Here is a 115,343-nt window from a genome sequence, read left to right on the forward strand (position 1 = left end):
ATGATGGTGACCAGGCGCTGGTTGTCATCGCGCAGCTCGGCCAGCATGTCCTGCGGCTCGACATATTCGGCATCATTGTCGGAGATCCGCTGCTCGCGCGAAATCTGGCCGATCGAATGGATGGTGCTGCCGCCGATCTTGCGGGCTCGTTCTGCGATCGGATCGGTCATGGCGAAGATCTGGTCGGCCTGCTCATCCATGAGCAGGTGATAGTCGCGGAAGTGGTGGCCGCTCATGTGCCAGTGGAAATTCTTGGTCTTGATGTAGAGCGCGAAGACGTCGGCGAGCAGGCCGCGCAATGCAGCGGAGATGTCGCGCGTGGCATCGGCCTTCAGGTCCGTCGGCGTTGCCAGGCGGGCGCGGCGGGCCTTGTCGGCTGCGTTGGTACGGTCGCTCATCTTGGATAGTCCTCCTGATGTGGTGCACAGCACTGCGACCCCGCCCCAGCGTGGTCGCCGTCAATCCGGATAACGCGCGGATCGTCAGGAGGTTGCGGCCGGGGAGGGCGCCGTGAGCGGATGCGGTTCGCCAACGACTTTCAACCCTATGGCGGCGCCGACCTCGGGCGCGGTGGCGCTGGGGTAGTCGAGCTTGAACTGCAGGAAGGGCGGCGTGCCGGTGGTCTCGATGAGCAACCGGCACGTGGGGCCGCGGAAGGTGCGCGTCAGCACGCGGCCCGAGACCGGCGAGTCTGCGCCGCCGGTGGAGAGCACAAACTGCTCGGGCCGCAACATCGCCGGCGCATCCGGCGCGATATGCAATCCCAGGGCGCCGGCCTCGGCGCCAGCCACCACGATCGCTTCCCCGAAAAAGCGCGCCGCCTCGGCGTCGCGGGGCCGGAAATAGAGGTCCTCGGGCGATCCCGCCTGCACGATCACGCCATCGCGCATCAGGGCCACCTGGTCGGCAAAGGACAGCGCTTCGGACTGGTCGTGGGTGACGAAGACCGTGGTGACGCCCGCACTGGAGAGGACTTCGGCCACCAGGTCGCGAAGATCTTCGCGCAAGCCGGTGTCGAGCGCCGAGAACGGTTCGTCCAGCAGCATGAGCCGGGGACGGCGCGCCAGGGCCCGTGCCAGCGCAACGCGTTGCTGTTGTCCGCCCGACAGCTCGTGCGGGCGACGGTCCGCCATGGTCCGGGCCAGTCCCACCAGGTCGAGCAGGGCATCGACCCGCGCATGGCGCTCGGCGTGACCGCTGAGCCCGAAGGCGATGTTCTCGGCGACCGTGAGATGGGGAAAGAGCGCCCCTTCCTGGGCGACATAGCCTATGCCGCGGCGATAGGCCGGCACGGAATTGCTTTCGTCCGCCAGAAGCTCGCCGTCCAGCGAGATGCTGCCGCCGTCGAGGGTCTCGAACCCCGCGATGAGGCGCAGTAGTGTCGTCTTGCCCGAACCTGAGGGGCCGACGATCGCCGTGCGGCTGCCGGCAGCTACGTCCAGGTCGACATGAGAGGCGGCAACGACATTGCCGTAGCGCTTGGTGACCTTGCGCAGGGACAGAAGGCTCATGGTGCCGAGATCCTTTCGGCGCGAAGACGCAGGAGGATGACGAGCGGCGCGGAGAGAACGATCATCAGCACCGCATAGGGGGCGGCGGAGGCGAAGTCGAGCTCGGCCGTATAGGCCCAGAACCGCGTGGCCAGCGTGCGCGTGCCGTTCGGCGAGAGCATCAGCGTGCCGGTAAGTTCGTTGGCGATGCCCAGCGCGACCAGCGCGGCGCTGGCGGCGGCGCCGGGCGCCGCCAGCCTGAGGGTGGTGGCGGCGATGGCTTTGAGTGGCCGGCGTCCGAGGCTGACCGCGGCGCGTTCGAGCTCGACCGGCGCCTGCGCGATGCTGGCCCGCAGACCCACCACCGCGCGGGGCAGGAACATCAGCACATAGGCGAAGATCAGCGTGGCTGCCGTCTGGTAGATCGGCAGGCGCACGGTCAGGGTGACGAGGGCCAGGGCAATGATGACGCCCGGCAGCGCTCCCGCATAGTAGTGGCACGATTCGAGGAAGCGCTGCAGACGGCCCGGCGAGCGGACCGACAGCCAGGCCATGGGTATGGCGGCCAGCGTCGTCAACGCAGCGCCTGCAAGGGCCAGCAGCACGGTCTGGGTAAGGGCCGGTCCGATGAATTCGAGGCGCCAGATGGCGCCGCCACCGCCCACGAGCCAGCGCCCGAGCGTTATCGCCGGTACGCCCAGTGCGAGAACGGCCAGCGCTGCCGGCAACAGCAGGGCGGCAAACCGCAACCTGCCGAGCGTGAAGACCCCCGCGCGTCTCGCCGCGCCCGATCCGACCCGGGCGTAGCGCGCGTGCCCGCGACCGAGCGACTCCAGGCTGAGCATGAGGAGACAAAGCAGGACCAGCACTCCGCCCAGGAGGTTGGCCGCCGGACCGTTATAGGAAGACTGGAACTGGTCGACGATCGCGGTGGCGAACGTGTCGTAGCGCATGAGCACGAAAAGGCCGTACTCGGCCAGGATGTGCAGGGAAAAGAGCAACGCGCCGCCGCAGACCGCCAGCCGCAATTGCGGCACCACGGCCCGCCACAGCACGGCGGCGGGCGAAAGTCCCAGGGAGGCAGCGGTATCCTCGAGCGCTGGATCAAGACGGCGCAGCTGGGCGGCGACGGGGAGGTAGATGAACGGGAAATATGCCAGCACGGAAATGAGGACGGCGCCGAAGAGCCCGTGCACGTGCGGGAAGAGGCTGTTCCAGGCATACGAATGCACGAACGCCGGCACCGCGAGCGGGGCGACCATCAGCCAGGACCACATCCTGGCTCCGGGGAGGTCTGTGCGTTCGGTCAGGATCGCCGCTCCCACTGAAGTCACGATGGCCACGGGCACTGCGATGACCTGGAGGACGATGGTGTTGACCAGAAGTTCCCCGACCTTGGGACGCACGACCAGGGACCAGACAGTGTCCCAGCCACTGGAGACCGCCACATAGGCGATGAAGCCGATGGGGATCAGCGACAGGGCGGCGACGACCGATGCCGCGACCATGGCGGGCGTGGCGCGAAATCCCAGCCGTTTGCGCGGTTGGGGCAGGGGGATCGAGAGGGCGGTGGTCAAAGCGAACTCATTGCATGTGGTCCCGCCGGATTTCCTCCGGCGGGGTCTCCAGACCGGATCAAAGCAGCCCGGCGGCCGTCATCAACTCGGTCACCTTGGCATTGTCGAGCGTGCTGGCATCGATCTTGGGCGCGTCGAGCTCGGCGAGGGGCACCAGCGCCGGGTTGGACTGAGCGCCGACCCCGACCGCGTATTCGAACGAGGTCCCGTCGCGCAGGATCGCCTGGCCTTTCGGGCCCGTGACCCACTTGATGAACTGCTCGGCCTCGTCCTTATGCTTGGAGGAAGCCAGCACGGCGCCGCCCGAGGTCGAGACGAAGGCGCCGGGATCCTGGTTCTTGAAATAGTGGAGCGCCACGTTGCCGCTGCTTTCCTTGGTGTTGGCCTGATCGCCGAACCAGTAATAATGGTAGATCACCGCGCCCTCGACCTCGCCATTGTTGACGCCCGCCATGGCCGCGCGGTTGCCGCGATAGGCATGGGCGTTTTCCTTCATGGCCTTGAGCCAGGCCGAGGTCGCCTCCTCGCCCTCGAGGGCGAGCATGGCGGCGACGATGGCCTGGAAGTCCGCTCCTGCCGGTGAGGCGGCCCAGCGGCCTTTCCAGGCGGGATCGGCCAGGTCCATGATCGACTTGGGCAGGTCGGTCTCGTCGAGCCGCGTCTGGTCATAGGCGAAGACCGTCGAGCGTGCCGCTATGCCGGTCCAATGTCCGTTGGCCGGCCGGAATTGTTCGGGCACCTGATCGAGAATGTCCTGCGGGAGCGGTTCAAGGAGCCCTGCATTGTCGACCAGGACCATGGCGGGCGAGTTCTCGGTGAGGAAGACGTCGGCCGGAGAGTTGGCCCCTTCCTGAACGATCTGGTTGCCGATTTCGAGATCGCCGCCCTGGCGCATCGTCACGGGGATGCCGGTATCCTTGGTGAACGCATCCGCCCACGCCTGAGTCAGCGCTTCATGCTGAGCGTTGTAGACGGTGATGCCTTCCTGCGCGCGTGCCGGAACAGCGGCAGCGGAGAGGGTGAGGATGGCGAGAGCGGCAGCGCCGGCGAACGAGAACTTCATGGACAATCCCTCAGGTTTGGCCCCCGAGGGTGGAATGTCATTTGTGGACCACGCAGGTCAATTTAAATCGCCGCAGTCTGGAATCGTTAAAAAGCACGGTGTCGTGAGGCGGCTACCAGTGGTGGCGGCGGCGGCTGCGCAGGTGCCGCACGACCGGCGCCGAGGCCAAGATGATAGCAACCACGATAAGTAGCGCTAATCCGATAACGCCAAAACCGAACTGCATGTCCCGGCTCCTTACTGTGTAAAGAGCTTGGGTAGGCCAATATGGTAAATGGACGACTAACGACGCCGGGCCAATCAGGCCGCGGCGTCGCCAGCGTCCCCCAAATAGAGGTGATGGAGGCGCGCCGAATCCTTGGCGAGTTCTGCGCATTCCCCTTCATAGACCATCTGTCCGCGCCGCAGGACATACGCTCGATTACCGATGGCGAGCGCCAGCGCGGCGAACTGTTCGACGAGTACCACCGCCACCCCGGTATCGGCGAGCTTGCGCACCGCCGCCATGAGCCGGCTGACGACGACGGGGGCCAGCCCCGCCGACATCTCGTCGATCATGATCACCTTGGGCCGGCCGACCAGGGCCCGGGCGATGACAAGCATCTGCTGCTCGCCGCCCGAGAGCATCCCCGACTTGATCGTCCGGCGCTGCAGCAGTTCGGGGAAGAGTCCATAGGCCTCGTCGAGCCGTGCTTCGGGATGGAGGGCAACCTGGAGGTTTTCCTCAGTGGTCATCTCGGCGAAGACCGTGCGGCCCTGCTCGACATGGGCGAGCCCCGCCCGTGCCTTGAACCCGGCATTGGCCCTGGTGACGTTGGCTCCATCCAGGGTAACCGAGCCGCCCGACGTCGGAATGACACCCGATATGCCTTCGAGCAGTGTCGTCTTGCCGGCTCCGTTCGACCCGAGGAGGACGCTGATCTCGCCCGCCCGGGCAACAAGATCGATGCCGCGCACTACCGGAATGCCGGCGCGATTGACCACCAGTCCCTTGACGTCAAGCGCGCTCATGCCGCCGCCTCTTCGATTTCGATACCCATATAGGCCTTCTGCACGATCGGCAGGCCGAGCACGGTTTGCGGGGCGCCCGTGGCGATGACCTGGCCGAAGTCGAGCACGGTGATGCTCGAGCAGGCCCGGCGTACCAGGTCCATGTCGTGCTCGATCAGCAGCACGGCGCAGCCGAATTTTTCGGGAATTTCGGCGATGCGCTCACCGAGCTTGAGTGCCTCGGCATAGGATTGCCCGGCGGCAGGCTCGTCGAGCAGGATCACTGGCGGCCGCGCTGCCACAACCCCGGCGACATCGAGAAGGCGCCGGGTGCCCGCATCGACCGTCGAGATAAGGGTCTGCGGGGGCGGGCACTCGAGCCAGTCGAGAACCGCCGCGAGTTCGGCATCGCTGATATTGCCCGCCGCGAGGCGCACATATTCGCCCACCCGCAATTCGGGCGCGATACGCGTCGTCTGCCAGGTGCGGCGGATGCCCGCTTGCGCCCGGCGCGTGGCGGAGAGCGCATCGACCGAGCGTCCGTTGAGCGTCACTTCGCCCGAGTAGCGCGGCAGGAACCCGGCGATGGCGTCCACCATGGTCGACTTGCCGGCCCCGTTCGGGCCGATGAGCCCCACGACCGTGCGCGAGGGCACCACGAGGCTCACGTCGTTGAGCGCCACCACGTTGCCGTAGCGGACGGTCAGCCCCTTGACCTCGAGCGTGGTGCCGGCCGGGTGCAGCTCTGCCGCGGGCAGGGCGCCTCCGGTTGCCGTGGTGCTTGCCTTGCGCCCTGGCAAGAGCTTGCGGCCGAGGCGCGCCCAGGTCTCGCTGATGGTCTCGCCGGTCGAGAGCGCCTGTACAGCGCCCAGCGCGAAGAACACATTGCCCACGTCCTGCGGCAGGTTGAGGCGGCGCAGCAGTTCGGGAAAGAGCGTGATGAGCACGCCGCCCAGGATTGCCCCGAGCGTGAAGTGCGCCCCGGCCATGGTCGCCACCGCAAAGAGCGAGAGCGACTGCATCATGTTGAAGTTCTCCGATACCAGCGTCCCCAGGTACCCGGCGAGCAGGCCGCCGGAAATGCCGGCGATGAAGGCGCTGATGGCGAAGGCCGAGAGCTTGGCCATGGGCACGCTGATGCCGTTGGCGGCGGCGGCCCGCTCGGAATGGCGAACGGCGAGCCAGGAGGCGCCCAGGCGCGAACGGTTGAGGAATTCGAGCCCCACCGCGATGATCCCGTAGACCAGCACGATGAAGATGAAGAAGCCCCGGTCGCTCTCGAAGAACATGGGACGCGCCACCTGGGTGAAGGTGGTCTGGCCCGGGAAGGTGATGGTGGCGAGCACCGTATCGAAGGCAGCCGCGAAGCCGAGCGTGACGATGGCGAGGTTGATGCCCCGCAGTCGCAGCGCCGGCAGGCCGATCGCGATGCCGACGGGCACGGCGGCAAGCCCGCCGATGACGATCCACACCGGCAGCCCGCCCGGAAAGCCCGAGACGTTGAGATAGCCCGTCACCCACGCTCCGACTCCGGCAAAGGACATCTGGCAGAGCGAGATCATGCCGGTACGCCCCGCGACGAGCCCCAGGCTCTGCAGCGCGATGCCCACGATGAAGACGGCGGTGATGAGAAATACCCAGTAGTTCGGCAGCAGCGCATAGACGAGCGCACCGATGACGGCGACCGAGACGGCGGTGTTGAGGGCGGCGCGGAAACTAGCGTGCTTCATCCCAGCGGGCTCCACGTTGGGACCACAGGAGCACGGCGAGGATCACGAGGAACGGCACGGTGCTGCGGTATTGACTGAAGGCGTCGAGGCCGGAAACGAGACCTTCGACGATGCCGATCATGAGGCCGCCCAGCAGCGCCGCGCGAAAGCTCTTGAAGGCGCCGATGAGGGCGGCCGCGAGCGCGGGCACGACGAGAAGGCTGAGCGACATGAAATCGGGCGAACGGAGGGGCGCGATGATCATCAGCGCAAAGGAGGTGACGCCTCCCATCACCGCCCACACGCCCAGCGCCAGCAGGCGAACGCGGATGCCGATGAGTTCGGCGGCCATCGGGCGTTCGGAGAGCGCGCGGAGCTGAAGGCCCGTCCGCGTCCTGGCGAGGAAGAGCTCGGCGAGAATGGTGAACACCACGGCAAGAAGCACTGTGAGCACGGCCGCATTGGTGACTTCGACGCCCGCAAGGCGGAAGGCCGAACCCGGCACGAGGTCCGGAAACGCGTGGGGGTGCTGGCCGCCGGTCAGGCGCAGGCCCACGGCCACGATGCCGACGAGCAGCGCGGCGGTGACGGCGGCCTTGGTGGAGGCATTGGCACCTGCGAACCAGGTGGTCATCACCAGGCCGATGACCAGCGCCGTAAGCGCACCGGCCAGGATGCCGGCAATGGCGCCGGGCAGGACCGGAACGCCGTGCTCGTAGAGCGCGACCATCACGAAGGTGCCGGTGGCGCCGATGGCGGCGCCGGTGAAATTGACGACTGCGACCAACCGGTAGGTGAAGATCGCGCAAACCCCGAGGATCGCATAGGCGCCCCCGGCGGAGAGCCCGGCCACGGCCGGGGTGAAGAACGAATTCATGGGCTTGATCCGGGGCGTTCCGGGCGGCCTCGTGGCCGCCCGGTAGTCTGGGCCTTAGTTGGCGGCCGGGAGCACGAACCAGTCGGGCGTCTTGACCGTCCAGTTGCCGTCCTGAAGCTGCATGACCTTGGTCGCCTGCATCGAGGCGTGCTTGGGCGCGTCGCCGAAGACGTAAGCCGAGCCGGCGATGTCGTACTTCATGGGCTTGCCCGCCTTGAGCGCGGCCGTCACGGCTTCACGCGTCACTGGGCCATCGATGCCGGCGATGACGTCCGAGACGACCTTGGCCGCGAGATAGCCGCCCTGCGAGAAGGCGGTCTTGGCCAGGCCCGCCTTGTCCATGGTGGCGATCCAGTCGGCATTGGCCGGGCTCGACGCCTCGGTATAGGGCTCCCATTCAGTGCCGACATAGATCGGCTGCTTGGAGGCGGCGAGCGCCTTTGCGACGCCTTCGGTGTAGCCCGGGGCCAGGAACAGCCAGTCGATGCCCTCGACCTTCTGGGCATCGGCGGTATTGACCCACTGCACCACGCCCGGCTCGACCTGGTTGGTCAGGACCGCGTCGCACCCGGCGTCACGCGCCTTGATGACGTAGGGAGTGAGGTCGCCCTGTGCCGGCAGCGTCAGGTCCATCAGGTGGATCTGCTGGCCGTTCTGCTGCTCCCAGGCGCGGATGGCGCCGGTGTAGGCTTCCTGCGTGCCGCCCAGGATGAGGAAGAACGCACAGAGCTTTTCGTCCTTGAGCTCCTTGGTGGCGTAGTCGAGCATCGCCGTGGTCAGCGTGAACGGGCCGACATTGACCGGCGAGACGCTCGGCGCATTGAAGCACAGGGCGTCCACGCCCACGCCCTGCACGGCCAGCACGCCCGAGCGGTCGTAGGTGGCGGCGTTGACGGCGCAATCGAGAAGGCTCGCGGCGCCAGCCATGACGACGACGCCCTTGTTGTCGATAAGGTCACGCGCCGACTGGGCCGCAACCTGCGGGTCGCCCTTGTCGTCGGCAATGGTGTACTCGACCTTGCAGCCATTGATGCCGCCCGCCGCATTGAGCTGGTCGAAGACCGCCGCTGCAGCCTTGGGGGCGTCGGAGAAGTCGACGACACCGGTGACCGTGGACACCGCGCCGATCTGGATCGGCCCGCCATCGCAGGTGGGGCCTGCCGCGGCAGCCGAGCCGGTCATGGCGGCAAGGCCGAGGCAGGTCGAGCCGGCCAGGACCGATAGTGTCAGAAGATGCTTCATGGTTTTCCCTTTCCCTTTTTCAGTGAGCGCCGCTTCTCAGGCGGCGGCGCTTCTGATCCCTTCCGGCGCCAGGTGCGCGAACTTGGAGAGCGTTCGCGCGATCATCTCGCGCTCGATGTTCTTGACGATGAAGACCAGCCGTGTGCGCCGGTCGTCCGACGGCCAGGCGTCGAGCCGGCGCGGCGGATGGAAAATGTGCTGGACGCCGTGGATGACTAACGGCCTTTCCGGCTCTTCGGCGATGTTGACGAGCCCCTTGACCCTGAGCAGGTCGGCGCCCTTGAGGGCGGCGAAATACTCGAGCCATTGGCGGAAATCCGCCCAGCGGACCGGCTCCTCCACCACGAAGGCGTAGGAGACGATATCGCTCGAATGGTGCGAGTGGTGGTGGTGCCCGCAATGCGGATCCGAGCAGGCATGATCATGGGTAACCGCTTCGTCCGCGCGCTCGGCCCATTGGGTGCCGGCGGCAAGGCCGAGGACGTCCGAAAGCCGCACCGCGCCATCGACCACGAGCTGCCTGCGGGCCGTCGGGCTGAGGGAAGCCAGCGCTGCTTCGACCGGCGCGGCGGGCGCCAGGTCGGACTTGGTGATGAGCACGAGATCGGCCACCGCGGCCTGCTTGCGGGCCTCGGGATGGTTCGCCAGCGTCTCGACGCCGTTGACGGCATCGACGGTGGTCACGACCCCGTCGATCCTGTAACGCGCCATGAGGTCCGGCTCGACCATCAGGGCGTGGAGGATCGGCGCCGGGTCGGCGAGGCCCGTGGTCTCGATGATCACCCGGGTCACCTGGGGCAAACCGGCGGCCTTGTGCCGTTGCTCGAGTTCCTTGAGGGTTTCGACCAGATCGTCACGCACGGTGCAGCAGACGCAGCCGTTATCGAGAAGCGCCAGCCGCTCCTGGGTGACTTCGACCAGCAGGTGATCGAGGCCGATCTCGCCGAATTCGTTGATGATGGCTACAGTCCCGGCCAGATCCGGCTCGCCCAGCAGGCGATTGAGCAGCGTTGTCTTGCCGCTGCCCAGGAAACCGGTGAGGACCGTGACCGGGATCATCGCGAAAACACCTCGCGGCCCTCGAAATAGGTCTTGAGGACCTTGGTGTCGGCGATGGCATCTGCCGGAGTGTCGAAGATGTTCTGGCTGAGGACGATGATGTCCGCCGATTTCCCGACGGCCAGGGACCCGATTTCCTTGTCGAGGCCGATGGCCTTGGCCGAGTTGATGGTGAAGACCTCGACCGCCGTGGGGAGATCGAGCGCCTGCTCGGCCCAGAGCGAGACGCCGGGGAAAGCCCCCGAAGGATTTTGGCGCGTCACCAGGCCTTCAATGCCCGTCCACGGGTCGGGGTTGGCGATGACCGGCCAGTCCGAACCACCGGCGATGAGCGCGCCTGCCTTGAGCAGGTCGGCATTGGGCCAGAAGCGTTCGGCGCGCTCGGTGCCCATGGCTTCCTTGTGCCCTTCGAGGAACGTAGTGGGAAACCAGATCATGGGCGAAAGGTCAGCCGCCACGCCCAGTTCGGCGAAGCGCGGAATGTCGCTCGGGGCGATATAGCTGGCGTGAGCGATGTGGTGAATGAGCGCCGTCGGACCGTTGAAGCTGCGCACGACATCGACCGCGTCGAGCGCCTGCGTCACGGCCGCGTCGCCCGCGCAGTGAATCTTGACCGAGAGGTTCTGCGCCTCGCACTTACCCAGCCAGCGGATCAGCTCGGGGTAGGTCACCATCGTGGCGCCACGGAAGCAGCAGCCATGAATGGGGTCCTCGACATAGGCCTCGTGAAAGGCCGCCGTCTTGGCGCCCGGAACGCCATCGAGGAAGATCTTCACATAGTCAGGACGCACGTGCTCGGAGCGATAGTCCTCGCGCAGCGCGAAAAGTTCGTCGCCCGAAATCCCGAACATGAAGTTGGGCTCCATGGCCGGCATTGCCGCCACCGCCCAGGCGGAAAGCTCGCCGCGCTGGTCCAGTCCGTGCAGCGCCGAAAGCGTCGATTGCATGGCGGCCGCTTCGAGGAAGGCGGTGACGCCGAAGGAATTGAGCGTCCGGATCGCCTGCGCGGCGGCGGCCCGGCCCATCCCTTCGGTGAATTGCTCGGCGGCGACGCGCTCGACGATGCCGGCGGCGGATTCGATCATCATGCCGGTGAGCTTGCCCGTCGCCGGGTCGCGTCCGAACGAACCCATCTCGGGATCGGGTGTCGCTTCGGTGATGCCGGCCAGCCGCATCGCCTCGCTGTTCACCCAGCGATTATGGGCGGTCTCGTCGCGCAGGCAGACGGGGTGGCCGAGCGCGGCCTCATCGAGCTGCGCCAGGGCTTGGAGGGTGTTGAGGGCCGCGATGGCATCGGCGCCCCACTGCGCGCCCATGATCCACTGGCCGGCCGGTGCCTTCTGAGCGGCTGCCCGCACCAGGGCACAGATTTCCTCGACCGAGGCGTCCCCCGCGAAGCGAAGCTCGAAAAGATCGGAGGTCCCGCCCATCAGCACGTGGTTGTGGACGTCCACGATCCCCGGCATGGCCATGCGGCCTTCCAGATCGATGACGCTGGCTCCGGGAGCCGCGGCGCGCACGTCCGCGTCGCTGCCGAGCGCGGTGATGCGCCCGTTCGCGATGGCGACAGCCTCCACCCAGGGCAGGGCGCGATCCACCGTGTAGATGCGTCCGTTGGTGAGGATCAGATCGGCAGTCGTCATTGGTAGTCGCCCCTCCTGCACGGTTCATTATTTGAACCATAAATCCAAATATAGATTGGGGCAGGTGGGAAGGGTTGTCAACATAGTTCACGTGTTAAGTAACTGCTCGTGAACGCGGCGGCCGGAAAGGCAAGGGAGCGGGGCCGGTGCCGCCGCTCCCCTTGCGCTCACGAGCGCTTATGGACGTAGAGAATGGCGCCGTTGCCGGGCACGATCACGATGCCCACCACGTCATTCTCGTCGTACCGCTCGTCCACGAGCGTGGCCTTGAGCGCGACGTTGCGGCCGATCGTGCTGGTGAGGCCTTCCACGTTGCCGTCCGAGAGGAAATTGTTGGTGCGCTGGTCACCCACGAGCGAGGTGTACTGGCATACCGGGATGACCTTTACCTTGGACGGATCGTTCACCGATTTGACCTGGGCAACGCGGACATCGCGCAGCTTGCCCAGCTGCCAGCCGCACTTTTCGTACGTCTTGACCTTGGGGCCGCCGACGGGCGTGCCGTCCGGACCCTTGCCGCCTGGCGTGCCGGGGGGTGGGCCGCCCGGAATGACGGCCGCCACGGCGACCGGCGGAGGAGGTTTGGCGACCTGGGCCAGAGCCGGGCCGGAGAGAATGGCAAAGCCGAGAGCCATGCCGGTGAGTGCGAGAATGGTCGTCTTCAATTCAGTCTCCTGTTGATGAGGGCGAACCAGAACAAGGAGGTGCCCTGTGCGGAGCGTGTGATAGGCGGGCGCACCTGAACCCCGGCCGGGGAGGTCGTTCAGGTTTCGTTTAGAAATGCGCGCTCGCGGACATCCGCCCCGAGCAGGCGAACCGAACGGCGCGTCGTTGGTTAAGGGATTGCTACCGAAGCGCAGGGCGAATACCGTCGCTCAAACGAAGCGCGGCTGCGCGCGTCGCCCGGCTGTTCGCGGCCAGTGCAAGTCCTTGACTTACTTGGAGTCTACGCTTCGTGACGTCCGCTCAACTGTTGTCGTTCGTAGTCATCGCCGTGATGATGATTGCGTTCGTTTGGGGCAGGATTCGCTACGATCTCGTGGCGGCCGGTGCCCTCATCGTGTCCGTTGCGCTGGGCATCGTCCCCGTCGACAAGGCTTTTTCGGGTTTTTCCGACGACATCGTCATCATCGTCGCGAGCGCCCTCGTGGTCAGCGCCGCCGTGGCCCGCTCGGGCGTCATGGAGGTGGCGATCAGCCGCTTCGCGCCCAACCTTTCCCGGCCGCGATCCCAGCTGATCCTGCTGGTTGGCGTGGTGACGATTCTCTCCGCCTTCATCAAGAACATCGGCGCTCTGGCGATCATGATGCCGATCGCCTTCCAGATGGCGAGCCGTTCCGGCGTTTCCCCCTCGATGTTCCTCATGCCCATGTCGTTCGGGGCGCTGCTCGGCGGGCTGATGACGCAGATCGGCACGTCTCCCAACATCATCGTATCGCGCTTGCGGGTCGAGCTGACCGGCCAGAGTTTTTCGATGTTCGACTTCACGCCCGTCGGAGCGCTGCTCGCCGTCGTGGGCGTTCTCTTCCTCATCGTCTGCTACAAGCTTCTGCCCGAGCGCCGCCGCGAGAACGCCTCGATCCAGGAAGCGGTGGCGATCAACAACTACACTACCGAAGCGCGCGTTCCCGACAATTCCCCCTCCATCGACAAGACGCTGGCGGACCTTCAGAAGCTCGGCGGCGGGCGCCTGATGGTGACGAGCCTTCTCGACGTCAACGGCCGCAAGCGCACCCCATTTCCCGATGCCGTGCTGCGTGCCGGTGACATCCTGATCATCGAGGGCGAGCCCGAGGCGCTCGACAAGGCGGTGGCCCGCGGCGGCCTGACGCTTTCCCACAGCCGTCAGGAAAGCATCCAGGACGAAGCACGGACGGAGACCGTCGAAGCGGTCGTGGGGGTCAACTCGCCATTGATCGGCAACACGGCGCGCGAGCTGCTGCTTTTCGACATGAGCGGGGTGAACCTCCTCGCCATCAGCCGCCGCCAGACCCGGTTCACCCAGCGTCTCGGAACCATCCGCTTCGAGGACGGCGACGTCATCCTGCTGCGTGGCCCCAAGGGCAAGCTGCCCGAACTACTCCAGGAATGGGGCTGCCTGCCTTTGGTCGAACGCGGCCTGCGTCTCGGCAGTTTCCGGGACGGGCTGACCCCGATCGTGATCCTGCTGACCGCCATGGCCGCGACCGCGCTGGGCATCGTGACGGTGCCGGTGGCCTTCTTTACCGCCGCCCTCCTGATGGTCGTTAGCGGCGCGCTGCCCCTGCGAGAGGTCTATGCACGCCTCGACGCTTCCATACTGGTGATGCTGGCAGCCCTTATTCCGGTCAGCGAGTCCTTGCAGACGACGGGAGCGACCGAGCTGATCGGCACCTGGCTTTCGGGCGTTGCCGCGGTCCTGCCACCCTATGGCGCGCTGGCCCTGATCCTCGTCGCCGCCATGGCTGTGACGCCCTTCCTCAACAACGCGGCGACCGTACTCGTCATGGCGCCCATCGCCGCAACCTTCGCGGCGGGGCTGGGCCTGCGCCCCGAGCCCTTCCTGATGGCGGTCGCCATCGGGGCAGGCTGCGATTTCCTCACCCCGATCGGGCACCAGTGCAATACGCTGGTCATGGGACCGGGCGGCTACCGCTTCGGCGACTATTGGCGCCTTGGGTTGCCGCTATCGGTCCTGGTGGTTCTGACGGCCGTCCCCGCGCTCATGCTGGTCTGGCCGCCGTGAGTGCCGGCCCTCAGTAGCCGCTGCTTTTGGCCGGCGCCGCCGCGGGCATGCCCTTGAACTTGGCTGCCAGCGCGCTGGTCGCCTGCGAGAACAGCGTCACGTCCGTGCCGACGGCGACGAAGGTCGCGCCCAATTCGAGATAGCGCTGCGCGAGCGTCGTGTCGGCGGTCAGGATCCCGGCCGGCTTGCCGGCCTTCAGGATCCGCGCGATGCCGTCCTCGACCGCCGCCTGCACTACCGGTACGCCCGGCCGCCCGAGATAGCCCATGTCCGCGGCGAGGTCCGACGGCCCGATGAAGACACCGTCGACCCCCTCCACAGCGGCAATGGCCTCGATGTTATCCATGGCCGCGCGGCTCTCCACCTGGACGAGCAGGCATACTTCTTCGTTCGCGGTGGTGAGGTAGTCCGGGATGCGGTTGAATGCAGAGGCACGGGCCATGGCCGCGCCGACGCCGCGCACGCCCTTTGGCGGGTAGTTCATGGCGCGAACCAGTTGCTGCGCCTGGTCCGCCGTTTCCACCATCGGCACCAGGATCGTCTGGGCGCCGATATCGAGCAATTGCTTGATGATCCAGGTTTCCCCAATGGGCGCACGCACCACCGGATGGCTCTTGCCGCCGATGGCCTGGAGTTGCGCCGCCATGGTGGGCAGGGTGTTGGGGGCGTGTTCGCCGTCCACCACCACCCAGTCGAACCCGGCGCCCGCGCAGATCTCGGCCGCATAGGCATTGGCCATGCCGAGCCAGAGCCCGATCTGGCTCTCTCCATTCTGGATGGCGGCCTTGAAGGTGTTGTGCGGAGCGGGCATTGGAAAATCCTTAGGCGAAATAGGCGCTGACGGTGCCGTAGGGTCCGAAATCGGCGACGATGGTATCGCCATGCCGGGCCTCGACGGGACGGATGAAGGAGCCCGAGAGCACCACGTCGCCCGCCGAAATGGAAGACCCGTACTGCGCCAGGCGATTGGCCAGCCAGGCGATGCCCGCTGCCGGGTGGTTGAGCACGCCGGCGCCAAGCCCGGTCTCCTCGATCTCGCCATTGCGCAGCAGGATCGCGCCGATCCAGCGCATGTCGGCATCGAGCGGACGCACCGGCCGGCCGCCGGTGATGATGCCGGCATTGGCGGCATTGTCGGCGATCGTGTCGAAGAAGGTGCGAACCTTCTTGGTCTCCGGGTCCGCGCGCTGGATACGCGTATCGAGGATCTCGATGGCCGGCGTGATGAAGTCGGTGGCGTTCAGCACGTCATAGATCGTGACGTCCGGCCCCTTGAGGTCCGCCTTCATGACGAAGGCGATCTCGGCCTCGACGCGCGGCTGGATGAAGCGGTCCGCCGGTATGGTGGCGCTGTCGGGGAAGAACATGTCATCGAGCAGGATGCCCGAATCCGGCACGTTGATGTTGAGCGCATACTGCATGGCCTTGGACGTCAGGCCGATCTTCCAGCCCTTGGCCTTGCGGCCGGCCGCGATCTTGCGGCGGATGAGCGCCGACTGCACCGCGTAGGCGTCGTCCATCGTCGCCTGCGGAAAGTCGAGGCTCAGGATGCGGATCTGGGTCCGGTTACGTTCGGCCTCGAACAGACGCGCGGCGGCGTCCTCGACCTCTTGGGCGGTCATCATTGCGATACTCCTTCGTCGGCCACGCCGTTGCGCAGCGTGCCGATCCCTTCGGCTTCGACTTCGATCACATCGCCCGGCTTGAGCCAGATCGGCGGATCGAACCGCGCCCCGGCCCCGGTCGGGGTGCCGGTGACGATGACATCGCCCGGCACGAGCGTGGTGAAAGTCGAGATGTAGTTGATGAGCTTGCGGAAGCTGAAGATCATGCGGCTGGTGCGATCGTCCTGGCGGATTTCGCCGTTGACGCGCGTCGTAAGCCGGATATCGGCGATCTGGTCTTCCAAAACATAGGGCACGAGCCAGGGGCCGATCGAGCCGGTGCCGTCGAAATTCTTGCCCTGCGTCACGTTGAACTTGGCGTGGCGCACCCAGTCGCGCACCGTGCCTTCATCGCACAGCGTCAGTGCAGCAACGTGGTCGAGCGCGTTGGCTTCCGAAATGTGCCGTCCGCCCTTGCCGATGACCAGGACGACTTCGCCCTCGTAGTCGAGCTGGGGCGAGACCATCGGACGGGTGAGGGGGACGCCGTGTCCCACGAACGAGCGTGGGAAGCGCGGAAACAGCGAAGGATTCGAAGGCGCGGCCTGGCCGTCCTTGTACTCCTCGTTGCGGTCCGGGTAGTTGACGCCCACGCAGATGATCTTTTCCGGCGACGGCACCGGAATGGCGTAGGTGAACTCGCCTTCGGCAAAGTCCGCCGGCCGGTTCGCCGCCTCGTCGACAAGCCGCCGCAGCGCTCCTGCTTCGACGACTTCGCGCAGGCTCGGCCATTCGGGGCGAGTGAGGTCGACGAAGCCCTTGTCCGTGATCGCGCCATACCGGACCTTGCCGGCGGCCTCGACGGTGGCGAGGCGTCCATACTTGCTCATTGTGCTTTCCTTAGGCCCCGATACCGCCGAGGCAGACATATTTGATCTCGGTGAACTCCTCGATGCCGTACTTGGAGCCTTCCCGGCCCAGGCCCGAGGATTTGACGCCGCCGAACGGCGCTTCGGCGGTGGAGATGAGGCCGGTATTGACCCCGACCATGCCGTATTCGAGCGCCTCGGCCACCCGCCAGACGCGCGCGAGGTCGCGCGCATAGAAATAGGAGGCGAGGCCGAACTCGGTATCGTTGGCCTGTGCAATGACGTCGGCCTCGTCCTTGAAGGCGAAGAGCGGAGCCAGGGGACCGAAGGTTTCCTCGCGCGCCACCGCCATCTGCGGCGTCACGCCGGTGAGAATCGTGGTTTCAAAGAAGGTGCCGCCCAGCGCATGCGGCTTGCCGCCCAGCGCCACCTGCGCGCCCTTGTCCACGGCATCGGCGATATGTTCTTCGACCTTGGCTACCGCCTTGTCGTCGATCAGCGGCCCGAGCACCACGCCTTCATCGAGGCCATTGCCGACCTTGAGCTTGCTGACCGCTGCCGAGAGCTTCTGGGCGAAGGCGTCGTAGACCCCTTCCTGCACGTAGATGCGGTTGGCGCACACGCAGGTCTGCCCGTTGTTGCGGAACTTGGCGATCAGGGCGCCTTCGACGGCGGCATCGAGGTCCGCGTCGTCAAAGACGATGAAGGGCGCATTGCCGCCCAGCTCCAGCCCGAGCTTCTTGATAGTCGGCGCGCTCTGCGCAAAGAGCTGCGCGCCGATCTCGGTCGAGCCGGTGAACGTGATCTTGCGCACGATCGGATTGGCAGTCATCTCGGCGCCGATCTCGGAGGCCGAACCGGTAAGGACGCTGAACACCCCCGCAGGAATGCCCGCGCGCTCGGCGAGAACGGCCAGCGCGATGGCCGAAAACGGCGTCTGCGAGGCGGGCTTGAGCACCATGGCGCAGCCGGCGGCCAGCGCGGGCCCGGCCTTGCGCGTGATCATGGCGTTGGGGAAGTTCCAGGGCGTGATCGCGCCGACCACCCCGATTGGCTGCTTGAGCACCATGATGCGTTTGTCGCGCTGGTGCCCGGGGATGATGTCGCCATAGACCCGGCGGGCCTCTTCTGCGAACCATTCGATGAAGCTGGCGCCATAGGCGATCTCGCCCTTGGCCTCGGCCAGGGGTTTGCCCTGCTCGAGCGTCAGGATGAGGCCCAGGTCGTCCTGGTTGGCCATCATCAGCTCGAACCAGCGGCGCAGGATGACGGAGCGCTCCTTGGCGGTCCGCGCCGCCCATTCGACCTGCGCTTCGCGCGCGGCCTCGATGGCCTCGCGGGTCGCGGCCGTCCCCAGCCTGGGGACATTGCCAACCCGTTCACCGGTGGCGGGGTTGGTTACGGCGATGGACTGGCCGGCCGTGGCTTCGATCCACTTGCCGGCGACATAGGCAGCCTGGCGGAGAAGCGTGGGATCCTTGAGCTTCATGCGGTCTTTTTCTCGTTTTCAAGGGAGCGGGCGATTTCGACAATGGTGTCGAACGCGACATCGGCATCGGCCTCGGTCATGTCCGAGTGGCCGGCCTGGAAGCGGATGACGAGCTTGCCGTCGAAATGGCTCTGCGTGAGGTAGATGCGCCCGTCATCGTTGATGGCGTTGACGAGTCGCAGGTTGAGGGCATCAAGGTCGCCGGCGCCCTTCGGTGCGTAGCGGAACGAGAACAGCGACAGCATCGGCTGCGTGACGATCTCGAAATCCGGCTCGGCATTGAGCCGGTGCGCCAGCTTTTCGGCCCACTGCACGTGGTTCCGGATCATCCTGCGCAGGCCTTCGAGCCCCTCCGCCCGCAACACGAACCAGAGCTTGAGCGCCCTGAACCGCCGACCGAGCTGGACGGACCACTCCGAGAAATTGACGACACCGTCATGGCCGTGGGTCTTGAGGTATTCCGGCTTGATGGCCAGCGTGCGCACCAGATCGTCGGGATTGCGCACGAAATGGGCCGAGCAGTCGAACTGCACCGACAGCCACTTGTGCGGGTTGAAGACGATGGAATCGGCCATTTCCACGCCTTCCCAGAAGTGCCGGAACTCCGGGCAGATCATGGCCGAACCGGCCCAGGCCGCGTCCACGTGCACGTAAAGCCCGTGGCGCTGGGCGATCTCGCACACCGCGCGGATGTTGTCGGTCGAGCCGACGCTCGTCGAGCCGACGCAGGCGACGATGCCCGCCGGCAGGTAGCCGGCGGCCTTGTCCGCGACGATGGCGGCCTCGAGCGCGGCCGGGTCCATCGATTGCAGGGGACCGTGCGTGGGAATGCGGACCAGGTTCTCCTGGCCGATGCCCGAGATCCAGATGGCGCGATCGATCGAGGTGTGAACCAGGTTCGAGCTATAGACGCGCAACTGCTTGTTGGCTGCCAGCCCCTGGGAATTGCCATGCCATTCGAGCGCGCGCTCGCGCATGGTGAGCACGGCGGCAAGCGTCGAGGAGGAGGCGGAGTCCTGGATGACGCCACCAAAACCCTCCGGCAGGCCGATGGCCTGTCGCAGCCAGTCGATCATGCGGATTTCGAGTTCCGTCGCAGCCGGCGAGGTCTGCCACAGCATGCATTGCGCACCCATGGCGGCGACCAGGTATTCGGCAATGACCGAGGGCGGCGCGGCGCTGGCCGGGAAATAGGCGAAGAACCGGGGATGCTGCCAATGCGTCATTCCCGGCACGATGAGGGTCTCGAAATCGGCGAAGATCTTTTCCATCGGCTCGGCCTTTTCGGGCGGAACCGAGGGCAGGGCATTGAGCGTCTTGCCGGGAACGAGGGGAGCGCGGACGTGGCGCTCGCGGAGGCCTTCGCGATAGTCGACACCCCACTGGGCGGCCCTGGTGGACCAGGCGCGGAAATCGTCGTTATTCATGAAGGCCTCCGGTTTGGCTATCAGGGCGCGATGATCGGCTGGGCTGCCAGCTCCGGCTCGCGCACCTTGGCGTTGGCGAACGTACTGCCTTCTTCGAACCATGAGCGCGGGGCAGGGGCGCCCCAGAGCGTCTGCCGCTGCGGGTCCTTGAGGTCCCAGCGGATGGGTTCGAGGTCCGGATCGACCGTCTGGTAATCCGAGCAGTAAATCTCGATGCGGTGATTATCCGGATCGCGCACGTAGAGGAAGAAGGCGTTGGAAATTCCGTGCCGGCCGGGGCCGCGCTCGATATTGCCAACCCAGCCGGTCGTGGCCATCAGGTCGAGCAGGTCGATGATGTTGAGCGGGGTGGGCACCCAGAACGCGACATGGTGCAGCCGCGGGCCCTTGCCGTTCGTGAAGGCGATGTCGTGCACGCCGCCCTTGCGATGCGTCCAGGCAGCCCAGAGCTTTCCGGTCTCGTTGTCCTCGGTGTACTCGGTCACCCGGAAGCCGATCTCGTTGTAGAAGGCGACCGATTCATCCACGTTCGGGGAGAAGCAGTTGAAGTGGTCGATGCGCAGCGGCTTGACGCCCTTGTAGAGCGCATACTTCTGGTGGATCGGCGGCAGGCGTTCCATTTTCGAGTAGAACTCGAGCGGGATGCCATGGGGATCGTGGGTACGGAACGTGCGGCTCTGGTAGGGGCGCTCGACCCACTCCACCGGCAGGCCCTTGCCCTTGAAGAAGTGCTCGGCCTTGTCGAGGTCTTCCTCGCTATAGACCTTGAACCCCAGGTCGCGGGCCTCGGCCTGACCGCTCTTGCGCAGCACGATGCAGTGATGCCCGCGTTCCTCGAGGGCGCGCAGATAGATCGTATCCTTGTCCTCGTCGGTCACCTGCAGGCCGAGCGTATCGACATAAAAGGCCCGCGACTTGGCGAGATCGGTGACCGCCAGCTCGACGTGGCTCAGGCGCACGATGTTGAAGGGCGGGTAGAGAACGGGTTTCGGTAAGGTCATTTTTCCTCCTGTCGGCGCTCCTCGCGCCGAGGCGACGTTGCCCATCCCAGGGGCCGTCGCCTTGATCGAAATCAAGGTCGAGCGACGTGATCAGCCGCCGAGCTTCTGAATGTTCGCCGGTGCCGTTGCGAAGGCTATGTTCTTGGTTTCCATATAGAAATCGAACGACCAATCACCGCCGTCGCGGCCGATGCCAGAGTTCTTGACGCCACCGAACGGGGTCGGCAGGTGACGGACGTTTTCCGAGTTGACCCAGATCATGCCGGCCTGCAGGGCGTCAGTGAACCGGAAGGCGCGCGTGACGTCCGCAGTCCAGAGATATCCGGTCAGGCCGTACTGCACGTCATTGGCGATCGAAAGGGCTTCCGCCTCGTCCTTGAACGGGATGGCGCTCAGCACCGGCCCGAAGATTTCTTCCTGGGCGATGCGCATGTCGTTGCGCACCCCGGTGAAAAGCGTGGGCGCCACGTAGCATCCGCCGCCCGGGCCATCGACCTTGCGGCCGCCGGCCGCGAGCGTGGCGCCTTCTCCCACCCCGATATCGACATAGGAGAGCACCTTCTTCTCGTGCACCGGATGCACCAGCGGGCCGACCACCGTCTGCGGGTCGAGGGGGTGCCCCACCTTGATGCGATTGGCACGCTCGGCCACCTTGGCGGTGAAGGCGTCGTAAATGGACTCCTCCACCAGCAGGCGCGAAGAGGAGGTGCAGCGCTCGCCGTTGAGCGAGTAGATCATGAAGACTGCAGCATCGGCCGCACGCTCGAGGTCGGCATCGGCAAAGACGATGACCGGGTTCTTGCCGCCGAGTTCGAAATGCACGCGCTTGAGCGTGTCGGCACCCTGCTTCATGATCATCGAGCCCGTCCGGCTCTCCCCCACGAAGCCGATGGCCTTGATGTCCGGATGCTCGGTCAGCGCCTTACCCGCATCCTCGCCCATGCCGTTGACGAGGTTCCACACGCCCTTGGGGAGCCCCGCCTCTTCGGCAATCTCGATGAGGAGACGTGCCGTCAGCGGCGAGAACTCGGCCGGCTTGTGGACGACCGTGCAGCCGGCGGCGAGCGCCGGGGCGATCTTCCAGGTCGAAAGCATGAACGGGGTATTCCACGGCGTGATCACGCCAACCGGGCCGATCGGCACGCGGGTCGTCATGTTGAGCTGGCCGGCCGCGCGCAGCGCCTTGCCGTCGCGCGCCTCGGGCGCCCGGTCGGCAAAGAAGCGGAAATTCTCCGCCCCGCGCAGCGCTGCCTTGGACATAAACTTGAGCGACTGGCCCGTGTCCATGCACTCGACGAACGCGATTTCCTCTGCGCGCGCCACGATGGCGTCGGCAATCTTGTGCAGGAGCTTCTTGCGGGAGGCGCCATCCATCGCGGCCCAGGCGGGGAAGGCGGCCTTCGCGGCCTTTGCCGCGCGGTCGATATCGGCTGCCTTACCCTGCGCAACCTTGGCCAGCGGCTTGAGGTCGACCGGCGACATGCTCTCGAAAGTCGAGCCGTCCAGAGCCGGCACGTCCTCGCCATTTATGCGGTTGAGCACGCCTTCGCGCTGGAAGCGGGCAAGGTAACCCTCGGCCTTCTTGAGGTTCTCTTCGAAATCGGACATGGCAATTGGTACCGTTACTTGCCGCGCAGCCGCGGGTGGATGGCATTCTTCTTCCAGCTCAAATCCGGGTCGATCTCGCGGATTTCGAGCGAAAGGGCGAAGTGGGGGGTAGTGAAGAGCGGAGCCAGATACGCGCCGACGGCGGAGAAGATCGCCTCGCCCGTTCTCTGTTTCTCCTCGGCCGACCGACCGGCGCCGATGCGGAAGGACATATCGATGAAGCCGTTTTCGGGCAGGCGATCGGCAACGGAATACGCTTCCGCCCGGAAGGCGCGGACCCGAACCGCGCCAACCTCGAATAACCCCGTCTCCAGGATCGTGTCCGAAATCAGCGCGCAGAGCGCGTTCATGTCCACGCGGCTATCGAGGTTCGCCGAGTATTCTATGGAAAAGTGCGGCATGGTCTCCCTCCGACTCTGCGGCCGGCTTGAATGTAGTTAACGTGTTAAATAAATTGACGGCCATGTCAAGCTGTTTGACCGGGGTGTTTGCCATCGGCGGTCAAATCGGAATATAGGCGCTACTGGCAGAGCTTGGCCTGCCATACCAGCCGAAGTGCCCGGAGGCCGCCTTGCTGCCCAGGAATACGCGTCGATCGCTCCCGATGTCGCTGCTGCGCGCCCGCGAAGCGGTCATGTCCAATTTCCGACCCATGCTCGCCCGTCACGACGTGACCGAACAGCAATGGCGCGTCATCCGCGTCCTGGGGGAGAACAGTCCGCTCGATGCGACCGAGGTCGCCGAGCGTGCGTCCATCCTCGCTCCCAGCCTGACGCGCATCATCAAGACGCTCGAGGATCGCGGGTACATCACGCGCGGAAAGTTCGAGGGCGACGGACGTCGCGTCCAGTTGGCGATTGCGCCGGCCGGCCAGGCCATGATCGATGAGCTGGCCCCCGAGCGACGCGCGATCTATCGGGAAATCGAGCGCAAGTACGGTCCAGAGGAACTCGAAAAGCTGCTCGATATGCTTGAGTCCCTCATTAAAACCCAAGAATAGCGCAAGTCATACCTCTTTGGAGGTAGGTCCCTTCGTTCGGAGGGGGTAGCGGAGCCGTGCGGCGCTGTGAGGCCCGGATTTGCTGGCATTTTAACGAATCCCGGCACTGGCATAGCCGCATATGTCTTCGAGTTAGGGTTAATAAAAGAACTACAGGCCAAGAATAGCCGGCTATATAAAACAACAAAACGGGTGCTTTCGCTTCCTCTCAAGGGGTGCTGATAGCTGTGATTAATCGAGTGTTAATCCGGGTAATCAGCCCTTCGAGGGGGAATTCATGGCTATCAATAACGAGTTCGATCGTTCGGCCAACCGTGAAGTCGTTTCCGACCGCGCAACTTCCGACGATGTGAGTTCTGTTTCGGCCGGCGCAGGGGCGCAAGTGCTGCCCGGCGTCACCCAAGACGTCGCTCCCAGCCCCGAAGTGGTTCTCGTCGCCCAGGCAAGTGTTCCAGCCATGGACGCCGCTCCAGAGCAGGTCGTGGTCGAAATGGCCGAGGGCAACATCGCACGCCTGCCCGAGGGCGCTGACATCAGCCAGCCCCGCCAGAACGGCGCCAACCTCGAATTCGTCCAGCCCGACGGCACCGTCATCGTCATCCCGAACGGGGCGGTGCAGGGGCTTACCCTCTTCATCGGCGCGGTGGAAATCCCGCCGCAGACCGTGGCGCAGCTCTTTGCCGCCAACGGCATCGAGGCGGCAGCCGGTCCCGAAGGCGGGGCCGAAGGATCGCACGGCAATTTCGGCTGGCAGGATCCGGGTGGCATCGGCGATGGCCTGGGCTATGGCGACCTCTTGCCCCCGACCGAACTCTTCCGCGGGCTCCCCGACTTCGAGCAGCTTCTTGGCGTCAACTCCCGTCCGATGTTCGGCGGGTTGCAACTGGTCCTGGGCGGTGTCTCGGACGAAGGCCTGGCCTTCGGCAACCTCGATGAAGCCGGCTCGGACGACACCACCAACTCGGCGACCCTGGAAGGCCAGCTTGCCGTCAACGATCCCGATGGCGATCCGCTCCAGTTCGTGCTGGGCATTCCCGCAATCGCCCTCAAGTCGGGCGGCGTCGACATCGTCTGGGATGCCTCGGGCGAGAATGTCCTGATCGGCCGCGCCGGTGGCGTCGAGATCATTTGCATCACCATCACCGAAGGCCGCACGGCCGATGGCGGTGGCCACTACCTGGTCGAACTCAAGGGCCCGATCGACCACCCGATCGCCAATGTCGAAGACCAGGTGACCCTCAATATCCCGATCACGGTCAGCGACGGGCAGGGTGGTTCGGATACCTCCACCCTCGTCCTTACTATCGAAGACGACAGCCCCATCCTCACCGACGCGCCGGTGGCGACGATCGTCAATGGCGACTTCACCGCGCCGGGCGACTTCACCCAGCAGCACGATTGGGGCGGCGCCGACAATGACGGCGTCACCGGCTGGATCGTCGAGGGGCCGCAGGTCGAGCGCGTCAATGACGGCTACCTGGGCATGCACACCTCCAACGGCGCGCCCATGATCGACATGGCCGCTTCGCCGGGCAACATCACCCTGTCCCAGGAAGTCTCGGGCCTAGTGAATGGCCAGACCTACGCCATCCAGTTCGAGGCGGGCGCTCCGGTTCCGGACAGCGCGGTTCTCGAAGTCTACTGGGGCGGGGAGCTGATCGGCACAATCAATCCGTCCAATGCCATGACGTCCTACAACTACGTCGTCACGGCCACCGGCAATGCCGCGCTCGACAAGCTCACCTTCAAGGAAGTCGGCAATTCGAGCTCGGATCCGGTCGGCAACGGCATTCCCGGAACCCACGGTCTTCACGGCACCTACCTCGCCAATGTCGGGATCGTCGCGGCCGCTATCGTGGATGAAGACGGCCTTGCTGGCGGCAATGCCGGTGGCGTCGGCGACGTCGAGGGCGCCGCGACCCAGGCGACCGGCATTCTCGGTATCAAGTGGGGCGCCGACAATGGCGACCTGCCCGATGTCGAGGGCGTGCAGGATTCGTTCGGCCGCGCCGTCTACTTCACCGATGCCTCGGTCGCCTATAGCGGCGCCTCCGCGCTCACTTCGCTCGGCGAGAACATCGAGTTCCGTCTCGAAAACAACGGCACCCGTCTTGTCGGCTACGTCGCCGGCCATGGCGAGGGCGAAGAGGCCGGCGCCGAGCGCGTCGTCTTCACCGTCTCGCTGTCCGACGATGGCAGCGGCTCGTTCGTCTTCACCCTGCTTGGCCAGCTCGATCACGCCGCAGGCGGCGACGAGAACGACATCACCCTGACGTTCGACTTCACCGCACGCGATTTCGACGGAGACACCGTCGGCGGCAAGTTTGCTGTCGCGGTCGACGACGATAGCCCCGTGCAGCTGACCGGCGAAGAAGCGCCCCATGTCAGCGCCACGGTCCTCGAAGACGGCATTTCCGCCTCCATGGGTGACGCGGGCGACAAGCTCGAAGGCAACCGCGAGAACGGGGAAACCACCTCGAGCGACGAGGCCTCCGGCCTTGCAGGCTCGTTGACGTCCCTGATCAAGGTCGGTGCCGATGGCCCGGCCACCTTCAGCGTCAACTTCGACCTCTCCGGTCTGCCCCACCTCTATTCGCATGGCCAGCCCGTCACCTATTCGGTGCTCGGCAATGTGCTGACCGCCACCGGCGTCACCGGCACGGTCTTCACCCTGAGCGTCAATAGCGACGGCTCCTGGAGCTTCGATCTCGACGGCCAGCTCGACCATGTTGCCGGCAGCGGCGAGAACTTCGCGCTGCGCAGCGGCGAGGGCTCGGTCTCGGCCATCGACTTCTCCTCGATCATCACCGTCACCGATTTCGATGGCGACAAGCTCGTGGGCCTGAGCCCCAACTCGTTCACCATCGCGGTTCAGGACGACGTCCCGGTCGCCACCGGGGCCTCTCTGGTCGCCAACAACCTGATCGTCAACGGCAGCTTCGAGCTGGGTGCACCTCCGGTCAACGGCGAAGGCTGGGCGATCACCGGCGCCGTGCCCGGCTGGACCAATGCCCAGGGCGGCGCTCTGTTCGAAATCCAGCAGGGCAATATCGGCGGGCAGAACCCGCAGGACGGCAACTACAAGGTCGAACTCGACGGTGACCGCGACGGTGGCCTTGAAAACACCAATGCGACCGTCCAGCAGACTATTTCGGGCACCGAAGCCGGCCAGACCTATGTCCTGACCTTCTGGTATTCGCCCCGCCCGGGCTCGGAAGGCTCCAGCGGCATGGAGGTGCGCTTCGGCGGCAACCTCGTTCACGAGATCACGTCCGAGAACGCCGGTTCGGGTTGGCAGAAGATCACCATCGTGGTCACCGCCGATGGTCCGAACGCAGTGCTTTCCTTCACCGGCACCGGTGCTGCCGACGAGTTCGGCGCCTATCTCGACAATGTCAGCCTCTCCCCCATCCAGACTGTGGACGAGAACGACATCTTCAACGTCCTCTCGACCGGCTCGAGCCCGTTCGATGACGCAGACGGCTCCGTCTCCGCGTTTAACCTGCTGGGCCTGGGCTTTGCCGCCAAGGTGACTGGATCGCTAGCAGCTTCGGTGAGCTTTGGCGCGGATGGCCCGGCGGCCAGCAATGCCTTTGCCCTCACCGGCGATGCGGCCTCGACCCTGACCGCCCTCGGTCTCACCTCCAAGGGCGGAGCCATCGTCTTCACCCAGGTCGGCAACGTCGTTTACGGCTATGTCGATAACGGCAACGGCCATGCCGACATCTTCGACCGTCCGGTCATGGCGCTTGCGCTCAACACCGCGACGGGCGATTACGAGTTCCGCCTGTTCGACCAGGTCGACCACGTCGCCGACGCGGTCAATGCCGAGAACACCGGTCTCCAGCACGATGGCGAAGGCGTGCTCAACGCCATCGATTTCGGCTCGATCATCAAGGCGACCGACAGCGACGGCGACAGCATCGTGCTCGACGGCCAGTTGCTGATCTCGATCAAGGACGACGTGCCTTCGCTGGCCGTCACCCTGGACAACACCGTGCGGATCGACGAGACGTCCGGCAAGCAGAATAGCGACGTCACCGACGTTGCCGCCGCTGCCGCAATCAAGCAGTTCTTCGTGGATCATGGCGTGGTGGGGGCCACCGACGTGTCGCTGGGCGCGCCGATCTTCGCGCGCAACGACGTGGTGGACTTCAGCACCGCACCGGGCGCCGACGAGCCGGTCACCGTGACCATGGCGCTCGCGGTCACCGATCCCAACTCCGGGCTCTATACCACCGACGGCAAGGCGATCACGCTCTCGCTCAACGCCCAGGGCGTCGTGGTGGGCACGTTCGACGGCGGCAAGGTCGCCTTCGCGCTCTCGATCGACAACCAGGGCCAGGTGACCATCGCCCAGTACGTCTCGCTCAGGCATGGCGACATCGGCTCGGCTGATGACTCCATCGACCTGACGGGCAAGGTCTCGGCTGTCGTCTCGGCCACCGACTATGACGGCGACACCGTCACCAAGACTGTCGCCATCGGCGACCACATCGCCTTCGACGACGACGGCCCGACCCTCGTCGCCGGTTCGGTCGAAGTGCGCTCGATCTACGAGAACGACATCAATACCCACTGGTCGCACGGCACGAGCCCGAGCGACGGCAATGGCGAAGGCGGGCCCGGCAACGGCTCGTACACCGATAGCTGGAGCGGCGCCGCCTACATCACCGGCTCCCTGGCGAACCTGGTGAACTTCGGCGCCGATGGCGCGGCCAACACCGCCTTCAGCTTCACGACCAACTGGCAGTCCTACCTGACCAGCCTCCACCTGTTCTCCAAGGAGACGGCGCTGCCCGAAAACGGGCAGGAGCTGGTCTATACCCGCTCGGGCAATGTCATCACCGCCTGGGAGCCGGATACCGACGGTTGGCAGGACACCTCCAACCCGGTGTTCCGCCTGACCATCAATGCCGATGGAACCTACAAGTTCGAGCTCTTCGATGAGCTGATCCACAAGGCCGGCAACGGCGAAAACACCGAGCTGCGCTCGGGCAACAACGGCGCCACCATCGACGGCATCGACTTCGGCAAGATCATCCAGGCGACCGATGGGGATGGGGACACCGTCACGCTCGACGGCAAGTTCGTCATCAAGGTCGTGGACGACGTTCCGGTCGCGGACATCGACCTGGGCCGCGCCTCGGTCGTTCACGACGAGTCCTATGGCTCCCAGTACGATGCCGACGACACCACCTCCAATGCCGTCAAGGCCCTGTTCGCCGGCGTCGCCAATGCCGGCCAGGCGCTCGGCTATGCCCGCAGTGACGGCGCCGTCGTCTACAACGACTCCGCCATCGGCGCCGACAGCCCCGCCCTGAGCCAGCAGTTCTCCCTGGCGATCGTCGACGCCGTCTCCGGCCTCAAGCTCACCGATGGCAGCTCGATCACCCTCGTGCAGGAAGGCAACCTCATCGTCGGCCGCGTCGATACCGGCGCGGACGCGGGCAAGGCCGCCTTCGCCATCTCTATCGACCAGTCGGGCTATGTCAGCATCGCCCAGTATCTCTCGCTCGAGCACGACAACACGCACTCGAGCAACGAAACCATCAACCTCGCTGGCAAGATCAACGCAGTCCTGACGGTCACCGATAGCGATGGCGACACAGTCTCGGACTCGATCGGCATCGGCAGCAAGATCGGCTTCCGCGACGATGGTCCGAGCGTGGAGGCACGTGCCTACGGGGAATCCCAGGTTACGCTGACCACGCACGATGCCGCCACGCCCGGCACCGGCAGCGAAACGGTCACCGCCAACTTCGCCAGCCTCTTCAGTGCCCAGATCAACTACGGCGCCGACGGCGCCGGCGGTTCACCAACCTGGACCTATGCCCTCCAGCTCGCCAGCTACAACGGCGTCGACTCGGGGCTGGGGAGCAATGGCAGCGACATCCGCCTGTTCCTCGTCAACGGCGTCATCTACGGCTCGACCACCAGCAACATCAATCATGCGCAATCCCAGGCCGTCTTCAAGATCGAGGTCGATGCCACCGGTACCGTGACGCTCACGCAGTATCGCGAGATCGATCACTCCTACAATCACGACACCGCTTCGCCCTATGACGATCAACTGGCCAGCCTCGCCAACGGGTTCGTCAAGCTCGTGGGGACCGTCACGGTTACCGACGGCGATGGCGACACCGATACCAGCAGCGCCACGATCGACCTTGGCGGCAACATCCGCTTTGCGGACGATGGCCCGTCCGTAGTCGCCGCGGTTGCCGGCGATGGCAACGCCATCCTGACCACCTACGATCACGACACTGTCGGCTATTCGAGCGATGTTGCCTCGTTCAATTTCGGCAACCTGTTCTCGGTGTCGTCCTCTTCGTTCGGCCCCGATGGCCCGGGCAATACGTCCTGGTCCTACGGCCTTTCGATCACCGGTACGCCGGTCAACGGCCGCGTCGACTCCGGTCTCAACAGCGATGGCAACAATATCTACCTCTACAATATCCAGGGGGTGATCTACGGCTCGACCTCGACGTCCGGACAGTCGAGCAGCGTCATCAGCAACGCCGTGTTCAAGATCGTCGTCTCGAGCAATGGCACGGTAACGCTGACCCAGTATGAGGCGATCGACCACGCCAACAACAGCGACACATCTGCGCCCTACGACGATCAGTTCGCCAATCTCGCCAATGGCCTGATCAAGCTGACCGGCACTGTGACCATCACCGATGGCGATGGCGACTCTGCCTCCTCGAGCGCTTCGATCGATCTGGGCGGCAATGTCCGGTTCGCCGACGATGGCCCGTCCGTTTCCCTCAAGGTATCCAGCGACAGCAATGTCGTGCTCAAGACCTACGACGCCGACACGATCGGCGCCGCAAGCGACACGGACACTGCCAACTTCGGAAACCTGTTCTCGATCCAGTCCCCGTCCTACGGTGCGGACGGGCAGGGCGCCACCACGTGGAGCTACGGCTTCAACCTTCTGGGTGGCGACGGCACCGACTCCGGCCAGAAGAGCAATGGCGACACCATCAGGCTCTACCTGATCGACGGGCAGGTCGTCGGCTCGACTGCCGGCTCGCTCGGCGCGGTTTCCACGGCCAATACCATCTTCGCGCTCCAGGTCAGCGGCTCGGGCGTCGTCAAGCTGATCCAGTATGCCGAGATCGACCACTCCGGCGGCAGCTCCTCGAACTACGCCAGCCAGTACGCGAGCCTCGCCAACAACCTGGTCCAGCTCGTCGGCACCGTCACCATCACCGATAGCGACGGCGACAAGGCCAGCGCCAGCAAGTCCATCGACCTGGGCGGCAATGTCCGCTTCTACGACGATGGCCCGGCCGTTTCCGTCTCGGCCACCGACAACAACAGCGTGGTCCTGACCACTCAGGACGCCGATACCATCGGCGCAGCCAGCGACACCGCGGTTTCCACCGCCAACTTCGGCAACGTCTTCCAGGCCAACACCAATTACGGCGCCGACGGCGCCGGTCACGTGGCGTGGAATTTCGGTCTGGGTATCTCCAGCCAGGGCCTGCAGTCCAATCTCGTCGCCAATGGCCTGACCATCCGCCTCTACTCCGACAACGGCGTTGTCTACGGCTCGACCGCCACCAGCGCCGGTGCACGCAATGACGCCAACACCATCTTCAAGGTCGAAGTCGATGCCACCGGCAAGGTGACGCTGACCCAGCTCTCCCAGATCCAACACCCGGTGGGCAGCGACCTGGTCACGCTGGCCGGCAATCTCATCACGCTGACCGGCTCCGCCACGGTGACCGACGGCGACGGCGATACTGCGACACACTCGAAGTCCATCGACCTGGGCGGCAACATTGCCTTCGCCGATGACGGTCCGACCGCCAGCAGCTACGCCGGCGAAACCTTCGCCGAGAACAGCGGCGCCCACGACCTGGGCTCTGCTAACTCCCTGCTTGCGATCGATGCAGGCGCTGATGGCCTCAAGTCGGTGACCTTCGGCGTCGGCAGCCAGGGCGGCTCGCTCTCCATCGATGGGAATGGCCACCTGGTCTATACCCCGCCCGCGAGCGTCTCGAGCACCACGACGGTCACCGAGACCTTCAGCTACACCGTCGAGGACGGTGACGGCGACAAGGTCGTCAAGCAGATCACCTTCGGCGTCAGCGACAGCGGCGTCACCATGGGTGCTGCGCCCACGGCCCTCGTGGTCGATGAGGACGACATCGCCGGCGCCAACGGCAATTCGGGCGGCCCCGGCGACCTCGCACAGACGACGACCGGTCATCTCGCCTATACGCTGGGCGGCGACGCCCTGCAGTCGGTGGCCCTCTCCGTCGCTTCGACGGGCCTGACGACCATTGCCGGGCACAATGTGTCGACGTCCTGGGACGCCGCGACCAAGACCCTCACCGGTTACGGCGCCGACGCCTCCGACGTGGTCTTCACCATCAAGCTGAGCAACGTCACCAACACCGGCGCTGACTACACGATCGAGCTGCTGCAGCCCGTGGTCCATCCGGACCATACCAATTCGGACCCGAACGCCCCGGTCAACTTCGAGGACAATCTCTCGTTTGACGTGCTGGCGACCGTGACCGATGCCGATGGCAGCACCGGCACCGCCACCATTGCGGTGACGATCAACGACGACGCCGTCTACATGAGCGACTATGGCGTCCACCCGACCTTCGACGAAGGCAGCGGCGCTCACGACCTTGGCGTCGCCCAGACTCTGCTCGAATTCAGCGCGGGTGCGGATGGCCAGGCCAGCCTGGTCTTCCATGCCGGCGACAAGGGCGGCACGCTCTCGATCGACCAGAACGGTCACCTGATCTACATGGCGCCCGCCAACATTGCCGGTACCGGGACGGTCGTCGAGACGATCGCCTACACCCTGACCGACAAGGACGGCGACAGCGTCACCCGTTATGCCACCATCAACGTCGCCAATACCGGCGTCACGATGGGCGCCGCCCCGGCGGACCTCGTCATCGACGAGGATGACATCAACGCCACCGGCAATGCCGGCGGCGCGGGAGACGTGTCGGCGACCACCACCACCGGCCATCTCGCCTATACCCTGGGCGTCGATCCGCTGCAGTCGGTCGTGCTCTCGGTTGCAACCACCGGCCTCGTCAAGCTGGACGGCGTCACCGCCATCCAGACTACCTGGGACGACACCACCAAGACGCTCATCGGCTACGGCATCAACCCGAGCGATGTGGTCTTCAAGATCGCGCTCTCCTCGATCGGGACGACCGGTGCCGACTATACGATCACCCTGTTCCAGCCGGTCAGCCACCCCGGCCATGATGCCGACGGCGCCAATGACGGTCCTGAGACGGCCTATGAGGACAATGTCTCGTTCAACGTCCTCGCCACGGTGACCGACATTGGCGGGTCGTCCGGCACGGCCGGCTTTACCGTCACCATCAATGACGACAGCCCGACGGCCGTGAACGACACCGATAGCGTCGCTGCCGGCTCGTTCGCCGCGGCAACGGGCAACGTCATCACCGACTCCGAGGGTGACGGTGGCAAGGATGCCACGGGTGCCGACGGCGCCATGGTCAGCCAGGTGTACAGCGCACATTCGGGCACCACCGAGGTCAACTCAGCCTCCACGGTCGTTGTCGGCGAGTATGGTGTCCTGACCATTTCGTTCGACGGCGCCTACAGCTACGCCCGCAATGCCGGCACCCCCGGCGGCGTCTCGGACGTCTTCACCTACACGCTCAAGGATGGCGACAGCGACACGGCCACGGCCACGCTGACCATCGACATCGGCAATGCCACGCCGACCTTCACCGTTCCGGCGGCGGGCGGCGAGACGACCTCCGTCTACGAAGCCGGCCTTCCGGCACGTGGTCTTGAGCCGGAAGGTACGGGCGAAGCGATCCAGCCCGGCGCCAACGGCGATACCCGCGAAAGCGTCAGCGGCACGATCGCTTTCTCCTCGCCCGATGGTCTCACGCAGGTCAGCCTCAACGGGGTGGCCCTGACCACCTCCCTGACGGTGATCTCGGACACTATCCAGGGCACGCTGAGCGCGATGTACAGCTACGGCGCAAATGGGGAAGGGCAGATCAGCTACGTGTACACCCTCAAGGACAACACTTCGGGTGAGGGCACCAGCGTCAGCTTCGCCGTCGCAGTCGAGGACGCCGACGGGGACACCTCTGCCGCCGGCAACCTGGTGATCAATATCGTCGACGATGCCCCGCAGGCGTTCTCCGACGTGGCTATGTCGGTCCTCGAGACCGCCGGCGCCACCAACGGCACCAACCTGCTCGCCAACGATCACCAGGGCGCGGACGGCGCCACGGTGACGGCGGTGGACTTCGGCCTGGGCCTCGGCTTCCAGGCGATCAGTGCCAGCGGGACGACCACGTTCACCAATGCCAACGGCACCTACACCTTCAAGGCCGACGGCGCCTGGACGTTCGATCCGGTCATCAACGCCAGCAACTCGGACACCACGGGCAGCTTCACCTATCGCATCACCGATGGTGACGGCGACGAGGCGACCGCCAGCCAGGTCGTCAACATCCAGAACGCCAACTCGCTGCCGACAGCAGGTACGACCTCGGCGACCCTGGATGACGACGGGCTTGCCAACGGCAATCCGGGCGGTACCAACGATCTGACCGGCGGTTCCCCGGAATCCGTCGCGACCGGCACCCTGCCGCACGACTACAATGTCGACGGCAAGGCAGCGGCCGACCCGATCAGCTTCTCGACCATGAATGGCACGAGCGGAATGGTCGGCACCGAGCAGGTGACCTATTCGTGGGATGCCGCCACCAATACGCTTACGGCGGCTTCGGGTGCCCGTGGCAGCATCTTCACGGTCAAGGTCGACGGTGGCGTGGACAACGGGAACGGCAACTACACCGTGACCCTTCTCAAGCCCGTTCTCCACGAGCCCGGCCAGGACGAGAACAATGCCCAGGTGTCCCTGACCTACACCGTCAAGGACAGCAACAACGACACGACCAACGGCACGTTCAACCTCACCTTCAACGACGATACCCCGGTTGCACACGGCGAGACCGCCGAAGCGACCGCCGGTGCGGTCCAGAAGGTCGACGCGGTCTTCATCGTGGACGTCTCGGGCAGCATGAACGACGACTACATCAACGTTCCGGGCACGGACCTGAGCAACGACCGTATCGGGCTTGCCCGCTACTCGATGCTTCAGCTCATCAACAACAGCGCCCAGCTCGAGAACATCCTGATCATCCGCTTCGACGGCGCCGGCCGTACCGGCGTCTGGATGAACAAGGCCGATGCCATCGCCTTCATCAACAATGACAGCAACTGGAACCTCGGCAACAACGGCACCAACTACGATGCCGCCCTGTCGACGACCATGAACGCCTTCGACGGTACGCGTCCTTCGGCCGTGTCCCCCGAAACCGCGGTCTATTTCCTCTCGGACGGCGAACCGTCCTCGGGCGGCGGCATCACCAACGACGGCAGCGGTTCGAACGTCTCGATCAACGAGTGGGAGACCTTCGTCTCCGACCCGGCCAACAAGATCGGCGACGTCTTCGCGGTGGGCATTGGTCCGGATGTAAGCGTCTCGGCGCTCTCGCCGGTCTCCTACCCCAATACCGACGCGGACGCGAATGGACGCGAGGACCATGTGATCCTCGTTCCGGACCAGAATGACGTTTCCGGCTTCGTCTCGACCCTCCAGAACGCCATCGGTACGGCGGCCTCTGTGGAAGGCAACGTGCTGTCCAACGACAGCTTCGGCGCCGACGGCGGTTACATCCAGTCGATCACGGTCAACGGCGTCGTCTACACCTTCAACGGCTCCAACAACGTAGCCGAGAGCGGTTCCACGCCGTCCGGCTATGTCGATCACGGCACCTGGATCGAGGTGCCGACGGCGATGGGCGGCAAGCTGACTTTCTACTTCGCCACCACCGGCGCCCATGCGGCCGGCGAATGGAGCTATCTCGCCCCCACCAATGTCGGCGGCGTCGAAACCTTCAACTACGTCCTGCGTGACGGGGATGGAGACACGGCCGGCGCCTCGCTGACCGTCAACGTGACCAAGATCAACGAGCTGCCTACCACCACCAGCGCTGCCGCCTCGGGTGCCGAGAACACCGCCATCGCCGTGCTCCTGACGGGCGCGGATCCGGATGGCACGGTCGCGGCCTTCGTGATCAGCAGCCTGCCGACCAACGGCACGCTGATGTACAACGGCACCGAGCTGCACGTGGGCGACCTCGTGCCGGCCACGGGCAACCAGGCGACCATCCAGTTCGTGCCGAATGCGAACTACTTCGGCTCGCAGACCTTCCAGTTCGCCGCCCAGGACAATTCCGGTGGCGTGGATGCTACCCCTGCGACCGCCACGATCACGGTCAACGACACGCCGCCGGCTCCGGGCATCGACAACATCATCACCAATGCCGGAGTGGGGAACGCCTTCCTCGTGCCCGAATGGGCGATGCTGGCCAACGACACCAATGCCGGCAACCAGACGCTCGACATCACTGCGACCAGCAACAATAACGGCGTCACCACGAACCTCGCCACCAACCCGGGCAATGTCACCATCGTCGACACCAACCCGGCCGGCGGCACGTTCAGCTACACCGTTAGCAACGGCACCACGTCTGCCATCGGCTCGGCCACCGTGTCCCAGGATACGGTCGGCATCATCGACGGCACTTCGGGCAACGACATCATCGTCGCCGGCCCGCAGACGGTGAGCCAGGTCACCAAGATCACCTTCGCCTCGTCCTACGATGCCGGCGACGTGGTCTCGATCTCGGTGAATGGCAAGACGTACAGCTACGAGGTGCCTACCGGCGGCAAGTCTGGTGAGCAGGTTTATGACGCGCTCAGGGGGACCATCGTCGACGGCGTGAGTCTCGGCAACAGCCTCGCGTCGGCCGGCGTGAGCTGGGCAAGCAACCTGACGGACAGCGCCGTCGTACTGAGTGGCAATGCCGGTCAGACGTTCGAGGTGACCAGCGCGATCAGCAACGGGGCACCGAGAGTCTTCACGATCGACTTCGACAAGAACGCAAGCGGCATGAGCAATGGGGAGACGATCTCCATCATCATTGGGTCGACGACCTACACTGCTCAGGAAAGCCTGAGCAGCGGGAAGACGCCGGACCAGTACTTCGACAGTGCTGCGGCGGCTCTGCTGGGCAAGCTTCAGTCGGCTTCGGGCGTCGAGAGCGTCAGCTACGACGCTGCCAACAACAAGTTCACGATCACGACCACATCCGACGTGACCGTCTCGGCAACGTCTGGCGCTTCTTCGAGCCCGACGATCACCAGTGCGCCTGCGGCAACGACGAACCAACCGGCCCCCGCCGTCGAAAACCACATCGGCACGCCGCAGCAGACGACGGTCGCGTTTGCGTCCAGCTATGATGCAGGTGACGTCGTGTCCCTGACGGTCAACGGCGCGACATTCAGCTACACGGTGTCCAATGGCGGCCAGACGGGCGAGCAAGTCTACGATGCGCTCAAAAACGTCGTTGCTGGCTCGCTGACGCTTACACAGGCCCTTGCCGCCGAAGGAGTGACGCTTCCAGCGAACCTTACCGGTAATGCCGTGAAGATGATCGGTTATCCAGGTGACACGTTCTCTGTAACCAGCGGGATCATAAACAGCTTCCTGCACACCGTAGACTTTGCCAACAATCCAAATGACTTCCAAGGTAGCAGTGAGAGGATTACAATCTACATTGGCGAGCATGAATACTCTGCGGGCTACAGCTCCGGCTTCAATGATGGCGGTCGCTTTGATAGCGCTGCCGCAAATCTGGTGACGCAGCTAAATCAGGTGCCAGGAGTCACCGCGAGCTACGCAGCAAATAGCAACACATTCACGATCACGACGACCTTCGCAGCTACGATCACGGGGACCTCGACGTCCTCAAATGCAGGGACCAGCACTGACTCATCGACTGGTGTTGAGCATAGCGCCCCCTCGGTCACCACCATCGCGGCCACCACCGACACGGGCTTCACGCTCGATGGTCATGGCGGCAACGACATCCTGATCGGCAGCGGCGGAGACGACTTCCTCATCGGCGGTGACGGCAACGACATCCTGTTCGGCGGGGCAGGGTTCGATACCCTCACCGGCGGCACCGGTGCCGATACGTTCAAGCTCGGCAACCTCGACGCGGCTGACCTCATCACCGACTACAGTGGTGTTGGTGGCGAGGGCGACAAGATCGACCTCACGGGCCTCTTCAATGCCGGCTCGGGCAACGTCTCCGATTTCGTGCACTACAATGAAACCACCGGCGTGCTCAGCGTCGATACCAACGGCACCTCCGGCGGAGCGAGTTTCGTGGATGTGGCGACCCTTGGCAGTGGCGGCCACCCCGCCGCCAGCACGGTGACCATCATCTTCGAGGATGCCAACGGCATCCACGAGATCACCGCCAACAACGTCTAGCGGCTGTTCGCAGCACCGCGTCGGAATGGCCCGCTTCGGCGGGCCATTTCATTCCCTGATGCTTAACACGTGAAATAAGTTGACAGTGGTTAACGAACCCTGTCAGTCTTCGGATATGCACCATCGGTTCGTATTATGAACCGAAGGGGAGGTGCGTTTCGGTTGAGCAGGAGGGAGCTTTGACCACCAATTCCACTACGGACGGCCAGGCCAACCAGCTGAGGAAAAACAGCCTCGGCGTGGCGGCCGTCACATTTCTCGTCGTTTCGGCAGCCGCGCCGCTGACCGCGGTCGCCGGCGGCGTGCCGCTCAGCATGTTGCTGGGCAATGGAGCGGGCATTCCGGCCACGTTCATTCTCGTCACCGTGCTGCTGTTACTGTTTGCCGTCGGCTATGTCGCCATGTCGCGCCACGTGCGCAATGCCGGGGCCTTCTACGCCTATACGACCCGGGGGCTCGGGGGCGTGGCGGGCGGCGCGGCGGCGATCATCGCCATCGTCAGCTACAATTGCATGCAGATCGGCGTCTTCGGGCTCTTCGGGGCAGCGACATCGGGCCTCCTCGCTGGGTGGGGCATAAACCTGCCCTGGTGGGTGTGGTGCTATGTCGGCATCGCCCTCGTTGCCGTGCTGGGCTACCGCCGCGTAGACATCTCGGCCAAGGTTCTGACTGTCCTCGTGGTTCTCGAATACCTCGTGGTGCTGATCCTCGATTTTGCCATCATCGGGCAGGGCGGGGATAGCGGGCTCAGCCTGGCGCCGTTCACGCCGGCACAGTTCTTCCAGGGCTCGCCTGCCATCGGCATTCTCTTCTGCTTCGCCGCCTTCATCGGCTTTGAAGCCACCACCATCTATTCGGAGGAAGCCAAGGAACCGGTGCGCACCGTGCCGCGCGCGACCTACATTTCCGTGCTGCTGATCGGCGTCTTCTACATGTTCACCTCCTGGCTGATGGCCAACGGGGCGGGCGTGGACAAGCTTGTCGGCGAAATCGGCGGGCTGGCTGATCCGACGACGTTCCTTTTCACGCTCTCGGATCGCTATGTCGGCGGCTGGCTCACCCAGTTGATGAGCATCCTCTTCGTCACCAGCCTCTTTGCCGGTGTCACCGCCTTCCATAACGGGGTTGCCCGCTACATGTATGTCGCCGGCCGTGAAGGCCTGCTGCCTGCCGGCGTCGGGGTAACGCACCGCCAGTTCCAGAGCCCGCATGTCGCTTCGGTCATCCAGACCATCATCGCGGTAGCCGTCATCACACTATTCGCGGTGACCGGCCAGGATCCGGTGCTCAACCTCTTCTCCTGGCTGACCAATGTCGGGACGCTGGGCATTATCGTGCTCATGGCGGCAACGTCCTTCGCGGTCGTCGCCTTCTTCTCGCGCAATGCCGGGCTCGAGCCCAATGCCCTCAAAGCCTGGATCCTGCCAGTCGTCTCGGGCCTGGCTTTTCTGGTGGTGATCTTCCAGATCGTCATCAACTTTGGAAACCTCTCGGGCGCCTCGGGCTTCCTCGGCTGGTTCCTGCCGTCCATCGTGCTGATCGCCGCCATCGTCGGCGCAATCCTGGCGGTGGGCCTAAAGTCCCGCAGCAATGCGGCCTTCGAGGCGCTGGGCAGCGCGCGCTACTGACTTCCCCTCCCAAGGGTCCAAACGGAGGCGGCGACCCAGGCCCGGGCCGCCGCTTTGCTTTTTGTTCCAAGACGCCTTGTGCAACCGCCCGCGCTGCACTATCTACCGCTTGCCTCGATCTTCGCCGATCGAGGTTTTGACCCGGCCGGAGTTTCCACCTCCTGGCCGGGTCATTCATTTTGGACGACTCGTCCGCCTCGGCTAATGTCTTTTCAACGCACCGGGTTGGAGACTGAAGATGGCGGGTACCGGGGAATCCTGGCTTGTCTGGGCACTGCTCTCGGCGACGTTTGCGGCGCTGACGGCCATCTTCGCCAAGGTGGGCATCGAGAACGTCAATTCCGACTTCGCCACCTTCATCCGCACCATCGTCATCCTCTTTGCTGCCGGCGGCATGGTCTACGCCACCGGCCACTGGCAGTCGCCGAGCACGGTGTCGCCGAAGACCTGGCTGTTCCTGCTGCTCTCGGGCCTGGCGACCGCCGCATCCTGGATCTGCTATTTCCGCGCCCTCAAGATCGGCCCGGCCGGGCAGGTTGCGCCCATCGACAAGCTGAGCGTCGTCCTCGTCGCGGTCTTCGCTTTCGCGTTCCTGGGCGAGCGCTATTCGGCGCTCAACTGGGTCGGCATCGCCCTCATCGCTGGCGGCGCAGTGCTCGTAGCGCTGCCCTAGCCGCCGAAGCTGCCGAGCTGGGTCGGCACGTGCACATAGGCGCGGTCCATGTAGAGCAGGGCGTTGCCGTCTGGCCGGTGGCGCACGCTGGTCACCCGGCCGATCATGATGTTGTGCGTTCCCACGCGCTGCACGCTCTCGATCTCGCAGTCGAAGTTGACGATCGCGTCGCTGAGCGCCGGCGTGCCCGAGGCCATCGAGAGCCATTGGGCCGCCGCATAGCGCTCGGTCATGTCCTGCGTGCCGCCGGCGAACTTGCCGGCCAGGTGCATATGCTCGTGCGTGAGCACGTTGACGCAGAAGCGCTGGTTGGCGAGGAAAAGGTCGCACTGGGCCGAGCGACCGTTCATGCAGACGAGCAGGGTCGGGGGCTCGTCGGACACTGAACACATGGCGGTGGCGGTGAAGCCACCACGGCCGGCTGCGCCGTCCGTGGTGATGATGTTGACCGGCGCGCAGACGCGCGCCATGGCATTGCGGAATTCGGTTCTGGTCACGAGGTCGGGCATTTTCTATCCCTCCCCACGCGTCAGTTGGCGAGCGGCGGCAGCCAGGTGTCGCCGGTCCAGCCGTTCTCGTCGTAGTCGCTCATGCAGGTGTCGACGAGCTCTTCCATCTGCTTGAGCCGTCCGCCGCGCTCGGCGCCCTTGAGCACCTGCAGGCGAACTTCCTCGGGCGCCCCGGCATAGTTGAGCTCGTAGAGCGCGTGGCGCCCGCCGAATTCGGTGCCCGTCGCGTCCCAGAGCAGCTTCATGATCTTGATGCGCTCGATATGGCCCATGTCATTGGAGCCGCGGACGTACTGGGCCAGGTACCGGTTGATCTCCGGGTTGTCGAAGTCTCGCGCCGATGACGGCAGGTAGATGAGCCCGGAGGCGATGACCCGGCGGATCGTCTCGATCACGCGCGGATAGGCTTCGGACATGAAGGTGCGGTAGGAGAGCGCCGCCTCGAGGTTGGGCAGCACCGCGCCGTTGGCCCATGGCTGGGGATTGTAGGCCATGGCGTTCGAGAAGCTCCAGAACATGTGCCGGAGCGCAATGACCTCGCCGAGCGCCGCCTGGTTGCCGCGGAAGGCATCGCCGCCCGTGGCGCGCAGCGCCTTGGCAAGCAGCCCGGCCAGGAAATCGAGCTTGACCGCGAAGCGCGTGCAGCCCTGGAAGCAATAGCCGTGCATGAAGCCCGACGCCGGATGGAACGACAGGATCTTCGGCGCGTCGCGCAGCACCAGCACGTCTTCCCAGGGGATGAAGGCATTGTCGAGCACGAGGATGGCGTCGTTCTCGTCGAACCGGGAGGAGAGCGGATAGTCGAAGGGCTGCCCCACGCGATTTGCGGTTTCCTCGTAGGAAACGCGACAGAACATCTTGATTCCCGGCGCGTTCATCGGGACGATAAACATTACCGAAAGCGAGGGATCCTCGGTCACGGTGGCCGAGCTCTGCGCCAGGAAATTGTAATGCGTCAGCGCCGATGACGTCGCCACCACCTTGGCGCCCGACACGTAGATGCCCGCATCGGTCTCCTTGGTGATGTGCACGAACACGTCCTTGACCTGGTCGGCGGGCTTGTGCCGGTCGATGGGCGGGTTGACGATGGCGTGGTTCATGAAGAGCACCGCTTCCTGGGCGCGCTTGTGCCAGGCCTGGGCATTCTCCTTGAAGGGGCCGTACCAGTCGGCGTTGGCGCCCAGCGTATTCATCAGCGCCGCCTTGTAGTCGGCGGTGCGGCCCATCCAGCCATAGGACATGCGAGCCCACTCGGCGATGGCGCCCTGCTGGGCGACCAGTTCGGCGCTGGATTTGGCGACGCGGAAATACTTGTGCGTGTAGCCGTTCGACCCCGTGTCGGTCGGCGAGGTCAGCGTCTCGCGCCTGTTCTGGTCGTGGAGCGCGTCGTAGAGGCGGGCGAGCGAGCGGGCGGAGTTGCGCATCGCCGGGTGGGCGGTGACGTCGGCGACCCGCTCGCCGTTGATATAGACCTCGCGATCGTCGCGCAGGCTGGCCAGGTATTCGGCTCCGGTGAAGGGGCGCGTCTTGTCCGCGCGGAAGTCTTCAGAACGCATTCATATTCCTCCTCTTTGCGTTCATATTAGGCGTCTGATGCCCGGGACGGCATGGACAAAGAGGCAAAATCGCTGGTACTTTTTCCGGTGAAATGAGCCAGTCCGATATTCCAGATTTCTTCGTCTACGGCGAGCCGAGCCGCGCGCTTGATGTCGGCTTCCTACATGTCGAGACCGTAAGAGAAAGGAATAACATACACTTAGGAAAGGTGCTTCCGCACAAGCACGCTCAGATGGGCCAGATTACCTTCTGGACGAGCGGTCGCGGCGTCTATCGCATCGAAGACCAGGTCTGGGACTTTTCGGCGCCAACCGTCAGTTTCGTGCCGAGCAACGTCGTCCATGGTTTCACCATCGAACCCGGCACCGACGCCCTCGTCGTCTCGGTGGCCGACGGCATGCTCAAGGACCTCGCCGGACTGACCAATCTGCCGCTGGACGCCCCGGAATTCGTCGAGAAATCCGTGGAATCGACGGACTGGGATCGGCTTTCCTGCGTTCTTGAGATGATCGCGCAGGAATACCGGCAGGGCCACCGAAACGATAAAATTTTAATGAATCTCGTGGCTATCGCGCTCTCGCATATCGCCCGTCTTGGCGCCGACAGGCCTATTATCGCCCAATCCGCGAACCTGGCTCTCGCCCAGGCATTTCGTCGCCTCGTCGACGAGCAGTTTCGCGACAGCTGGCCACTGGATCGCTATGTCCAGACCCTGGGCACGACCCCGCACCTGCTCGACAAGGCCTCGCGCCAGATCCTGCGGATGTCGCCCAAGGAAGTCGTCCTCGAGCGCCGACTGCTGGAAGCCAAGCGACTGCTCCTCTTCACCATCCGCACGGTCGAGGACATCGCCTACGAGACCGGCTTCAAGGACGCCGCCTACTTTTCGCGGTTCTTCCGCTCCCGGGAGGGGGAGGCGCCAGCGGCATGGAGGCGCTCGCGGACCTGATCGTTCGCCGGGCCCATGGAGCCACTTATCGCCTCGATCGGGTTCCGCTATGGTCGGGCGCACATGGAGGAAGCAGGCGTGAGCGAGTTTGCGCGCGAATGGACGATCCCCGTCGCAACCGGATTGCGGTTCGAGGTGACCACCGCCTATGAGAGCCCCATCTTCGAGCAGTTCTTCACCGGCTATGATCGCGCCTTCATTCTTCCCTCAGAGAAAGAAGACACCGAGGGTTTCAGGGATTGCCTGGCCCTCAACCACGGCCCCGAGCACCAGCGGCTGCTTTCCCAGTTCGGGCCGTTCGTCGAACTGTGCATTGCCATCCGCGACGCCGAGAGCGGCGCCTTCATCGGCGGCGCCAACCTTCTGGCGGTTCTCTTTGCCGGGCTGGACGGCAGACCGGTGGTGACCTCGAACCTCAACTACGTCTATGTGGAAACGGCGGCGCGGGGGAAAGGCTACCTCAAGCGCATCATCGCCGGAATCTTCGAGCTGGTGAGTGGCCTGTTTCCGCAGGCGCGCGGCGCGGCGCCGCTGATCTTCATCGAGCAGAACGATCCCCTCAAGATGGACCCGGAGGCCTACCGAGCCGATACCGAGCATGCCGGCATCGACCAGTTCGACCGGCTGCTGGTCTGGGCCAAGGCAGGGGCCTGGCTCGTGGATTTTCCCTATATTCAGCCCGGGCTCTCGGAGGATCAGGGACCGGACGATACGCTGGTCTATGCCATCCTCTCCCCGCCCGGTCCCAGGCTCGACCCGGCGATCCTGGCCGGGCATCTCGAGCGGTTCTTCGCCATCTCGGTCCTCAAGGGCCGCGACGGGCGCGGGGAAGAGATCATCGCCAGCCAGGAGCGGGAGCTCAGGCGGCGCGCCGCCGAGCACGAGTTCATCCATTTGATTGATCCCAAACCCCTATTGGTTGAACTTGCCGGCCGGAGCGACCGGTGGTCCCATTGGCGGGAACGCCCTCTTTCTCTCATAGAGGCGGCTCGCGCCTACCAGCCTGCGGGCTGATCCGTTCGCGCGACTCCGCCGCGCGGAGGTTGCATGGAAGTCGCCGAGCGAGCCGACGCCAGCCCCCACAATGTCGTCGGGCAGGGGGGCTCGCTCTACTGGACGTTGTCCCTCCACCTCGAAAGCGATCGCTTGCTCTCGCAAACGCCGCGCCTGCACGCGCGTCTGGGCGGTGACCTGGTGGAAGAGGCCGGCAGTTCCTACGCCCAATCCTGCGTCCGCCGCCAGCGCGACAACCAGCTTCGCCTCTCGCGCAGCTACGGCACCGAGGTCGACAATGCCCTGAGCCTGCAGTTGCGCAACGCCATCGAGCCGATGTTCGAGGACGTGGCCGACCGTGAGCATCTCGGCGTGGTCGAGGATTACCTGCTTGCCATCGCCGCCACCCCAAAGAGTACCGAGGCGACCGATGCCCGCCCGGTAACCCTGCTGCTCGACGGCGACATCGGTTGGGAGACGGAAGGACGCACTTACGCCGCCCGGTTCGCGGACCAGGCCAGGACGCGTCTCGACGCAAACCTACGTCGCCTCTGGTATGTCCACAGCGACTGCAGCATCTCCTATCATCTCTCGTTCGCCATCGATCGCTACGAGCATCGCCCCGAGCACTTCTTTCTCATCTCCATGCTTCAGAAGCTGGCGGCGCCCAAGGAGTTCACCCTGGGCTCGCTCGCGTCCGACCGAATCGGCATCGTTGGTGCGTCCCCCAGCCTGCTGCCCTTCCGGGCCGTGCGTCTGAGCGATGGAAGCTCGGGCGAGCAGGGGCCGCTCTGGCAACAGGTGGCGCGCCTTTTCGAGAAGGATTTCGCCGACCTCTATAACGGCCTCGTGGGCGCGCCGCTCGGCAGCGCGGGCGAACCTTCCCCCGACCCCTGGACCGATGTATTGCGGCATGAGCCCTACGTGGCGGTGCCGGGGCTGGTCATGCCGGCGGCCCGGTCGATGTTCTACTTCGCCGACCGGCGGCTGCGCGACCTGCTGTTGCCGCGCAAGCGCAACGGGACGCCGCTCAGCCGGCTCGAACTGGTGCGCGAGGAGTTCTTCGACAGGGATCTCAAGGGCTTCCTCGCCGGACTGGAGAACGAGAAGCCGATAATGCTCGACCACCGGGTGTGGGACTGGCTCGACAATCACGGGACCGGTGCCATCGACACCGAGGGGCCGAAATTCGCCGGGATCGACCTTACCGAGCCGGGCAGTTCCTCGCTCGCCCTATGCCTTCTCTTCCTCGCCGGGTTCAACCAGAACGTCATCGACTTCCTCAACCAGGACGCCTCGGAAGTCCTCGACAGCCTCGATCCGGTTTATCCGTCGCGCGAGGAGGACATGAAGGAGGGCTTCTTCGCCCGCTTCGCCAACCCCAACTCGCTGATCTCCTATGTCGGCTCGATGCGCAGCCTGGAGTCGGGGCGCAGGTATATCGGCACCTGTCCCTATGCCTTCCTGATCCACGTGCTGACCATGCACAACGAGTTCCTGGCGCGCGGTTTCGAGCGGCGTTCGGATGGCACCGTGCGGGCGGTGCGGCGCGATATCTCCAACAAGGACTGGACGGCCGCCCTCGACAAGATTTCGGACTTCCGCCTTCGGGAGCAGGAGCGCTACCTGCTGCATCATTCCCATAACGTCTTCCGCTACGACACCGAACGCCTGGTTTTCGAAGCGCTCCAGAAGATCCGCGGGCTCGATCTCAAGCACGAGAAGGCCGAGAACGTGTTCGAGGCCGCAAAGTCCACCATTCGCGACGTCGAAGCCAAGAAGACCGCGAAGTACGAGAGCACGATCAGGACGCTGCTGGCGGGCATCGGCCTGCTGGCGACGTCCCAGGCGTTGTTCAACTGGTCCAACTGCGTGCAGACCACTCTGCCGAACGGCGGAACGTGCCCGCTCGGGAGCCTGATGCTTGAGTTGGACTGGCTGCACCCCGAGCGGGCGATCTCCACCCTCGGCGTCCTTTTGCTCATCGCCTTCATTGTCTGCGTGTTGGTGCTCGCGGTCTACCTGGTCACGGCCCTGCCGAGCCTCGGGCGAAAGTTGTGGCGCTGGCCGAGCAGCCGGAGGACGCAGGCGGGAAGCGAAGGCGAATAGTCAGCTCCGCCGCAGCCGGCCATATTGCTCCATGATCCGCACCAGATCTCCCGTGTCGATGGCTTCGACGCGGTAGCGGTCGTAGGGGCCGCCGCCTGCCGGTTCGGCCGCCACCATGGCATTGATGATCGCCTCGTCGGTCGCCTCGATGGCGGCGCCGTAGACGGCATCGATATGCTCGTCATTGAGCATGTCGAGGGTGAGCATCGCCGGCGCCCGATGCACCATCGGGCCTTTGTTCGCCGTCGAGAATGCCAGGAATATGTCGCCCGAATTGTTGCCCCCGACCGTGCCGTTGCGTCCGATGCCGATGGCGCCGCGCCGGGCCAGGCGGCGCAGCTGGTGCGGGGCCAGCGGCACGTCGGTGGCGATGGTGACGATGATCGAGCCGCGCTCGGTTTCGTGGATGGGCTCGACGCCATCGCGCATGTGTTCGCCCACCGGCACGCCACAGACGGTGAGCCAGGGGCGCTGGCCGTGATTGGCCTGTACGAGGACGCCGACCGTGAAGTCACGGCCATCCAGCGTTATGCGGCGCGAGGCGGTGCCTGTGCCGGCCTTGAAGCCATAGGCGATCATGCCGGTGCCCCCGCCCACCACGCCTTCGGCCACCGGGCCGGTGTGGGCGGCATCGAGGGCCGCGAGCACGTCTTCCTCCGTCACCGGCAGGCCGTTGATGTCGTTGAGGGCGCCGTCATAGGTCTCGGCTACCACCGGCATGATCCAGAGGTGGTCGCCGCGCGAATAGGTGTCCGCGTAGCGCCGCAGCATCCATTTGACCGCGCCGTGATGGGCGATGCCGACGGCGTGGGTATTGGTGATCAGCACGGGGCCAAGGAAATAGCCGCCATCCTCGATCCAATGGGTGCCTGTCATCTCCCCGTTGCCATTGAAGCGGTGGAGGCCGGCATAGACGGGCACCGGCTCCGCATCGGCGGCATGGGGGATGATCGCCGTGACCCCGGTGCGAACGGGCATCGTGCGGCCCGGCCGCGGCGCCTCCTCGCGCAGCGTGCGCAGGCCGACGGCGATGCCGGCGACATCGGTGATGGCGTTGAGCGGGCCGGGCGTTCCGGCGAAGGGCAGGCCGAGATCGCGGGCGCGCGGCTTTTGGGTCTTGAGCATTTTCATTTCTGCCGGGAGCGGAAGTAGAGGCCGAGCGAGGCGACCACGAACGAGAAGGTCAGCATCATGACGGCAATGGCGTTGATCTCGGGCTTTATGCCTCGCCGCAGCATGGCGAAGATGAAGAGGGGCAGCGTGGTGATGTCGACGCCCGAGATGAAGTAGGTGATGACCAGGTCGTCCATCGAGATGATGAAGGCAAGGAGCGCGCCGCCCAGCACGCCCGGCATCAACTGGGGCAGCACCACCTTGCGGAACGTCGTCCACTCGTTGGCGCCGAGATCCGCCGATGCGTTCTCGAGCGTGCGGTCCATTCCCGCGAGGCGCGCCGAGACCACGATGAAGACGTAGGAAATCAGGAACGTGCACTGGCCGATGATGATGGTGACCAGCCCCAGATGCGCCCCGATGGCCACGAAGAAGATGAGGAGCGCGATGCCCAGGACGATATCGGGCATGAGCATGGGCGCGAACAGCAGCACCCGGTAGAAGCTCTTGCCGAAGAAGTAGTAGCGGTGGATGGCGATGGCGAGGGCCGTGCCAAGGACGGTGGCGATTGCCGTGGTGGAGGCGGCGATGACCAGGCTGTTGCGCACCGCGGCCAGCAACTGGTCGGTGGATTCGAGATAGAGCGCGTTCTCGCTGATCTTGGTCTTGAACCCCAGGACCTGCAGGTACCAGTCGGTGGTGAAGCCCGACCAGGTCATCATGTTGATGGGGTTGGCGTTGAACGAATAGACCACGATCAGCGCCAGCGGCAGGTAGATGAAGCCGAAGAAGATGATGGTGTAGAGGGCGAGGCTGCCGCGGCCGAGGGTTCTTGCGATGCGCATGGCCGCCTCCCTAGAGTCCAAGCGCCGGATCGCTGCCGCGCCGGCCTTCGGTGAGCACGTAGATGAAGAGCGCCACCAGCATCGCGGCCATCACCAGCATGGCGAGCGCCGAGCCGAACGGCCAGTTGCGGGCAGCCAGGAACTGCTGCTCGATGAGATTGCCCAGCATGAGCACCTTGGCCCCACCCAGCACCTCGGGCACCACGAAATTGCCCAGCGCCGGGATGAAGACGATGATCGCGCCGCCGATGACTCCTGGCAGGGTGAGCGGAAAGATGACGCGCAGGAACGTGCGGACCGGCCCCGCCCCCAGGTCCTGGGAGGCGCGCACCAGGGCCCAGTCGAGCTTTTCCACGCTTGCATAGATGGGCAGGAACATGAACGGCACGTAGATGTAGACCATCCCCACGATGATGGCGCCGTCCGTGTAGATCATGTCGAGCGGGCGATCGATGAGGTGGAGATCGAGTAGCACCTCGTTGATGAGGCCCGTCTGGCGCAGCAGCAGCACCCAGACGAAGAGGCGCACGATCAGGCTGGTGAAGAACGGCAGCGCGATGAGAAAGAGGCAGAAGTTCTTCCACCGCTCGGGCAGGCGCGCCACCTGGAACGCGGCGGGATAGCAGACGAGGAAAGTGCACAGCACCGTCAGCGCCGCGATGCGCACCGAGCGCCAGAAGATGGCGAGATAGACCGGATCGAACTCCTCGAACATCGGATCGGCGAACCCGAGGATGCGGCCGAAATTGTGCGGGTAGAACTCCCACTCGGCCCCGCCATAGAGCCCGGGCATGAGAAAGCTCATCACCATCATGATGACGAGCGGCACGACGAAAAAGGCAATGAGGAAGAGGGTCGCCGGCGTCAGCAGCACGCCCAGTTCCAGCCTCTGGCGCGAGCGGGCGCTCATTCGGCCGCCTCGGGCGTGGCGATGAGGTGGACGCTGGCGGGATCGTAGTAAAGCCGCGCCTTGCGGCTCGCTTCGATGGCGCCGACCTGCTGGCGCCCGCTGGCGGGCACCAAGGCGGTGAGCTTGCGGCCGCCAGCAGTGTGGCCGAGCAGCTCGAACGAGGAGCCGACGAACACCACCTGGTCGACATCGATGTCGAGGCTGGGCTGGTCGTTGGCCGCCACCAGCGAGAACTGCTCGGGCCGGATGAGCGCGGTCACCGCCGCGTTGGTCGCTGCCGGGCGGTTGCTCTGGATGGCGATGCCATCCTGCGTGATCACACGGTTGCCGTCCCGGCTGCCCTCGAAGAGGTTGCTGGCGCCCACGAACGTGGCAACGAACGTAGTGGCCGGCTCGTCATAGACCGCGCGCGGCGTCCCCAGTTGCTGGATCTGGCCGGCATTGAGCACGGCCACGCGATCGGACATGGTCAGCGCCTCCTCCTGGTCGTGGGTGACGAAGACGAAGGAGATGCCCAGTTCGTGCTGGAGCGTCTTGAGCTCGATCCGCATGGCTTCGCGCAGGTTCTTGTCGAGGGCCGAAAGCGGCTCGTCGAGCAGGAGCAGCTTGGGGCGGGCGATGATGGCGCGCGCGAGCGCCACACGCTGCTGCTGGCCGCCCGACAACTGGCGTGGCCGCCGGTTTTCCAACCCCTTGAGCCCCACCATCTCGAGCGCCTCGGCCACCCGCTTGCGACGTTCTGCCGACGGAACCCCGGCGATTTCAAGGGCGTAGCCGGTATTGTCGCCCACGCTCATATGCGGGAACAGCGCGTAGTTCTGGAACACCGTGTTGACCGGCCTGCGATGCGGCGGCACGTCGGTGACGTCCTTGCCATCGATGAGGATGCGCCCCTTTTCGAGGTCGATGAAACCGGAGATGGCCTGGAGCAGGGTGGTCTTGCCGCAACCGGATGGTCCCAGCAGCGTCAGGAACTCGTTGCGGCTGACCTCGAGATCGATTCCGCGCAGCGCATAGATGCGGTGCCCCTCGGGCACCGGGAAACTGCGCGTCGCGTTCTCCAGCGTGACGATCTGGTCCGACATCTCGATTTTTCGCCCCCTCGGCGGAAATGTTATCGAAATAACTCTTGTGCCATTGCGATATCTGGATTTCATTCTTGCGGGGAAGTCAACGGCCCTGAGGGAAAAAGGGTGGTGATTTCACGCAAGGGAAAAGGGGAAATCGCGATGACAACGCGCACGACTACCGGGACGTCCGCTCTCAAGCGCCTGGCGCGCGGCCTGCTGATCGGAACGGCAGCCGCTCTCAGCTTTGCCGGGGCCGCCCTGGCCGACGGCGAACTCAACGTCTTCAACTGGGGCGAATACATCAATCCGGAGGTCCTCAAGGCCTTCGAGGCCGAAACCGGCATCAAGGTGAACCTGTCCACCTATTCGTCCAACGAGGAAATGCTGGCCAAGGTCCAGGGCGGCGCGACCGGCTACGACATCGTGTTCCCGTCCGTCTGGATGCAGGACATCATGGCCAAGCTCGACCTGCTCGAGAAGACCGACATCAATCAGTACGAGGGCTTCAAGAACATCGACCCGAACTTCCTGCGCGCCAAGAGCGACCCGAAGGGCGAATACTGCCTGCCCTACGCGTGGGGCACGGTGGGCATCGTCTACAACAAGAAGGTACTGGGCAAGGACATCACGGGCTGGAAGGACCTGCTGGCCACCGTCAAGGAAAAGGGCCTCAAGATCGGGCTGCTCGACGACATGCGCGAGGTCATCAGCGTCGGGCTGATCCTCAACGGCAAGAGCGTCAACACGACCGACCCGAACGACCTGGCACAGGCGGCCGATACGGTGATTGCCATGAAGCCGGACGTCGCAGCCTTCAGCTACGACACCCGCCCCATGGTGATGGCGGGCGAACTGGCCGCGGCCCATGCCTTCGTCGGCGCCATGATCGACGTCTTCGCCAATCCCGAGCTCGAGGGCTACGTGATCCCCGAGGAAGGCGCCACGATGTACCAGGAGGACATCTGCGTCCTCAAGACGTCGCCGAACAAGGAAAACGCCAAGAAATTCCTCGAGTTCTACACCAAGCCCGAGATTGTCGCGCTCAATATCGCCCAGCAGACCAACGGCACCGCGAACGTTCCGGCGCGCACCATGACGCCGCCCCAGATCGCCCAGAGCCAGGAGATCAATCCGCCCGAGGACGTGATGAAGCGGCTCCAGATCTTCGAGGACCTCGGCCAGGCCGTCCGCCTCTACGATCGGACGTGGACCAAGATCAAAACCGCCGAATAGGCTTGACCCGACCGGTCCGGGCCTTAAGGCTCGGGCCGGACCAGTGCGGGGTAGGGGATGTCGAAGGCCATTCTGGAGCGCCTGCGCAGCGACAAGCTGCGCCAGTCCAATTCGGACAAGCTCATCGCCAACTACATGGAACGCAACATCGCCGAGCTGCCGTTCGAGACGGCGCGCTCGATCGCGGGGCGCGTGGGCGTGAGCCCGATGACGGTGGGACGCTACCTGCGCCGGCTGGGCTTTGACGGACTGGACGAACTCAAGGCCGAGCTGCGGCGCGGTGGGACGGGTTCCAATCCCGCCTGGCAGGTCAAGGGCCAGATGGAACGGCTGCAGGCCGACATCAAGGAGGGCAAGCTCCTGGCCGGCCTTATCCAGCAGCAGATGGACAATCTCGGCCAGATTTACGAGCTGACCGTCGCCCCCGAGTGGCAAAGGGCGGTCGAGACGCTGGTCAGCGCCAGCGAGGTCTACGTCGCCGCCTACCAGAACGTGCGTGGCATCGCGCAATACTTTGCGGCCCAGCTCTCCTATTCGCGCTCGCGCGTGACCTTTTCGGATGGGCTGAACGGCACCTATGCGGAAATCCTCGACGGATCGGTGCCGGGCCGGTGCCTGTTCCTTTTCGACGTGCGGCGCTTCGCCTACAAGGCCCGGCCGCTCGCCGAAGCCGCCCGCAAGGCCGGCGTGACCGTGATCTTCATGACCGACGAGTTCTGCCCCTGGGCCAGCGAAGTCAGCGACATTCCGCTGGTCTTGCCCGGTGCCCACGGGCCACTCTGGGACGGGGCGGCGGCGCTCACGGCGGTCATGGACCTGCTGATCAGCAATGTCGTGGTGGAAATCGGCCATAGCGCCAGCGAGCGCGTCGACCGGCTCACCCAGTTGCAGGACCAGTTCGGCGACTTCGAATAGCGCGCCCAGGCGCCCCGCAAAATTCTTGGACGCATTGCGTAGTCCTGAGACGGCGTGCCAATCGCGACAATCGCCCCCTTCGCTATACTCCTGACGCTACTCGGTAAATGGCAGGCCGCCGCCAGAGGGCTTGCGGTGACCATGCGGGTACTGGCTGAGCAACGGAGTTAACTCGATGTCGTTTTCCTCGTCCTTCTGGGAATATTTGTGGCTGATCGTCTCCACCTTCTTCTTCATCGCGTACCTGGTGGTGCTGTTCCAGATCATTATCGATCTCTTCCGTGACCGCTCCCTTGGCGGCCTCGCCAAGGCGATCTGGGTCATCTTCCTGATCGTCTTCCCGCTCATCACGGCGCTGGTCTACCTGATCGTGCGCGGGGGCGGCATGGCCGACCGGCAGAACCAACAGGTCAACGAAGCACGCCAGGAGGCGGACGCCTACATCAAGCGCGTGGCCGGCACCAACGCCGCCGACCAGATCGCCAGCGCCAAGGCGCTGCTCGACAAGGGCACGATCACCCAAGCCGAGTTCGAAAAGCTCAAGGCTAAAGCCCTGGCCTGATTGCAAGCTGTTCGACCTCTGCACAACCGGAGGCCGCCCGCCACGGCCTCCGGTTGCACAATTGCGATGCGTCCACCGCACTGGCGGATGGAACCGGGCATCACTACCTTGGGCCCATGCGCCCGAACCCCGATCTTCTCCCCGCACCCGCCAGCGGCATCGCCATCAAGACCGAGATCGTGGTCATCGGCGCGGGGCAGGCGGGGCTTTCCTCGGCCTACCACCTGCGCAAGCGCGGGCTCGAGCCGGGGCGCGGCTTCATCGTTCTCGACCAGTCCCCGCAGGCGGGCGGCGCCTGGCAGTTCCGCTGGCCCTCGCTGACGCTGAGCACGGTCAACCGCATCCACGACCTGCCGGGACTCTCGTTCGCCGACACCATCGATACCGCCGAAACCCAGGTCGAGGCGGCCGTGGCGGTGCCAAGGTATTTCGCCGCCTATGAGCAGGCTTTCGATCTGCGGGTGTATCGCCCGGTCAAGGTCGTGGCGGTCTGCGAGCGCGCCGGCCGGCTGCGGGTCGAGACGGATCGCGGCAACTTTTCGGCCCGCGGCATCATCAACGCCACCGGCACCTGGGAGACCCCGTTCATCCCGGATTACCCCGGCCGCGACCGGTTCAGGGGCCGCCAGCTTCACACCAGGGATTACCGCACCGCCGACGAGTTCGCCGGCCAGCACGTGGTAATCGTGGGCGCCGGCATTTCGGCTATCCAGCTTCTCAACGAGATATCGGGGGTGACCTCGACCACCTGGGTGACGCGCCGCGAGCCCGTCTTCCGGGACGGCAGCTTCACCGAAGAGGATGGACGGGCCGCCGTTGCCATGGTCGAGGAGAGGGTGAGGCACGGACTACCCCCCAACTCGGTGGTCTCGGTGACCGGCCTGCGCAACACCCCCGCCATCGAGGCCATGCGGGCGAGGGGCGTGCTCAAGCGGCTGCCGATGTTCGCGGAAATCACTAAAGACGGCGTACGCTGGGCCGATGGCGCCTTCCAGCGCGCGGACGTCATCCTCTGGTGCACCGGCTTCCGCTCCTCGCTCGACCATTTGGCGCCGCTGATGCTGCGCGAACCCAGTGGCGGCATCACCATGACCGGTCGACTGGCGACCCAGGTCCTCAAGGATCCGCGCGTGCACCTGGTCGGCTACGGCCCCTCCGCCTCCACCATCGGCGCCAACCGCGCCGGCAGCGCGGCAGCGGCGGAACTGATGGGTTGGCTGGGGCTTCCCGAGGCCGCGCCACATTGAGACACCGGGCCAACAACACGGACGCCGAGCCAATCGCGGCGCGGGGGAAGCGGGGTAGTGTCGGCGGGTCAGGCGTGAGTGGGACGGTTCGGTGCAGTATCGCGGCGGTGAGCAAAGGGCACGGAGACCATCGGTTCCACCTCCGTACCCCATCGACGCGATAAGCCGTTCCGCGCGTTGCCGAATGGGGCGCGACCGATGAGTACGCATTCCGCGTTCTCCGGTGCCGCCGCGCCTGGCGCACCCGGCCCGGCGGGGTCCCCCCTCGAAACCATCGTCTACGACGTGCTGGCGCGCCTGCAGGCGGTGGCCGAAAAACCCGATGCCCGGATCACCTGCAACAGCCTGATCGAACTGCTCGGGCCCAAGTCGCACGTGCTGGCGATCATGATCTTCTCGGTGCTCAATCTCCTGCCGGGGCCGCCGGGCTATAGCGTCGTGATCGGGCTGGCCATCATGGCCTTCGCCGTCATGATGCTGGCCGGCGCACAGATCCGGCTCTGGGCCTTCGTCGGCGACCGCAGGCTGCCGCTCGGGCTCATGCTCAAGCTGCTCGAGTTCCTCGCCAGGTTCACCCGCATCATCTCCCGCCTGTCGAGACCGCGCATCACCTGGATGGCCTCACGCCCCGTGATGCCGTTCATCGCCGTCTTCGCGTTCCTCATGGGCGTGTTCATGCTGGTGCCGATTCCGTTCACGAACACGCTCCCGTCGCTCGGACTGGCCATCATCTGCGTGGGCATCCTCAACAAGGACGGGCTGGCGATGCTCATGGGCATCGTCATCGGCCTCATCGGAGCCTGGCTGCTGGCCTTCTGCCTGTGGATAGTGTTCGTCGTCGGCATCGCGGTCGGCGAGGCGGTGGTCGAGGAAGTCGAACAGCTCCACTTCTAGAAGTGGTGGTCGATCGGCTTCTGCTCGAGACCGCGGGTCTGGAGCATGCCCCAGCCGATGAAGGACAACAGCAGCACGAAAACGATGATAACGCCGGTGAGATACCAGGCTTCGGTCGGGGTCATTCCTGCCTCCTTGAAAAGGCGCGCCCTCATTTGTCCGTAACGGGCGCCGGGCCCGCTTCGTTCCTGCACTAGCTTTGTTCTCTTTTTGTGCTAACCTCGGGCGATATCTATCGAGGACTTTTCGGCATGGCCCAGCGGGCTGGCAGCGCGGACCTTCCATTGCACCACGGGCACGTGCCGCGCTGGCTGAGCCAGCGCATGGCGCGGCTGGGGGCGGTGGTAACCCAGGCGATCGTCCATGAATACGGGCGCGACGAGTTCCTGCGGCGTCTGTCCCACCCCTTCTGGTTCCAGTCCTTCGGGGCGGTGATGGGGATGGATTGGCATTCCTCGGGCATCACCACCAGCGTCATCGGGGCGCTCAAGCGCGGCCTCGCCCCGCTCGAGGGCGAACTGGGCCTGCATGTCTGCGGCGGCCGTGGCAAGCACTCGCGCGAAACGCCGGGCGAACTCATTCGCATCGGCCAGCGCAAGGGCTTCGATGGCGAGCAACTGGCCCGGTCGAGCCGGCTCGTCGCCAAGGTCGACAGCGCCGCCGTGCAGGATGGGTTCGACCTTTACCTCCACGGGTTCATCGTTGCCGATGACGGCAAGTGGGTGGTGGTGCAGCAGGGCATGAAGGGCGATGCCCGCCAGGCGCGGCGCTACCATTGGCTGTCCGAGGGGCTCGAGAGCTTTCTCGATGATCCGCACGCGGCCATCGACGGCAAGCGGCAGGGCAACATCGTCAACCTGGCGGATCACCGCGCGCAGGCTTCGCGGCGGGCGCAGGTGGAAATGCTCGGCTCGCTCGGGCCGGACGGTATCGTGGCCGAGGTCGGGCGCATCGAAGGGCGGCCTGTGGAAGCCGAGGCGCCGGCCCAGCCCATGCTGCCGCACCTGGTGATGCCCGAGCACCACGACGTGCGGCCCAAGGACGTGATGCTGCGCCGCCTGCACGGCGCGCTTGCGGCTGCCGCCGACACGGCGCCCGGCGATTTCACCGAGCTGCTGCTGGTGCCCGGCGTGGGTGCGCGCACGGTCAAGTCGCTGGCGATGGTGGCCGAGGTGATCCATGGCGCGCCGCATCGCTTCGCCGATCCCGCACGCTTCTCGATGGCGCACGGCGGCAAGGACGGTCATCCGTTCCCGGTGCCGCTCAAAGTCTATGACGAGACCATCAAGGTGCTCAAATCCGCCGTCGGCAAGGCGCGGCTGGGCAACGAGGAGGAAATGGCGGCGATCCGCCGGCTCGACGCGCAGGCGCGGCGCCTCGAAGGCACGGCAACCGGGCCTTCGCTCGACGCCTTCATCGCCGAGGAACGCCGGCTCTCCCCGCTCTATGGCGGACGGACGGTGATGGACGATGTGTCTCCCAATCGGGCCAGGAAGGGCGCGTGAGGAGGGGCGTTGGCGGGCATCATCACCACCAGACGAGTCTACGATCCGGCCGAAGCCGGCGACGGCTTGCGCGTTCTGGTGGACCGCCTCTGGCCGCGCGGCCTGCGCAAGGAAGATGCCCGTCTCGACCACTGGCTGCGCGTTGTGGCGCCCTCGAACGAGTTGCGAAAATGGTTCGGCCACGACCCGGCGCGATGGGAGGAATTCAAGCGGCGCTACGCGGAGGAGCTTGCGGGCAATCCCGCGCTGGCCGACCTCGAGAACCTGGTTCGGCAGGGCCACGTGACGCTGCTCTACGGGGCCCATGACCGGGACCACAACCAGGCCGTGGCGCTGGCCGCCTATCTGCGCTCGCGCTCAGGCTGAATCGAGGGCGTGGAGGACGCAGGGCACGGTTTCCGAGCGCGGCGGCCCGTCATACTTGCGCTCGATGCGTTCGAGCAGCATGGCAATGGCCCGCTCCGCCAGCGTCGAGATCGGAGCGCCGACCCGCGTCAGGCGCGGCCGGACATATTCGAACTGCGGATCGTCGCCGAACACGGCGACCGCGATGTCGGACGGCACCGCGACGCCGCGATCATAGAGCTCTGCGAGCCCACCCGAGGCCATCAGGTAGTTGGAAAAGAAGATCGCGCTCGGCCGTTCGCCTGCCGGCTTTGCAAGAACCCACTCCACCGCCGCCTGACCGGAGGGCGGTAGGTAGGAGCCCTCGAAGCGCAGGTCCACCGGCGTTTCCACGCCGTTGTCGCGCAGTCCCTGCTCGAAGCCGGCCGCGCGCGACATTGCTTCCTTGAAGGCCGAAGGTCCGGTGACGAGCGCGACGCGCTTGTGGCCCTTGGCGGCGAGGTAGGCCCCCATCTGGTAGCCACCGCCGAAATCGTCGATCTCGACACTGTCGACCGCCTTGCTGGGCAGGTGGCCGATAAAGGCGGCCGGCATGTCCAGATCAGCCAGCGCATCGTGCATGCCGTGCAGGGCGAAGTCGCCGATGATCACGCCATCGACCCGCTTATGCGAGATCTGCCGCAGGTAGTCGCGCACGTGCTCGGTGGAATGGCCGCCCGGTACATCGGTGTTGAGGATGAGGGTGTCGATCCCCGCTTCCTCGAGCGCCAGCTGCGCGGTCTTGACCAGGTGCGTGTAGAAGGGGTTGCGGATGTCCGGAATAAGGGTGGCGACGACATTGGTGCGCCCTGTGCGAAGGCTCTTGGCCTGGGGGTTAGGCACATAACCAAGCTCGGCGATCGCCGCCTCGACGCGCTCGCGCAGCGGCTTGGAAACGCGGTCCGCATGATTGAGCACGTGGGACACCGTGGTCCGCGACACGCCTGCTCGCTGGGCAACTTTGAGGATTGTCGTCATAGCAAGCTCGTAGCACCCCCGGGAACGGCGCGCAAACGATGCTAACGTTGTCGCTGAATTGATTTGTGAATTGATTTGCAAATGCATTCTTGCTTGTTATGGTCACACTGTTTCGCGAAGTGGCATCAGACCGCAGGCGAGGCGATCCGTGGGGAGAAGCGATCGAGCTGGTGAGCGGCGAGGACTATGCCCAGATCTACGGCGCGTTCATGACCCCGTCCTGGATCTCGGCGGACGGCCGCAGCTTCTATTTCGTCATGAGCCAGTTCGGGCCCTACAACGCCTATGTGATGAAGGCGACGCTGCGCTAGCGGGGTGCGGGCCCCGTGGTCTCGCGCACCACTACGTGGGTTTCCAGCATGTAGCGCACGTCGCGGATGGCGCCGTTGTTGAGCATGTCCATAAGGAGGGAGAAGGCAGCCTTGCCGGCCTCGACCGAACGGTTCGAGACCGTGGTCAGCGGCGGATAGGTTGCCGCCCCCAGGACGTCGTCGCACCCGACGACGCTGAAGGCTTGGGGGACCTTGAGACCCGCTTCGCTCAGCCCGGCGAGAATGCCCTGCGCCATGAGGTCATCGAAGGCGACGACGGCGGTGGCGCCGGACTTGATAATGGCGGGGACCGCGTCGCGTCCGGCCTGGAACGAAGGCACGGTGGCGGCGATCGTCTGCACCTGGAGCCCGAGCGCGGTGGCCGACTTGCGGACGGCGGAGCGGCGCTGCGCATTGGACCAGGAACTGGAGGGGCCCGAGACGTAGACCAGCGACTTGTGGCCAAGCTCGGCGAGGTGCGCGACGGCCTCGCTGACGCCCGAGCCGCTGTCGATGAGAATGCGGGGGATTCCTTCCACATCGCGGTTGATGAGCACGAGCGGGCGCAGCGCGGCATGGGCGCGGATATGGTCGTCCGAAAGGCGCGAGGAGGCGAGGATCAGGCCCTCGACCTGGCCGGAAAAGCGGCCGACGAGCTTGTCTTCCTGCTTGGCCTTCTCGTCGGAATTGCCCAGGAAGACGCAGAAATCGAAGCGATCGGCCTCCATCTGCGCGGCGCGGATGAGGGGAGGGAAGAAGGGGTTGGCGACGTCCGGGACGATCAGCGCCACATTGCCGTGCCGCCCGGTCGAAAGGGCGCGCGCCGTATGGTTGGGCACGTAGCCCAGTTCGTCCGCGACCTGGAGAATGCGCTGCACCGTCTGCGGGCTGAGCATGTCGGGCTTGGTGAAAGCACGCGAAACGCTCGAACGGGCGACTCCGGCGGCCTTGGCCACCTGGCTGATCGTCACTCCGTCCCGACGTTCGGTCATCGTCGCCCCACGATTCGATAGATTTCGCCCACGAAATCCGGCGGCAACAAAGCATGGCGGGAGAACCGCCGCAACAGCTTGACATGCAACCGGTTGCATTAAATAGTCCATGCACGTTTCCGACGCCAGGGGCCAGCGCGGCCCGCAAGGCGTCTTTCGCATACTGGAGTTGGTTTTGAGCTCGACTGTCGCCACCCGCCCCCAGAACCAGGCCCTTCGCCGCGTGGAGCGGCTGAAAGTCCTGAGCTTTCCGACCCGAGGGGAGATGGGCGCCGCCGGCGCGCGCGACGTCGCGGCGGCCCTGATCGAGCGCCTGGCCGCGCAGCCCGAAGTGCGCATGATCTTTGCGGCGGCCCCGAGCCAGGCCGACATGCTCGCGGCGCTTTGCGCCGTACCCGGGATCGACTGGACCCGCGTCACCGCCTTCCACATGGACGAGTATATCGGGCTGCCTGCCGGCGCTCCCGAGCGCTTTGCGAGCTGGCTGGATGCTCATGTCTTCTCGCGCCTGCCGTTCAAGGCGGTGCATCGCATCGTGCCGGAGCCCGATGCCGAGGCGGAAGTGGCGCGCTACGCGGCCCTTCTCAACGAAGCCCCGATCGACTTCATCTGCCTGGGGATCGGCGTCAACGGACACATCGCCTTCAACGACCCGCCGGTGGCCGACTTCAACGATCCGCTCGACGTCAAGGTCGTGGTTCTGGACGATATCTGCCGCCAGCAGCAGGTCGATGACGACTGCTTCGAGCGCTTCGAGGATGTGCCCGAGCGCGCGGTGACGCTGACCATCCCGCGCCTGCTGCGCGCCGGAAGGCTCTTCTGCGTGGTGCCCGGCAGCGCCAAGCGCGCCGCAGTCGAAGCGACCCTGCGCGGTCCTGTCACAACCGATTGCCCGGCAAGCATCTTGCGCCAGCACCCCGATTGCACGCTTTACCTGGATGCGGAGTCCGATCCTGATGCCTGAGACCAAGACCATCGACGCAGATGCGCTCTGCGCCGCCTATTTCGGGGAAACCCAAGCGATCATGCAGCGCATCCTGGGCGAGGAGCGTGATGGGCTCGACCGCGCCGCTGCGCGCCTTGCCGACCAGATCGCCGCCGACCGGCTGGTCTACATCTTCGGGCCCGGCGGGCACTCGAACCTGGCCTCCCAGGAAGTCTTCTTCCGAGCCGGCGGGCTGATGCATGTAAGCGCGATCCTGGACGAGGGCACGCTGCTCTCGAACGGGGCCCTGCGCTCGATGGCCATCGAGCGCACGCCCGGCTACGGCAAGGTCGTCATTACCGACCAGCGGCTGGGCGAGGGCGACCTCCTCATTCTCGTCAACGCCTACGGCATCAACGCGGCGTTGATCGACGCCGCGCTCGAGGCCAAGCGTCGCGGTGTCTTCGTCATCGGCGTCAGTTCGCGCGAGCACGCCTCCAACACCTCGCCCGACCACCCGGCGCGCCATCCGACCAAGCACAACCTCCACGAAATCGTGGATATCGCCATCGACACCAAGGTGCCGATCGGCGATGCGGTGGTGCGCGTGCCGGGCATGAGCCAGGACATCGCCGCCATCTCGACTTTCGCCAACGCCTTCGCGCTCAACTGCCTGGTGATCCGCACCGTGGCCAAGCTCGTCGAACGCGGCATCGAGCCGCCCGTCTGGCGCAGCGGCAATGCGCCGGGCGGCGACGAAGCCAACGGGCGGTTCATCGCGCGCTTCCATGATCGGGTTCGCGCGCTGTGACGAACTCGCTCGCCATAACCGGGCGCGACCCGGCCACCGGCAACGGCCTCAGGGTCACGATCGCCGACGGCCTCTTCGTCGCGGTCGAGGCCACGGCGGAGGTCGGCGAGGCCTGGCTGGCGCCGGGCCTGGTCGACCTGCAGATCAACGGTTATGGCGGGCTCGATCTCAATCTGGGCGAGATCACTGACGAGCTGATGCTCGACCTCTGCCGGCGCATGGCCGGCATCGGGGTCACCACGTTTCTCCCCACACTCATAACGGCCTCGGAGGCATCGATAGTCTCTGCGCTCCGGGCCATTGCCGCGGCACGTGCAGCCCTCCCAATCGTCAGGCACATGGTGCCCGGCGTGCACGTCGAGGGGCCGTCGATCTCTCCCGTCGATGGTCCCCGCGGCGCCCATCCCCTCGAGCACGTGCGCGCGCCTTCCCTGGCCGAGTTCGAGCGCTGGCAGGCGGCCAGCGGCAATCTCGTGTCCATGGTGACGCTCTCGCCCGAATATGCCGAGGCACCAGCCTATATCGCGGCGCTGGCAGGGCAGGGCGTCCATGTCGCCATCGGCCACACGGCGGCTTCGCCTGACGAGGTCCATGCTGCCGCAGACGCCGGCGCGGTGCTCTCGACCCATCTGGGCAATGGCGCGGCTTCGACCTTGCCCCGCCACCCCAATTTCATCTGGGCCCAGCTCGCAGACGACCGGCTGACGGCCAGCTTCATCGCCGACGGCCATCACCTGCCGGCCGACACTTTCAAGGCCATGCTGCGCGCCAAATCGCTCGACCGCGCCGTACTGGTTTCCGATACCGTGGCCCTGGCGGGTATGCCGGCAGGCATCTATGAGCAGGTCATCGGTGGCACGGTCGAGGTTTCGGACGAGGGCCGGATCGGCATCGCGGGCACGCCTTATCTCGCCGGCGCCGGCCTGCCGCTGTGCGCCAACGTGGCGATCGCCGCCGACATGGCCGACCTGTCGCTGGCTGACGCCCTGCGCCTTGCTACCAGCAATCCCGGGCGGTTTGCCGCCAATCGCGGGCGGCTCGAGGTCGGCGCGCCGGCCGACCTGATCACGTTCGACTGGCAGCCGGGAGCGCGGCGGCTTGGTATTAGGGATGTCTGGGTTGCAGGCGAAAGGATCGTGTCGGCATGATCCGCGCGGGCGCAGCCATCGTCGACATCACCCCGCCGGCAGGGCTGCTGCTTTCCGGCTTCGCGGCGCGTAGCGAACCGGCGATCGGCGCGCACGATCCGCTGACGGTACGGGCCGTGGCGGTCAATGACACGGCCATCGTCGTGGCGGACGTCATCGGCCTGCACGGCGAGATGACCGCGCGGGTGCGCAGGTCTTGCTCGCTTCCGGACGACAACGTCATCATCGCGGCCCTGCACAATCACGGTGGGCCGGTTTCGATGCGGGGAAGGCTCAGCCTCGCCGCCGATCCGGATTACCTGGCGCGCCTGGAAGCGGCTTGCGTCGAGGCCATCGACCGGGCGGTTGCAAACCAGCGTCCGGCTAGGCTTTTCGCCGGATTGGGCAACGATCCCGACGTGGCGCGCAACCGGCGCCATGCCGGCGGAACCGTCGATCCGGCGGTGCCGGTGCTCCGCATTCGCGATGTCGATGGCGCCATGATCGCGGTAGTGGCGTCCTATGCCTGCCACCCGGTGGTGCTGGGTGCGGACAACAGATTGTGGACGGCGGACTACCCGCATTTCGTGCGCCGCGACATCGAGGCGGCCTGTCCGGGGGCGGTTGCGCTGTTCGTGACGGGCTGCACGGGCGACGCCAATACGGGCCATTCCGCGCATGCTTCGGTGAGCCTGGCGGCCAATTCTGAGCGGACTTTTGCCAATTCTGAACGAATCGGCGGCCGCATCGCCGCCGCTGCCCTGGCAGCGCCCGAAAGGGAGCTGGGGCAGGAAGTCGACGCCTCCAACGAGGAGGTCGTGCTGACCTTCGAGCGGCGCGAGGCGAGGAGCCCCGAGGAGCTTGCGGCAGAATGGCGCAACGAACGCGAGAGTGCCGGTCCCGCGCGCTCGGCGCTGCTGGGACACTGGATCGAGTGGGCGCAAACCACGGCACGCGAACCGCTCAGGCCGATGGTGGAACGCGTGACGGTTCTCAACTGGGGCGGCCTGCCGATCGTGGGCCTGCCGGGCGAGATCTTTGCGGAAACCGCGCTCCACATCAGGGCGCAGCTTCCCGCCGATCTCCCCGCGATCATTGCCGATTTCGCCGAGGATAACCCCGGCTACATCTCGCCCGCCTCCGAATACTCGTTCGGCGGCTACGAGGTGGACGAAGCGCATCGCTATTACGGACAGCCGGCCGGTTTCGCCGCCGGCTCCGCCGAAGCACTGGCGGGCGCCGCCATTGCACTATTGGCCACCCAGGGCCTCACCAAGTGAAAACCTGGGGACACGAAACCCGCGGAACGCTTGACGCGCAACCGGTTGCATGCAAGCTTTTGCGGGCTCAATGAAGCACCGCGTCAATAAAGGGGAACGGGATGACTATTGCGGTCGATACGCACGCTAAAACTTTCAAGAGGGGATTGGCCAAGGCCGCTCTGCTGGGCTCCGTGCTCGGCGCCGGGTTCTTTGCCGGTTTGTCCGCAGCCTCCGCGCAGACGATCACCGTCTGGAGCGGCTATCCGGAAATGGCGCCGTTCTACGAGCACGTCGCCGAGGGCATGAAGGCCAGCCACCCTGACCTCACGGTCAAGGTCGAAGCCATTGCCCTGCGCGAGCACGAAAAGCGCATCGCCCTGGGCCTGACCTCGGGTTCGGCCGGTCCGCTCGTCATCGAGCTGCCGGGTTCCACCGCCAGCCGCTACATCGAGAACGAGCTGCTGCCGGCCGCGCCCGATGACGTGGCGGCGTTCGTCAAGGACCCGGCCAATTTCGGCCCGTTCTTCATCGATGCGGTCAGCAAGGACGGCACCGTCTACGGCGTGCCGCTGTTCCGCGGGCAGGGCTCGCTGTTCTATAACACCGACATGTTCAAGGCGGCCGGCCTGACCGAGCCCCCCAAGACCATGGAAGAGTACACCCAGTACGCCGAAAAGCTCACCCAGCGTGACGCCAACGGCAACCCGACCGTCTCGGGCTGGTCCATGCGCCTTTCGGGCGGCGGCCAGGGCATTGCCGAGAAATTCTGGATCAACCTCTTCCAGTACGGCGGCAACGTGCTGGTGCAGGACGCCAACGGCAAGTGGAAGGCCGACTACGCCAACGAGGCGGGCCGCAAGGCGCTCAAGCAGTATCTTGAGAACGTCCACGTCGCCAAGACCGTGACCCCGGAAATGCCGGCGGACGCGGAGGCCTTCGAGCGCGGCCAGACGGCCATGTTCATCCGTGAATCCTGGGTGATCGGCGATATCGCCGCCAAGGCCCCGGACCTCAACTACGCCACCGCCCCGCTGCCGCGCGGCTCGATCGCGCTGCCGACCAACCTTTACGTCTCGGCGGAAGGCGACGACGCCAAGGTTGCCTGGGAGTTCACCGAGGCTGCCAACTCGCCGGAAAACCTGGTCTGGCTGCTCCAGAACGTCGGCTGGCTTCCGAACCGCTCGGGCGTCGACTATTCGGTGGTGACCGACAAGGTTCCGGCCTTCGGCGCCTTCGTCAACTACCCCGAGGGCTATGAGTTCTTCACGCTCCCGGCCATCGGCCCGATCGAGGAAGTGCTCACCCGCCTCGCCGCGCAGCTGACGAACGCCTTCGGCAACGCCTCGCTGGCCAACGACGATGCGGCCATCGACGCCTTCCTCAAGACGGCGGCCGACGAGACCAACCAGATCCTCGCTCGCGAAGATCTGCTGGCGCAGTAAGCTCAGGGTCCAACGGATCAAGTTCAAGCTTCGGGGCGGTTCGCCGCCCCGGAGACGGTTTTCAAGGGGGCCCCATGCTGACGCGCAAACGATGGATCTTCGCGATGCTCGCGATCCTGCCGACCCTGGCGATCTTCGCCTGGGTGCGCATGTATCCGATCGCCGACACCCTCAGGCTTAGCCTCCACAAGTGGGACATCCTCTCCAAGAAGAAGCCGTTCATCGGCCTGGCCAATTTCCAGGAGCTGATGGGTGACAGGCTCTTCCAGGAAGCGTTGCTCAACACCACGATCATCGCGTTCGGCGTGCTGATCATCACCATTCCCAGCGCCATGGTCATCGCGGCGCTCATCTTCCACCGCACGCGCTCCCGCTTCGCTGGTTTCTACGAGACGGCGGTGTTCATCCCCCATGTGGTTTCCCTGGTGCCGGCCGCCATGGCCTGGAAGTGGATTTTCGACGCTCGCCTTGGGCCGCTCAACGCCTTCCTCGGCCTCTTCGGCATCCAACCGCAGGCCTGGCTCTTCGATCCCGTGCTCTCGGTGGTCTGCGTCATCGTGCTCTGCTCCTGGCAGGCGCTCGGCTACGCGGTGCTGATCTATATCGTCGGTTTCAAGAGCCTGCCGGTTTCCCTCTACGAAGCTGCAAAGCTCGACGGCGCCTCCGGCCCGCAATCGTTCTGGTTCCTCTCGATCCCGATGCTCAAGCCGATCACGCTCTACGTTTCGGTTGTGACGCTGGTCTCCGGGTTCAACGTTTACGCCCAGGCCTTCGTGCTGGCGTCGGACGCCCAGGGCGCACCGGGCCGCCAGGTGCGCGTGCTGGTGCTCGACATGCTCGAGAACAGCTTCCGCAACTACCGCGTCGGCTACGCCGCTTCCGAGGCCGTGGTGCTGCTGGCCATCGTGCTGGTGCTCACACTCATTCAATTCACCCTGCTGCGTGAGAAGGGGGGCCGGTCATGAGCGAGGCGGTCAGCGAGATTGTAGCCGAGACCAACGAAGGGGCCCGCCTGCGCTTCAAGAAGCGTGCGGTGGATCGCCTGATCGACCTGGTTCTGCTGGTGTTTTCGATCCTGATGATCCTGCCGCTGGTGTTCCTCGTCTCCAACGCCTTCAAGACGCCGGCGGAGATGCTGGCCTGGCCGCCGACGATCATCCCCGCCGATCCCACGCTCGACAATTTCAAATCGGTGCTGGGCGAGACGCCGCTGCTGCGCTGGATCGCCAACAGCCTGCTGTTCGCCGGGCTCTCGACACTCGCCATCCTCGCGACCTCGGCGATCGCCGGCTACATCCTGGGCAAGTTCCGCTATCGTACGCTCAACGTGATCTTCGCGCTCTTCCTCGCCACCGCCGTGGTGCCGTTCGAAGTCTACATGATCCCGCTCTATTTCCAGGCGCAGAGCCTAGGCATCCTCAACACCACCTGGGGCCTGCTGCTGGGCTACCTGGTCATGAGCTTCGGCATCTTCCTCATCCGCCAGAACGTCATCCACTCCATTCCCGACGAGTTGCTCGAGGCCGCGCGGATCGACGGCGCCGGGGAACTCTGGATCTTCTGGCGCATCGTGCTGCCGCTGCTGCGTGGCGCGCTCGGCGCCCTGGGCGTCCTGGCCTTCTTCCAGGCCTGGACCGCCTTCGCCTGGCCGATGATCGTCACCACGACGCGCGAAAGCTATACGATCGAGGTCGGGCTCGCGCTCTTCCAGACCGGCTTCACCGTCGACCTCGGTCGCCTCAGCGCGGCCTCGGCCGCGGTGCTGGTGCCCTCGGTGACGCTCTTTATCCTGCTGCGCCGCAACTTCGTCCAAGGCATCGCCTCCACGGGGCTCAAGGAGTGAGCGAGGTGTCGTTCATCGACGAGGCCGGCGAACGCTATCGGGCAGCAAATCGCGCCACGATGGGCTGGGTTCTCGACAGGGGCACCCTGCACGGGGCCTTTCTCGACACCAAGGTCAACAGCATCACGCTCAACGATTACGGTGCCGCAGATGGCGTGCGCGGACCGGACTATACCTATGGCTGGATTCAGGGCAGGGGCCTCGAGTCCCTGGCTACCCATGCCGCCTATTTCGAGGCGTCGGACCCTGGTTTTGCCGAACGGCTCGATGCCGCCGGCCGCGCGCTCTATGGCAGGCTTGCGCAATTGCAGGCCCCCGGACACGCCTATTTCTGCTACGACGCCGACATGCGCCCGGTCTACGCCCAGGGCGAGATCATTCGGGAGCAGAGCGCTCCGGCCGATATCTTCACCTATTCGGACGCCTTCGTCGCCAAGGGACTGGTAGCCGCCGCTGCACGCTACGCGCCCGCCGACCTGCCGGAACGGCTGAGCTATCTCGCAAAGGTTATCGCGGCCATCGAGGCCGGGCGTTTCCAGATGGACGAGCGACGCCCGCTCGATGACGAAGGCTTGGCCGCCCAGCCCGACGATTTCGGGCCGAGAATGATCCTGCTCGGCGCCGCCGCGATGCTGGTGCGCGCCGGTGTTCCCGCGGCCGCCGAGTTCGCGGGGCGATTCATCGAGCACGTACTCGCCCGCCACTACGACCTCGCCAGCGGCCTGCTGCGCAACGTACCGGGCGAGGATGCCTGCAATGTCGGGCACGGCATCGAGTTCGTGGGCTTTGCGCTCGACTACCTGCCACAGGACGCGGACAGGGCGCTGGTCGATACCCTCGAGCGCATCCTTCTGGCCTCCTTCGACAAAGGCTATGTCGGGCCGGGGATCGCGCTTTCGATTTCGCTCGCCTCGGGCAGCGCCCTCAGCCCCAACTGCCCCTGGTGGTCGCTGCCCGAGGCCATTCGCTCGGCTGCTCTGGCCTATCAGCGCTCGCGCAATCCGGCGCTGCTGGAAACCTGGCAGAAGGCCGACGCGGCCTTTTTTGGGCGCTACTGGCGCGGCACCCCACCGCTCGCCTACCAGACCCTCACCGCTTCCGGACCGCTCGATTTCGTGCCCGCGACACCCGATCTCGATCCGGGCTATCACACCGGCCTCAGCCTCCTTGCCGCCATCCACGTGGCCGAGGCGATGGACCCTCAGGCAACTTCAGCTTCAAGGTAACTCTTCATGGCGTCTGTTCAAATCCAGGATGTCCGCAAGGCTTATGGCCCGGTCCAGACCATCAAGGGCGTCTCGGTCGAGGTTCCCGACGGCTCGTTCGTCGTCCTCGTCGGTCCCTCGGGCTGCGGCAAGTCCACGCTGCTGCGCATGATCGCCGGGCTCGAGGAGATCAGCGGCGGCACGATCCGCATCGGGGGCAAGGTCATCAACGATGTCGAGCCCAAGAACCGCGACATAGCCATGGTGTTCCAGAACTACGCGCTCTATCCGCACATGACGATTGCCGAGAACATGGCGTTCTCGCTGCGCCTCGCCAAGCGCCCGAAGTCCGAGATCGATACGCGCGTGGCCGAGGCGGCCCGCATCCTGGGATTGTCGGACTATCTCGAGCGCTTCCCCAAGCAGCTTTCGGGTGGGCAGCGCCAGCGCGTGGCCATGGGCCGCGCTATCGTGCGCAATCCGCAGGTGTTCCTGTTCGATGAGCCGCTTTCCAACCTCGATGCCAAGCTGCGCGTGCAGATGCGGACCGAGCTGAAGGAGCTGCACGCCCGGCTCAAGACCACCACCGTCTACGTGACCCACGACCAGATCGAGGCCATGACCATGGCCGACAGGATCGTGGTGATGCGCGACGGCATCGTCGAGCAGGTCGGGGCGCCGCTCGAACTCTACGATCATCCGGCCAATCTCTTCGTGGCCAGCTTCATCGGTTCGCCCTCGATGAATTTCATCAACGGCACCGTGGCCGACGATCGCGCCGGGGTATGCATCGAGGGCGGCGTGACGCTGCCGCTGCCCGAGGGCATCACCGCTTCGGGCGCCGTGACCTATGGCATTCGCCCCGAGCACCTGAGCGTCACCGACGAGGGCCGGGGCTTTGAGATCGACGTCACGGCGGTGGAGCCCACCGGATCGGAGACCTTCGTACAGGGCACGCTTGGAGGCCAGAAGATCGCCGCGCTCCTGCGCGAACGCGTGGCAGTCCAGCTCGGCCAGAAACTGCGGCTCGAACTGGCGGCCAAGAACGCCCACCTCTTCGATCCCGCAAGCGGCCAGCGTATCGGCTGAACATGAGCCTGCGTCTTTCGGCCGAGACCCTCGGCCAGTTGCCGCCCTCGGTGGAGCGGCCCCGCTATGATCGCGCGGCGGTGACGCCGGGCATCGTGCATCTGGGCGTCGGCGCGTTCCATCGCGCCCACCAGGCGGCGTTCATCGAGCAGTGCCTGGCCGCCGGTCAGCTCCAATGGGGCATCACCGGCGCGTCCCTCCGCAGCCCCGACACGCGCGATGCTCTCGCCCCGCAGGACGGGCTCTATGCGCTCGCCGTGCGCGACGGGGACGAGGAGCGGCTCCAGGTCATCGGTGCGCTCGGCCGGATCATCGTGGCGCCGGAAGAGCCGCAGGCGCTGCTCGAGGCCCTGGCCGCGCCGCAGACGCGGATCGTGACGCTCACGGTGACGGAAAAGGCCTATCTGCGCACGGCGTCGGGCGGGCTTGATCTGAGCCATCCCGATATCGTCGCGGACCTCGCCGACCGCGCCCGACCGCGAACCATGCATGGCTTCATCATCGAGGCGCTGATCCGCCGCCGGGCTGCCGGCCTCGCGGCATTCACGGTGCTCTCCTGCGACAACCTTCCCGCCAACGGCGAGACCGTGCGGCGCGTGCTGGGCGATTTCGCCGGGGCTATCGACTCCGAGCTTGGGCGGCTCGTCCGCGAGGAACTGGCCTGCCCCTCCAGCATGGTGGACCGCATCGTGCCGGCGACGACCGATGCCGACCGCGCGCGGATTTCGGCCAGCCTCAAGCTCGAAGATGCCTGGCCGATCGTCACGGAGCCGTTCCGGCAATGGGTGGTCGAAGACCATTTCCCGATGGGCCGTCCGGACTGGGAGCAGTTCGGCGTCACCATGGTTGACGATGTGACCCCATACGAGGACATGAAGCTGCGGCTTCTCAACGGCTCCCACTCGGCCATCGCCTATCTCGGGCAATTGCTGGGGCTCGAGACGGTCGCCGAGGCCTTCGCCGATGCCGGTATCCGCCGCTTCGTCGACGGCCTCTGGCTTCAGTCTGCCTCCACGCTCGCGCCCGGGCTCGATGCCAAGCAATACACCGCCCGGCTTGCCGAGCGCTTCGCCAATACGGCCCTGAAACACCGGACGGCCCAGATTGCCAATGACGGCTCCCAGAAGCTGCCGCAGCGCATCGTCGCGCCGGCACTGGAGCGTCTGGAGCGGGGCGAGGGCGTTGCGCACCTCGCGTGCGTCGTTGCCGCCTGGATCGAAGCGCTCGATGCGCGCAAGGGCGCTACCTTTGCCGATCCGCTCGATGAGGCTATCGCCGCGCCTGCGAGGGCGGGGGATGTCGCCTCGATCTTCGAGATCGCCGGCTTTGGCGCCGGCTCCCCTCATCGAGAGGCGCTGATTGCGGCGGTTGCCGTCCGGCTTGCCGCCCTTCGTTCCGAGGGCGCCGCCGCGGCCCTCGCCGCACTCAACAAGGAAATTGCACCATGAAGCAGACCTGGCGCTGGTTCGGTCCAGACGATCCGGTGACCCTGGCCCATGTCCGTCAGGCAGGCGCCACGGGTATCGTGACGGCGCTCCATCACCTCAACGACGGCCGTGCCTGGCCCGATGAGGAGGTTGCCAGGCGCAAGGGCGAGATCGAGGCGGCCGGGCTCACCTGGTCGGTGGTCGAAAGCATCATCGTCCACGAGGACATCAAGACCCGCACCGGCCGGTACCGCGAACTCATCGACAACTACAAGGCCTCGATCCGCGCGGTGGCAAAGGCGGGCGTCCAGACCGTCTGCTACAACTTCATGGCCATCACCGACTGGACCCGGACCGATCTCGACTACGTCATGCCGCACGGCGGCACCGCCCTGCGGTTCGACGTGGTGGAGTTCTGCGCCTACGACGTCTTCATCCTCAAGCGCCCGGGCGCGGAAGCCGACCATCCGGCGGACCGGATCGAGCGGGCGCAGGCCTGGCTCAAGACCGCCAGCGAGAGCGATCTTGCCCGGTTGGAGCGCAATCTCATCGAGTGGGTCCCGGCGCGCGAGTTCGTTTATGACCGGCAAAGCCTCAACCGCATGCTCGACGTCTATGGAGAGCTTGCGACCGACGGTTTCCGGGCCAATCTGTTCGAGTTCCTGGGGGAGATTACGCCGGTGGCCGAAGAGGCCGGGGTGCGGATGGCGATCCATCCGGACGATCCGCCGTTCCCGCTGTTCGGGCTGCCGCGCGTGGTCTGCTCGGCTTCCGACGCGCGGGCGCTGCTGGCTGCGGTCGACAGGCCCGCGAACGGCCTGACCCTTTGCACCGGCTCCTACGGGGCCAACCCGGCCAACGACCTTGTGGCCATGGCCAAGGAATTCGCGCCGCGCATCCATTTCGCCCACCTTCGCAACGTCACCAAGGAATGCGACGGGTCCTTCCACGAGGCCGAGCACTTGGAAGGCGACACCGACATGGTTCGGGTCGTGCATGCACTGCTGGGCGAGGAAAAGCGCCGCTCCGGCGAGGGGCGTGCCGACTGGGAAATCCCGATGCGGCCAGACCACGGCCACGCCATCCTCGACGACATCGGCAAGAAGACCAATCCCGGCTATTCGGGGATCGGTCGCCTCAAGGGCCTTGCCGAACTGCGCGGGGTGATGCGCACCATCGAGGCGCTGGGCTACTAGGGCCGGCCGATGCGGTCGAAGGATTTCGGGTCGATGCCGGCGCCGCGCAACTGCGCGTCGCTCGGGCGATGATGGCCCGCAATCGCGCCCGAGACGGCGATCGCCGAACCGATGCTGCCCAGCCACGAGCGGGTGGCGCCAAGAAAATCGTGCTTTGCCATATGTTTGCTCCTTCCCACCTGAGATGGAGCGTCCGCCGGGCACGACAAGGTCGCGCCCGGCAGGGGAGGCATGCGCCAGGCGCTAGTCCTCGTTGGCAGCTAGTTCGGAGAGGACCTGCCCGCGTCCGCGAGCCCTCAGGATCAGCGGAACGACCAGGGCCAGCAGCGCAAGCGTCAGCAGGGTCGCCGATATCGGCGAGTGCACCAGCACCATCGGATCGCCTTGCCCGATGGCGAGCGCGCGGCGCAATTGCTGCTCGGCGAGCGGCCCGAGGATGAGACCCACGACGACAGGCGCAATCGGGTACCCGAACCGGCGCATCACGTAACCCATCAGGCCGAAAGCCAGCAGCATGCCCAGTTCGAACACCGAGGGGTTGGCGCCGATGGTCCCGAGCGTGGCGAACATCAGGATGCCCGCATAGAGCCAAGGCCGGGGGATGGCCAGAAGCTTCACCCACAGCCCCACCAGCGGCAGGTTGAGCACCAGCAGCATGAAGTTGGCGATCAGCAGGCTCGCGATGAGGCCCCAGACGAGGCTGGAGTTGTTGGTGAAGAGCAGGGGGCCCGGCTGGAGGCCGTACTGCTGGAAGCCCGCCAGCATGATGGCGGCAGTCGCCGAAGTGGGCAGCCCGAGCGTGAGCAGGGGCACGAGCGTTCCGGCGGCGGAGGCATTGTTGGCCGCTTCCGGCCCGGCCACGCCCTCGATTGCGCCGTTTCCAAACTCCTCGGGGTGCTTAGAGAGACGTTTTTCGGCCGCGTAGGAGAAGAAGGTGCCGATCTCGGCGCCCCCCGCCGGCATGGCGCCGATCGGAAATCCGATCACCGTGCCGCGCAGCCAGGCCTTCCAGGACCGCGCCCAATCCTGCGCGGTCATCCAGACCGAGCCCTTGACCGGTTCGATCTGCTCCGGCGCCCGCTTGCCCTGGCCCGCGATCGAGAGGGTTTCCCCGATGGCGAACATGGCGACGGCCAGCGTGGTGACCTCGATGCCGTCGAGCAGATCTGGAATACCGAAGGCGAGGCGTGCCTGCCCACTCTGGAGATCGATGCCGACGAGGCCGAGGGCGAGGCCGATGCCGAGCGCGGTGAGGCCGCGCAGGGCGGAATCGCCAAAGGCCGCCGAAACCGTCATGAACGAAAGCACCATGAGGGCGAAGTATTCGGCCGGACCGAACGAGAGGGCGAACTTGACGACCCAGGGCGCAATGAAGGCGAGCGCCATGGTGGCGATGAGACCGGCCACGAACGAGCCGATTGCCGCCGTCGCCAGGGCCGGGCCCCCGCGGCCGGCGCGGGCCATCTTGTTCCCTTCGAGCGCGGTGACGATCGAAGCGCTCTCGCCGGGCGTATTGAGGAGGATCGAGGTCGTCGAGCCCCCATACATGCCGCCGTAGTAGATGCCGGCAAACATGATGAGGGAACCGGCCGGATCGAGCTTGTAGGTGACGGGCAGGAGCAACGCCACGGTTAGGGCCGGGCCAATGCCCGGAAGCACGCCAACCGCCGTGCCCAGGGTCACGCCCACAAGGGCGTAGAGCAGGTTGATCGGCTGGAGCGCGACCAGCAGGCCCTGCATCAGAAGGTCGAAAGTCTGCATGATCTCTGGCCTACCTGAACAAGAGGTTTTCGAGCGGGCCCGCCGGCAGTGACAACTGCAGCAGCTTGGCGAAGATCACCCAGACCAGATAGGCCAGGACGATGCCGATCGGGACCGAGAGATAGAGCTTGCGCTGGCCGAAGCCGCGGGCAGTGGCGGCAAACAGCAGGCCGGTGGCGATGGAGAAGCCGGCCACGTTGAGCAGCAGCATCTGGGCGGCAAGGCCCCCAACGATCCAGGCGATGGGCCCGAACTCGTCGCGCTCCCGCTCGGGAAACACGCCGCGCCAGGCTTCGAAGGCCGTCCAGATTGCCAGAACCATCAGCAGCCCCGCCACCACGAAGGGGAAGGTCTGGGGCCCGATGCGCGAATAGTTGGCCGTTACCTTGAGTTGGGAAGCATCCCAGGCGATGACCGCCGCCAGCGCCGCGAGCGCGACCGCGATGATAAGCGCCGCCCAGTCGGGGCGGCGCTCCTTGTTGCCGGTTAGCGGCTGCTCACTCATTGGACGAGGCCGATTTCCTTGAGGATGCCGGCGGTGGACTCGATGTCCTTGGCGAGCTGCGCCTTGAAATCGGGTCCGGCCAGGAACGTGTCTTCCCAGCCCTTGGTCTTGAGGATGTCCTGCCAGGTGGCCGACTTGGCCATCTTTTCGATGTCGGCCGTTATGGCGGCGACCTGGTCATCGGAAAGCCCGGGGGCCGCCGCGACCATGCGCCAGTTCTGGACCGAAACGTCCAGACCCGCTTCCTTGAGGGTGGGGGCGTCGATGCCCTCCAGCCGCTCGTCGCTCGACATGGCCAGGAGGCGCAGTTCACCCGCAGCGATCTGGGATTCGAACTCGCCATAGCCGGAAATGCCCGCCGTCACCTGGCCGCCGAGAATGGCCGCCAGGGCCTCACCGCCGCCCGAGAAAGCGATGTAGTTGATCTTGGTCGGATCGACGCCGGCCGCCTTGGCGATGAGGCCGACAGCGATGTGATCGGTGCCGCCCGCCGAGCCGCCGCCCCAGGACACCGAACCCGGATCTGCCTTGAGCTGTGCCACCAGGTCGTCCATGGTCTTGATCGGCGAGGACGCCGGCACGACGATGGCTTCGTATTCGCCGGTGAGGCGCGCGATGGGCGTTACGGCGTCCAGCGTGACAGGCGAATTGTTGGTGAGAATGGCGCCCACCATCACGTAGCCGCCAACAATGAGTGCGTTAGGGTTGCCGTTGGACTGGTTGGCGAACTGGGCGAGCCCGATCGTGCCACCGGCACCGGGGACGTTGGTTACCTGCACGCTGGAGGAGATGCCCTCGTCCTGCAGGGTGGACTGCATGGAGCGCGCCGTCTGGTCCCAGCCACCGCCGGGCGCGGCGGGCGCCATGATGGTGTAGTCGGCAGCCTGAACCGGCAATGCGATAGCGCCGGCCAGCAGGCCGGCCAGAATGAAATGCTTCATCGTTCCTCCTCTGCGCCGCTGGGCGGCGCACGATTGTCAAATCAGTCTGGGAAATCACTCCTCCGGTCGCTTTGCGTTCGTCGGGCTCTCACGGCCGTTTCGTTCGTCAGCGCGGCGAGGTCCTCCCAAACCTCTTGCGGGGCCGCTTTGCGGTTCCCCAGGGCAGATGAACACAAATAGCTGTCACGAACCTGACATCACTGGCCGCGCAGGGCCTTGTTCCAACGATCGATGAGACGCATGCGCTTGACCTGGTCCAGATATACCATGAGACCGGGACCCACCGGAACCGGGCTCAATTGCAGGTCGTCCTGTGCCCGCATGAAGGCGATGGTGTTCGGGCCCTCGACCTCGGGGTTGATGGCCGAAATGTGCATGTTGTGCGCCAGCACCGATTGCCCGCGCGCCGACATCATGAACTCCAGGTACTTGCGCCCCAGCTCGGGAGCCGCGGCCGCCTTGGGGACCAGCCCGATGCGGGACATGACGGTGGTGTAGTCCTTGGGCAGGACGATGCCGAGGTCGGGGTTTCGCGTCGCCCAATCGGCCGCATAGGATCCCAGGATATTGTAGCCGAGCACAAACCGGCCGTCCCCGACGCGTTCGAGAATGGCCGAAGTCGTGGAGTAGAGCTTCACCCCCGCCGCGCCCATGGCCTCCACCAGCGCCCAGACGTCGGAATACTGGTCCTGGTCTCGCGCCAGGAAGAGAAAGCCGACGCCGGCCCGCTCGATGTCGTAGGTGCCGACGCGTCCGAAGGCGGCGTCCCGGTGCTGCTCGAGATAGTCGATGAATTCGCCCCGGGTCTGGGGCGGGCGCGAGCCCTCGAAGGCCCTCTTGTTGTAGACGAAGACCGCCGGTTCGAAGGTGAGGGCATAGGCCGTGTTGCGCCAGTTCGCCCAGCGCGGCCAGCGCGCACTCAGCGCCAGGTCGCTCTGCTGGGCGTAGCCGTCATTGGCGAGCTTGACCTGCAAATCCATGGCCGAGGAGAACGCGACATCGGCCGTCGGCTGCCCAGCATCGGTCTCAGCGACGATCCTGTCGTAGATTCCACCTGTGAGCATATCCTCGTAACGCACCGCGATATCTGGGTTTTCCGCCTGGAATGCCGCGATGAGCGGCGCATTGAGAGGGGCGTCGAGCGAGGAATAGACCGTCAGCGTCTGCGCGTCCTTCTTGCCGGAAAGGGCCGGGTAGATCGTCGGCTGCGCCCAGGCCGGACCGGCGGCGAAGAGCAGTATGGCGGCGAACAGAACGCGTATCATGGCCCCATCTTTAGCAGGCGCCGGGCCTTTCACAACCGCCAACGCAGACGCTAGACTGGGGACAGGGTGGAGGACCCATGCGTATTCTAGTGGTTGAAGACAACCTCACATTGGCTGAGGGTCTTTGTGCCGTGCTCAAGGGCAACGGCTATGCAGTCGATGCGGTGCACGACGGTCTTTCGGCCGAGGCGGCCCTGCGCACGCAGTCCTACGACCTGGCGGTGCTCGACCTCAACCTGCCCGAGATGGATGGGTTAGAGCTGCTGAGGACGCTGCGCGCCCGCCAGTCCAACACGGCGGTGATCATCCTGACAGCGCGGGGAGCGCTCGACGACCGGGTGAAAGGGCTCGATCTCGGGGCGGACGACTATCTGACAAAACCCTTCGACGTCAGCGAGTTGGAAGCGCGGATTCGCGTGTTGCTTCGGCGCCAGGCGGGGCTGCGCGGCTCGCAGGTGAGCTTCGGCCCGGTGCTGCTCGACCTCAACACGCGCACGGCTTCGTTCGAGGGCAAACCACTCGATATCCCCGCCCGCGAATTGAGCGTGCTCGAAACGCTCATGCTCAAGGCCGGCAAGGTGGTGGCCAAGGAGGCGATCATCCAGTCGCTCTCGGCGTTCGACGACGACCTGAGCACGAACGCGGTCGAGCAATACGCCTCGCGCCTGCGAAAGCGCCTGGCCCCGCTGGGGCTGACCGTGCGCACCGCGCGCGGGCTGGGCTACTATCTCGACAAGGTCGGCGCCGGCGGATGACGGCGCGCACGACCTATTCGCTGCGGCGCCGACTGCTCGTCCTGCTGCTGGCCCCGCTGCTGCTCGTGGCGGCGCTGGCGCTTCTGGATACGCATCGGGAGGCCATGGGGACGGCTAATGCCGTTTCCGACCGCGTGCTGGCCGGCTCGACCCTCGCCATCGCCGAGCGCGTGGTGGTGGCCGAGGACGGCAGCCTCGAGGTGGACATCCCCTATGTGGCGCTCGAGATGCTGACTTCATCGGCGCAGGACCGGGTCTTCTACCGCATCGATGGCCCCAGGGGCGCTTTCATTACCGGTTACCAGGAATTGCCGGTGGTCGAGACGGTGCCCGGCCAGGACATTTCCTTCTTCGATGGCAGCTTCCGGGGCGAGCCCATCCGGCTAGCGGCGCTGGAGCGCTCGGCCTCCTCGGGGCTCGAAGCCATTCCCTTCCGGGTGACCGTGGCCGAAACCACCATCGCGCGCAGCCAGTTGACCAATGCGCTGCTGCTGCGCTCGGCGGTGCGGCTGGGCATCCTGGTGCTGGCCGCCGCAGGCATCGTCTGGGTGGCGGTGACGGCGTCGCTGGCGCCGCTCTATCGCATGCGCGCCGCGATCGCACGCCGCTCGCCGGATGACCTGCGCCCGATCGAGGAGCCCGTGCCCAAGGAAGTCGGGAGCCTCGTGGATACCGTCAATTCCTTCATGATGCGCCTCGATGCCGCGCTGCAGGGGCTCAAGCACTTCACGGGCAATGCCAGCCATCAGCTCCGCACGCCGCTGGCGATTATCCGCACGCAACTCGCGCTGGCCACGAGGGCCGAGAGCCTGGAAGGCGCGCGCCGCGCCGCCGGCGTGGCGGACCTGGCGGTGGCCGATGCCGAGCGCATCCTCTCCCAGCTCCTCGTCCTGGCGCGGATCGACTCCGCCGCCTCTGACCGCCAGGTGGGCCAGCCGGTGGATATCTCCGCGCTCGCCCGTGATCTCGCCGCCGACCGCGTCCCGCGCGCCCGCGCCAATAATGTCGACCTGGGCTTCGAGGGAGACGACGGCGTGAACATCCTCGGCGACGGCCTGCTGATCCGCGAGATGCTCGGCAATCTCATCGACAACGCCATTGCCTATGCCGGCCCCGGCGCCGAAGCCACCGTAAGGGTTCGCCGGGAGGGCGAGGTGTCGATCCTCGAAGTCGAGGACAACGGCCCGGGCGTGCCGGACGACCTGCGCGGCGCGGTACGCCGCCGGTTTCTCCGCGGCCAATCGGGAACGGCGACGGGGACGGGCCTCGGCCTCCCCATCGTCGAGGAAATCGCAGCGCTCTTTGGCGCCGAACTCCAACTCGCCCACGGCGCCGCAGGCAGGGGCCTGCGGGCCTCGGTGCGGTTTCCGCACGCGGCCTGAAGGCTAAAGCCTAAGGCCGCTTGCCGGATCGAAATAATGGGCGCTGTCCTGAGCAATCGCCACCCCGATCCGGTCGCCGGGACGCAGGGCAAGCCGCTGATTGCTCAGAAGCGTCAGGTCGTCTGTCCCGAGCCGGGCGATGACCTGGGTTTCCTCGCCGGTCGGTTCGATCACCTTGACCTCGGCCGTCGTTCCGCCTTCCGCTACAAGCAGGCGGGTCGGGCGCACGCCGCAGAGGACCTCCCCATCCCTGATCCCGGCCGCATCTGCCGCTATGCCGCCCGGTCCGGTGAAACGCCCGCTGGCGACCGTTCCCGGCAGGAAGTTCATGGCGGGGCTGCCGATGAAACCGGCGACGAAACTGTTGCGGGGGCGGTCATAGAGTTCGAGCGGCGTGCCGACCTGCTCGATGACGCCATCGCGCATGACCACGATCCGGTCGGCCATGGTCATGGCCTCGACCTGGTCATGGGTCACATAGACGGTCGTGGTTTTGAGGCGCTGGTGCAGTTCCTTGATTTCGGCCCGCATGTGGACGCGCAGCTTCGCGTCCAGGTTCGATAGCGGTTCGTCGAACAGAAACACCTCCGGATTGCGCACGATGGCCCGACCCATGGCGACGCGCTGCCTCTGCCCGCCGGACAGCTGGGCTGGATAGCGATCGAGGAGATTTTCGAGCGTCAGGATAGCGGCCGCCTCCTCGACCTTGCGCTTGATCTCGGTCTTCTCCACCCCGCCCAACTTGAGCGAAAAGCCCATGTTCTGCGCGACGGTCATATGCGGATAGAGCGCGTAGTTCTGGAACACCATGGCGATGTTGCGCTGCTTGGGCGGCACGTCGTTGACGACCCGGTCGCCGATCGAGATCGTGCCGCCGCTGATTTCCTCCAGCCCGGCGATCATCCGCAGGAGCGTGGACTTGCCGCAACCGGACGGTCCGACGAGGACGACGAACTCGCCATCGTCAATGTCGGTGGAGACGCCATGGATGACCTCCAGGTTCCCATAGGCCTTGCGGATTGTTTGGATAGCGACCGATGCCATGGTGCCTGCCTCAGATGATTTCCAGATAGTCGCGATCGGGCAATTGCGGGAACGGCGCCGCCGGTTCGGCCTGGTACCAGAAGGCCACCGAGGCGATATCGTCCTGGAGCGGCAGGTAGCGCCGGTCCTTCTTTTCGGTGCGCCAGCCGAGCGCCTGAATGGTCACGCGCAGGTCGCTCTCGAAGCGGATCGGGTCATTGAGGTGCCAGCGATACATCCCGAAGCGCTGCTGGCTGCGGTAGGTTCCGTCGGGGCGCAGCACCTGCGGCAAGCCCGAATAGGGCGAGGTGAATTCGCGATACCGGCTCTCCATGGTGTCATCGACCACGCCGCCATCGAAATTGTAGGCGCCGCAGAAATAGTCCTCCGTGCCGGTGCCGCAGATGGTGGGATATTCGCGGTCCCCGTCCATGAAGAACTTGATCTCGCCTTCACCCCACCAGCCCGCATTGTTGACGCCCCAGGCCATGTAGGTCCCAACGTAGTGGCCGCGCCCCTTGATGCCGTCCACGATGGTGTAATCCTCCTTGAAGGGCAGGGGATTGGTGCGGCGGAACTGGGCATGGAAATAGGCCGCGTCTTCGGGAACGTCGGTAAGGGCATAGTTGATCTGGTAGTAGATGATGCCGAAATCGTCCGGATCGCGGTTCTCGATGGTGATCCGGGCCGACTTGCGGAACGGCATCTCCCAGTAGCAGTTGAAGGCGCGGCCGGGATTGACGCAGACCGCCAGCGAGGACACCTGGGCGAACTGGTTCCAGCCGGAACAGAAGAAGTCTCCGACCGGGCACTCCACCGAGGGATGCTCGTTGTCGTCCCAGTAGATGCGCAGGATCAGGTCGCGCCAGCGCAGGTTCGCCGTCGTGAGCCAGATCTGCTGGATGGCGCCCTGGCCATGGATCTCGCCGAGGACGCGGGTCTCACCAGGCTCGATGCGGATGGAGGGCGAAATCTTCCAGCCCTGTCCGAGGCCGCGCGCATGAATGGCGCCGGTGCCCTCGGTTGCCATGCCGCCTTTCCCCTTCTCCCCGGTGAAGTTCTCGGGCGAAATCGAACGCGTCTGAGCGTTCGAGAGACGGTAGAGATTGGAGAGGTTGACGCCCAGGCCGTTGAAACTGCTTGTCATTCTTGTTGTCCGTTGCATTGGCCTATTTGAGGCCGCTGGTCTTGATGGATTCCATGATCTGCCGCTGGAAGATCAGGAAGAGGGTGAGCATGGGGAGCGCCACGATGGTGGAGGCCGCCATGGTGTAGTTCCACGAGGCCGCGTACTGGCTCTTGAAGTTGGAGATGGCGACCTGCACGACCCAGAGATTAGGGTCGGCGGCGACCGTGAGCGGCCAGAGAAAAGCGTTCCAATTGGCCAGGAAGAAGAGGATGGCCAGGGCCGCGATGATCGGCCGGCTCAAGGGCAGGATGACACTGAGGTAGATCCGCCAATAGCCGGCCCCATCGATGACCGCCGCTTCCTCGAGTTCGCGCGGCAGCGAGAGGTAGTACTGGCGCAGCAGGAAGATGCCGAAAGCATTGAAAATCGAAGGAATTATGAGCCCCGCATAGGTATTGAGGAGCCCCATCGAGCGCACCAGGATGAACAGCGGCACGATGATCACAGGCAGGGATACGAGGAAGGTCGAGAACATGGCCAGGAAGATCGTTTCGCGCCCCGGAAAGCGCAGCCGCGCGAGAGCATAGCCAGCCATCGTGTGGAAGAAGAGCGCGATGACGGTGACGACGACCGACACGAAGAACGTGTTGAGCAGGTATCGCCAGAACGGCACTTCGGTGAGCACGTAGATGAAGTTGTCGAGCGTCGGCCTGTCCGGGATGAGGTTGGACTTGAAGACTTCGGTCGGTCCCTTGAAGGCAATGGCCAGCATGTAGAGCAGCGGGAAGATGGTCATCACCGCGAGCACCAGCGTCACCAGCATCCAGACGATGCGGACGGTGCTGACCTGGCGGGCCGTGTAGAGGATCGGCGGGCGCTTACTCATACTGGAACCTCCCGCCGCGGGTGAGGAAGAAGAAGACGACGGTCACTGCCATCAACACGATCACCAGAAGCGTCGCCAGCGCCGCGGCATAGCCGAAGGCCGAGTACTGGAAGGCCTGCTGGTAGATGTAGGTGATGAGAAGGGCCGTAGAGTTTGCGGGGCCGCCCCGCGTCATGACATAGACGAGGTCGAAGGCCTGCGCGCCCGCGACGGCGGCGACCGCGGAGACGAGAAGTACGAAGAAGCTGGTCGGCCGCAGCAGCGGCAGCGTGATGTACCAGAAACTCTGGACGCGCCCTGCGCCATCGATCCTGGCGGCCTCGTAGTATTCCTTGGGAATGTCCTGCAGGCCTCCCAGAAAGATGAGCATGTAAAAGCCCATCAGGAACCAGACGCAGGCGCCGGTCACCGTAAAGAGCGCAAAGTTGGGATTGCCCAGCAGCGAAACCGACCCCAGGCCCAGAGAATATAGCAGGCGAGTCAGGAGCCCGAGCTTGTCGACGGTCATGAGCTGCCAGACGAGGGCCACCACGACGAGGCTGACCATCTGCGGCGCGAAGAACATGGCGCGCATGACGGTGTTGAAGCGGCCATTGCGTTGCACGAGCAGCGCCAACCCGAGGCCCGCCACGTAGAGGAGCGGCACAAGCAGGACCGCAAAGACCAGCGTGACCTTGAGCGACTGCCAGAAGAGGGCGTCGCTCCACATTCGCGCGTAGTTGGCCAAACCCACGAATTTGAAGTTACCGAAGCCATCGACCTCGAAGACGCTGATCCCCAGCGCCAGGATCATCGGCAGGCCGATGAAGACGAGCAGGCCCAAGGCGTCCGGCAGGACAAAGAGATACCCCGCGATCGCCTCGCGCCGTCTGGCGGAGAGGCGGAGGGTGGCGGGCTTTGTGCCCGCCACTTTCTGCGATGTTGTCGCCATGGTCATGGTTAGAGGATCGGCGCGCCGCTATAGGACGCAAGGAATGCGTCGAGCTGCTGGGAGGCAGCGGTCGCGGTCGCCTGCGGATCGGCGCCGCCCAACTGCGTGGCCTGGATGGCATCGGAGATGATCTTGTAGACCTCCGGCGGCACGCGGGGTTCGGCGCGCGTGCCGGGATGGATGTCCTTGGAGAATACCGCCATCTTGCCCTTGTTGAACGCTTCCCCGCCTTGCCTGAGCGCGCTGTCGCGCGGGGGCATGTCCGACTTGGCGACAGTGCACCAATCAACCACGCGCTGGATAGAATCCGGAGCCATCGAGGCCAGGGCCCAGGCGATGAACCTGGAGGCGGCCTCCGGGTTCTTGCCCTTGGCGTTGGCGACGAAAGCCCAGCCACCGCCGACGGTCACGTACTTGCCGCCATTGGGGACGGGAAGCTTGAATATGCCGTAGGGAACGTCCGGCGCGTTGTTCTCCATGGCCGAGATGCCCCAGATGCCCACGTTCTGCATGGCGCAGTAGCCGGACCCGAGATTGGCGACGATATCGCCGCCGCCACCGCCCAGAATCTGGCGCGGGGCAGCGCCGGAATTGATCGCATCCTGCCAGAGCTTGAGGGCCTGCACGACGGCCGGGGAATCGAACCCTGACTTGCCTTCCGCCGTCTGGAATTCGCCGCCGCCCTGCCACATAAAGGGATACCAGGTGAAGTTCTGGTAGTAGCCGGGACCGGTCTCGAACATGAGCCCGTAGCGCTCCCCGGTGGTGAGCTTGTTGCCGAGTTCGAGCAGCTCGTCCCAGGTCTTTGGCACGTCGTTTTCGTTAAGGCCCGCATCCTCGAAGGCCTTGACTGAGTAGTAGAAAGCCATCGGCTCAACTTCCATCGGCACGCCGTAAATCTTGCCGTCCACCATGCGGTTGGCGATCACGCTTTGCGGAAAATCCTGCTGCGCGGCCGCTTCGATATGGGGCGTAAGGTCGGCGAGGACGCCGCCGTTGTAATAGCGCAGGAAATCGCCCGGCGAGATGATGAAGATATCCGGGCCCTGGCCCGAAGCGAACGAAGTGGCGAGCTTGGAGCCGGAGATATAGTCCGAGCCCACGACGTATTCGAGGTTGACCTTGGTGTCGTTGGCCGCGTTCCAGGCATCGACCATGGTGGTGAACCAATCGACCTGGGTCTTGACGTCGCCACGGGGGGCGTAGAACTGCCAGAAGCTCAGGGCGTTGTCCTGCGCGAACGCCTTGCCAATCATCGGCAGGCCCGCAACGCCGGCCGCACCGAGCGCGGTGGCGCCCTTGAGCACCGAACGACGGGACCAGCCCCGTGGCGTATTGTTGTCGCTAGTCATAGCACTCCTCCCTTGAAGTGTCTTTGACCGGGGTTTTGGCCCCGGCGGTTCAGGCGGTTTCGTACTCCATCAGCACGCAGGGGACTGTTTCCCTGCGTGACGCTTGCCCGACGTCGCCTCCAAGCCTGTCGAGCAGCATTTGCGTGGCCCGGCGTGCCAGCACCTCGGGGCTGTTGCCCACCGTGGTCAGGCGCGGCCGGACATATTCGAGTTGAGCGATGTGGTCGAAGGTGGCCACGGCGATGTCGCCGGGGACGCGGATTCCGCGATCGTAGAATTCGGTCAGGGCACCGATGGCCATGAGCGAGTTGGCAAAGAACACCGCCGAGGGCAGGGCCTCCGCATGGGTGTCGCAGAGCCAGCCGACGGCGGCCTGCCCCGAAGGCGGCAGGAACGAACCCTCAAAGCGCAGTGTCGGGTCAAGCGGAACGCCATGATCGGCCAGCGCCTGCTCGAACCCGGCACTGCGCGCGCCCGATTCCCGAAATGCGGTGGGGCCGGTGACATGGGCGATACGGCGGTGTCCGGCCCTGGCCAGATGCGTGCCCATGAGATAGCCGCCGCCATAATCGTCGAGGCTGACGCTGTCGATGCCCGGGCTGTCGAGCGGGCCGATGAAGACCACGGGCAGGTCGATCTGCTCGATCTGGTCGAGCATGCCGTGCAGCGCGAAATCGGCCACGATCACGCCATCAACCCGCTTGCGGCTCAACTGCTTGAGATATTCGCGCCCGTGCAACTCCGGGTGGCCGCCCGGCACGTCGGTGTTAAAGACCAGGGTGTCCATGCCGGACGCCTCGATCTCGGTCTGCACCGTTTTGACCAGTTCGGTGAAATAGGGGTTGAGGATATCCGGGATGAAGATGGCCACCAAGTTCGTTCGCCCGGTGCGCAGGCTCTGCGCCTGCGGGTTGGGGACGTAGCCCAGCTCCTCGATGGCGGCCAGCACGCGTTCGCGCAGTGGCTTGGAAACCCGGTCGGCATGGTTGAGCACGTGCGACACAGTCGTACGCGACACCCCCGCTCGCTCCGCCACTTTCGAGATCGTGCTCATGAAGGGTATTGTTAGCAGCTCAAAATCGATTTGCAAATGGATTTGCAAATCCATTCATATGGCGCGCGGGGAACGCCCGTGCCGGGGTTTAAGGGCGGGTGGGCCAGCGATTTTACGCAGGCTTTACGCGGGGTTGGGGCAATCGGTCTGGCGCCGTTACGCGCCCTCGCTCTATCGCGGCTTCATCCCAATCGGATGGAGCGATCATGTTTCTCGATCTCGTGTTTCTGACCGGCGGATTGGCGGCCTTTGCGGTCGCCGCGCTGCTGGTCCTTGCCGTGGAGCAGCTCAAGTGACCCTCGATATCGTGCTGGGCGCGATCCTGGCTGCTGCCCTGTTCGTCTATCTCCTTGCGGCGCTGCTGCGCCCCGAACGCTTCTAGGTGAGCATTCCAATGGTTTCCGACCTCGTCCAAGTCGCCATCTATGGCGCGCTGCTCGTGGGGCTGGCCGTGCCCATCGGGCTCTATATGGCGCGCGTCTATTCAGGCGAACTCAAGTTCCTGGCCCCAATCGAGCGTGGCATCTATGCCGTTGCCGGCGTCAAGGCCGGGCAGGGGCAGCACTGGAGCGCCTATGCGCTTTCCCTAATCGCCTTCAATGCCGCCGGGTTCGTGCTGCTGTTCCTGATCCTCAAGTTCCAGGACCTGCTGCCGTTCAACCCCGCCGGCCTTCCCGGGCTCGCGCCCGACCTGGCGTTCAACACCACGGTCTCGTTCGTCACCAACACCAACTGGCAAGCCTATGGGGGCGAAACCACGCTCTCCAACTTCAGCCAGATGGCCGGCCTGACGACGCAGAACTTCCTCTCTGCCGCCACCGGCATGGCCGTGGCCGCCGCCGTGGCGCGCGGGCTGGCGGCGCGCCAGGTCAAGGCGATCGGCAATTTCTGGGTCGATATGGTGCGCTCCACACTCTACATCCTGCTGCCGCTCGCCATCGTGCTGGCGGTCGTGCTGATGTGGACCGGCGTGCCTCAGACCCTGGATGCTTCCGTCTCCGCCACCACGCTCGAAGGCGCGCACCAGACGATCTCGGTCGGCCCGGTGGCCTCCCAGCTCGCGATCAAGCAGTTGGGGACCAATGGTGGGGGCTTCTTCAATACCAACTCGTCCCACCCCCTCGAGAACCCGACGGCGCTGTCGAACCTCCTGACCATGATCGCGATCTTCGTGGTCTCGGTCGCCTTCCCGTTCACCTTCGGGAGGATGGTCAACGACAAGCGGCAGGGCAGGGCCCTGTTTGCCGCCATGGGCGTGCTGCTGGTGCTCGGCTTTGCCGGCATCTACGCGGCCGAAAAGGCGGGCAATCCGCTCCAGGCCGGCATCGTCCAGAGCGAGATGGGCAACATGGAGGGCAAGGAAGTCCGCTTCGGCGTCGTCAATTCGGCGATCTGGGCCGAGGCAACGACTGCCGCCTCCAACGGTTCGGTCAACTCCATGCATGACAGTTTCACGCCGCTGGGTGGCCTCATCGCCATGCTCAACATGGCGCTGGGCGAAGTGGTCTTCGGCGGCGTCGGCGTCGGCCTGACGGGCATGCTGCTGATGGTGATCGTAACCCTCTTCCTGGCCGGACTGATGGTGGGACGCACGCCCGAGTACCTGGGCAAGAAGATCGAGGCGCGCGAGGTCAAGCTCGCGGCCCTGACCCTGATGGTGATGCCGATCGGCGTGCTGGTGTTTTCGGGCCTGGCGATCCTGGCAGGCACCGCACAGTCCTCCGTGCAGGACGCAGGGCCGCATGGGCTCTCCGAACTGCTCTACGCCTATATCTCAGCGACGGGGAACAACGGCTCGGCCTTTGCCGGCTTCACGGCGAACGTGGTCTGGCACAACACCTTCCTCGGCATCGCCATGCTCCTGGGCCGGTACGGCTACATCATCCCGATCCTGGCGATCGCGGGCTCGCTCGCCGCCAAGAAGAGCGCGCCGCCCTCGGCGGGCACCTTCCCGACCCACGGACCGCTCTTCGTCACGCTGCTGGTCGTCGCCGTCCTCATCGTGGGAGCGCTCACCTTCCTGCCCGTCTTCGCCCTGGGTCCGATTGCCGAGCAAGTATCCCTTGCCGCCGGCCAGAGCTTCTAAGGATAGTCTCATGTCCAAACAGCCAACCCTTACCAGGGAAATCGGCCTCTTCGATCCCGCCATCCTCCTGCGGGCAGCCGGGCAGGCCGTCACCAAGCTCAACCCCAAGGGGCTGATGCGCAACCCGGTGATCTTCGTCACCGCCCTCGTTTCGGTCTTCACCACCATCCTGGCGATCCGCGACGGCGTGACGGGTGCGCCCTCGTTCGGCATCGGGGTCCAGATTGCCATCTGGCTCTGGTTCACGGTGCTCTTTGCCAACTTCGCCGAGGCTATTGCGGAAGGGCGCGGCAAGGCCCGCGCCGATGCCTTCCGTGCCACCAAGGCCTCGGCACGTGCCAAGGTTCTGGTCGACCCCAAGAACCGAGAAATCTTCGAATGGCAGGATCTTGCCGATGTCGATATCGGCGAAATCATCGTCGTGGAGTCCGGGGATGTCATACCGACGGATGGCGAGGTCATCGAGGGCATAGCCTCGGTCGACGAGAGTGCGATCACCGGCGAGTCCGCGCCCGTCATCCGGGAATCGGGCGGCGACCGTTCGTCCGTGACGGGCGGAACGCGTGTCGTCTCGGACTGGCTCGTGGTCCGGATCACCGCCAAGGCCGGCGAAACGTTCCTCGACAAGATGATCGCGCTGGTCGAAGGCGCCAAGCGGCAGAAGACCCCCAACGAAATCGCGCTGGACATCCTGCTTGCCGCGCTGACCCTGGTGTTCCTCTTCGTGGTGGTGACGCTGCCGTTCTTCGCGCTCTGGTCGGGCTCCCATATCCCCACCATCTACCTGGCAGCGCTGTTCATCACCCTGATCCCGACCACGATCGGCGGCCTGCTCTCGGCCATCGGCATTGCCGGCATGGACCGGCTGGTCAAGGCCAATGTCGTGGCCAAGTCCGGGCGCGCCGTCGAGGCGGCCGGCGATATCGACGTGCTGCTGCTCGACAAGACGGGCACCATCACCTTCGGCAACCGCATGGCAGACGCCTTCGACCCTCTGCCCGGAATCAGCGAACGCGAACTCGCCGAGGCGGCGTTCCTCTCCTCGCTTGCCGACGACACACCCGAAGGCAAGTCGATCGTCGAGCTGGCGCAGCGCAAGTTCGGCTTTTCGGATAACCCGGTGCGCGACGAGGCGACCTTCGTGCCCTTTACCGCCCAGACCCGCATGTCGGGCGCCGACCTGCCCGATGGCGTCGAATTGCGCAAGGGCGCCTCGGACGCGGTACTCAAATATGCCCACCAGCATTCGGGCACCGAGCTCGACGCGATCATCCGCCGGATCGCGAGTTCGGGTGGTACGCCGCTGGTCGTTACCAGGGATCGCCGCATCCTGGGCGTCGTGCACCTCAAGGACGTGGTCAAGCCGCAGATCCGCGAGCGCTTCGCCGAATTGCGCACCATGGGCATTCGCACCGTGATGATCACGGGGGACAACCCGCTGACGGCTGCCGCCATCGCCGCGGAAGCCGGGGTTGACGATTTCCTCGCCGAGGCCACGCCCGAGCGCAAGCTCGAGCTCATTCGCAGCGAACAGGCGAACGGACGGCTGGTAGCCATGTGCGGGGACGGCTCGAACGACGCGCCCGCCCTGGCCCAGGCCGATGTCGGGGTGGCAATGAACTCGGGCACGCCGGCAGCCAAGGAAGCGGGCAACCTCGTCGACCTCGACAGCGACCCTACCAAGCTCATCGAGATCGTGCTGGTGGGCAAGCAACTGCTGATTTCGCGCGGAGCGCTGACCACCTTTTCGATCGCCAACGATGTGGCCAAGTACTTCGCCATCCTGCCGGCGCTGTTCGTCTCGTCCTATCCGGGGCTGCAGGTGCTCAACGTCATGGGGCTGGCGAGCCCGGAATCGGCGATCCTCTCGGCGCTGATCTTCAACGCGCTCGTCATCGTGGCGCTGATCCCGATCGCGCTACGGGGCGTGCGCTACAAGCCCGCCACCGCCTCCGCCCTCCTGTCCCGCAACCTGCTGATCTACGGGCTGGGCGGACTCGTCGTGCCGTTCATAGGCATCAAGCTCATCGACATGGCGGTCGCCATGCTCCACCTGGTTTGAGGAGAGATAGCATGCTTACACATCTGCGACCCGCAATCGCTACGCTGGGCCTGCTGACCCTTCTCACCGGCGTCGCCTATCCGCTGGCCATGACCGGCATCGGACAATCGGTCTTCACCGGTTCGGCGAACGGTTCGATGGTCACCGTGGACGGCAAGCTCGTCGGCTCCGCCTTCGTAGGGCAATCCTTCCAGTCGGATCGCTATTTCCACGGGCGTCCGTCCGCGACCGGGCCGGATCCCTACAACGCGGCGTCGTCGTCGGGATCGAACCTCGGACCGAGCTCGAAGGCGCTGGACGAAGAGGTGCGCAAACGTGCCGCCGCGCTGGGCGGAGAAGGGCCCGTTCCTGCAGACCTGGTGACGGCCTCCGCCTCCGGGCTCGATCCCGACATCTCGCCGGAAGGCGCGGCCTGGCAGGTCGCCCGCGTCGCTGCTGCGCGCGGCTTGCCGGTCAAAGATATAGAGCAACTCGTTGCGCAGCATACCAGGGGACGTGACTTTGGTATGCTCGGGCAGCCCCGAGTCAACGTGCTCGAGCTCAACATGGCGCTCGACGCTCTCAAATCGTAGGACGAGATGGCTCTGGCCGAACCCAGCCGACCGACCCCCGAAGCCCTCCTTGGCGAAATCAGCAAGGAGGGCAGGGGCAAGCTCAAGGTCTTCCTCGGCGCCGCACCCGGCGTCGGGAAGACTTTTGCCATGCTCGAGGAGGCGGACAACCGCAAGCGCGCGGGCATCGATGTGGTCGTGGGGCTGGTCGAAACCCACGGACGCGCCGAAACCGCCAAGCTCCTCAAGCCGCTCGAGCAGATCGCGCGCCGCAAGGTGGAGTATCGCGGCCAGATGCTCGAGGAGCTGGACATCGACGCGGTGCTGGCCCGCAAGCCGCAACTTGCGATTATCGACGAGCTGGCGCACACCAACGTGCCCGGATCGCGCCATCTCAAGCGCTGGCAGGACGTGGTGGAAATCCTCGACGCCGGCATCGACGTCACCACCACGCTCAACGTCCAGCACATTGAAAGCCTCAACGACGTCGTTGCGCGGATTACCGGCGTGCGGGTGCAGGAAACCGTCCCGGACGAAATCCTACGCCGCGCCGACGACATCGAAATCATCGACCTGCCGCCCGAGGAGCTGATCACCCGCCTCAAGGCAGGCAAGGTCTACGTGCCGGGCAATATCGGCCGCGCGCTCGAGAACTTCTTCACCAAGGGGAACCTGACGGCCCTGCGCGAACTGGCGCTGCGCACCGCCGCCAGCCGGGTGGATGCCGAAATGCTGGCCTACATGCAGGCCAATGCCGTCCGTGGCCCCTGGCCGACGCAGGAACGCCTGCTCGTCTGCATCAACGAAGCCGGCATAGCCAAGACGCTGGTGCGGGCCGGCAAGCGCATGGCCGAGCGGGCCAACATCCCCTGGCTGGTCGCTACCGTGGTGACGCCGCGCCACGAGGCCATGGGGGACGCGGCACAGCGTGGCATCGCCGAGGCCATGCAGCTTGCCGAAAGCCTGGGCGCCGAGACGGTGACCCTTCATGCCGAAAGCAATGCGGCCGAGGAAATCCTCGACCTCGCCAGGCACCGCAACGTCTCGCGCATCGTCATCGGCCGCCCCAGGCCGCGCCGCCCCTGGCACTTCCTGCGCGAGCCGGTGGCAGACAAGCTGCTCGACGCCGCCACCGACTTCGAGCTGACTGTGGTTGCAGGGACCGGCAATCGCGAGGAACCGCACCCGGGGCTGCATGTCGACCTGTCCATCAACTGGTGGGGCGTGCTGGTGGGGGCGGTGGGCGCCGCCGTGGCGACGTTCGTGGCCTGGGCGGCGCTGGAGATCTACCCGGTCCCGCTGGCGTCGCTGGCCGTCATCTACCTGGTCGGCGTCCTTTTCGTGGGGGCACGCTACGGCCTGCGCCCGGCCCTCGCGACCAGCCTGGTCTCGTTCCTCTCCTACAACTTCTTCTTTTCCGAGCCTCTCTACAGCTTCACCATCCGGCAGGTCGAAGATGTGGTGGCCATCTTCCTCTTTCTCATCGGGGCACTGTTCACCGGCACCCTGGCCGGTCGGTTGCGGGCGCAGGTCCAGTTCATGCGCGCCTCCCAGCGACGGACGGAAACGCTCTACGACTTCGCCAGGCGGATCGCAGAGAAGACCGAACCGGACGACGTGCTCTACGCCGGCGCCTATCACATCGCGGCAACGCTCGATTGCCGGTCGCTGATCCTCATGCCGGACGACGCCGGGCAGCTCGAACAGGTGCAGGGCTATCCGAGCATCGAGGAGAACCTGGACGCCCGGGCATTGGGGGCAGCGCGCTGGGCGTTCGAGCGCAATGAGCCCGCGGGAGCCGGCACCCAGACCCTTCCGACCTCGGACTGGCTGTTCGTTCCCCTCGCCACGGGCAAGCCGCTTGGCGTGATCGGCGTGCAGTTCCGCGACCCCCGCAAGAGCCTCGATCCCGAAACCAAGCGGCTGCTGCTGGCAGTCGAGGACCAGGTGGCGGTCGCCGTCGAGCGGACGCGCATGGCCGGGGATCTCGAAAATCTGCGCGTTCAGGCCGAAGGCGAAAAGCTGCGTTCGGCGCTGCTCAACTCGCTCAGCCACGACCTGCGCACGCCACTGGTTTCGGTGATCGGCGCGATCTCGAGCCTCGGCGAACCCGGCCTGCAAAGCGAGGATCGCCGTGCGCTTCTCGAAACGGCGCTCGACGAGGCTAGGCGGCTGGATCGATACGTGCAGAACCTGCTCAACATGACCCGGCTCGAATACGGCGCGCTGACGCCGAAGACTGCCGCGATCGAGTTGCGCGAGGTGGTGGGCGCGGCGCGCCACGACCTGGAGCGGGTGCTTGTCCGTCATCGCGTTCGCATCGACCTCGACCGGGCCCTGCCGCGCGTCGAGGCGGACCCGGTTCTGCTGACCCAGGCCATCGCCAACGTCCTCGAAAACGCCGCCAAATACTCGCCGGCCGGATCGGAAATCGTGATCTCCGGGCAGGCGACCGCCCAGGGTGTCGCGCTCTCGATAGCCGATGAGGGGCCGGGCATCGCGCAGGCGGAGCGGGAAAAGGTGTTCGAGCTCTTCTATCGCGTCACCGAAGGCGACCGCCGCCCCTCCGGGACGGGACTGGGGCTTGCAATCGTTCGCGGCTTCGTTGAAGCCATGCGCGGAACGGTCGGCGTCAAGGACAATCCGGCCGGCCACGGCGCGATGATCGTCATCACGCTGCCGCTCGCCAACCCCCGTGCCTTGCCCCAAGAGACAGAATGAGCAGCCAATCCAAGCCCCGCATCCTCCTGATCGAAGACGAGGCGCCCATCCGGCGCTTCCTCACGATCGTGGCGGCGAGCGCCGGCTTTGAGACCGAGGAAGCCGAGCGGGGACGGGCAGGGGTTGAACTGGCCGCGACCACGGCCCCGGACGTGGTGATCCTCGACCTCGGCTTGCCGGACATGGACGGCAAGGCGGTGATCACCGCCATCCGCGAATGGTCGCAGGTGCCCATCCTCGTGCTCTCGGTGAGGGACGCGGAGAACGAGAAGATCGCCGCCCTCGACGCCGGTGCGGACGACTACGTGACCAAGCCCTTCGCCACCGGCGAACTCATGGCGCGCCTCCGCGCCCTCCTGCGCAACCGCAAGTCTCCGGACACCGAGCCGTCGACCATCGTCGCCGGCGACCTGCAGGTCGATCTCGCCCGCCACGAGGTGACCCTGGCGGGCGAGGAGATCAAGCTGACCCGTAAGGAATTCGAGGTGCTGGCGCTCCTCTCCAAGTTCGCCGGTCGGCTGGTGACGCATCGCCAGCTGCTTTCGATGGTCTGGGGGCCGGCGCACCTTGAGGATGCCCACTACCTGCGCATCGCGGTGGCCCATATCCGCGACAAGCTTGGGGATGACGCAGCCGAACCGCGCTTTATTGTGACCGAACCGGGCGTCGGCTATCGCCTCATCGCCGGGGAGTGAGCCGGCCGACTTTGGTACAGGGCGCCAAAACCGAGGATTTCCTGCCAATTTCCTCCGTGGTGAAAGGGAGTAACGTTTCCTTCAAATCCAATGGGAGGAGAAGGACGTGCATAAAGCTCTTGCCCGCCTGCTCGGAAGCATCATGCTCCTGGCAGGTCTTCTGACCGGACCGACCATCGCCCAGGATGCCAACGCCTTCGTCATCGTGCCGGATCATCCCGGCGGGGTAGGCGTTTATGGCTGCTACAGGGCCAACCAGCCCCTCTATGGGCCCTACATTCTCAGCTTCTGCCTCGAACGGCGCGGCACCTACCAGGTGCGCGGCGGCGGCGTGCGTTGCGACGGGCGCCTGACCTGGCACACGGCCGGTCGCGACGTGCTCGTCGATATCCAGCGCGCTTCGTGCGGCGGCGGCGTCGCCTGGGAGGCCGCCACTATGGATTGCCGCCCGACGGGACGTTCGATGGGCGTCGTCGGCCAATTGATGCGGCTTTCGTCCCTGCGTTGCACCTATCGCCCGACCGTTCGGTTCAAGGGACCGCGCGTGTTCACGGCCAACCGCATCTAGTGAGGAGAGTACCGATGATGCCACTGAAAGTGTTGCGCTCGCTGCTGTTGGCGGTCGCCCTGGGATCGGGTCTGGGTGGCATCGGCGTGGCGTTGGCCATCGAGCCGTTCGTGATCGTGCCTGACACACCGGGAGGCGGTGGAGGTGGTGGCGGAGCCATGCGTGGCAACGCCGTCGCCACGGCCAACGTCAACGTGCGCCAGGGCCCGGGCACCAACCATCGCGTCGTGGACGTGCTACAGCGCGGGGAGAGCGTGCACATCGTGCGGTGCCAGAACAACTGGTGCCTGATCGACCATCGCGGGCCATCCGGCTGGGTCTCGGCGAACTATCTGCGCGAGGTGGTCGACACCGGACGTCCGGGCGGTGGCGGCGGGCCGATCGGCGGCCCGATCGGTGGCGGAGGCTCGAACCGCCTGGTCTGCTTCTTCGAGGGCGCCGATTTCCGCGGCCCGAATTTCTGTGCAAGGCCCGGCGAAAGCGATCGGAACCTGGGGGCCTGGGGCCGCCGGATCATGTCCATCCGCATAGATGGACGGGCGGCCGTCGATGTCTGCACGCAGCGGAACTTCGGGAACTGCTCGACCTTCCGCAGCGACGTGCGCGTACTCAACCGGATGCTGCAGAACAATGTCGGATCGTTCTACGTGCATCGCTAACAACGAGGTGTGAGATGATTACCAGAAGACGCGGCCCGAGCCTTGTCGGGCGAACAGCACAAACCGTGGCTCGCACCGCCGTAATTGCCGGCACGGCCACTGCCGTCTCCGGCAAGGTCGCGGCGCGTCAGGCGGGCGGCAGCGCGCCGGCCGCAGGAGCACCGCCCGCCACGCCCGAACCTGCGGCGCCCGCCGGTCTCAGCCAGGAGGCCATGGCGCAGTTGGAAAAGCTGGCCGACCTCCATAAGTCGGGAATCCTGACCGATGAGGAATTCGCCGCGCAGAAGGCCCGCATTCTCCAATAGGGGTGGGCCTAAGGGCAGTTGAATCAATCTATGAAGAAGGCCGGCATCCCGATTCAAAATCAAAGGGATAGCCGGCCTTCGTGATTCAGATTGTCAGCGGGTGAGCGCGGCGCGCAGGTTCCCGTTGGCCGACGCGATGACGGCCAAGGCATCATCCCTGGAAAGACCCAGGGTCAGCATCACCACAGCCGTCTTGATCACCCGGCCGGCTTCCTCGAACGCCTTGGTGGCCGTTTCGAGATCCGTGTCGGTCAGGTCGGCGACCATGAGCGCGCCACGCTCGCGCAGCTTGGCGTTGGTGGCCTGCATCTCCACCATCTTGCCGCGATAGACGAAACCGAGCCGGATCATGACACCGGTTGAAATGCAGTTGAGCGCAGCCTTCTGGGCGGTGCCGGCCTTCATGCGGGTGGAGCCGGCGAGAATTTCGGGGCCCGTCTCGATGAGGATAGGCAATTCGCAGGCCTCGCCGACGCGCCCGCCGCGATTGTTGTAGATGCCGATGGTGAGGGCGCCGATCTGTCGGGCATGCTTGAGGCCCGAGATGACGTAGGGCGTGCGCCCGCTCGCTGCGACGCCGATGACGACGTCGTTGGGGCCGACCGCGACGCCATCCAGGTCGGCCACCGCAGCGGCCTCGTCATCCTCCGCGCCTTCCTTGGCGCGCAGGAAGGCGCCTTCGCCGCCCGCCATGAGGCTGACGGCGCGGCTGGCGGGCCAGTTGAAGGTCGGTGTCAGTTCCGCCGCGTCCTGGGTCGAAATGCGCCCTGACGTGCCGGCGCCGATGTAGACGAGACGTCCACCGGCAGCCAGGCGCTCCGCGCTCAGGTCGATGGCCTTGCGGATTGCCTGGCTGGCAGCCTGCACGGCGCCGATCGCGTAATACTGGCCTTCGAGAATGCCGGCCACGAGATCGGACGTGCTCCAGTCCTCAAGCGTGGCGTACCGGGAGGAGGCAGTTTCTGTGGTCGACATGGTCTATTCCGTAACGTGGTGGGTGCGCGCCATTTGCGCGGCATGGAGAGCGGCGTCCGTCTCGGGGAACGATACGTCCTGGCCGGGGAGGGCCGCCAGCAGAGATTGCTTGATCGCTGGATGCAGCCTGATGACACCCCCGACATAACCGATCGGCAGCTTCTGCGTGCGCTTGACGAGGGCGAGGCCAAGCCGGGCGAGTTCTACGCCGGCGTCGGCCAGAATGCGAAGGGCGAGCGGATCGCCCGCTTCGGCTGCCGCTGCGACCTTCTGGGCCAACTGGCCGATCTGGCCGCGGTCGCCCCCGTAAACGAAGGCGCGGGTATCGTCCCAGCTCGACCCGCCCATGGCCTCAAAGAGGGTGACGGCAAGGATCGAGGCTTCGGCCGGGCCGCCGGTTTCATCGATGCGGCGATAGATGAGATCGAGGGCGCGCAACGCGATCCAGGTGCCTGAGCCACCGTCGTCGATCAGCAGCCCGCGGCCGCCGACCCGGATGGTGTTCCCGTCGGCAAAGAGATGAAGGCCGACCGAGCCCGTACCGGCCGCGATGAGGTGCCCCGTTCCCGGCGCGAAAACGGCGCGATAAGCGAGTTCCATATCGTCCATGGTGAGGACGGACTCGCGCGGCGTGCCCAGGAGATCCGCGACCATGACCTTGACGTCGTCATAGGCCCGCGGCCCCAAGCCAGTCGCCCCGATCGTGACGACCGCCGGGCGGGCGCCCGAGACGCTCGCGATCTCGGCCAGCACGGCGGCAAGCTTTTCACGCTCGACCGGATTGAACGTGTGCCCGGTGGCGCCGCCAGAGGCGCCACGCGCGGCAACAGCGCCATCTTCGGCCAAAAGCACCCAGCGCGAAGCGGTGCCGCCGATATCAATGCCGAGAAATCCCTGGCTCATCGCGTCCCCAGGACTTCCCGGGCAAAGACCTTGGTGATCTCGCGCGGGTTGGTGATCATCGTGCCGACGACCACGGCATAAGCGCCCGCGTCGATGGCGGCGCGCGCCAGTTCCGGCGTGTTGTAGCGCCCCTCGGCTACGATGGGGGCCTCGACCCGAGCCGCCAGCGCGCGCACCAGATAGAGATCGGGGCCGGGCGTCTTGGTCGTGTATTCGGTGTAGCCCGAGAGCGTGGTCGAGATGTAGGTCGCGCCCATCTTTTCTGCCGCGATGCCCTCTTCGAGAGTCGAAATGTCGGCGAAGACTTCGGCACCCAGTTCGTCGCGGATACGGCGGACCAGGGTTTCGGGAGGCTCGCCGTCCCGCGCGCGGGGCGTGCAATCGAGCGCAATGATGTCGGCGCCGGCATCGACAAGCGCCTTGGCGGAAGCGAAGTCAGGGGTGATGTAGACGGGGTAGGTGTCAGAAAACACCTTGTTGATCCCGATCACCGGCAAGCCGGCTGCCTTGACCGCCCGCACGTCTTCCGGGCCGTTGGCCCGGATGCCCGCAGCCCCGCCGTCGCGCGCTGCAAGCGCCATGGCCCCCATATATTGCGGCCCGTGCAGGGGATTGTCGGCGCGCGCCTGGCACGAGACGATGAGCGCCCCCTTGGGAAGCTTGTAGTTCATTTGACGGCTCCGGCAGTCATGCCGTTGATGAACTGGCGCGACAGGATGATGTAGATGAGGATGATCGGGGCCGCGGAGAGGGTCAGGCCCGCGAACAGCACGCCCCAGTCGGTGGTGTATTCGCCCATGAAGCTAGTCAGGCCCTGCGGCAGCGTCTTGAGGTTGTCGTTCTGGATGAAGACCAGCGGGAAGAAGAAGTCGTTCCAGATCGGCACGACGTTCTGGATGGCGGCGATAACCATTGCCGGACGCACCAGCGGCAGCATCACCGACCACATGATCCGCAATTCGCTCGCGCCATCCATGCGCGCCGCATCTTCCAGCTCATTGGGCAGGGTGCGGATGAAGCCGGTCAGGATGAAGACGGTCGTGGGCAGCCCCATCGCGACGTAGACGAGGATCAGCGAGAGCTGGTTGTTGAGGATGCCGAAGTCGCGCATCAGGATGAAGAGCGGGATGATGGCGAGTTTGAGGGGCAGCGTCAGGCCCGCCAGGAAGAACATCAGGATGAAGCCCGATCCCTTGAACTCATAGCGGCCGATGGCATACGCGGCCATGGTGCCCAGCACCAGGATCAAGGCCATGGACGAGCCGGTCACGATGACCGAGTTGAGGAGGTAGCGCAGGAAATTCGTCTGCGTCCAGATCTTGGTGAGGTTTCCGACATGGGTGAGGTCGGGCACCGAGAACGGCGAGGCGAAGATCTGGGCGTTGGTCTTGAAGGCCGAGAACACCATGATGACGATGGGCGCCAGCATGATGAAGGTGTTGGCCCAGAGGATAACCTGGATGAGGCCGTCCCGTCCGAGTGTGGAGAGCAGCCCGGGGCGATCGTAGCTGGCGGCCTTTGTGGCGGTCGCGGTGGTCATATCTGGATCTCCCGCGCACGCAGCCTGGTGGTGAGAATGCTGGCGAGCACAGCAACGAAGAGGAAGATGAGAACGGCCAGGGCGCTACCCGCGCCGAAATCCTGCGCCGCGCTCGACTGGTTGCCGAACGCCGTGCGGTAAAAATAGAGGCCCAGCACGTCGGTCGAGCCATAAGGCGAACCATCCAGGCCCACCATCACGTAGGGCAATTCGAACCAGTTGAAGGCGCCCACGAACAGCAGGGTGAAGACCACCGTGGCGCTGGGCGCGACGAGCGGCCAGACGATCTTGGTGACCTTGGTCCACTCGCTCTCGGTTTCCATGCGCACCGCGTCAAGGATTTCTCCCGGGATGCGCTGCATGCCGGCGAGGAACACGAGGGTCGGAAAGCCCACCATGTGCCAGGCATTGGCGACGATCAGCGCCCAGAGCGCGGTCGAGGCCTGACCGAGCCAGGGCTGGGCGAGGAACCCCAGGCCGATGGCCTTGAGCGAGATGTTCACGACGCCGAACAGCGGGTGATAGAAGAGCTTGAAGAGGTAGCCCACGATGATGGTCGAAAGCACCACCGGCAGGAATACCGCAACCCGATGGAAGCGAGCGCCCGGCAAGCCGCGCCACAGGCAATAGGCCAGGATGAAGCCGATGCCGTTCTGCAGAACCATCAGGGCGAAGAAGACGAGGACGTTGTGCCCGAAGGCATTGCGAGTCCAGCTCGCATAGGGCTCGGTGAAGAGCACCTTGTAGAAGTTGTCCAGCCCCACGAATTCGCCACGCGCCAGCCCGTTCCAGTCGAAGAACGCGTAGGCGAAGGCCGAAATGATCGGGTAGACGATGAACATGGCCACGAATGCAAGGGGCGGCACCAGCAGGGCCGTAATCCACATTCCGCGTCCGGTCAGGCGCAAGCTGGGCATCGGTGTTCCAAATATCCCTTGCAGGGGTGGAGGGAAGCGACCGGCGGATCGGATGACCCGCCGGCCCTGGGCAATTACTTCTTGAACGGCTCGTACCAGTTGGCGAGGCCATCGGTGAGGGCCTTGCCGATCTCGGCCGGGGTGGTCTGGTTGTCCAGGAGCTTCTGGACTTCACCCTGCAGCAGCACCGAACCAGAGGGCTCGCCATAACGGAAGTGGACGAGCATCAGGTAGGGGATCGAATGCTGGTTGAGCTCAGCGACTTCGCCCAGCAGCGGATCATCGAACGTGACGCCCGGAACGGTCGAGATGTTGTTGAGCTTGTTGGCGAACACCTGGCCGAAATCCTTGCTGGCCAGGAAGTTGAGGAACTTCACGGCAGCTTCCGGATGAGCGGTCTTGGCGTTGGCCGCATAGCCACCGTCGAAGTAGATGGCGACCAGCTTCTCGTCATCGGCCTTAATACCCGGAGCGGCGAAGACGCCAAGCTGGATATCCGGGTTCTGAGCGCGGAAGTTGGCGATTTCATAGGAACCACCGGCGAACATCGCGGCCATGCCCGAGGTGAAGAGCTGCTGGGCCGACGGATAGTCGAGGCCGATAAAGCCATCGGGGAAGTAGGCGGTGATGTCCTTGAGCTTGGCGAGGGCATCGACGTAGCGCGGGTCGTTGAAGTCGACCTTACCGGCCATCAGGTCGTCATAGAAGCCGCGGCCATAGATCGAGGAGACCAGGGCGCCCACGATGGTTTCGTTCTGCCAGGCAGTGGCGGTGCCGTTGGCGAAGGGAATGACGCCCTTGGCCTTGAGGTCTTCGGCTAGCTTGATGAACTCGTCCCAGGTCTGCGGTTCCTTAAGGCCGTTCTGGTCGAAGATGGCCTTGTTGTAGATCACGAACTGGGTCTGGCTGGCGAACGGCACGGCATAGAGCGTCTGGTCCGAACGCATGGTCTCGGCAGCGAGCGCCGCCGGGCTGAAATCGGCCAGGGCCGGGATCTTGGTGTTGTCGAGCGGCATCAGGTAGCCGCCGCTGGCGATGGTCTCCAGACCACCGAACGCGCGCACCATCATCAGGTCCGGGCCCGTGCCGCCGGCGAGCGCCGTCGACAGGATGGTGTTGTAGTTGGTGGCTTCGAATGCCTCGAACTTGACGGTGATGCCCGGGTTCTGGGCTTCGAACGTCTTGATCAGCTCTTCGTAGACGGCCTTGTCTTCCTGGCGCCAGCTCCAGAACGTGAGTTCCTGAGCCAGGGCCGGCATGGCCATCAGCAGACCGCTCAGGGCAGCGCCCAGGCGGAGCAAGTTTCTCTTTTTCATTGATCCCTCTCTCCTTGTAGTCGGAATATTCAAGCGGACAGCCGCTTTCCGTCCTCGACCGAGAAGAAGTGTACAGCGGCCGGGTCGGGCGTCACCGTAATTGTCTGGTCGGCTGAGAATTCTTCGCCCGGATGGGCCCTGGCCACGATCTGCTTGCCGTCCGCGAGCTGCGCATAGACGTAGGCATGATCGCCCAGATATTCGGCGTAGATCACCTTGGCAGCGAAACCCTCATCATGGGCGCCGCGGGCGATGGTGAGCGCGTCGGGGCGAACGCCCATGATCAGCGACGCACCGGCGGCCGGCGGAAGGTTGTTCATGGCAATGCTGCCGCCATTGGGGACCGAGAGACGGTCCCCGTCGCAGGTGACGTTGACCAGCGTCATCTTGGGCGAGCCGATGAAGGTCGCCACGAAGGTATTGGCAGGCGTCTCGTAGAGCTCGCGCGGGCTGCCGACCTGTTCGATCCTGCCCTGGTTCATGACCACGATGCGATCGGCCAGCGTCATGGCCTCGACCTGGTCGTGGGTCACATAGATCATGGTTGCGCCCAGATCGTTGTGGAGGCGCGCGATTTCGAGGCGCACGTCAGCGCGCAGGGCAGCGTCGAGGTTAGAAAGCGGCTCGTCGAACAGGAACACGTCGGGCTTGCGCACCAGGGCTCGGCCGATGGCGACGCGCTGGCGCTGGCCGCCCGAAAGCTCGCGCGGCCTGCGCTTGAGCAACTCGTCCAGCTTGAGCATGCGCGAAGCCTCGGCAATGCGCGACTCGACCTCGGCCTTGTCCAGCCCCATCAGCCGGGCGCCGAACGCCATGTTCTCATAGACGTCCATGTGCGGGTAAAGCGCATAGGACTGGAACACCATGGCGATGCCGCGCCGCGACGGCGGCACGCTGACCATGGAACGGTCGTTGAGGATGAATTCGCCTTCAGTGATGGGGTCGAGGCCCGCGATCAGCCGCAGCAGCGTCGACTTTCCGCAGCCCGAGGGGCCCACGAAAACCACGAATTCCTTGTCGCCGATCTCAAGGTCGATGCCGTGTAGGACCTCCGTTTCCTTGAAGCGCTTCTTGATTCCCCGCAAAGATAGACGCGCCAAGTACCGGTCCTCCGTTCGCTCACATCTGGCATACCAATATAAGTCCATTCTCTTTGGGGCAACCGTTGATGCAGGGGTTGTGGATTGTGGCACATTGCCCCGCGAACCAAACGGCCTGGGGAACGCCGCGAACTGGTAGGGAATAGGTATTGTGTGCCATGTGGTCGTGTCCCATACTCGCTCGCGGAAGGGTCCGAAGACGTCCGGTTGCGCTAGCGCCCGGGCCGTCCACAAGAATTCCCGGCGACGAGCGGAGGCTAAGGCCAGCCTGTCGGCCGACAAACGCGACAAGACTACCTAGGGGATGGTGGAAACAATGACGTTTTGGCAATCGCAGAAGAAGTTGCTGGCGGGCGTAGCGCTGGCCACGGTCGTTGGGGCGCTTGCGATTTCGGCGCCGGTCCAGGCTGCCACGCTGCGCATGGCATGGGCACAGGACGCCACCGGGCTGGACCCGCACAAGCAGACGGCGTTTTCCTCGCTGCGCCTGCTCGAGCTCATCTATGAGCCGCTGGTCCGGCTGGACGCCAACCTCAATATCGTTCCGGCCATCGCCGACTCCTGGGAGTTCAGCGCCGACGGCACCAGCCTGACGTTCAAGCTCAACCCGAACGCCAAGTTCCACAATGGCGAGGCGGTGACCTCCGCCGACGTCAAGGCGAGCTTCGAGCGCATCCTGGATGAAGCCACCGGCGCCGCCACGCGCGCCAACTTCCTCTCGATTTCGAGCATCGAGACGCCCGATGCCGGCACTGTGGTGTTCAAGCTCTCCCAGCCCGACGCGCCGATCCTGACGGCCATGACCGATCTCAACGCGGCCATCGTGCCGGCCAGCGAAATTGCCGCGGGCACCATCGGCACCAAGGCCATTGGCTCGGGTCCCTTCAAGCTCGACCAGTGGGAGCCCGACTCCAAGGAAGAGCTCAGCACCAATAAGGATTGGGCCGGTGGCGCAGTGGCGCTCGACGGCATCAATATCAGCGTCCTGCCCGACGAGACGGCCATCCTGGCCGCACTGCGCACCGGTCAGGTCGATTTCGCCCTGCTCAACGATCCGCTGGTCGCGACCCTCGTGCCGCGCGAGGCGAACCTGCAGCTCAACCGCCAGCCGGGCCTTGCCTATAATGTCCTGCAGCTCAACCCCTCCCGCTCGCCGATGACCGAACTGGGCGTGCGCCAGGCGATCTCCTGCGCGATCGACCGCCAGGAAGTCCTCGACACGGCGCTGCTCGGGGAAGGGCAGGTCACCGGCCCGCTGACGATCCCGGCCTATGCGACCGATCCCAAGGAGCTCTTCTGCTATACACCTGACCTCGAAAAGGCCAAGAAGCTGATGGCCGACGCGGGCCATGCCGACGGCTTCGAGGCGACCGTGATCGCCGCGACCGGCGAACCTCCTGTGGCCGCCTCGGAAGCGCAGGTCATCCAGTCCCAGCTTGCCGAAATCGGCATCAAGCTCAACATCGAGACCATGGAACTAAACGTCTATGTCGACCGCTGGCTCAAGGGCGACTTCGACATGGCGGTGGCCCAGAACGGCGGCCGCGCCGACCCCTACACGATGTACAATCGCTACTGGACCAAGGACGGCAACCTGCAGAAGGTTTCCAACTATATCGACGACACCCTCGATAGCCTGATGAAGCAGGGTCGCACCGAAACCGACCCGGCCAAGCGCAAGGAAATCTTCGCACAGTTCGAAAAGCACCTCGCAGAAGTCTCGCCCTGGATCTGGCTCTCGACCTCCTACAACTACACGGCCCAGCAGAAGACGGTGCATGGCTTCGTGCCCACGCCCACCGGCACGCTGTTCGGCCTGACCAAGGTCACCCTCGACTAATCGCGCCGCCTGATGTCGGCGAAGGACGGCGGCTGCGGCCGCCGTCCGTCTATCCAGGTTTTCCCATGAACTATGTAGCGCAGCGGCTGGTAACGTTCCCCCTGATCCTGCTCGGGGTTTCTGTTCTGGTCTTCGTTGCCATTCGGCTGATCCCGGGCGATGCCGTCACGGCCATGCTCGGTACCGAAGCCGGCCTGTTGACCGAGCAGCAGCGCGCCGCGCTCGCCACCTATTTCGGCATCGACCAGCCCTGGCCGACCCAATACTGGCACTGGCTGACGGGCCTGCTGCACGGCGACCTGGGCATTTCCGTCACCTATGGCAAACCGGTGCTCGACGTCATTCTCGAGCGCTTTCCGGTGACGCTCGAACTCGCGCTGCTTTCCATGGTGATCGCTCTGCTCGTCGGCATCCCCGCGGGCATCTATGCGGCGACCCACAGCGAAAAGCCCTCCGATCTCCTGGTCCGCATCGTTGCCATGCTCGGACAATCCACGCCGAACTTCGTGGTCGGCCTGCTTATCATCTACTTTCTCTCGGTCGGCTTCGGCGTCCTGCCCACGATGGGCAGCGTCGCGCCGCTCTGGCAGGACCCGATCGCCAATCTCAGCCAGATGATCCTGCCGGCCATCACGCTCGGCTTCGCCTTCGCCGCCTCGGTTACGCGCATTTCGCGTTCGGCCATGCTCGACGTACTGAAGGACGACTATGTGCGCACCGCCCGCGCCAAGGGCGTGCCACACCGGCGCACCATCTGGCGCCATGCGTTCCCCAACGCCCTCATTCCGGTGGTGACGCTGTGCGGGGTCGAGTTCGGCTACCTGCTCGGCGGCGCCGTGATCGTCGAGCAGATCTTCGCACTGCCCGGCCTTGGCCGCATGGTGCTCGACGCCATCAGCCAGCGCGACTATGCCCTGGTTCAGGGAGCGGTGCTGTTCGTGGCGCTCAACTTCCTCATCGTCAACCTGCTCGTCGACCTGGCCTATGTCGCCATCGATCCGCGCATCCGGCTCGGAGGGCAGTGAGATGGATATGCTCAAGGCCATCGCGCGCCACCCAAGCGGCCGGATCGGCGGCGCCATCATCGCGCTCTACATCCTGATCGCACTGTTCGCGGCCATCGGGCTCACGCCACACGATCCGCTCAAGCAGTTCCGCATCGACCGCCTGATGGCGCCCAACGCCACCTACTGGATGGGCACCGACCTTTTCGGGCGGGACATGACCAGCCGCTTGATGGCCGGCATCGGCCAGTCCTTCGTCATCGCCTTCATCTCCGTTGCTTTCGCCAGCGTGGCGGGCACGATCATTGGCCTCGTCGCCGCATGGTGGGGCAGGGGCTGGGATGGCGCCCTGATGCGCCTGATGGACGTGCTCCTGGCGTTTCCGGCGATCCTTCTGGCTCTCTTAATCGTGGCCATCGCGGGCCCCGGCACCTGGACCAGCATCCTGGCCATCGGCATCGTCTACACTCCCATCTTTGCGCGCGTGGTCCGCGGACCGGCGCTCTCGATCAAGACCCGTGAATACGTGGACGCGGCACGCACCTTCGGCAGCAGCCAGTTCTACATTCTCACCCGCCACATGCTCCTCAACCTCGTCGCCCCGCTCACCGTCCAGGTGACGCTTGCCCTCGCCTGGGCGCTGCTCACCGAAGCGGCGCTGAGCTTCCTGGGCCTTGGCACGCAACCACCGACACCTTCCCTGGGCCTCATGCTCAGCGATGCGCGCAATCTCATGGAATCGGCGCCCTGGCTGCTGGTGTTTCCGGCGCTCACGCTCATGGTCGGGATCTTGGGCTTCAATCTCTTCGGAGACGCGCTGCGCGACATCCTCGATCCCAAGACCCGGAGGGCCCGCGCATGACGCCGTTGCTTTCCGTCAAGGACCTGCGGGTCGGCTTCGGACGTGATCCGAAGGCCAATGAGGTGGTTCACGGCGTCTCGTTCGAGATATCGGCGGGCGAAACGGTGGCGATCGTCGGCGAGAGCGGCTCGGGCAAATCCGTGACGGCGCTCTCGGTCAATCGCCTCGTGGATTTCGGCGGCGGACGCGTGACGGCCGGCTCGATCGCTTTCCAGCGGGACGATGGCAGTGTGCTTGACCTCGTCGCGGCTGACGAGAGCCGCCTCGAAACCATCAGGGGACGGGAGATCGGCATGATCTTCCAGGAGCCGATGACCTCGCTCAATCCGGTGCATACCATCGGCTGGCAGATCGAGGAGGCATTCAGGCTGCATAAGGGGCTGCGTGGACGTGCGGCGACCACCGCAGCGCGCGAAGCGCTGGAGCGTGTCCGCATTCCCGATGCCGCCCGGCGTCTCTCCTACTATCCCCACCAACTGTCCGGTGGCATGCGTCAGAGGGTGATGATCGCCATGGCGCTGGCCAGCAGTCCGCGCCTGCTCATCGCCGATGAGCCCACGACCGCGCTGGACGTCACCGTCCAGGCGCAGATCATGGCGCTGCTCGATGAGCTGCGGCGCGAGATGGGCATGGGCATGATCTTCATCACACACGACATCGGCCTCGTTGCCGGCATCGCCGACAAGGTGATGGTCATGCAGGGGGGCATTGCCGTCGAGCAGGGGGAGCTGGGCGCCATCCTCGACAATCCACAGCACCCCTATACGCAGCACCTGCTGACCGCAGTGCCCCATTTCAGCAACGGCACCGCCGTCAGGACGGACCGGGTCGAGGCGGACGTGAAGGACGCCCCGATCGTTACGGTGGCCGACCTGGCCGTGCGTTTTCCGGTGCGTTCGGGGGTTTTCCGCCGCCAGACGGGAGCCGTCCACGCGGTAGACGGGGTCAATTTTGAGCTCCGCCGCGGGCGGACCCTCGCCATCGTGGGTGAAAGTGGATCGGGCAAGTCGACGACGGCCCGCGCCCTGATGGGCCTCGTTCGACCTACCAGGGGCGTGATCGAGACCAGCGAGACCCGGCCAGGCCGACACTCCTCGGAACGGCCTCTCCAGATGGTGTTCCAGGATCCCTTCGCCTCGCTCAATCCGCGCCTGACCGTCAGGGGCCTTCTGGCGGAGCCGGCGATTGCCGCCGGCATCCCCAATGACGCCGAGCTCGTGCGCAAGATGGAGGCGCTGCTCGAACGGGTCGGGCTGAAGCCCGACAGCCTCGAGCGCTACCCGCACGAGTTCTCCGGCGGACAGCGCCAGCGCCTGTGCATCGCCCGGGCCCTGATGCTCAACCCCGACGTCGTCGTTCTCGATGAGGCCGTCTCGGCGCTCGACGTTTCCGTGCAGGCGCGCGTGCTCGAGCTGCTCGTGGACCTGCAGCACGAATATGGCCTGGCCTACCTCTTCATCTCCCACGACATGGCGGTGGTCGAGCGGATCGCGCACCGCGTCGCGGTGATGTTCGCCGGCCAGATCGTGGAGATCGGCGAAGCGTCCTCCGTGCTGTCCAACCCACAGCATTCCTACACCAAGCGCCTGATCTCGGCGGTGCCGTCCGTCGATCGCCGTCACCAGCGGTTCGAGCTCGACACGCGCCAGGTGCCCTCGCTTGTGCGGCCGGCCGGGTTCGAGCCGGAGCCCGCGCAGTGGCGCGAAGTGGGCGCCGATCATCGTGCGCGCGTTGAAATGACAGGTAGTGACTCATGACGGATTCAGCCTTCTCCGCCCGGTTCGAGCGAGCCTTCGAACCTCTCGAGCAATGGGTGGCTTCCGGACGCATTCCGGGGGGCGTTCTCGGCATCGTGGATGCCTCGGGCCAACGCATGGTCCGCGCCATCGGGAAGGCGCAGACGGTGCCAACCGCACGCCCCATGACCGAAGGGACCTGGTTCGACCTGGCCTCCCTGACCAAGGTGATCTTCACCACCCCCCGCATTCTCGCCCTGGCCGAAGAGGGCGTCATCGACCTGGATGCGCCGCTCGTTGCTCTCCTGCCGGACTTTCAGCAGTACAGCCCCGACGCCTGGGCCCGCAAGATCACCTTCCGGCAATGCCTGGGCCACCAGACGCCTTTCCCGGCGGTTTTCCCGCTCTATACCTATGGGCGCGACCCGCATCTGCTCCGCGCCTTTGTGTTGCAGCACGATTGGCCCGCCGGGCCGGCGGTTTACTCGGACATCAACTTCATGCTGCTCGGCTTCGCTCTCGAGCGGCACACAGGCAAGACCATCAGGCAGATGGATCCGGGCCCCGGTTTCGCCTTTTCCGCCAGGCCGGACGAGGCGGCGGCGACCGAGGACTGCACCTGGCGCTATCGCGTGTTGAGCGGAGAAGTGCACGACGACAATACGTCCGCGCTCCAGGGGGCGGGGCATGCCGGACTATTCGGTACGGTGGGCTCGGTACTCGACTTTGCCGAAGGGCTGCTGACGGCCCGCGGGGTTTCGGCGCGCTCTGTGGAGTTGATGCGCACGCCCCTCTCGGCCCGTCGCACCCACGGCTGGGAGCGCCCATATGAAGGCTGGTCGGGCGGCGAGCATTGCTCCGCGCAGACGATCGGACACACCGGCTTCACCGGCACTGGCCTCTGGCTCGATTTCGAGAGCGGCTGCGCCTGGACCTTGCTGACCAATCGCGTCCACCCCACGCGGCATTTCGATAGCGGCATCCTGCAGCTTCGGCGGGCAGTGGGCGATCAGATCAATCTAGTCCTGGAGTAAATGATGGAACCGATCTGGGCCGTAGGGCTGATGACCGGCACCGTGCTTGACGGCAATATCGACGTTGCCCTGCTGCGCACCGACGGCGTGGAGGTCTCCGAGTTCGGAGCCTACACTCTGGCTCCTTATCCCGCCTCGATCCGGGAGCTGCTCGAAGAGACGCTCCAGCAGGCGCGGGCCTGGAACTTCGAGGGCCCCGAGCCGGCGATCTTCGCGCAGGCTGAGGACGCGCTCACCCGGGCGCAGTCCGAGGCTGTGCGGAAGCTCGTCGAAAGCGCGGGGCTGACCATGGGCGATATCGGGGCGGTAGGCTTCCACGGGCAGACCGTGCTGCATCGCGCCCCCCAGCCCGGCCGTATCGGCGCAACCCGCCAGCTAGGCAATGGCCAGCTCATGCACGAGATCCTCGATTGCAAGGTGGTGTACGACTTCCGCTCTGCCGACGTGGCGGCAGGCGGGCAGGGTGCTCCGCTATCGGCGGCCTACCACCAGGCCTTGCTCCGTTCCCTCGGCACCGGTGGCGATACCGCTGTCCTCAACCTGGGCGGCGTGGCCAACGTGACGTGGTGGGACGGGGCGGACAGCCTCGTGGCCTTCGACGCCGGTCCGGCCAACGCGCCGATCAACGATTTCGTCAAGGCGCGCGGGCATGGCGATATGGACCGGGATGGGGCGCTGGCCCTGGAGGGCAAGGTCGATGAGGAGCGTCTGGCCAAGCTCCTGACCCATCCCTACCTCACCGCTCCCTATCCCAAGTCGTTGGACCGTTTCGACTTCGGCGCGTCCATGGCCGATGGCCTGGGCCTCGAGGATGGCGCGGCGACCCTCACCGCCTTCACCTGTGGGGCCGTCGGCAAGGCCCTCGATATCCTGCCCCGGCGCCCCACCAGGCTGGTGGTCTGTGGCGGTGGGCGGCATAACCCGGCGATCATGGCGATGCTTGAGACGCGTGCTCGTGTCGAAGCGATCCCGGCCGAGACGGTGGGTTGGCGCGGTGATGCCATCGAGGCCGAGTGCTTCGCCTTCCTGGCGGTGCGCGTGCTCCGCGGCATGCCGATCAGTTTTCCGACGACGACGGGGGCGCCGCGCCCGATGCAAGGCGGCCGGATCGCCGGCTAGGCTTCGAGCAGCGATTTTTGCAGGAACGTGCGCGTTCTCCCCGGCGGAAACTCGGGGAGGGTGCCGAATGGCTTGTAACCGGCTCGTTCGTAGGTGCGCAGCGCTACCGGATTGAAGGTGTCTATGTAGGCGCCGTGGCATCCGCGCACGCGCGCCTCGTCCTCGGCGGCTGACAACATCGTGCTGGCCCAGCCGTGCCCGCGCAGTTCCTCGCCTACCCAGAGCCATTGGACATAGAGCCATCCCCAGCCGGTATAGCCGCTGATTCCCGCCACGATGCGCCCGGCCTCATCGCGTACGAAGACGGCGAGCGGCAGGCGGTTGGACGCCCCCACCTCGCCCTCGTTGAAGGCCGTAAGGTTGTTGCCGACGACGGCGAGGTCTTCCGGCGAGGGGGCGGACGTTACGGAAAGCGATGGCGTCATCTCGGCACTCGTTGAAGGTTTGGAGGCGGCGCCTCCGGCTGTTCCTAGCCGCACAGTGGAGCTTCGTCCAAGCGACAAGTGAAGGCTCTTTGCAACGCCTGAGGGAAAATCGGCTTGCCCCGTTCCGGTTGCGTTTGCGCGATTGCTCCAAAAACTTCTTACTAGCAGAGGACTTTGCTGCCCTTCGTCGATGAGCCGAAAGGACTGTGTTGCGTTGTTCCTGAAGCGTTCTCGCCTGTTCGAGTTGGCCTGCTTCGCCTGTGCTTGCCTCTTCCTTGCCGGTTGCAGCCAACAACCTCCGCTCGAGCCACGTCCGGCCCAGACCATAGCTCCCACCCAGGCCTTCATCTTTCCCCCGCCCGGCGGGCCCGGCATCGTGGGGGTGATCGAAACGACGTTCGCCAATGCCTATCGCCAGGAGATCGCGCTGGCCACCGAGGCGCGGACACCGGGCGAAAACAAGATCACCGTGACGATCTTCAAGGCCAAGGGTGGCGACGGCAATTTCGGGACCCTGCCGGATACGCCCCTGGTCGAAATCGACCTGATGAACGAAGCCCGCGCCGCCTGGCCGCAGGCCAACATGAAGCGTTCTCCCTTCTATGTGCAGAATGACTACGGCCCCTTCGGCTACGCGGTGGGCAGGGCTCCGACGGGCGACACCTGCGTCTATGCCTGGCAGCGGATCGACCCCTCCCGCAAACCTTCGGGCGGGATCGACCGTGGTGCGATCGCCGTCCGCCTCCAGCTCTGCGACAAGAACCGCAGCGAGGAATCGCTTCTCGGCGTCATGTACCAATTGCGCATCAACGGCGGCGTCTTCGAGCCCTGGCGGGCGCCCGCCCAGATCGGCCGGATATTCGTTCCAATCAAGCCCTATGGCGTCGAGGGCTTCGCAACGGTTGCTCAACCATCACAGGCGAACGCAAAGAAGCCGGCGCAACCCACTGTCACAAAAGCCGTTGTTCCCACACCGCCCCCAGGTGCGCCCATTGTGCCCGCGCCAGGGGCGGTGAATTCCGGTCCCATAGTCCCGGCTCCCCCCGGGAGCAGCGGTTCGAAAGTCATCGTCCCACCACCGCCAGTTGCGGCAAACTGAGGAGGAGGCGCAGTGCTCAAGACCCTGACGGTCCTAGGTTGGATTCTGGCCACCGTCATGATGGTGGCCGTCATCACTTTGCCGGTGAGCCTGCAGGTGCACCTGGTGACCGCCGTGATCTTCATCTTCCTGATGAGCCTCATCAAGGTCTTCAGGCTCGGGGGAATATGGCGCCTGCTGCTCCTGGCCCTGGGCACCGCGATCGTGCTTCGCTACGCCTATTGGCGCACGACCAGCACGCTTCCCCCTATTCAGCAATGGGGCGACTTCATCCCCGGCTTCCTGCTCTACCTTGCCGAGCTCTACTGCATATTGATGCTGGGCCTGAGCCTGTTCGTGGTTTCGAGCCCGCTCCCGTCGCGCAAGTCGACCCGGCTCCATCCCAACGAGCGCGTGCCGACCGTCGATGTCTTCGTGCCCACCTACAACGAAGACTACGACCTGTTGGCCGGCACGTTATCAGCCGCCCGGGCGATGGATTATCCGCCCGACAAGGTCACTGTCTGGCTCCTCGACGATGGCGGCACCGAGGAAAAGCGCAATTCGGAGAACCCGGACGCCGCCGACGCCGCCCGGGAGCGCTTCGAGAAACTCAACGCCCTCTGCAACGACCTTGGCGTGCGCTATCTCACGCGTGCGCGCAACGAGCACGCCAAGGCCGGCAACCTTAACAACGGGCTCGAGCACTCTCGCGGTGAACTGGTCGCCGTTTTCGATGCCGACCACGCCCCGGCACGCGACTTCCTGCAGGAGACCGTGCCGCATTTCGGCAGGGATGACCGGTTATTTCTCGTTCAGACGCCGCACTTCTTCCTCAATCCCGATCCGCTGGAGCGCAACCTGCGCACATTCGAGCGCATGCCATCCGAGAATGAGATGTTCTACGGCGTGATCCAGCGCGGCCTGGACAAATGGAACGCGGCGTTCTTCTGCGGTTCGGCTGCGCTGCTGCGACGCGATGCGCTCATAGCGGGCAACGGCTTTTCCGGCCGCAGCATTACCGAGGACTGCGAAACCGCCATCGACCTGCACGCGAAGGGCTGGAACAGCATCTATGTCGACAAGCCCCTGATTGCCGGGCTTCAGCCGGCTACCTTTGCCAGCTTCATCGGGCAGCGCACGCGCTGGGCGCAGGGGATGATGCAGATCCTGATCTTCAACTTCCCGTTGTTCAAACGGGGCCTGAGCATCTCACAGCGCATCTGCTACCTGTCGAGCACGCTCTTTTGGTTGTTCCCGTTCACGCGGCTGATCTTTCTCTTCGCCCCGTTCTGCTACCTGTTCTTCAATCTGGAGATATTCACAGCGTCGGGTGGCGAGTTCGTCGCCTACACGATGACCTATGTGCTGGTGAACCTGGTCATGCAGAACTCGCTGTTCGGGCGGTGGCGCTGGCCGTGGATCTCCGAGCTTTACGAATACATCCAATCCGTCCACCTGGCGCCGGCACTCATCTCGGTGCTCCGCAATCCCAGCAAGCCGACCTTCAAGGTGACGGCCAAGGATGAATCGGTCGATGAATCGCGGCTGTCCGAGCTCGCGCGCCCCTTCTACATCATCTTCCTGCTGCTGCTCGTCGCGGTCGGATTCACTATCTACAAGGTGATCGCCGAGCCCTACCGCGCCGAAATCACCATGGTCGTGGGCGGTTGGAACATCTTCAATCTCATCCTGGCCGGCTGCGCCCTCGGCGTGGTTTCGGAGCGCCGCGAGGCGCGGACCAGCCGGCGCGTCGCGGTCGAACGGCGTTGCGAAGTGCAGTTGCCCGACGGCAATTGGGCCAAAGGAGCGATCGTGGACGTCTCCAGCGGCGGCATGGGCATTCGCCTGCAGGGAAATGTCGCCGAACTGCCGCGCGGAGGAAATAGTCGTGTCCGCTTCACGCCGCTGACCGCGCTCGAGGACAACCAGCTCGACATCTACATCCGCAACGTGAGCGCCGGCAGCAAGCAGACCATGGTCGGTGCCCGGTTCCGGCCAGAACGGGCCCAGGACTACCGGCTTATCGCCGATCTCCTCTATGCCAACTCGTCGGTCTGGGAGACCCAGCAACGCAGTCGCCAGGTCAATATCGGTGTCATCGCCGGGACGCTGCAGTTCCTGGGGACGGCTTTCTACCAGACCGGGCGCGGACTGGGCTACCTGATGCGCTTCTCGGGAGGCTTCCGCCGCAAACCGCAGCAGGAGTCCAACTGATGCAGTGGAGGCACGTGCGTGGCGTCGTCCTGGCATTCTGGGCGATGGCGGCCTGGCCGGCATCCGCCCAGCAACCCCAGCCGTTCGACATGTCGCCCGAGCGCCAGACGGAGTCTCCGGCCGCGACGCAACCGCCACCGGCCCCCGAGCCGCCGGCAACCATCGAACCGCAGGCGCCCCAGGCCACGCCGGCTCCCGAGCCGCCGCCCGTAAGCCCGGTCCGCTATCTCATTCCCTTTGACACCCTCCAACTGACCGGGGAGACCGCGCGGCAGGGCATGACCGTCTTCCTGACCGATGACGAGGCCCAGGCCCCCGTTGCGCTCAATGTCGGCTATCTCAACGCGGTGGTCGCAGCACCGGAGGCTTCCGAACTGCGCGTCGACATAAACGGCACCAACGTGCTGGCGGCGCCGATTTCATCATCCGCAGCCACGACCGACGTCAGGATCGATGTCCCCGCCGGGACACTGCGCCCGGGCCCGAACCTTGTGGAATTCTCGGCTGTACAGCGGCACCGTACCGATTGCTCGGTGGCCTCGACCTATGAGCTTTGGACGCGGATCGATCCTTCGCGGACGTTTCTCTCTTTTGGCACGCCCGGTGCGGGATCGGTCTCGCGCCTCGCCGACCTTGCGGCGACAGGGTTCGATGACGTGGGGGAAACGGTGCTGCATCTGGTCGCGCCTGACCTCGAGCGACCCGAGGCCAGGCAGGCAGCCCTGGCGCTCGCGCAGGCGCTCGGCCTGGCGCTTCGCGTTCCGGATACAACGGTTGAGATCGCCGATGGAATTGCCGCGCCGGCACCGGGCGCGCTCAACGTGGTGCTGGCGACGGCCGATGCCTTGCCGGCAGAGGTGGCTTCACTCGGCATCGAGGCCAAGGCCGGTCCCGTCGCCGCCTTTGCCAAGGTCGGGGATACGAACGTGCTGGTTGTCTCGGGGCCAGACTGGGCAGGCGTGGATCTGGCGGTCCGGAGCATTGGCGGCGAGAACGGGTCCAACCCCGGCTTCCTGAGGTCGCGCGCCGACCTGGCCTACCCGATCCCGCTTGTGACCGGTTCGACCGAAATAGCCCTGGCCGATCTCGGTGTGCAGACCAGCGAGTTCAACGGCCGCCGCTTTACTACCTCGTTCGAGTTCGCGCTGCCGTCGGACTTCTATTCCAACATGTTTGGTCAGGCGACGCTGCTGCTCAACGCCGCCTATTCGAGCGACGTTCTTCCCGAGAGCCAGTTCAACATCTACGTCAACGGCCAGATCGCGTCCTCCACGCCGGTGTTGCGAACCGAGCGCGGCTTTTCTCGCGACACGCCCATCAAGATACCGATGACGAACTTTCGGGCCGGCCGGAACCGGGTCGATATCGAAGTGCTGCTTCATACCGCTGCCGACGAGGCCTGCCCGCCGGGCCTCACGCAGACGGCTCCAAACCGGTTCCTGCTATCGGCCAACAGCCGTCTCCAGATCCCCAATTTCGGTCGCATCGCGGTCGCGCCGGACCTGGCTGCCTTCGCCGGCACCGGCGCGCCCTATGTCGGTGCCAGCCCCCAGCCTGTGGTGGTGGCGGCGGGGCAGGACACGCTCGCCTCGGGGCTCACCTGGTTGACGCGGGTGGCGGTAGCGGCAGGCGAAGCCGTTCCCGTGATCGTGGTGCCGCCCGAACAATTGAACCCAGCCGCGAACGCGCTGGTCGTTTCGCCGCTGCCGGTATTGGGCGCGCAGACGGCTATCCGCAGCGGGGTGGCCCAAAGCAATGGGCCCGGACGGGGCGGGGTAGGTGATGATGCACTGCTCGACAGTTTCAGGAGTGCCTCGGGCAACGGCGGTCCCTTTGAAGGGATTGCCGATTGGCTTGCCCGGCAGTTCGACCTGCAGCCGCAGGATTTCTGGCCGGTCCATCCCAACGACGCCGACTTCGTGCCGAAATCGGCCGATGCCGTCATCATGTCCCAGGTGCATCAACCCGAAGGGGGGATATGGACCTACCTAACGATCCCCGACGAGAAGTTCTTTCTTGATGGGACGCGCAGGCTCGTTCGGACAGACAACTGGCGGGCCATTGCCGGCCGCATCAGCACCCTTGGCGCGGCCGATGCTGCCGTGACGACCGTTCGGCCCAATAACAAGACCCTCATCGCCACCCAGCCGCCATCCCTCGCCAACTATCGCCTGATTGCGGCCAACTGGCTTTCAGCAAACGTCATGGAGTTCACCCTGCTGCTCGCCGGCCTCGCCGTATTGCTCACTCTCGCCACCTGGGCGCTTCTCAAGACTGTGGGACGCAAGGGATGAGGTGGCTTTGGTGGCTCGCGGGTGCAGCGATGGCTTGCGTGACGGCGACCGGCCTGGCGGCGTCGCCGGCAGAGCCGACCATCACCGCCCAGGAGTGGCAGACTTATCGCAACCACTTCGTCAGCGCCGAGGGGCGTGTGGTGGATAACGGCAATAACAACCTCAGCCACAGCGAGGGCCAGGGCTATGGCCTGCTGCTCGCCGTGCTTGCCCAGGACCGCCCGACCTTCGAGGCGATCTGGTCGTTCACCCGCACCGAACTGATGGTGCGCGACGACGGACTGGCGGCGTGGCGCTGGGAGGAAGACAAGTCCCCGCACGTCACCGATACCAACAACGCGAGCGACGGAGACATCCTGATCGCCTATGCGCTCGCAATGGCGGGCGAGGCCTGGAATGAACCCGAAAAGACCGACGCTGCCAGGCGGATCGTTGAGAGCCTGGGGCGCGAGATGCTCGTGGAGGTTCGCGGCAACATGCTGGTCCTGCCGGGCAAGGACGGTTTCTCGGCAACGCAGCGACCTGACGGCCCTGTGGTCAATCCGTCCTACTGGATCTTCGAGGCGGCGCCGGTCTTCGCGGGCCTCACGCCCCAGATTGCGTGGGCGAGGATTGCCGAGGACGAGATGAAGGTTCTCGCCCTGGCTGGAGAAAACGCCGCCGGCCTGCCGCCCGACTGGGTTTCGCTGTCCTCCCGCAAGCCCAAGCCAGCCGAGGGCTTTCCGCCGGAATTCGGTTACAACAATATCCGCATCCCGCTCTACCTGATGCGTTCCGGTGCTGGCCCTGAGCGCCTTGCGCCTTACATCCGCATGGTCGGCGAGGACGGCCTGCTGCGGGTCGACGTGACGACGGGCGAGGCCAAGGAGCACCTGACCGAGCCCGGCTA

General features: G+C 65.2%; 95 protein-coding genes (2 of these 95 running past the window's edge). 48 read left to right on the forward strand and 47 right to left on the reverse strand.

Annotated elements, in window-relative coordinates; translation table 11 throughout:
* The 11 genes from FNA67_RS07395 to FNA67_RS07445 form a co-directional block, all read right to left on the reverse strand.
* Nucleotides 1-398 carry the 5' portion of a Dps family protein gene (locus FNA67_RS07395; RefSeq protein WP_049704583.1) on the reverse strand. The gene continues 139 nt to the left of window position 1, outside the view, so only the first 398 of its 537 coding nucleotides appear in the window; it begins with the start codon at nucleotides 396-398; the stop codon falls past the left edge of the window.
* An 84-nt stretch (nucleotides 399-482) separates the two neighbouring features.
* Nucleotides 483-1,511 carry an ABC transporter ATP-binding protein gene (locus FNA67_RS07400; RefSeq protein ID WP_147655569.1) on the reverse strand — a complete coding sequence of 343 codons (1,029 nt, stop codon included), beginning with the start codon at nucleotides 1,509-1,511 and terminating at the stop codon, nucleotides 483-485.
* Complete coding sequence (locus tag FNA67_RS07405) at nucleotides 1,508-3,067, reverse strand: ABC transporter permease (RefSeq protein WP_371874359.1); 1,560 nt, start codon at nucleotides 3,065-3,067, stop codon at nucleotides 1,508-1,510. Before FNA67_RS07405 ends, FNA67_RS07400 begins: the two co-directional genes overlap by 4 nt.
* A gap of 58 nt (nucleotides 3,068-3,125) precedes the next feature.
* Nucleotides 3,126-4,130, reverse strand: a complete 1,005-nt coding sequence (locus tag FNA67_RS07410) for an iron ABC transporter substrate-binding protein (RefSeq protein WP_147655570.1) — start codon at nucleotides 4,128-4,130, stop codon at nucleotides 3,126-3,128.
* Between the two features lie 300 nt (nucleotides 4,131-4,430).
* Nucleotides 4,431-5,141 (reverse strand): ABC transporter ATP-binding protein, encoded by a 711-nt coding sequence (locus tag FNA67_RS07415; RefSeq protein WP_147655571.1) that lies wholly within the window; start codon nucleotides 5,139-5,141, stop codon nucleotides 4,431-4,433.
* Entirely contained in the window at nucleotides 5,138-6,850 is a 1,713-nt protein-coding gene (locus tag FNA67_RS07420; protein ID WP_049704587.1) for a branched-chain amino acid ABC transporter ATP-binding protein/permease, read from the reverse strand. Before FNA67_RS07420 ends, FNA67_RS07415 begins: the two co-directional genes overlap by 4 nt.
* Entirely contained in the window at nucleotides 6,837-7,706 is an 870-nt protein-coding gene (locus FNA67_RS07425; protein WP_049704588.1) for a branched-chain amino acid ABC transporter permease, read from the reverse strand. The genes FNA67_RS07420 and FNA67_RS07425 overlap by 14 nt, the downstream gene beginning before the upstream one ends.
* A gap of 54 nt (nucleotides 7,707-7,760) precedes the next feature.
* Nucleotides 7,761-8,948 carry an ABC transporter substrate-binding protein gene (locus FNA67_RS07430; protein WP_049704589.1) on the reverse strand — a complete coding sequence of 396 codons (1,188 nt, stop codon included), beginning with the start codon at nucleotides 8,946-8,948 and terminating at the stop codon, nucleotides 7,761-7,763.
* Nucleotides 8,949-8,984: 36 nt separating this feature from the next.
* Nucleotides 8,985-10,007: a CobW family GTP-binding protein gene (locus FNA67_RS07435; RefSeq protein WP_147655572.1), complete on the reverse strand. Its 1,023-nt coding sequence runs from the start codon at nucleotides 10,005-10,007 to the stop codon at nucleotides 8,985-8,987.
* On the reverse strand, nucleotides 10,004-11,650 hold the full coding sequence (locus FNA67_RS07440) for an amidohydrolase (RefSeq protein ID WP_147655573.1): 1,647 nt from the start codon (nucleotides 11,648-11,650) through the stop codon (nucleotides 10,004-10,006). The genes FNA67_RS07435 and FNA67_RS07440 overlap by 4 nt, the downstream gene beginning before the upstream one ends.
* Before the next feature lie 167 nt (nucleotides 11,651-11,817).
* The gene (locus tag FNA67_RS07445) at nucleotides 11,818-12,315 is read right to left on the reverse strand and encodes a hypothetical protein (protein WP_049704592.1); all 498 of its coding nucleotides are present in this window, start codon (nucleotides 12,313-12,315) and stop codon (nucleotides 11,818-11,820) included.
* Nucleotides 12,316-12,647: 332 nt separating this feature from the next.
* Here FNA67_RS07445 and FNA67_RS07450 point away from each other — a divergent pair, with 332 nt between their 5' ends.
* Nucleotides 12,648-14,375: an SLC13 family permease gene (locus FNA67_RS07450; RefSeq protein WP_049707898.1), complete on the forward strand. Its 1,728-nt coding sequence runs from the start codon at nucleotides 12,648-12,650 to the stop codon at nucleotides 14,373-14,375.
* A gap of 10 nt (nucleotides 14,376-14,385) precedes the next feature.
* Here the strand turns inward: FNA67_RS07450 and hpaI are convergent, their stop codons facing one another.
* The 8 genes from hpaI to FNA67_RS07490 form a co-directional block, all read right to left on the reverse strand.
* Nucleotides 14,386-15,186: a 4-hydroxy-2-oxoheptanedioate aldolase gene (gene hpaI / locus FNA67_RS07455; RefSeq protein ID WP_147655574.1), complete on the reverse strand. Its 801-nt coding sequence runs from the start codon at nucleotides 15,184-15,186 to the stop codon at nucleotides 14,386-14,388.
* Nucleotides 15,187-15,196: 10 nt separating this feature from the next.
* The gene (hpaH, locus tag FNA67_RS07460) at nucleotides 15,197-15,997 is read right to left on the reverse strand and encodes a 2-oxo-hept-4-ene-1,7-dioate hydratase (protein ID WP_147658159.1); all 801 of its coding nucleotides are present in this window, start codon (nucleotides 15,995-15,997) and stop codon (nucleotides 15,197-15,199) included.
* Nucleotides 15,997-16,869 carry a fumarylacetoacetate hydrolase family protein gene (locus FNA67_RS07465; RefSeq protein WP_147655575.1) on the reverse strand — a complete coding sequence of 291 codons (873 nt, stop codon included), beginning with the start codon at nucleotides 16,867-16,869 and terminating at the stop codon, nucleotides 15,997-15,999. The genes hpaH and FNA67_RS07465 overlap by 1 nt, the downstream gene beginning before the upstream one ends.
* Nucleotides 16,870-16,879: 10 nt before the next feature.
* Complete coding sequence (gene gabD / locus FNA67_RS07470; RefSeq protein ID WP_147655576.1) at nucleotides 16,880-18,337, reverse strand: NADP-dependent succinate-semialdehyde dehydrogenase; 1,458 nt, start codon at nucleotides 18,335-18,337, stop codon at nucleotides 16,880-16,882.
* Nucleotides 18,334-19,764, reverse strand: coding sequence for a pyridoxal phosphate-dependent decarboxylase family protein (locus FNA67_RS07475; RefSeq protein ID WP_049704597.1), 1,431 nt, complete (start codon nucleotides 19,762-19,764; stop codon nucleotides 18,334-18,336). The genes gabD and FNA67_RS07475 overlap by 4 nt, the downstream gene beginning before the upstream one ends.
* 20 nt (nucleotides 19,765-19,784) lie before the next feature.
* A complete protein-coding gene (gene hpaD, locus FNA67_RS07480) occupies nucleotides 19,785-20,765 on the reverse strand; it encodes a 3,4-dihydroxyphenylacetate 2,3-dioxygenase (protein WP_147655577.1) in 981 nt (326 codons plus the stop codon).
* A 90-nt stretch (nucleotides 20,766-20,855) separates the two neighbouring features.
* Nucleotides 20,856-22,373 carry a 5-carboxymethyl-2-hydroxymuconate semialdehyde dehydrogenase gene (hpaE, locus tag FNA67_RS07485; RefSeq protein ID WP_147655578.1) on the reverse strand — a complete coding sequence of 506 codons (1,518 nt, stop codon included), beginning with the start codon at nucleotides 22,371-22,373 and terminating at the stop codon, nucleotides 20,856-20,858.
* A 14-nt stretch (nucleotides 22,374-22,387) separates the two neighbouring features.
* On the reverse strand, nucleotides 22,388-22,774 hold the full coding sequence (locus FNA67_RS07490; RefSeq protein WP_147655579.1) for a 5-carboxymethyl-2-hydroxymuconate Delta-isomerase: 387 nt from the start codon (nucleotides 22,772-22,774) through the stop codon (nucleotides 22,388-22,390).
* A gap of 203 nt (nucleotides 22,775-22,977) precedes the next feature.
* On the opposite strand from FNA67_RS07490, the gene hpaR reads away from it, so the two are divergent.
* The 4 genes from hpaR to FNA67_RS07510 all read left to right on the forward strand — a co-directional run bounded on the left by hpaR (nucleotide 22,978) and on the right by FNA67_RS07510 (nucleotide 40,060).
* Nucleotides 22,978-23,373, forward strand: coding sequence for a homoprotocatechuate degradation operon regulator HpaR (gene hpaR, locus FNA67_RS07495; RefSeq protein WP_147658160.1), 396 nt, complete (start codon nucleotides 22,978-22,980; stop codon nucleotides 23,371-23,373).
* A gap of 277 nt (nucleotides 23,374-23,650) precedes the next feature.
* Nucleotides 23,651-37,759, forward strand: coding sequence for a DUF5801 repeats-in-toxin domain-containing protein (locus tag FNA67_RS07500; protein ID WP_147655580.1), 14,109 nt, complete (start codon nucleotides 23,651-23,653; stop codon nucleotides 37,757-37,759).
* A 179-nt stretch (nucleotides 37,760-37,938) separates the two neighbouring features.
* The gene (locus FNA67_RS07505) at nucleotides 37,939-39,387 is read left to right on the forward strand and encodes an APC family permease (RefSeq protein WP_049704603.1); all 1,449 of its coding nucleotides are present in this window, start codon (nucleotides 37,939-37,941) and stop codon (nucleotides 39,385-39,387) included.
* Between the two features lie 238 nt (nucleotides 39,388-39,625).
* On the forward strand, nucleotides 39,626-40,060 hold the full coding sequence (locus FNA67_RS07510; protein ID WP_147655581.1) for an EamA family transporter: 435 nt from the start codon (nucleotides 39,626-39,628) through the stop codon (nucleotides 40,058-40,060).
* Here the strand turns inward: FNA67_RS07510 and FNA67_RS07515 are convergent.
* Both FNA67_RS07515 and FNA67_RS07520 read right to left on the reverse strand, forming a co-directional pair.
* Nucleotides 40,057-40,569 (reverse strand): flavin reductase, encoded by a 513-nt coding sequence (locus tag FNA67_RS07515; protein WP_049704605.1) that lies wholly within the window; start codon nucleotides 40,567-40,569, stop codon nucleotides 40,057-40,059. The genes FNA67_RS07510 and FNA67_RS07515 overlap by 4 nt on opposite strands.
* A gap of 20 nt (nucleotides 40,570-40,589) precedes the next feature.
* The gene (locus tag FNA67_RS07520) at nucleotides 40,590-42,125 is read right to left on the reverse strand and encodes a 4-hydroxyphenylacetate 3-hydroxylase N-terminal domain-containing protein (protein WP_147655582.1); all 1,536 of its coding nucleotides are present in this window, start codon (nucleotides 42,123-42,125) and stop codon (nucleotides 40,590-40,592) included.
* Nucleotides 42,126-42,358: 233 nt separating this feature from the next.
* Here FNA67_RS07520 and FNA67_RS07525 point away from each other — a divergent pair, with 233 nt between their 5' ends.
* The 3 genes from FNA67_RS07525 (at nucleotide 42,359) to FNA67_RS07535 (ending at nucleotide 46,177) form a co-directional block, all read left to right on the forward strand.
* Nucleotides 42,359-43,075: a helix-turn-helix domain-containing protein gene (locus FNA67_RS07525; protein WP_308499092.1), complete on the forward strand. Its 717-nt coding sequence runs from the start codon at nucleotides 42,359-42,361 to the stop codon at nucleotides 43,073-43,075.
* A 78-nt stretch (nucleotides 43,076-43,153) separates the two neighbouring features.
* On the forward strand, nucleotides 43,154-44,089 hold the full coding sequence (locus tag FNA67_RS07530; protein ID WP_147655584.1) for a hypothetical protein: 936 nt from the start codon (nucleotides 43,154-43,156) through the stop codon (nucleotides 44,087-44,089).
* Between the two features lie 33 nt (nucleotides 44,090-44,122).
* Nucleotides 44,123-46,177 (forward strand): hypothetical protein, encoded by a 2,055-nt coding sequence (locus FNA67_RS07535; protein ID WP_147655585.1) that lies wholly within the window; start codon nucleotides 44,123-44,125, stop codon nucleotides 46,175-46,177.
* On the opposite strand, the gene FNA67_RS07540 is transcribed toward FNA67_RS07535, so the two are convergent.
* Genes FNA67_RS07540 through FNA67_RS07555 form a run of 4 tightly spaced genes read right to left on the reverse strand, consistent with a single transcriptional unit; the run spans nucleotide 46,178 to nucleotide 50,130 of the window.
* Nucleotides 46,178-47,302: a DmpA family aminopeptidase gene (locus FNA67_RS07540; RefSeq protein WP_244616522.1), complete on the reverse strand. Its 1,125-nt coding sequence runs from the start codon at nucleotides 47,300-47,302 to the stop codon at nucleotides 46,178-46,180.
* Between the two features lie 2 nt (nucleotides 47,303-47,304).
* Nucleotides 47,305-48,135: an ABC transporter permease gene (locus tag FNA67_RS07545; protein ID WP_147655587.1), complete on the reverse strand. Its 831-nt coding sequence runs from the start codon at nucleotides 48,133-48,135 to the stop codon at nucleotides 47,305-47,307.
* A gap of 10 nt (nucleotides 48,136-48,145) precedes the next feature.
* On the reverse strand, nucleotides 48,146-49,045 hold the full coding sequence (locus FNA67_RS07550) for an ABC transporter permease (RefSeq protein WP_049704611.1): 900 nt from the start codon (nucleotides 49,043-49,045) through the stop codon (nucleotides 48,146-48,148).
* Nucleotides 49,042-50,130: an ABC transporter ATP-binding protein gene (locus tag FNA67_RS07555; RefSeq protein ID WP_147655588.1), complete on the reverse strand. Its 1,089-nt coding sequence runs from the start codon at nucleotides 50,128-50,130 to the stop codon at nucleotides 49,042-49,044. Before FNA67_RS07555 ends, FNA67_RS07550 begins: the two co-directional genes overlap by 4 nt.
* A 144-nt stretch (nucleotides 50,131-50,274) precedes the next feature.
* On the opposite strand from FNA67_RS07555, the gene FNA67_RS07560 reads away from it, so the two are divergent.
* The 5 genes from FNA67_RS07560 (at nucleotide 50,275) to FNA67_RS07580 (ending at nucleotide 54,966) form a co-directional block, all read left to right on the forward strand.
* Complete coding sequence (locus FNA67_RS07560) at nucleotides 50,275-51,348, forward strand: polyamine ABC transporter substrate-binding protein (protein WP_049704613.1); 1,074 nt, start codon at nucleotides 50,275-50,277, stop codon at nucleotides 51,346-51,348.
* A gap of 57 nt (nucleotides 51,349-51,405) precedes the next feature.
* A complete protein-coding gene (locus FNA67_RS07565; RefSeq protein ID WP_147655589.1) occupies nucleotides 51,406-52,263 on the forward strand; it encodes a MurR/RpiR family transcriptional regulator in 858 nt (285 codons plus the stop codon).
* Between the two features lie 175 nt (nucleotides 52,264-52,438).
* Nucleotides 52,439-52,825, forward strand: coding sequence for an SHOCT domain-containing protein (locus FNA67_RS07570; protein WP_049704615.1), 387 nt, complete (start codon nucleotides 52,439-52,441; stop codon nucleotides 52,823-52,825).
* 116 nt (nucleotides 52,826-52,941) lie between these two features.
* The gene (locus FNA67_RS07575) at nucleotides 52,942-54,072 is read left to right on the forward strand and encodes an NAD(P)-binding domain-containing protein (protein WP_147655590.1); all 1,131 of its coding nucleotides are present in this window, start codon (nucleotides 52,942-52,944) and stop codon (nucleotides 54,070-54,072) included.
* A gap of 198 nt (nucleotides 54,073-54,270) precedes the next feature.
* Nucleotides 54,271-54,966 (forward strand): exopolysaccharide biosynthesis protein, encoded by a 696-nt coding sequence (locus FNA67_RS07580; protein WP_049704617.1) that lies wholly within the window; start codon nucleotides 54,271-54,273, stop codon nucleotides 54,964-54,966.
* Here FNA67_RS07580 and FNA67_RS22385 read toward each other — a convergent pair.
* Nucleotides 54,963-55,091: a hypothetical protein gene (locus FNA67_RS22385; RefSeq protein ID WP_280176982.1), complete on the reverse strand. Its 129-nt coding sequence runs from the start codon at nucleotides 55,089-55,091 to the stop codon at nucleotides 54,963-54,965. The genes FNA67_RS07580 and FNA67_RS22385 overlap by 4 nt on opposite strands.
* A 126-nt stretch (nucleotides 55,092-55,217) precedes the next feature.
* On the opposite strand from FNA67_RS22385, the gene FNA67_RS07585 reads away from it, so the two are divergent.
* Nucleotides 55,218-56,471, forward strand: a complete 1,254-nt coding sequence (locus tag FNA67_RS07585; RefSeq protein ID WP_147655591.1) for a DUF763 domain-containing protein — start codon at nucleotides 55,218-55,220, stop codon at nucleotides 56,469-56,471.
* Between the two features lie 9 nt (nucleotides 56,472-56,480).
* Nucleotides 56,481-56,837 carry a DUF488 domain-containing protein gene (locus tag FNA67_RS07590; RefSeq protein ID WP_147655592.1) on the forward strand — a complete coding sequence of 119 codons (357 nt, stop codon included), beginning with the start codon at nucleotides 56,481-56,483 and terminating at the stop codon, nucleotides 56,835-56,837.
* On the opposite strand, the gene FNA67_RS07595 is transcribed toward FNA67_RS07590, so the two are convergent.
* A complete protein-coding gene (locus tag FNA67_RS07595; RefSeq protein WP_147655593.1) occupies nucleotides 56,829-57,833 on the reverse strand; it encodes a LacI family DNA-binding transcriptional regulator in 1,005 nt (334 codons plus the stop codon). The genes FNA67_RS07590 and FNA67_RS07595 overlap by 9 nt on opposite strands.
* 98 nt (nucleotides 57,834-57,931) lie before the next feature.
* Between FNA67_RS07595 and FNA67_RS07600 the strand changes: the two genes are divergently transcribed.
* Entirely contained in the window at nucleotides 57,932-58,144 is a 213-nt protein-coding gene (locus FNA67_RS07600) for a DUF4185 domain-containing protein (protein ID WP_147655594.1), read from the forward strand.
* On the opposite strand, the gene FNA67_RS07605 is transcribed toward FNA67_RS07600, so the two are convergent.
* Nucleotides 58,141-59,136, reverse strand: a complete 996-nt coding sequence (locus FNA67_RS07605; protein WP_049704621.1) for a LacI family DNA-binding transcriptional regulator — start codon at nucleotides 59,134-59,136, stop codon at nucleotides 58,141-58,143. The two genes, FNA67_RS07600 and FNA67_RS07605, sit on opposite strands and share 4 nt — an antisense overlap.
* Before the next feature lie 265 nt (nucleotides 59,137-59,401).
* On the opposite strand from FNA67_RS07605, the gene FNA67_RS07610 reads away from it, so the two are divergent.
* The 11 genes from FNA67_RS07610 (at nucleotide 59,402) to uxuA (ending at nucleotide 71,463) form a co-directional block, all read left to right on the forward strand.
* The gene (locus tag FNA67_RS07610) at nucleotides 59,402-60,100 is read left to right on the forward strand and encodes a 6-phosphogluconolactonase (protein WP_049707900.1); all 699 of its coding nucleotides are present in this window, start codon (nucleotides 59,402-59,404) and stop codon (nucleotides 60,098-60,100) included.
* Nucleotides 60,093-60,872 carry a sugar isomerase domain-containing protein gene (locus FNA67_RS07615; RefSeq protein ID WP_147655595.1) on the forward strand — a complete coding sequence of 260 codons (780 nt, stop codon included), beginning with the start codon at nucleotides 60,093-60,095 and terminating at the stop codon, nucleotides 60,870-60,872. Before FNA67_RS07610 ends, FNA67_RS07615 begins: the two co-directional genes overlap by 8 nt.
* The gene (locus FNA67_RS07620; RefSeq protein ID WP_147655596.1) at nucleotides 60,869-62,020 is read left to right on the forward strand and encodes an N-acetylglucosamine-6-phosphate deacetylase; all 1,152 of its coding nucleotides are present in this window, start codon (nucleotides 60,869-60,871) and stop codon (nucleotides 62,018-62,020) included. Before FNA67_RS07615 ends, FNA67_RS07620 begins: the two co-directional genes overlap by 4 nt.
* Nucleotides 62,017-63,279 (forward strand): alkaline ceramidase, encoded by a 1,263-nt coding sequence (locus FNA67_RS07625; RefSeq protein ID WP_147655597.1) that lies wholly within the window; start codon nucleotides 62,017-62,019, stop codon nucleotides 63,277-63,279. The genes FNA67_RS07620 and FNA67_RS07625 overlap by 4 nt, the downstream gene beginning before the upstream one ends.
* A 146-nt stretch (nucleotides 63,280-63,425) precedes the next feature.
* Complete coding sequence (locus FNA67_RS07630; protein ID WP_244616525.1) at nucleotides 63,426-64,703, forward strand: ABC transporter substrate-binding protein; 1,278 nt, start codon at nucleotides 63,426-63,428, stop codon at nucleotides 64,701-64,703.
* 74 nt (nucleotides 64,704-64,777) lie between these two features.
* Entirely contained in the window at nucleotides 64,778-65,668 is an 891-nt protein-coding gene (locus tag FNA67_RS07635; protein WP_049704625.1) for a carbohydrate ABC transporter permease, read from the forward strand.
* Nucleotides 65,665-66,546, forward strand: a complete 882-nt coding sequence (locus FNA67_RS07640; RefSeq protein WP_082201925.1) for a carbohydrate ABC transporter permease — start codon at nucleotides 65,665-65,667, stop codon at nucleotides 66,544-66,546. Before FNA67_RS07635 ends, FNA67_RS07640 begins: the two co-directional genes overlap by 4 nt.
* Nucleotides 66,547-66,551: 5 nt before the next feature.
* Nucleotides 66,552-67,772: an AGE family epimerase/isomerase gene (locus FNA67_RS07645; RefSeq protein ID WP_147655599.1), complete on the forward strand. Its 1,221-nt coding sequence runs from the start codon at nucleotides 66,552-66,554 to the stop codon at nucleotides 67,770-67,772.
* Between the two features lie 6 nt (nucleotides 67,773-67,778).
* Nucleotides 67,779-68,840 carry an ABC transporter ATP-binding protein gene (locus FNA67_RS07650; RefSeq protein WP_147655600.1) on the forward strand — a complete coding sequence of 354 codons (1,062 nt, stop codon included), beginning with the start codon at nucleotides 67,779-67,781 and terminating at the stop codon, nucleotides 68,838-68,840.
* A 2-nt stretch (nucleotides 68,841-68,842) separates the two neighbouring features.
* The gene (locus tag FNA67_RS07655) at nucleotides 68,843-70,288 is read left to right on the forward strand and encodes a mannitol dehydrogenase family protein (RefSeq protein ID WP_147655602.1); all 1,446 of its coding nucleotides are present in this window, start codon (nucleotides 68,843-68,845) and stop codon (nucleotides 70,286-70,288) included.
* Nucleotides 70,285-71,463: a mannonate dehydratase gene (uxuA, locus tag FNA67_RS07660; protein WP_147655603.1), complete on the forward strand. Its 1,179-nt coding sequence runs from the start codon at nucleotides 70,285-70,287 to the stop codon at nucleotides 71,461-71,463. Before FNA67_RS07655 ends, uxuA begins: the two co-directional genes overlap by 4 nt.
* On the opposite strand, the gene FNA67_RS21875 is transcribed toward uxuA, so the two are convergent.
* The 5 genes from FNA67_RS21875 to FNA67_RS07680 all read right to left on the reverse strand — a co-directional run bounded on the left by FNA67_RS21875 (nucleotide 71,460) and on the right by FNA67_RS07680 (nucleotide 75,935).
* Nucleotides 71,460-71,624 (reverse strand): hypothetical protein, encoded by a 165-nt coding sequence (locus FNA67_RS21875; RefSeq protein WP_170267243.1) that lies wholly within the window; start codon nucleotides 71,622-71,624, stop codon nucleotides 71,460-71,462. The two genes, uxuA and FNA67_RS21875, sit on opposite strands and share 4 nt — an antisense overlap.
* 82 nt (nucleotides 71,625-71,706) lie before the next feature.
* The gene (locus FNA67_RS07665; RefSeq protein WP_049704630.1) at nucleotides 71,707-73,224 is read right to left on the reverse strand and encodes a tripartite tricarboxylate transporter permease; all 1,518 of its coding nucleotides are present in this window, start codon (nucleotides 73,222-73,224) and stop codon (nucleotides 71,707-71,709) included.
* A 10-nt stretch (nucleotides 73,225-73,234) separates the two neighbouring features.
* On the reverse strand, nucleotides 73,235-73,729 hold the full coding sequence (locus FNA67_RS07670) for a tripartite tricarboxylate transporter TctB family protein (protein WP_049704631.1): 495 nt from the start codon (nucleotides 73,727-73,729) through the stop codon (nucleotides 73,235-73,237).
* Entirely contained in the window at nucleotides 73,726-74,670 is a 945-nt protein-coding gene (locus FNA67_RS07675) for a Bug family tripartite tricarboxylate transporter substrate binding protein (RefSeq protein ID WP_049704632.1), read from the reverse strand. The genes FNA67_RS07670 and FNA67_RS07675 overlap by 4 nt, the downstream gene beginning before the upstream one ends.
* A gap of 197 nt (nucleotides 74,671-74,867) precedes the next feature.
* Entirely contained in the window at nucleotides 74,868-75,935 is a 1,068-nt protein-coding gene (locus FNA67_RS07680; RefSeq protein ID WP_147655605.1) for an ABC transporter substrate-binding protein, read from the reverse strand.
* Nucleotides 75,936-76,012: 77 nt separating this feature from the next.
* Here FNA67_RS07680 and FNA67_RS07685 point away from each other — a divergent pair, with 77 nt between their 5' ends.
* Complete coding sequence (locus FNA67_RS07685) at nucleotides 76,013-76,690, forward strand: response regulator transcription factor (protein WP_049704634.1); 678 nt, start codon at nucleotides 76,013-76,015, stop codon at nucleotides 76,688-76,690.
* The gene (locus FNA67_RS07690) at nucleotides 76,687-78,072 is read left to right on the forward strand and encodes a sensor histidine kinase (protein ID WP_147655607.1); all 1,386 of its coding nucleotides are present in this window, start codon (nucleotides 76,687-76,689) and stop codon (nucleotides 78,070-78,072) included. The genes FNA67_RS07685 and FNA67_RS07690 overlap by 4 nt, the downstream gene beginning before the upstream one ends.
* Before the next feature lie 3 nt (nucleotides 78,073-78,075).
* On the opposite strand, the gene FNA67_RS07695 is transcribed toward FNA67_RS07690, so the two are convergent.
* The 6 genes from FNA67_RS07695 to FNA67_RS07720 are packed head-to-tail and all read right to left on the reverse strand — an operon-like array spanning nucleotide 78,076 to nucleotide 84,501.
* Nucleotides 78,076-79,116, reverse strand: coding sequence for an ABC transporter ATP-binding protein (locus FNA67_RS07695; RefSeq protein WP_147655608.1), 1,041 nt, complete (start codon nucleotides 79,114-79,116; stop codon nucleotides 78,076-78,078).
* 10 nt (nucleotides 79,117-79,126) lie between these two features.
* Nucleotides 79,127-80,242: a glycoside hydrolase family 172 protein gene (locus FNA67_RS07700; protein ID WP_147655609.1), complete on the reverse strand. Its 1,116-nt coding sequence runs from the start codon at nucleotides 80,240-80,242 to the stop codon at nucleotides 79,127-79,129.
* Nucleotides 80,243-80,264: 22 nt separating this feature from the next.
* The gene (locus FNA67_RS07705; protein ID WP_147655611.1) at nucleotides 80,265-81,110 is read right to left on the reverse strand and encodes a carbohydrate ABC transporter permease; all 846 of its coding nucleotides are present in this window, start codon (nucleotides 81,108-81,110) and stop codon (nucleotides 80,265-80,267) included.
* Entirely contained in the window at nucleotides 81,103-82,047 is a 945-nt protein-coding gene (locus tag FNA67_RS07710) for a carbohydrate ABC transporter permease (RefSeq protein ID WP_244616527.1), read from the reverse strand. The genes FNA67_RS07705 and FNA67_RS07710 overlap by 8 nt, the downstream gene beginning before the upstream one ends.
* Before the next feature lie 2 nt (nucleotides 82,048-82,049).
* Complete coding sequence (locus FNA67_RS07715; RefSeq protein ID WP_147655612.1) at nucleotides 82,050-83,393, reverse strand: extracellular solute-binding protein; 1,344 nt, start codon at nucleotides 83,391-83,393, stop codon at nucleotides 82,050-82,052.
* A gap of 49 nt (nucleotides 83,394-83,442) precedes the next feature.
* Nucleotides 83,443-84,501: a LacI family DNA-binding transcriptional regulator gene (locus FNA67_RS07720; protein WP_342211037.1), complete on the reverse strand. Its 1,059-nt coding sequence runs from the start codon at nucleotides 84,499-84,501 to the stop codon at nucleotides 83,443-83,445.
* A 238-nt stretch (nucleotides 84,502-84,739) separates the two neighbouring features.
* Between FNA67_RS07720 and kdpF the strand changes: the two genes are divergently transcribed.
* From kdpF to FNA67_RS07765, 9 genes are all read left to right on the forward strand, one after another.
* On the forward strand, nucleotides 84,740-84,829 hold the full coding sequence (gene kdpF, locus FNA67_RS22065) for a K(+)-transporting ATPase subunit F (protein WP_145976700.1): 90 nt from the start codon (nucleotides 84,740-84,742) through the stop codon (nucleotides 84,827-84,829).
* A gap of 12 nt (nucleotides 84,830-84,841) precedes the next feature.
* Nucleotides 84,842-86,533 carry a potassium-transporting ATPase subunit KdpA gene (gene kdpA, locus FNA67_RS07730; protein ID WP_147655616.1) on the forward strand — a complete coding sequence of 564 codons (1,692 nt, stop codon included), beginning with the start codon at nucleotides 84,842-84,844 and terminating at the stop codon, nucleotides 86,531-86,533.
* 10 nt (nucleotides 86,534-86,543) lie between these two features.
* Entirely contained in the window at nucleotides 86,544-88,595 is a 2,052-nt protein-coding gene (kdpB, locus tag FNA67_RS07735; RefSeq protein WP_147655618.1) for a potassium-transporting ATPase subunit KdpB, read from the forward strand.
* Nucleotides 88,596-88,606: 11 nt separating this feature from the next.
* Nucleotides 88,607-89,167: a potassium-transporting ATPase subunit KdpC gene (gene kdpC, locus FNA67_RS07740; protein ID WP_147655619.1), complete on the forward strand. Its 561-nt coding sequence runs from the start codon at nucleotides 88,607-88,609 to the stop codon at nucleotides 89,165-89,167.
* A 6-nt stretch (nucleotides 89,168-89,173) separates the two neighbouring features.
* Complete coding sequence (locus tag FNA67_RS07745) at nucleotides 89,174-91,867, forward strand: sensor histidine kinase (protein WP_147655620.1); 2,694 nt, start codon at nucleotides 89,174-89,176, stop codon at nucleotides 91,865-91,867.
* Nucleotides 91,864-92,562: a response regulator gene (locus FNA67_RS07750; protein ID WP_147655621.1), complete on the forward strand. Its 699-nt coding sequence runs from the start codon at nucleotides 91,864-91,866 to the stop codon at nucleotides 92,560-92,562. Before FNA67_RS07745 ends, FNA67_RS07750 begins: the two co-directional genes overlap by 4 nt.
* 106 nt (nucleotides 92,563-92,668) lie before the next feature.
* Nucleotides 92,669-93,130: a hypothetical protein gene (locus FNA67_RS07755; RefSeq protein WP_147655622.1), complete on the forward strand. Its 462-nt coding sequence runs from the start codon at nucleotides 92,669-92,671 to the stop codon at nucleotides 93,128-93,130.
* 14 nt (nucleotides 93,131-93,144) lie between these two features.
* Nucleotides 93,145-93,789: an SH3 domain-containing protein gene (locus tag FNA67_RS07760; protein ID WP_147655623.1), complete on the forward strand. Its 645-nt coding sequence runs from the start codon at nucleotides 93,145-93,147 to the stop codon at nucleotides 93,787-93,789.
* 14 nt (nucleotides 93,790-93,803) lie between these two features.
* On the forward strand, nucleotides 93,804-94,094 hold the full coding sequence (locus FNA67_RS07765; RefSeq protein ID WP_147655625.1) for an SHOCT domain-containing protein: 291 nt from the start codon (nucleotides 93,804-93,806) through the stop codon (nucleotides 94,092-94,094).
* Nucleotides 94,095-94,187: 93 nt separating this feature from the next.
* Here the strand turns inward: FNA67_RS07765 and FNA67_RS07770 are convergent, their stop codons facing one another.
* The 7 genes from FNA67_RS07770 to FNA67_RS07800 form a co-directional block, all read right to left on the reverse strand.
* Entirely contained in the window at nucleotides 94,188-95,069 is an 882-nt protein-coding gene (locus FNA67_RS07770; RefSeq protein ID WP_147655627.1) for an N-acetylmuramic acid 6-phosphate etherase, read from the reverse strand.
* 3 nt (nucleotides 95,070-95,072) lie between these two features.
* On the reverse strand, nucleotides 95,073-95,972 hold the full coding sequence (locus FNA67_RS07775; RefSeq protein ID WP_147655629.1) for an N-acetylglucosamine kinase: 900 nt from the start codon (nucleotides 95,970-95,972) through the stop codon (nucleotides 95,073-95,075).
* Entirely contained in the window at nucleotides 95,969-96,643 is a 675-nt protein-coding gene (locus FNA67_RS07780) for an N-acetylmannosamine-6-phosphate 2-epimerase (protein ID WP_147655631.1), read from the reverse strand. Before FNA67_RS07780 ends, FNA67_RS07775 begins: the two co-directional genes overlap by 4 nt.
* On the reverse strand, nucleotides 96,640-97,512 hold the full coding sequence (locus FNA67_RS07785; protein ID WP_147655633.1) for a carbohydrate ABC transporter permease: 873 nt from the start codon (nucleotides 97,510-97,512) through the stop codon (nucleotides 96,640-96,642). Before FNA67_RS07785 ends, FNA67_RS07780 begins: the two co-directional genes overlap by 4 nt.
* Nucleotides 97,509-98,429 carry a carbohydrate ABC transporter permease gene (locus tag FNA67_RS07790; protein ID WP_147655635.1) on the reverse strand — a complete coding sequence of 307 codons (921 nt, stop codon included), beginning with the start codon at nucleotides 98,427-98,429 and terminating at the stop codon, nucleotides 97,509-97,511. Before FNA67_RS07790 ends, FNA67_RS07785 begins: the two co-directional genes overlap by 4 nt.
* 74 nt (nucleotides 98,430-98,503) lie before the next feature.
* A complete protein-coding gene (locus FNA67_RS07795; RefSeq protein ID WP_147655637.1) occupies nucleotides 98,504-99,745 on the reverse strand; it encodes an extracellular solute-binding protein in 1,242 nt (413 codons plus the stop codon).
* 29 nt (nucleotides 99,746-99,774) lie between these two features.
* Complete coding sequence (locus tag FNA67_RS07800; protein WP_147655639.1) at nucleotides 99,775-100,845, reverse strand: ABC transporter ATP-binding protein; 1,071 nt, start codon at nucleotides 100,843-100,845, stop codon at nucleotides 99,775-99,777.
* A 316-nt stretch (nucleotides 100,846-101,161) separates the two neighbouring features.
* Between FNA67_RS07800 and FNA67_RS07805 the strand changes: the two genes are divergently transcribed.
* The 6 genes from FNA67_RS07805 to FNA67_RS07830 all read left to right on the forward strand — a co-directional run bounded on the left by FNA67_RS07805 (nucleotide 101,162) and on the right by FNA67_RS07830 (nucleotide 108,440).
* Entirely contained in the window at nucleotides 101,162-102,685 is a 1,524-nt protein-coding gene (locus tag FNA67_RS07805) for an ABC transporter substrate-binding protein (protein ID WP_174851672.1), read from the forward strand.
* A gap of 65 nt (nucleotides 102,686-102,750) precedes the next feature.
* A complete protein-coding gene (locus tag FNA67_RS07810; RefSeq protein WP_147655641.1) occupies nucleotides 102,751-103,710 on the forward strand; it encodes an ABC transporter permease in 960 nt (319 codons plus the stop codon).
* Nucleotide 103,711: 1 nt separating this feature from the next.
* Nucleotides 103,712-104,551, forward strand: a complete 840-nt coding sequence (locus FNA67_RS07815) for an ABC transporter permease (protein ID WP_147655642.1) — start codon at nucleotides 103,712-103,714, stop codon at nucleotides 104,549-104,551.
* Nucleotides 104,548-106,308, forward strand: coding sequence for an ABC transporter ATP-binding protein (locus tag FNA67_RS07820; RefSeq protein ID WP_147655643.1), 1,761 nt, complete (start codon nucleotides 104,548-104,550; stop codon nucleotides 106,306-106,308). The genes FNA67_RS07815 and FNA67_RS07820 overlap by 4 nt, the downstream gene beginning before the upstream one ends.
* Nucleotides 106,305-107,321: a serine hydrolase domain-containing protein gene (locus tag FNA67_RS07825; protein ID WP_147655644.1), complete on the forward strand. Its 1,017-nt coding sequence runs from the start codon at nucleotides 106,305-106,307 to the stop codon at nucleotides 107,319-107,321. The genes FNA67_RS07820 and FNA67_RS07825 overlap by 4 nt, the downstream gene beginning before the upstream one ends.
* 3 nt (nucleotides 107,322-107,324) lie before the next feature.
* Nucleotides 107,325-108,440 carry an anhydro-N-acetylmuramic acid kinase gene (locus FNA67_RS07830; RefSeq protein ID WP_147655645.1) on the forward strand — a complete coding sequence of 372 codons (1,116 nt, stop codon included), beginning with the start codon at nucleotides 107,325-107,327 and terminating at the stop codon, nucleotides 108,438-108,440.
* On the opposite strand, the gene FNA67_RS07835 is transcribed toward FNA67_RS07830, so the two are convergent.
* Nucleotides 108,437-108,865, reverse strand: a complete 429-nt coding sequence (locus tag FNA67_RS07835) for a GNAT family N-acetyltransferase (RefSeq protein ID WP_147655646.1) — start codon at nucleotides 108,863-108,865, stop codon at nucleotides 108,437-108,439. The genes FNA67_RS07830 and FNA67_RS07835 overlap by 4 nt on opposite strands.
* Nucleotides 108,866-109,079: 214 nt before the next feature.
* Between FNA67_RS07835 and bcsN the strand changes: the two genes are divergently transcribed.
* The 4 genes in view from bcsN to FNA67_RS07855 are tightly spaced (at most 57 nt apart) and all read left to right on the forward strand, a layout consistent with a single transcriptional unit that may run on beyond the window.
* Nucleotides 109,080-109,964, forward strand: a complete 885-nt coding sequence (bcsN, locus tag FNA67_RS07840; RefSeq protein ID WP_170267244.1) for a cellulose biosynthesis protein BcsN — start codon at nucleotides 109,080-109,082, stop codon at nucleotides 109,962-109,964.
* Between the two features lie 57 nt (nucleotides 109,965-110,021).
* Nucleotides 110,022-112,160, forward strand: coding sequence for a UDP-forming cellulose synthase catalytic subunit (gene bcsA, locus FNA67_RS07845; protein WP_371874380.1), 2,139 nt, complete (start codon nucleotides 110,022-110,024; stop codon nucleotides 112,158-112,160).
* Nucleotides 112,160-114,454, forward strand: coding sequence for a cellulose biosynthesis cyclic di-GMP-binding regulatory protein BcsB (locus FNA67_RS07850; RefSeq protein WP_147655649.1), 2,295 nt, complete (start codon nucleotides 112,160-112,162; stop codon nucleotides 114,452-114,454). The genes bcsA and FNA67_RS07850 overlap by 1 nt, the downstream gene beginning before the upstream one ends.
* A gap of 29 nt (nucleotides 114,455-114,483) precedes the next feature.
* On the forward strand, nucleotides 114,484-115,343 hold the 5' portion of the coding sequence (locus FNA67_RS07855; RefSeq protein WP_244616533.1) for a glycosyl hydrolase family 8. The gene runs 169 nt beyond the window's last position; the window shows 860 of its 1,029 coding nt (coding positions 1-860); the start codon lies at nucleotides 114,484-114,486; the stop codon falls past the right edge of the window.

The sequence above is a fragment of the Youhaiella tibetensis genome, assembly GCF_008000755.1.
In the GTDB taxonomy this organism is placed as follows: domain Bacteria; phylum Pseudomonadota; class Alphaproteobacteria; order Rhizobiales; family Devosiaceae; genus Paradevosia; species Paradevosia tibetensis.

Coding starts and splice junctions, on each gene's coding strand:
- FNA67_RS07790 (WP_147655635.1), bottom strand. CDS start 98,429: ATGCCCAGCTTGCGCCTGACCGGACGCGGAATGTGGATTACGGCCCTG.
- FNA67_RS07795 (WP_147655637.1), bottom strand. CDS start 99,745: ATGAAAAAGAGAAACTTGCTCCGCCTGGGCGCTGCCCTGAGCGGTCTG.
- FNA67_RS07640 (WP_082201925.1), top strand. CDS start 65,665: ATGAGCGAGGCGGTCAGCGAGATTGTAGCCGAGACCAACGAAGGGGCC.
- FNA67_RS07675 (WP_049704632.1), bottom strand. CDS start 74,670: ATGAAGCATTTCATTCTGGCCGGCCTGCTGGCCGGCGCTATCGCATTG.
- hpaD (WP_147655577.1), bottom strand. CDS start 20,765: ATGACCTTACCGAAACCCGTTCTCTACCCGCCCTTCAACATCGTGCGC.
- FNA67_RS07415 (WP_147655571.1), bottom strand. CDS start 5,141: ATGAGCGCGCTTGACGTCAAGGGACTGGTGGTCAATCGCGCCGGCATT.
- FNA67_RS07575 (WP_147655590.1), top strand. CDS start 52,942: ATGCGCCCGAACCCCGATCTTCTCCCCGCACCCGCCAGCGGCATCGCC.
- kdpB (WP_147655618.1), top strand. CDS start 86,544: ATGTCCAAACAGCCAACCCTTACCAGGGAAATCGGCCTCTTCGATCCC.
- FNA67_RS07490 (WP_147655579.1), bottom strand. CDS start 22,774: ATGCCGCACTTTTCCATAGAATACTCGGCGAACCTCGATAGCCGCGTG.
- FNA67_RS07650 (WP_147655600.1), top strand. CDS start 67,779: ATGGCGTCTGTTCAAATCCAGGATGTCCGCAAGGCTTATGGCCCGGTC.
- FNA67_RS07555 (WP_147655588.1), bottom strand. CDS start 50,130: ATGTCGGACCAGATCGTCACGCTGGAGAACGCGACGCGCAGTTTCCCG.
- FNA67_RS07625 (WP_147655597.1), top strand. CDS start 62,017: ATGATCCGCGCGGGCGCAGCCATCGTCGACATCACCCCGCCGGCAGGG.
- FNA67_RS07720 (WP_342211037.1), bottom strand. CDS start 84,501: ATGGATTTGCAAATCCATTTGCAAATCGATTTTGAGCTGCTAACAATA.
- FNA67_RS07500 (WP_147655580.1), top strand. CDS start 23,651: ATGGCTATCAATAACGAGTTCGATCGTTCGGCCAACCGTGAAGTCGTT.
- FNA67_RS07830 (WP_147655645.1), top strand. CDS start 107,325: ATGGAACCGATCTGGGCCGTAGGGCTGATGACCGGCACCGTGCTTGAC.
- FNA67_RS07595 (WP_147655593.1), bottom strand. CDS start 57,833: ATGACGACAATCCTCAAAGTTGCCCAGCGAGCAGGCGTGTCGCGGACC.
- bcsA (WP_371874380.1), top strand. CDS start 110,022: ATGATGGTGGCCGTCATCACTTTGCCGGTGAGCCTGCAGGTGCACCTG.
- FNA67_RS07615 (WP_147655595.1), top strand. CDS start 60,093: ATGCCTGAGACCAAGACCATCGACGCAGATGCGCTCTGCGCCGCCTAT.
- FNA67_RS07440 (WP_147655573.1), bottom strand. CDS start 11,650: ATGACGACTGCCGATCTGATCCTCACCAACGGACGCATCTACACGGTG.
- hpaE (WP_147655578.1), bottom strand. CDS start 22,373: ATGTCCGATTTCGAAGAGAACCTCAAGAAGGCCGAGGGTTACCTTGCC.
- FNA67_RS07565 (WP_147655589.1), top strand. CDS start 51,406: ATGTCGAAGGCCATTCTGGAGCGCCTGCGCAGCGACAAGCTGCGCCAG.
- uxuA (WP_147655603.1), top strand. CDS start 70,285: ATGAAGCAGACCTGGCGCTGGTTCGGTCCAGACGATCCGGTGACCCTG.
- FNA67_RS07475 (WP_049704597.1), bottom strand. CDS start 19,764: ATGAATAACGACGATTTCCGCGCCTGGTCCACCAGGGCCGCCCAGTGG.
- FNA67_RS07745 (WP_147655620.1), top strand. CDS start 89,174: ATGGCTCTGGCCGAACCCAGCCGACCGACCCCCGAAGCCCTCCTTGGC.
- FNA67_RS07770 (WP_147655627.1), bottom strand. CDS start 95,069: ATGTCGACCACAGAAACTGCCTCCTCCCGGTACGCCACGCTTGAGGAC.
- FNA67_RS07690 (WP_147655607.1), top strand. CDS start 76,687: ATGACGGCGCGCACGACCTATTCGCTGCGGCGCCGACTGCTCGTCCTG.
- kdpC (WP_147655619.1), top strand. CDS start 88,607: ATGCTTACACATCTGCGACCCGCAATCGCTACGCTGGGCCTGCTGACC.
- FNA67_RS07810 (WP_147655641.1), top strand. CDS start 102,751: ATGAACTATGTAGCGCAGCGGCTGGTAACGTTCCCCCTGATCCTGCTC.
- FNA67_RS07780 (WP_147655631.1), bottom strand. CDS start 96,643: ATGAACTACAAGCTTCCCAAGGGGGCGCTCATCGTCTCGTGCCAGGCG.
- FNA67_RS07570 (WP_049704615.1), top strand. CDS start 52,439: ATGTCGTTTTCCTCGTCCTTCTGGGAATATTTGTGGCTGATCGTCTCC.
- gabD (WP_147655576.1), bottom strand. CDS start 18,337: ATGAAGCTCAAGGATCCCACGCTTCTCCGCCAGGCTGCCTATGTCGCC.
- FNA67_RS07535 (WP_147655585.1), top strand. CDS start 44,123: ATGGAAGTCGCCGAGCGAGCCGACGCCAGCCCCCACAATGTCGTCGGG.
- FNA67_RS07520 (WP_147655582.1), bottom strand. CDS start 42,125: ATGCGTTCTGAAGACTTCCGCGCGGACAAGACGCGCCCCTTCACCGGA.
- FNA67_RS07685 (WP_049704634.1), top strand. CDS start 76,013: ATGCGTATTCTAGTGGTTGAAGACAACCTCACATTGGCTGAGGGTCTT.
- FNA67_RS07700 (WP_147655609.1), bottom strand. CDS start 80,242: ATGACAAGCAGTTTCAACGGCCTGGGCGTCAACCTCTCCAATCTCTAC.
- FNA67_RS07515 (WP_049704605.1), bottom strand. CDS start 40,569: ATGCCCGACCTCGTGACCAGAACCGAATTCCGCAATGCCATGGCGCGC.
- FNA67_RS07715 (WP_147655612.1), bottom strand. CDS start 83,393: ATGACTAGCGACAACAATACGCCACGGGGCTGGTCCCGTCGTTCGGTG.
- FNA67_RS07820 (WP_147655643.1), top strand. CDS start 104,548: ATGACGCCGTTGCTTTCCGTCAAGGACCTGCGGGTCGGCTTCGGACGT.
- FNA67_RS07400 (WP_147655569.1), bottom strand. CDS start 1,511: ATGAGCCTTCTGTCCCTGCGCAAGGTCACCAAGCGCTACGGCAATGTC.
- FNA67_RS07465 (WP_147655575.1), bottom strand. CDS start 16,869: ATGAGCAAGTATGGACGCCTCGCCACCGTCGAGGCCGCCGGCAAGGTC.
- FNA67_RS22385 (WP_280176982.1), bottom strand. CDS start 55,091: ATGACCCCGACCGAAGCCTGGTATCTCACCGGCGTTATCATCGTTTTC.
- FNA67_RS07430 (WP_049704589.1), bottom strand. CDS start 8,948: ATGAAGCATCTTCTGACACTATCGGTCCTGGCCGGCTCGACCTGCCTC.
- FNA67_RS07420 (WP_049704587.1), bottom strand. CDS start 6,850: ATGAAGCACGCTAGTTTCCGCGCCGCCCTCAACACCGCCGTCTCGGTC.
- FNA67_RS07510 (WP_147655581.1), top strand. CDS start 39,626: ATGGCGGGTACCGGGGAATCCTGGCTTGTCTGGGCACTGCTCTCGGCG.
- FNA67_RS07695 (WP_147655608.1), bottom strand. CDS start 79,116: ATGGCATCGGTCGCTATCCAAACAATCCGCAAGGCCTATGGGAACCTG.
- FNA67_RS07550 (WP_049704611.1), bottom strand. CDS start 49,045: ATGAGCGCCCGCTCGCGCCAGAGGCTGGAACTGGGCGTGCTGCTGACG.
- FNA67_RS07750 (WP_147655621.1), top strand. CDS start 91,864: ATGAGCAGCCAATCCAAGCCCCGCATCCTCCTGATCGAAGACGAGGCG.
- FNA67_RS07580 (WP_049704617.1), top strand. CDS start 54,271: ATGAGTACGCATTCCGCGTTCTCCGGTGCCGCCGCGCCTGGCGCACCC.
- FNA67_RS07410 (WP_147655570.1), bottom strand. CDS start 4,130: ATGAAGTTCTCGTTCGCCGGCGCTGCCGCTCTCGCCATCCTCACCCTC.
- FNA67_RS07850 (WP_147655649.1), top strand. CDS start 112,160: ATGCAGTGGAGGCACGTGCGTGGCGTCGTCCTGGCATTCTGGGCGATG.
- FNA67_RS07825 (WP_147655644.1), top strand. CDS start 106,305: ATGACGGATTCAGCCTTCTCCGCCCGGTTCGAGCGAGCCTTCGAACCT.
- kdpA (WP_147655616.1), top strand. CDS start 84,842: ATGGTTTCCGACCTCGTCCAAGTCGCCATCTATGGCGCGCTGCTCGTG.
- hpaI (WP_147655574.1), bottom strand. CDS start 15,186: ATGCCCGCTCCGCACAACACCTTCAAGGCCGCCATCCAGAATGGAGAG.
- FNA67_RS07835 (WP_147655646.1), bottom strand. CDS start 108,865: ATGACGCCATCGCTTTCCGTAACGTCCGCCCCCTCGCCGGAAGACCTC.
- FNA67_RS07435 (WP_147655572.1), bottom strand. CDS start 10,007: ATGATCCCGGTCACGGTCCTCACCGGTTTCCTGGGCAGCGGCAAGACA.
- FNA67_RS07450 (WP_049707898.1), top strand. CDS start 12,648: ATGATGATTGCGTTCGTTTGGGGCAGGATTCGCTACGATCTCGTGGCG.
- FNA67_RS07605 (WP_049704621.1), bottom strand. CDS start 59,136: ATGACCGAACGTCGGGACGGAGTGACGATCAGCCAGGTGGCCAAGGCC.
- FNA67_RS07610 (WP_049707900.1), top strand. CDS start 59,402: ATGGGCGCCGCCGGCGCGCGCGACGTCGCGGCGGCCCTGATCGAGCGC.
- hpaR (WP_147658160.1), top strand. CDS start 22,978: ATGTCGCTGCTGCGCGCCCGCGAAGCGGTCATGTCCAATTTCCGACCC.
- FNA67_RS07655 (WP_147655602.1), top strand. CDS start 68,843: ATGAGCCTGCGTCTTTCGGCCGAGACCCTCGGCCAGTTGCCGCCCTCG.
- FNA67_RS07670 (WP_049704631.1), bottom strand. CDS start 73,729: ATGAGTGAGCAGCCGCTAACCGGCAACAAGGAGCGCCGCCCCGACTGG.
- FNA67_RS07425 (WP_049704588.1), bottom strand. CDS start 7,706: ATGAATTCGTTCTTCACCCCGGCCGTGGCCGGGCTCTCCGCCGGGGGC.
- FNA67_RS07545 (WP_147655587.1), bottom strand. CDS start 48,135: ATGCGCATCGCAAGAACCCTCGGCCGCGGCAGCCTCGCCCTCTACACC.
- FNA67_RS07585 (WP_147655591.1), top strand. CDS start 55,218: ATGGCCCAGCGGGCTGGCAGCGCGGACCTTCCATTGCACCACGGGCAC.
- FNA67_RS07760 (WP_147655623.1), top strand. CDS start 93,145: ATGATGCCACTGAAAGTGTTGCGCTCGCTGCTGTTGGCGGTCGCCCTG.
- FNA67_RS07765 (WP_147655625.1), top strand. CDS start 93,804: ATGATTACCAGAAGACGCGGCCCGAGCCTTGTCGGGCGAACAGCACAA.
- FNA67_RS07815 (WP_147655642.1), top strand. CDS start 103,712: ATGGATATGCTCAAGGCCATCGCGCGCCACCCAAGCGGCCGGATCGGC.
- FNA67_RS07785 (WP_147655633.1), bottom strand. CDS start 97,512: ATGACCACCGCGACCGCCACAAAGGCCGCCAGCTACGATCGCCCCGGG.
- FNA67_RS21875 (WP_170267243.1), bottom strand. CDS start 71,624: ATGGCAAAGCACGATTTTCTTGGCGCCACCCGCTCGTGGCTGGGCAGC.
- FNA67_RS07635 (WP_049704625.1), top strand. CDS start 64,778: ATGCTGACGCGCAAACGATGGATCTTCGCGATGCTCGCGATCCTGCCG.
- FNA67_RS07680 (WP_147655605.1), bottom strand. CDS start 75,935: ATGATACGCGTTCTGTTCGCCGCCATACTGCTCTTCGCCGCCGGTCCG.
- FNA67_RS07710 (WP_244616527.1), bottom strand. CDS start 82,047: ATGACCATGGCGACAACATCGCAGAAAGTGGCGGGCACAAAGCCCGCC.
- FNA67_RS07665 (WP_049704630.1), bottom strand. CDS start 73,224: ATGCAGACTTTCGACCTTCTGATGCAGGGCCTGCTGGTCGCGCTCCAG.
- FNA67_RS07525 (WP_308499092.1), top strand. CDS start 42,359: ATGGGCCAGATTACCTTCTGGACGAGCGGTCGCGGCGTCTATCGCATC.
- FNA67_RS07560 (WP_049704613.1), top strand. CDS start 50,275: ATGACAACGCGCACGACTACCGGGACGTCCGCTCTCAAGCGCCTGGCG.
- FNA67_RS07600 (WP_147655594.1), top strand. CDS start 57,932: ATGGTCACACTGTTTCGCGAAGTGGCATCAGACCGCAGGCGAGGCGAT.
- FNA67_RS07805 (WP_174851672.1), top strand. CDS start 101,162: ATGACGTTTTGGCAATCGCAGAAGAAGTTGCTGGCGGGCGTAGCGCTG.
- FNA67_RS07540 (WP_244616522.1), bottom strand. CDS start 47,302: ATGCTCAAGACCCAAAAGCCGCGCGCCCGCGATCTCGGCCTGCCCTTC.
- hpaH (WP_147658159.1), bottom strand. CDS start 15,997: ATGACCGCCCAAGAGGTCGAGGACGCCGCCGCGCGTCTGTTCGAGGCC.
- FNA67_RS07705 (WP_147655611.1), bottom strand. CDS start 81,110: ATGAGTAAGCGCCCGCCGATCCTCTACACGGCCCGCCAGGTCAGCACC.
- FNA67_RS07775 (WP_147655629.1), bottom strand. CDS start 95,972: ATGAGCCAGGGATTTCTCGGCATTGATATCGGCGGCACCGCTTCGCGC.